General features: G+C 69.3%; 107 protein-coding genes (1 of these 107 cut by a window edge). 52 read left to right on the top strand and 55 right to left on the bottom strand.

The window, feature by feature from the left end:
- The 3 genes in view from M3195_RS16060 to M3195_RS16050 are tightly spaced (each overlapping or abutting the next) and all read left to right on the top strand, a layout consistent with a single transcriptional unit that may run on beyond the window.
- Nucleotides 1-299: the 3' end of an ABC transporter permease gene (locus M3195_RS16060; protein ID WP_374209337.1), read on the top strand. 652 nt of this gene lie to the left of the window's left edge; 299 of the gene's 951 nt are visible here — the last part of the coding sequence; its start codon lies off the left edge, out of view; the stop codon is at nt 297-299.
- Nucleotides 296-1090: an ABC transporter permease gene (locus M3195_RS16055; RefSeq protein ID WP_251589054.1), complete on the top strand. Its 795-nt coding sequence runs from the start codon at nt 296-298 to the stop codon at nt 1088-1090. The genes M3195_RS16060 and M3195_RS16055 overlap by 4 nt, the downstream gene beginning before the upstream one ends.
- Nucleotides 1087-2166, top strand: coding sequence for an ABC transporter ATP-binding protein (locus tag M3195_RS16050; protein ID WP_251589053.1), 1080 nt, complete (start codon nt 1087-1089; stop codon nt 2164-2166). The genes M3195_RS16055 and M3195_RS16050 overlap by 4 nt, the downstream gene beginning before the upstream one ends.
- 195 nt (nt 2167-2361) lie before the next feature.
- Here the strand turns inward: M3195_RS16050 and M3195_RS16045 are convergent, their stop codons facing one another.
- From M3195_RS16045 to M3195_RS16000, 10 genes are all read right to left on the bottom strand, one after another.
- Nucleotides 2362-3117 (bottom strand): amino acid ABC transporter ATP-binding protein, encoded by a 756-nt coding sequence (locus M3195_RS16045; protein ID WP_251589052.1) that lies wholly within the window; start codon nt 3115-3117, stop codon nt 2362-2364.
- On the bottom strand, nt 3114-3911 hold the full coding sequence (locus M3195_RS16040) for an amino acid ABC transporter permease (protein WP_251589050.1): 798 nt from the start codon (nt 3909-3911) through the stop codon (nt 3114-3116). Before M3195_RS16040 ends, M3195_RS16045 begins: the two co-directional genes overlap by 4 nt.
- A gap of 36 nt (nt 3912-3947) precedes the next feature.
- On the bottom strand, nt 3948-4763 hold the full coding sequence (locus tag M3195_RS16035; protein WP_251589049.1) for a basic amino acid ABC transporter substrate-binding protein: 816 nt from the start codon (nt 4761-4763) through the stop codon (nt 3948-3950).
- A gap of 140 nt (nt 4764-4903) precedes the next feature.
- Nucleotides 4904-5206 carry a Dabb family protein gene (locus M3195_RS16030; RefSeq protein ID WP_251589048.1) on the bottom strand — a complete coding sequence of 101 codons (303 nt, stop codon included), beginning with the start codon at nt 5204-5206 and terminating at the stop codon, nt 4904-4906.
- The gene (locus M3195_RS16025; protein WP_251589047.1) at nt 5203-5499 is read right to left on the bottom strand and encodes a glutaredoxin family protein; all 297 of its coding nucleotides are present in this window, start codon (nt 5497-5499) and stop codon (nt 5203-5205) included. The genes M3195_RS16030 and M3195_RS16025 overlap by 4 nt, the downstream gene beginning before the upstream one ends.
- On the bottom strand, nt 5496-5798 hold the full coding sequence (locus tag M3195_RS16020) for a rhodanese-like domain-containing protein (protein WP_251589046.1): 303 nt from the start codon (nt 5796-5798) through the stop codon (nt 5496-5498). The genes M3195_RS16025 and M3195_RS16020 overlap by 4 nt, the downstream gene beginning before the upstream one ends.
- 81 nt (nt 5799-5879) lie before the next feature.
- The gene (locus M3195_RS16015; protein WP_003792170.1) at nt 5880-5978 is read right to left on the bottom strand and encodes a 30S ribosomal protein bS22; all 99 of its coding nucleotides are present in this window, start codon (nt 5976-5978) and stop codon (nt 5880-5882) included.
- A 140-nt stretch (nt 5979-6118) separates the two neighbouring features.
- Entirely contained in the window at nt 6119-6310 is a 192-nt protein-coding gene (locus M3195_RS16010; protein WP_096713387.1) for a helix-turn-helix domain-containing protein, read from the bottom strand.
- Between the two features lie 75 nt (nt 6311-6385).
- Nucleotides 6386-7312, bottom strand: a complete 927-nt coding sequence (locus M3195_RS16005; RefSeq protein WP_251589045.1) for a cyclase family protein — start codon at nt 7310-7312, stop codon at nt 6386-6388.
- A 28-nt stretch (nt 7313-7340) separates the two neighbouring features.
- The gene (locus M3195_RS16000; RefSeq protein ID WP_251589043.1) at nt 7341-8273 is read right to left on the bottom strand and encodes a TetR family transcriptional regulator; all 933 of its coding nucleotides are present in this window, start codon (nt 8271-8273) and stop codon (nt 7341-7343) included.
- Between the two features lie 159 nt (nt 8274-8432).
- On the opposite strand from M3195_RS16000, the gene M3195_RS15995 reads away from it, so the two are divergent.
- Together M3195_RS15995 and M3195_RS15990 are read left to right on the top strand one after the other, a co-directional pair.
- Nucleotides 8433-9272: an ATP-binding cassette domain-containing protein gene (locus M3195_RS15995; protein ID WP_251589041.1), complete on the top strand. Its 840-nt coding sequence runs from the start codon at nt 8433-8435 to the stop codon at nt 9270-9272.
- Nucleotides 9269-10081, top strand: coding sequence for an ABC transporter permease (locus M3195_RS15990; protein ID WP_251589040.1), 813 nt, complete (start codon nt 9269-9271; stop codon nt 10079-10081). Before M3195_RS15995 ends, M3195_RS15990 begins: the two co-directional genes overlap by 4 nt.
- A 176-nt stretch (nt 10082-10257) precedes the next feature.
- On the opposite strand, the gene M3195_RS15985 is transcribed toward M3195_RS15990, so the two are convergent.
- Complete coding sequence (locus tag M3195_RS15985) at nt 10258-10674, bottom strand: ArsR/SmtB family transcription factor (RefSeq protein WP_096713443.1); 417 nt, start codon at nt 10672-10674, stop codon at nt 10258-10260.
- A gap of 103 nt (nt 10675-10777) precedes the next feature.
- Between M3195_RS15985 and M3195_RS15980 the strand changes: the two genes are divergently transcribed.
- Both M3195_RS15980 and M3195_RS15975 read left to right on the top strand, forming a co-directional pair.
- Nucleotides 10778-12208 (top strand): TrkH family potassium uptake protein, encoded by a 1431-nt coding sequence (locus M3195_RS15980; RefSeq protein WP_251589039.1) that lies wholly within the window; start codon nt 10778-10780, stop codon nt 12206-12208.
- Nucleotides 12201-12872 carry a potassium channel family protein gene (locus M3195_RS15975; protein ID WP_096713384.1) on the top strand — a complete coding sequence of 224 codons (672 nt, stop codon included), beginning with the start codon at nt 12201-12203 and terminating at the stop codon, nt 12870-12872. Before M3195_RS15980 ends, M3195_RS15975 begins: the two co-directional genes overlap by 8 nt.
- Before the next feature lie 45 nt (nt 12873-12917).
- Here the strand turns inward: M3195_RS15975 and proC are convergent, their stop codons facing one another.
- Nucleotides 12918-13757 carry a pyrroline-5-carboxylate reductase gene (gene proC / locus M3195_RS15970; RefSeq protein ID WP_251589038.1) on the bottom strand — a complete coding sequence of 280 codons (840 nt, stop codon included), beginning with the start codon at nt 13755-13757 and terminating at the stop codon, nt 12918-12920.
- Between the two features lie 60 nt (nt 13758-13817).
- Here proC and M3195_RS15965 point away from each other — a divergent pair, with 60 nt between their 5' ends.
- A complete protein-coding gene (locus M3195_RS15965) occupies nt 13818-14789 on the top strand; it encodes a cation diffusion facilitator family transporter (protein WP_251589037.1) in 972 nt (323 codons plus the stop codon).
- 30 nt (nt 14790-14819) lie between these two features.
- Here M3195_RS15965 and tadA read toward each other — a convergent pair whose 3' ends face one another.
- Nucleotides 14820-15275 carry a tRNA adenosine(34) deaminase TadA gene (tadA, locus tag M3195_RS15960; protein WP_251589036.1) on the bottom strand — a complete coding sequence of 152 codons (456 nt, stop codon included), beginning with the start codon at nt 15273-15275 and terminating at the stop codon, nt 14820-14822.
- Between the two features lie 59 nt (nt 15276-15334).
- On the opposite strand from tadA, the gene upp reads away from it, so the two are divergent.
- Nucleotides 15335-15967 carry a uracil phosphoribosyltransferase gene (upp, locus tag M3195_RS15955; protein ID WP_144876856.1) on the top strand — a complete coding sequence of 211 codons (633 nt, stop codon included), beginning with the start codon at nt 15335-15337 and terminating at the stop codon, nt 15965-15967.
- A 73-nt stretch (nt 15968-16040) separates the two neighbouring features.
- Here the strand turns inward: upp and M3195_RS15950 are convergent, their stop codons facing one another.
- The 3 genes from M3195_RS15950 to nadE all read right to left on the bottom strand — a co-directional run bounded on the left by M3195_RS15950 (nt 16041) and on the right by nadE (nt 21186).
- Entirely contained in the window at nt 16041-16829 is a 789-nt protein-coding gene (locus M3195_RS15950; protein ID WP_251589035.1) for a GNAT family N-acetyltransferase, read from the bottom strand.
- A complete protein-coding gene (locus tag M3195_RS15945; protein ID WP_251589033.1) occupies nt 16826-20293 on the bottom strand; it encodes a TM0106 family RecB-like putative nuclease in 3468 nt (1155 codons plus the stop codon). Before M3195_RS15945 ends, M3195_RS15950 begins: the two co-directional genes overlap by 4 nt.
- A 74-nt stretch (nt 20294-20367) precedes the next feature.
- Nucleotides 20368-21186, bottom strand: a complete 819-nt coding sequence (nadE, locus tag M3195_RS15940) for an ammonia-dependent NAD(+) synthetase (RefSeq protein WP_251589032.1) — start codon at nt 21184-21186, stop codon at nt 20368-20370.
- Between the two features lie 112 nt (nt 21187-21298).
- Here nadE and M3195_RS15935 point away from each other — a divergent pair, with 112 nt between their 5' ends.
- Entirely contained in the window at nt 21299-21856 is a 558-nt protein-coding gene (locus M3195_RS15935; protein ID WP_251589031.1) for a phosphorylase family protein, read from the top strand.
- A gap of 3 nt (nt 21857-21859) precedes the next feature.
- Here the strand turns inward: M3195_RS15935 and M3195_RS15930 are convergent, their stop codons facing one another.
- The 4 genes from M3195_RS15930 to M3195_RS15915 form a co-directional block, all read right to left on the bottom strand.
- A complete protein-coding gene (locus tag M3195_RS15930) occupies nt 21860-24865 on the bottom strand; it encodes an AAA family ATPase (RefSeq protein WP_251589030.1) in 3006 nt (1001 codons plus the stop codon).
- Nucleotides 24866-24879: 14 nt separating this feature from the next.
- Nucleotides 24880-26034: an exonuclease SbcCD subunit D gene (locus M3195_RS15925; protein ID WP_251589029.1), complete on the bottom strand. Its 1155-nt coding sequence runs from the start codon at nt 26032-26034 to the stop codon at nt 24880-24882.
- A 277-nt stretch (nt 26035-26311) separates the two neighbouring features.
- A complete protein-coding gene (locus M3195_RS15920) occupies nt 26312-26779 on the bottom strand; it encodes a DIP1984 family protein (RefSeq protein WP_251589028.1) in 468 nt (155 codons plus the stop codon).
- Nucleotides 26780-26833: 54 nt separating this feature from the next.
- Complete coding sequence (locus M3195_RS15915) at nt 26834-27142, bottom strand: GNAT family N-acetyltransferase (protein ID WP_251589027.1); 309 nt, start codon at nt 27140-27142, stop codon at nt 26834-26836.
- Nucleotides 27143-27468: 326 nt separating this feature from the next.
- Here M3195_RS15915 and M3195_RS15910 point away from each other — a divergent pair, with 326 nt between their 5' ends.
- The 3 genes from M3195_RS15910 to M3195_RS15900 are packed head-to-tail and all read left to right on the top strand — an operon-like array spanning nt 27469 to nt 29403.
- Nucleotides 27469-28161, top strand: a complete 693-nt coding sequence (locus M3195_RS15910; RefSeq protein WP_251589026.1) for a winged helix-turn-helix domain-containing protein — start codon at nt 27469-27471, stop codon at nt 28159-28161.
- A 50-nt stretch (nt 28162-28211) separates the two neighbouring features.
- A complete protein-coding gene (locus M3195_RS15905; protein ID WP_251589024.1) occupies nt 28212-29168 on the top strand; it encodes a DNA-3-methyladenine glycosylase family protein in 957 nt (318 codons plus the stop codon).
- Between the two features lie 37 nt (nt 29169-29205).
- Nucleotides 29206-29403 carry a hypothetical protein gene (locus M3195_RS15900; RefSeq protein WP_251589022.1) on the top strand — a complete coding sequence of 66 codons (198 nt, stop codon included), beginning with the start codon at nt 29206-29208 and terminating at the stop codon, nt 29401-29403.
- A gap of 17 nt (nt 29404-29420) precedes the next feature.
- On the opposite strand, the gene M3195_RS15895 is transcribed toward M3195_RS15900, so the two are convergent.
- From M3195_RS15895 to M3195_RS15880, 4 genes are all read right to left on the bottom strand, one after another.
- Complete coding sequence (locus M3195_RS15895; RefSeq protein WP_251589020.1) at nt 29421-30176, bottom strand: iron ABC transporter ATP-binding protein; 756 nt, start codon at nt 30174-30176, stop codon at nt 29421-29423.
- Nucleotides 30173-31204, bottom strand: a complete 1032-nt coding sequence (locus M3195_RS15890; RefSeq protein WP_251589018.1) for an iron chelate uptake ABC transporter family permease subunit — start codon at nt 31202-31204, stop codon at nt 30173-30175. The genes M3195_RS15895 and M3195_RS15890 overlap by 4 nt, the downstream gene beginning before the upstream one ends.
- Nucleotides 31194-32246 carry an ABC transporter permease gene (locus M3195_RS15885; protein ID WP_374209336.1) on the bottom strand — a complete coding sequence of 351 codons (1053 nt, stop codon included), beginning with the start codon at nt 32244-32246 and terminating at the stop codon, nt 31194-31196. The genes M3195_RS15890 and M3195_RS15885 overlap by 11 nt, the downstream gene beginning before the upstream one ends.
- Nucleotides 32247-32322: 76 nt before the next feature.
- Entirely contained in the window at nt 32323-33318 is a 996-nt protein-coding gene (locus M3195_RS15880) for an ABC transporter substrate-binding protein (RefSeq protein ID WP_251589016.1), read from the bottom strand.
- A gap of 98 nt (nt 33319-33416) precedes the next feature.
- On the opposite strand from M3195_RS15880, the gene M3195_RS15875 reads away from it, so the two are divergent.
- The 5 genes from M3195_RS15875 (at nt 33417) to M3195_RS15855 (ending at nt 37029) form a co-directional block, all read left to right on the top strand.
- Complete coding sequence (locus M3195_RS15875; protein WP_251589014.1) at nt 33417-34184, top strand: siderophore-interacting protein; 768 nt, start codon at nt 33417-33419, stop codon at nt 34182-34184.
- Nucleotides 34185-34215: 31 nt separating this feature from the next.
- On the top strand, nt 34216-34617 hold the full coding sequence (locus tag M3195_RS15870) for a VOC family protein (protein WP_251589013.1): 402 nt from the start codon (nt 34216-34218) through the stop codon (nt 34615-34617).
- Between the two features lie 129 nt (nt 34618-34746).
- On the top strand, nt 34747-35088 hold the full coding sequence (locus tag M3195_RS15865) for a hypothetical protein (RefSeq protein ID WP_251589012.1): 342 nt from the start codon (nt 34747-34749) through the stop codon (nt 35086-35088).
- A gap of 300 nt (nt 35089-35388) precedes the next feature.
- A complete protein-coding gene (locus M3195_RS15860) occupies nt 35389-36558 on the top strand; it encodes an RtcB family protein (RefSeq protein WP_251589011.1) in 1170 nt (389 codons plus the stop codon).
- 150 nt (nt 36559-36708) lie between these two features.
- Nucleotides 36709-37029: a hypothetical protein gene (locus M3195_RS15855; RefSeq protein ID WP_251589007.1), complete on the top strand. Its 321-nt coding sequence runs from the start codon at nt 36709-36711 to the stop codon at nt 37027-37029.
- Nucleotides 37030-37045: 16 nt separating this feature from the next.
- Here the strand turns inward: M3195_RS15855 and M3195_RS15850 are convergent, their stop codons facing one another.
- The gene (locus tag M3195_RS15850) at nt 37046-38500 is read right to left on the bottom strand and encodes an MFS transporter (protein WP_251589005.1); all 1455 of its coding nucleotides are present in this window, start codon (nt 38498-38500) and stop codon (nt 37046-37048) included.
- Nucleotides 38501-38558: 58 nt separating this feature from the next.
- Complete coding sequence (locus tag M3195_RS15845) at nt 38559-39902, bottom strand: M20/M25/M40 family metallo-hydrolase (RefSeq protein ID WP_251589003.1); 1344 nt, start codon at nt 39900-39902, stop codon at nt 38559-38561.
- A gap of 43 nt (nt 39903-39945) precedes the next feature.
- Between M3195_RS15845 and M3195_RS15840 the strand changes: the two genes are divergently transcribed.
- The 3 genes from M3195_RS15840 to M3195_RS15830 all read left to right on the top strand — a co-directional run bounded on the left by M3195_RS15840 (nt 39946) and on the right by M3195_RS15830 (nt 41777).
- The gene (locus M3195_RS15840) at nt 39946-40953 is read left to right on the top strand and encodes an FUSC family protein (protein WP_251589001.1); all 1008 of its coding nucleotides are present in this window, start codon (nt 39946-39948) and stop codon (nt 40951-40953) included.
- 60 nt (nt 40954-41013) lie between these two features.
- Nucleotides 41014-41280, top strand: coding sequence for a glutaredoxin family protein (locus M3195_RS15835; protein WP_251588999.1), 267 nt, complete (start codon nt 41014-41016; stop codon nt 41278-41280).
- 86 nt (nt 41281-41366) lie between these two features.
- A complete protein-coding gene (locus M3195_RS15830) occupies nt 41367-41777 on the top strand; it encodes a VOC family protein (protein ID WP_251588998.1) in 411 nt (136 codons plus the stop codon).
- An 18-nt stretch (nt 41778-41795) separates the two neighbouring features.
- Here M3195_RS15830 and thrC read toward each other — a convergent pair whose 3' ends face one another.
- Both thrC and erm read right to left on the bottom strand, forming a co-directional pair.
- Complete coding sequence (thrC, locus tag M3195_RS15825; RefSeq protein ID WP_251588997.1) at nt 41796-43199, bottom strand: threonine synthase; 1404 nt, start codon at nt 43197-43199, stop codon at nt 41796-41798.
- A 63-nt stretch (nt 43200-43262) separates the two neighbouring features.
- Nucleotides 43263-44036: a 23S ribosomal RNA methyltransferase Erm gene (gene erm, locus M3195_RS15820; protein ID WP_251588996.1), complete on the bottom strand. Its 774-nt coding sequence runs from the start codon at nt 44034-44036 to the stop codon at nt 43263-43265.
- A 326-nt stretch (nt 44037-44362) separates the two neighbouring features.
- Here erm and M3195_RS15815 point away from each other — a divergent pair, with 326 nt between their 5' ends.
- From M3195_RS15815 to treZ, 4 genes are read left to right on the top strand one after another with little or no spacing between them, the layout of a single operon-like run.
- Nucleotides 44363-44647, top strand: a complete 285-nt coding sequence (locus M3195_RS15815; protein ID WP_251588995.1) for a hypothetical protein — start codon at nt 44363-44365, stop codon at nt 44645-44647.
- On the top strand, nt 44644-46854 hold the full coding sequence (gene glgX / locus M3195_RS15810; protein ID WP_251588994.1) for a glycogen debranching protein GlgX: 2211 nt from the start codon (nt 44644-44646) through the stop codon (nt 46852-46854). The genes M3195_RS15815 and glgX overlap by 4 nt, the downstream gene beginning before the upstream one ends.
- Nucleotides 46851-49199 (top strand): malto-oligosyltrehalose synthase, encoded by a 2349-nt coding sequence (gene treY, locus M3195_RS15805; RefSeq protein ID WP_251588993.1) that lies wholly within the window; start codon nt 46851-46853, stop codon nt 49197-49199. Before glgX ends, treY begins: the two co-directional genes overlap by 4 nt.
- A complete protein-coding gene (treZ, locus tag M3195_RS15800; RefSeq protein WP_251588991.1) occupies nt 49196-50953 on the top strand; it encodes a malto-oligosyltrehalose trehalohydrolase in 1758 nt (585 codons plus the stop codon). The genes treY and treZ overlap by 4 nt, the downstream gene beginning before the upstream one ends.
- Nucleotides 50954-50959: 6 nt before the next feature.
- Here the strand turns inward: treZ and M3195_RS15795 are convergent, their stop codons facing one another.
- Complete coding sequence (locus M3195_RS15795) at nt 50960-51436, bottom strand: GNAT family N-acetyltransferase (RefSeq protein ID WP_251588989.1); 477 nt, start codon at nt 51434-51436, stop codon at nt 50960-50962.
- A gap of 105 nt (nt 51437-51541) precedes the next feature.
- Between M3195_RS15795 and M3195_RS15790 the strand changes: the two genes are divergently transcribed.
- Both M3195_RS15790 and M3195_RS15785 read left to right on the top strand, forming a co-directional pair.
- Nucleotides 51542-51874, top strand: a complete 333-nt coding sequence (locus M3195_RS15790) for an ArsR/SmtB family transcription factor (RefSeq protein WP_374209335.1) — start codon at nt 51542-51544, stop codon at nt 51872-51874.
- Entirely contained in the window at nt 51874-52548 is a 675-nt protein-coding gene (locus M3195_RS15785; RefSeq protein ID WP_251588985.1) for a cation transporter, read from the top strand. Before M3195_RS15790 ends, M3195_RS15785 begins: the two co-directional genes overlap by 1 nt.
- Nucleotides 52549-52564: 16 nt before the next feature.
- On the opposite strand, the gene M3195_RS15780 is transcribed toward M3195_RS15785, so the two are convergent.
- Nucleotides 52565-53167, bottom strand: coding sequence for a response regulator transcription factor (locus M3195_RS15780; protein WP_251588983.1), 603 nt, complete (start codon nt 53165-53167; stop codon nt 52565-52567).
- Complete coding sequence (locus M3195_RS17155; protein ID WP_251588981.1) at nt 53164-54378, bottom strand: sensor histidine kinase; 1215 nt, start codon at nt 54376-54378, stop codon at nt 53164-53166. The genes M3195_RS15780 and M3195_RS17155 overlap by 4 nt, the downstream gene beginning before the upstream one ends.
- Nucleotides 54379-54533: 155 nt before the next feature.
- Between M3195_RS17155 and M3195_RS15770 the strand changes: the two genes are divergently transcribed.
- A complete protein-coding gene (locus tag M3195_RS15770) occupies nt 54534-55067 on the top strand; it encodes a small multidrug efflux protein (protein WP_251588979.1) in 534 nt (177 codons plus the stop codon).
- Nucleotides 55068-55158: 91 nt separating this feature from the next.
- Here M3195_RS15770 and M3195_RS15765 read toward each other — a convergent pair whose 3' ends face one another.
- Nucleotides 55159-56001 carry a helix-turn-helix transcriptional regulator gene (locus tag M3195_RS15765; RefSeq protein ID WP_251588977.1) on the bottom strand — a complete coding sequence of 281 codons (843 nt, stop codon included), beginning with the start codon at nt 55999-56001 and terminating at the stop codon, nt 55159-55161.
- A gap of 122 nt (nt 56002-56123) precedes the next feature.
- Between M3195_RS15765 and M3195_RS15760 the strand changes: the two genes are divergently transcribed.
- Together M3195_RS15760 and M3195_RS15755 are read left to right on the top strand one after the other, a co-directional pair.
- Nucleotides 56124-57068, top strand: coding sequence for an SDR family oxidoreductase (locus M3195_RS15760; RefSeq protein WP_251588976.1), 945 nt, complete (start codon nt 56124-56126; stop codon nt 57066-57068).
- A 132-nt stretch (nt 57069-57200) separates the two neighbouring features.
- Nucleotides 57201-58091: a CPBP family intramembrane glutamic endopeptidase gene (locus M3195_RS15755; RefSeq protein WP_251588974.1), complete on the top strand. Its 891-nt coding sequence runs from the start codon at nt 57201-57203 to the stop codon at nt 58089-58091.
- On the opposite strand, the gene M3195_RS15750 is transcribed toward M3195_RS15755, so the two are convergent.
- From M3195_RS15750 to M3195_RS15725, 6 genes are all read right to left on the bottom strand, one after another.
- Nucleotides 58075-62175, bottom strand: a complete 4101-nt coding sequence (locus tag M3195_RS15750) for a PQQ-dependent sugar dehydrogenase (protein ID WP_251588972.1) — start codon at nt 62173-62175, stop codon at nt 58075-58077. The two genes, M3195_RS15755 and M3195_RS15750, sit on opposite strands and share 17 nt — an antisense overlap.
- Before the next feature lie 210 nt (nt 62176-62385).
- Nucleotides 62386-63132 carry an ABC transporter ATP-binding protein gene (locus tag M3195_RS15745; protein WP_251588970.1) on the bottom strand — a complete coding sequence of 249 codons (747 nt, stop codon included), beginning with the start codon at nt 63130-63132 and terminating at the stop codon, nt 62386-62388.
- Nucleotides 63122-63874 (bottom strand): ABC transporter ATP-binding protein, encoded by a 753-nt coding sequence (locus M3195_RS15740; RefSeq protein ID WP_251588968.1) that lies wholly within the window; start codon nt 63872-63874, stop codon nt 63122-63124. The genes M3195_RS15745 and M3195_RS15740 overlap by 11 nt, the downstream gene beginning before the upstream one ends.
- Complete coding sequence (locus M3195_RS15735) at nt 63871-64989, bottom strand: branched-chain amino acid ABC transporter permease (protein ID WP_251588966.1); 1119 nt, start codon at nt 64987-64989, stop codon at nt 63871-63873. Before M3195_RS15735 ends, M3195_RS15740 begins: the two co-directional genes overlap by 4 nt.
- Nucleotides 64973-65857, bottom strand: coding sequence for a branched-chain amino acid ABC transporter permease (locus tag M3195_RS15730; protein ID WP_251588965.1), 885 nt, complete (start codon nt 65855-65857; stop codon nt 64973-64975). Before M3195_RS15730 ends, M3195_RS15735 begins: the two co-directional genes overlap by 17 nt.
- Nucleotides 65858-65867: 10 nt before the next feature.
- Nucleotides 65868-67100: an amino acid ABC transporter substrate-binding protein gene (locus M3195_RS15725; RefSeq protein WP_096713346.1), complete on the bottom strand. Its 1233-nt coding sequence runs from the start codon at nt 67098-67100 to the stop codon at nt 65868-65870.
- 130 nt (nt 67101-67230) lie between these two features.
- On the opposite strand from M3195_RS15725, the gene M3195_RS15720 reads away from it, so the two are divergent.
- A complete protein-coding gene (locus M3195_RS15720) occupies nt 67231-68247 on the top strand; it encodes a LacI family DNA-binding transcriptional regulator (protein WP_251588963.1) in 1017 nt (338 codons plus the stop codon).
- 59 nt (nt 68248-68306) lie between these two features.
- Entirely contained in the window at nt 68307-69281 is a 975-nt protein-coding gene (locus tag M3195_RS15715; protein ID WP_251588961.1) for an acetylxylan esterase, read from the top strand.
- A 35-nt stretch (nt 69282-69316) separates the two neighbouring features.
- Here the strand turns inward: M3195_RS15715 and M3195_RS15710 are convergent, their stop codons facing one another.
- From M3195_RS15710 to M3195_RS15700, 3 genes are read right to left on the bottom strand one after another with little or no spacing between them, the layout of a single operon-like run.
- Nucleotides 69317-70135, bottom strand: a complete 819-nt coding sequence (locus M3195_RS15710; RefSeq protein WP_251588959.1) for a carbohydrate ABC transporter permease — start codon at nt 70133-70135, stop codon at nt 69317-69319.
- Complete coding sequence (locus M3195_RS15705) at nt 70128-71054, bottom strand: carbohydrate ABC transporter permease (RefSeq protein ID WP_251588957.1); 927 nt, start codon at nt 71052-71054, stop codon at nt 70128-70130. Before M3195_RS15705 ends, M3195_RS15710 begins: the two co-directional genes overlap by 8 nt.
- Nucleotides 71047-72387, bottom strand: coding sequence for an ABC transporter substrate-binding protein (locus M3195_RS15700; protein WP_251588956.1), 1341 nt, complete (start codon nt 72385-72387; stop codon nt 71047-71049). The genes M3195_RS15705 and M3195_RS15700 overlap by 8 nt, the downstream gene beginning before the upstream one ends.
- A 180-nt stretch (nt 72388-72567) precedes the next feature.
- Here M3195_RS15700 and M3195_RS15695 point away from each other — a divergent pair, with 180 nt between their 5' ends.
- The 4 genes from M3195_RS15695 (at nt 72568) to M3195_RS15680 (ending at nt 77159) form a co-directional block, all read left to right on the top strand.
- Nucleotides 72568-74058, top strand: coding sequence for an LLM class flavin-dependent oxidoreductase (locus M3195_RS15695; protein ID WP_251588955.1), 1491 nt, complete (start codon nt 72568-72570; stop codon nt 74056-74058).
- Nucleotides 74055-75281 (top strand): acyl-CoA dehydrogenase family protein, encoded by a 1227-nt coding sequence (locus tag M3195_RS15690; RefSeq protein ID WP_251588954.1) that lies wholly within the window; start codon nt 74055-74057, stop codon nt 75279-75281. Before M3195_RS15695 ends, M3195_RS15690 begins: the two co-directional genes overlap by 4 nt.
- 11 nt (nt 75282-75292) lie before the next feature.
- A complete protein-coding gene (locus tag M3195_RS15685) occupies nt 75293-76513 on the top strand; it encodes an acyl-CoA dehydrogenase family protein (RefSeq protein ID WP_251588953.1) in 1221 nt (406 codons plus the stop codon).
- Nucleotides 76514-76577: 64 nt separating this feature from the next.
- Complete coding sequence (locus tag M3195_RS15680; protein WP_251588952.1) at nt 76578-77159, top strand: hypothetical protein; 582 nt, start codon at nt 76578-76580, stop codon at nt 77157-77159.
- On the opposite strand, the gene M3195_RS15675 is transcribed toward M3195_RS15680, so the two are convergent.
- Complete coding sequence (locus M3195_RS15675) at nt 77137-77808, bottom strand: hypothetical protein (protein WP_251588951.1); 672 nt, start codon at nt 77806-77808, stop codon at nt 77137-77139. The genes M3195_RS15680 and M3195_RS15675 overlap by 23 nt on opposite strands.
- 36 nt (nt 77809-77844) lie before the next feature.
- Nucleotides 77845-78411 carry a hypothetical protein gene (locus M3195_RS15670; protein ID WP_251588950.1) on the bottom strand — a complete coding sequence of 189 codons (567 nt, stop codon included), beginning with the start codon at nt 78409-78411 and terminating at the stop codon, nt 77845-77847.
- Between the two features lie 227 nt (nt 78412-78638).
- On the opposite strand from M3195_RS15670, the gene M3195_RS15665 reads away from it, so the two are divergent.
- Nucleotides 78639-79802, top strand: coding sequence for a histidine kinase (locus M3195_RS15665; protein ID WP_251588949.1), 1164 nt, complete (start codon nt 78639-78641; stop codon nt 79800-79802).
- On the top strand, nt 79799-80470 hold the full coding sequence (locus tag M3195_RS15660) for a response regulator transcription factor (RefSeq protein ID WP_251588948.1): 672 nt from the start codon (nt 79799-79801) through the stop codon (nt 80468-80470). The genes M3195_RS15665 and M3195_RS15660 overlap by 4 nt, the downstream gene beginning before the upstream one ends.
- A 62-nt stretch (nt 80471-80532) precedes the next feature.
- Here the strand turns inward: M3195_RS15660 and M3195_RS15655 are convergent, their stop codons facing one another.
- Together M3195_RS15655 and M3195_RS15650 are read right to left on the bottom strand one after the other, a co-directional pair.
- Nucleotides 80533-82110, bottom strand: coding sequence for an alpha/beta hydrolase (locus M3195_RS15655; protein WP_251588947.1), 1578 nt, complete (start codon nt 82108-82110; stop codon nt 80533-80535).
- A 117-nt stretch (nt 82111-82227) separates the two neighbouring features.
- A complete protein-coding gene (locus M3195_RS15650; RefSeq protein WP_251588946.1) occupies nt 82228-83637 on the bottom strand; it encodes an LLM class flavin-dependent oxidoreductase in 1410 nt (469 codons plus the stop codon).
- A 223-nt stretch (nt 83638-83860) separates the two neighbouring features.
- On the opposite strand from M3195_RS15650, the gene M3195_RS15645 reads away from it, so the two are divergent.
- The 9 genes from M3195_RS15645 (at nt 83861) to hrpB (ending at nt 96707) form a co-directional block, all read left to right on the top strand.
- Nucleotides 83861-85507 (top strand): ABC transporter substrate-binding protein, encoded by a 1647-nt coding sequence (locus tag M3195_RS15645; RefSeq protein WP_251588945.1) that lies wholly within the window; start codon nt 83861-83863, stop codon nt 85505-85507.
- Nucleotides 85485-86504 (top strand): ABC transporter permease, encoded by a 1020-nt coding sequence (locus M3195_RS15640; RefSeq protein ID WP_251588944.1) that lies wholly within the window; start codon nt 85485-85487, stop codon nt 86502-86504. Before M3195_RS15645 ends, M3195_RS15640 begins: the two co-directional genes overlap by 23 nt.
- Nucleotides 86501-87370, top strand: a complete 870-nt coding sequence (locus tag M3195_RS15635) for an ABC transporter permease (RefSeq protein WP_251588943.1) — start codon at nt 86501-86503, stop codon at nt 87368-87370. Before M3195_RS15640 ends, M3195_RS15635 begins: the two co-directional genes overlap by 4 nt.
- 1 nt (nt 87371) lies before the next feature.
- Nucleotides 87372-90101, top strand: coding sequence for an ABC transporter ATP-binding protein (locus M3195_RS17150; RefSeq protein ID WP_308211599.1), 2730 nt, complete (start codon nt 87372-87374; stop codon nt 90099-90101).
- A gap of 95 nt (nt 90102-90196) precedes the next feature.
- Nucleotides 90197-90724, top strand: a complete 528-nt coding sequence (locus tag M3195_RS15625) for a DUF2243 domain-containing protein (RefSeq protein ID WP_251588941.1) — start codon at nt 90197-90199, stop codon at nt 90722-90724.
- A complete protein-coding gene (locus M3195_RS15620) occupies nt 90721-91566 on the top strand; it encodes a cytochrome c oxidase assembly protein (protein ID WP_251588939.1) in 846 nt (281 codons plus the stop codon). The genes M3195_RS15625 and M3195_RS15620 overlap by 4 nt, the downstream gene beginning before the upstream one ends.
- Nucleotides 91567-91729: 163 nt before the next feature.
- Nucleotides 91730-92158, top strand: coding sequence for a MarR family winged helix-turn-helix transcriptional regulator (locus M3195_RS15615; protein ID WP_096713326.1), 429 nt, complete (start codon nt 91730-91732; stop codon nt 92156-92158).
- A 297-nt stretch (nt 92159-92455) separates the two neighbouring features.
- Nucleotides 92456-94057, top strand: coding sequence for an SPFH domain-containing protein (locus M3195_RS15610; protein WP_251588937.1), 1602 nt, complete (start codon nt 92456-92458; stop codon nt 94055-94057).
- A gap of 88 nt (nt 94058-94145) precedes the next feature.
- A complete protein-coding gene (gene hrpB / locus M3195_RS15605; protein WP_251588935.1) occupies nt 94146-96707 on the top strand; it encodes an ATP-dependent helicase HrpB in 2562 nt (853 codons plus the stop codon).
- 25 nt (nt 96708-96732) lie between these two features.
- Here hrpB and M3195_RS15600 read toward each other — a convergent pair whose 3' ends face one another.
- From M3195_RS15600 to M3195_RS15585, 4 genes are all read right to left on the bottom strand, one after another.
- Nucleotides 96733-97467 carry an ABC transporter permease gene (locus tag M3195_RS15600; RefSeq protein WP_251588933.1) on the bottom strand — a complete coding sequence of 245 codons (735 nt, stop codon included), beginning with the start codon at nt 97465-97467 and terminating at the stop codon, nt 96733-96735.
- Entirely contained in the window at nt 97464-98240 is a 777-nt protein-coding gene (locus tag M3195_RS15595) for an ABC transporter ATP-binding protein (protein WP_251588931.1), read from the bottom strand. Before M3195_RS15595 ends, M3195_RS15600 begins: the two co-directional genes overlap by 4 nt.
- A gap of 54 nt (nt 98241-98294) precedes the next feature.
- Nucleotides 98295-99050, bottom strand: coding sequence for an AAA family ATPase (locus tag M3195_RS15590; RefSeq protein ID WP_251588929.1), 756 nt, complete (start codon nt 99048-99050; stop codon nt 98295-98297).
- A gap of 200 nt (nt 99051-99250) precedes the next feature.
- A complete protein-coding gene (locus M3195_RS15585) occupies nt 99251-100747 on the bottom strand; it encodes an L-serine ammonia-lyase, iron-sulfur-dependent, subunit alpha (protein WP_251588927.1) in 1497 nt (498 codons plus the stop codon).
- Nucleotides 100748-100850: 103 nt separating this feature from the next.
- Here M3195_RS15585 and M3195_RS15580 point away from each other — a divergent pair, with 103 nt between their 5' ends.
- A complete protein-coding gene (locus M3195_RS15580) occupies nt 100851-101219 on the top strand; it encodes a hypothetical protein (protein ID WP_251588925.1) in 369 nt (122 codons plus the stop codon).
- Nucleotides 101220-101321: 102 nt separating this feature from the next.
- Here M3195_RS15580 and M3195_RS15575 read toward each other — a convergent pair whose 3' ends face one another.
- The gene (locus tag M3195_RS15575; protein WP_251588924.1) at nt 101322-103052 is read right to left on the bottom strand and encodes an L-aspartate oxidase; all 1731 of its coding nucleotides are present in this window, start codon (nt 103050-103052) and stop codon (nt 101322-101324) included.
- A 71-nt stretch (nt 103053-103123) separates the two neighbouring features.
- On the opposite strand from M3195_RS15575, the gene M3195_RS15570 reads away from it, so the two are divergent.
- Complete coding sequence (locus M3195_RS15570) at nt 103124-104056, top strand: LysR family transcriptional regulator (RefSeq protein ID WP_251588922.1); 933 nt, start codon at nt 103124-103126, stop codon at nt 104054-104056.
- Nucleotides 104057-104155: 99 nt separating this feature from the next.
- Here the strand turns inward: M3195_RS15570 and M3195_RS15565 are convergent, their stop codons facing one another.
- Complete coding sequence (locus M3195_RS15565; RefSeq protein WP_251588920.1) at nt 104156-105196, bottom strand: methionine synthase; 1041 nt, start codon at nt 105194-105196, stop codon at nt 104156-104158.
- Nucleotides 105193-106206 carry a putative oxygenase MesX gene (locus tag M3195_RS15560; protein WP_251588918.1) on the bottom strand — a complete coding sequence of 338 codons (1014 nt, stop codon included), beginning with the start codon at nt 106204-106206 and terminating at the stop codon, nt 105193-105195. The genes M3195_RS15565 and M3195_RS15560 overlap by 4 nt, the downstream gene beginning before the upstream one ends.
- Before the next feature lie 98 nt (nt 106207-106304).
- Between M3195_RS15560 and M3195_RS15555 the strand changes: the two genes are divergently transcribed.
- On the top strand, nt 106305-107246 hold the full coding sequence (locus M3195_RS15555; protein ID WP_251588917.1) for a LysR family transcriptional regulator: 942 nt from the start codon (nt 106305-106307) through the stop codon (nt 107244-107246).
- 63 nt (nt 107247-107309) lie between these two features.
- Here M3195_RS15555 and M3195_RS15550 read toward each other — a convergent pair whose 3' ends face one another.
- Genes M3195_RS15550 through M3195_RS15540 form a run of 3 tightly spaced genes read right to left on the bottom strand, consistent with a single transcriptional unit; the run spans nt 107310 to nt 110450 of the window.
- Nucleotides 107310-108842 carry a tripartite tricarboxylate transporter permease gene (locus tag M3195_RS15550; protein WP_251588916.1) on the bottom strand — a complete coding sequence of 511 codons (1533 nt, stop codon included), beginning with the start codon at nt 108840-108842 and terminating at the stop codon, nt 107310-107312.
- A 1-nt stretch (nt 108843) separates the two neighbouring features.
- The gene (locus tag M3195_RS15545) at nt 108844-109455 is read right to left on the bottom strand and encodes a tripartite tricarboxylate transporter TctB family protein (protein ID WP_251588915.1); all 612 of its coding nucleotides are present in this window, start codon (nt 109453-109455) and stop codon (nt 108844-108846) included.
- Entirely contained in the window at nt 109455-110450 is a 996-nt protein-coding gene (locus M3195_RS15540) for a tripartite tricarboxylate transporter substrate binding protein (protein ID WP_251588914.1), read from the bottom strand. The genes M3195_RS15545 and M3195_RS15540 overlap by 1 nt, the downstream gene beginning before the upstream one ends.
- A 160-nt stretch (nt 110451-110610) precedes the next feature.
- Here M3195_RS15540 and M3195_RS15535 point away from each other — a divergent pair, with 160 nt between their 5' ends.
- Together M3195_RS15535 and M3195_RS15530 are read left to right on the top strand one after the other, a co-directional pair.
- Nucleotides 110611-111879, top strand: a complete 1269-nt coding sequence (locus M3195_RS15535) for a sensor histidine kinase (protein ID WP_251588913.1) — start codon at nt 110611-110613, stop codon at nt 111877-111879.
- A complete protein-coding gene (locus tag M3195_RS15530) occupies nt 111876-112616 on the top strand; it encodes a response regulator (protein WP_251588912.1) in 741 nt (246 codons plus the stop codon). Before M3195_RS15535 ends, M3195_RS15530 begins: the two co-directional genes overlap by 4 nt.
- Nucleotides 112617-112822 lie beyond the last annotated feature (206 nt).

The following is a 112822-nucleotide window of genomic DNA, read 5'->3' as shown; positions in this document are numbered from 1 at the left end:
GCGGCACTCGATCGAGCTTCTGGCTGCGCGTCGGCATCCCCGTGCTCGCTCCGTCGTTCCTCGCGAGCCTGCTGCTGCTGTTCGCGAACGCGTTCTCTTCGTACGCCACCGCCGCTGCGCTCGCGAGCCAGGGGTCGCAGATCGTGCCGCTGCAGATCCGGACCGCGCTCACGAGCGAGACCGTGCTCGGTCGCGAGAACCTCGCCGGAGCACTCGCTCTCGGCATGATCGTCGTCGTCGGAGTCGTCATGGCCCTCTACTCGCTCATTCAGCGCCGAGCAGCGAGGTGGCAGTCGTGAACCGTCTCGCCCCCTCCCCCGTCACGCGCTGGGTCATCGGCATCCTCGTCGGCGCCTTCTTCGCGATCCCGCTGATCTCGACCTTCCTGTACACGCTGCGCCAGACCGACGGCACGCTCGGCCCCGAGCGGTGGGCGGCCCTGTTCGACCCGGAGAAGTCCGCGGCGATCCGTCCGATCTGGATGGGCCTGGGCAACTCCCTCGTGCTCGCGGTCGTGACCGTCGCGATCGTGCTGCTGCTGCTCGCGCCGACCATGATCCTCGTGAACCTGCGCTTCGGTCGCCTGAAGCCTGCATTCGAATTCGCCGTGCTGCTGCCGATCTCGATCCCCGCGATCGTCCTGGTGGTCGGGCTCGCGCCGATCTACCTGCAGATCGGGCGCACGGTCGGCACCGGCACGTGGACCCTGGCGTTCGCCTACGGAATCACCGTTCTGCCCTTCGCCTACCGCTCGATCCAGGCCTCGATCGACGCCGCTGACCTGCGTACGCTCGCCGAAGCCGCGCGGTCGCTCGGCGCGAGCTGGCCGACCGTCGTACTGAAGGTCCTCGCGCCGAATCTGCGCCAGGGACTGCTCGCGGCATCCCTCATCTCCATCGCCGTCGTGCTGGGCGAGTTCACGATCGCTTCGCTGCTCAACCGTCAGGTGTTCCAGACGGCCATGGTCGTCGTGCAGAAGCAGGATCCCTACGCGCCCGCGATCTTCACGCTGCTCGCGCTGGTGTTCGTCTTCGTGCTGCTCCTCCTCATCGGCCGCGTCGCCCGCGGCAACCGAAAGGCCCTGTCATGACCCTCCCCCAGACCGCCGACAACATCCTGCTCGCCGAGGCCGGCGAGGGCACCCGTGTGCAGCTGCAGAGCATCGTCAAGAGCTACGGCAGCAACACCGTGCTGCACGGCGTCGACCTCGACATCGCCCCGGGCGAGTTCGTCTCGCTGCTCGGACCGTCGGGATGCGGCAAGACGACCCTGCTGCGGGTGCTCGCCGGACTCGAGGGACTCGACAGCGGAGCCGTGCTGCTCGACGGCGGCGATGTGTCGCGCGTCCCCACGAACAAGCGCGACATCGGGATGGTCTTCCAGTCGTACTCGCTGTTCCCGCACCTGCGAGTGGTCGACAACACGGCGTTCGGCCTTCGGCGGCGCGGCGTGGGCAAGGCGGAGGCCGCGAAGCGCGCGCTCGACGCCCTGGCACTGGTGGGCCTCGGGGACTTCGCTGATCGCTACCCGCATCAGCTGTCCGGCGGTCAGCAGCAGCGTGTGGCCCTCGCCCGCGCTCTCGTGACCGAGCCGAAGGTACTGCTCCTCGACGAGCCGCTCTCGGCGCTCGACGCCAAGGTTCGGGTGCAGCTGCGCGACGAGATCCGGCGCATCCAGCTGCGCCTCGGCATCACCACGGTGTTCGTGACTCATGACCAGGAGGAGGCCCTTGCGGTCTCCGACCGGATCGCCGTGATGAACTCCGGCCGCATCGAGCAGATCGGCACGCCTGAAGAGCTGTACACGACCCCGTCCACCGCCGGCGTCGCGGCGTTCGTCGGTCTGTCCAGCGTCGTCTCGGGCGTCGCGGAGGGCGACCACGTGGTCGTGTGGGGTCAGCGCCTGCCCCTGCAGTCACCGGCCGACGGGCCCGTCGACGTCTACCTGCGGCCCGAGAACGTCCACTTCGCGTCGGAGGCGGATGCCGCGACCGACGCTCTCGTGCAGGAGAGCACGTTCCTCGGCAGCATGCGCCGCACACTGGTGCGCACCGAATCGGGTGAGCTCGTGCGGCTGCAGCACGCCCCCGGCATCCACCCCGCCTTCGGCGATCGCGTCCGCATCGCGGTGGCTCCCGAGCCCGTGACAGTGCACCCGCGCGGCTGAGCAGCGCCCGCTGTCTCCGCTCTTTGCAACTCCCGCCCCTCCTCGGGCGCCGAAGCCCACCACGCGCGCCGAGACCCACCAGTACCTACGTCGCCGCAGGTGGGCCTCGGCGCTCGTGATGGGTCTGGGCGGTAAGGGAGAGCCGCCGTGAGCGAGGTCGGAGCGTCGCGCGAGGAGCGGGCGCGCGACAGGATCTCAGAGCACGCGGGAGAGGAAGTCCTGGGTGCGCGGATGCTGCGGGTTGGCCAGCACCTCGCGCGGGTCGCCCTCTTCGACGATGTGGCCGCCGTCCATGAAGATCAGGCGCGAGCCGACCTCGCGCGCGAAGCCCATCTCGTGCGTCACGACCAGCATCGTCATGCCCTCATCGGCGAGCGAGCGCATGACCTGCAGCACTTCGCCTACCAGCTCTGGGTCGAGCGCCGACGTCGGCTCGTCGAACAGCATCATGTCGGGGTTCATGCAGAGGGCACGAGCGATCGCCACGCGCTGCTGCTGTCCGCCGGACAGGTGCCCGGGGAACGCCTTAGCCTTCTCGGCCAGCCCGACCCGCCCGAGCATCTCGTGCGCGATGCGCTCCGAATCCGCCTTATTGCGCTTCTTCACGCGCCGCTGCGCGATCGTGAGGTTGTCGAGCACGCTCAGGTGCGGGAACAGGTTGAAGCTCTGGAACACCATCCCGATGCGCGTGCGCACCCGGTCGATGTCGACATCGGGGTCGGTGATGTCGATGCCCTCGATGAGCACCTTGCCGTCGGTCGGCTCCTCGAGCAGGTTCACCGAGCGCAGCAGCGTCGACTTGCCGGAGCCCGACGGGCCGATCACGCAGACGACCTCGCCCGCCGTGACGGTGAGGTCGATGCCCTTGAGCACCTCGTTGTCGCCGAACGTCTTGACGAGCTTCTGCACGTCGATCGCCGGAGCGTGGACGTCGATCAGATCGGTGGTCATCGGGCCCGTCCCATCCGACGCTCCAGCCACGCGCTGAAACGCGTGAGCGGGATCGTCACGATCAGGTAGAGGATCGCCGCCATGATCAGCGGGGTTCCGTTCGCGTTCTGGGTCGCGGCATCCCTGGCGAAGTTCGTCAGCTCCTTCGACCAGATGAACGTGCCCGCGACGAAGAGCAGCGACGTGTCCTTGAGCAGCAGCACGAACTCGTTCGTGAGCGGCGGGATGATGATGCGGAAACCCTGCGGCACCACGATCCAGAACGTGGTCTTCATCGGCGACATGCCCAGCGAACGGGCCGCCTCCGTCTGCCCTTTCGGCACGGCCTGGATGCCGGCGCGGATCGTCTCTGCCATGTAGGCCGACGCAACCAGGATCAGACCGATCAGGCCGAGGACGACCGGTCCACCGAGACGGTTCCCGGGCACACCGAGGGCGATCGGCAGGATGAAGGCGATCGCGAAGATCGTGAGGATCGCGGGAAGACCGCGGAACAGCTCGATCCATGCCGTCGCGATCCACCGGAACGGGCCGATCTCCGACAGCTTCATCAGAGCCAGCAGCACTCCGAGCAGCAGGCCTCCGATGAACGCGACCGCTGTGAACCAGAGCGTGTTGACGAGCGCCGTGGTGAAGATGCCCGGGAGCATCTTCACCGCGACCTCTGGATTGAAGAAGAGCTGACTGATCCGCGCCCAGTCCGTGCTGATCGCAGCCCAGACCGCGATGGCGATCAAGACGACGTAGACGGTGTACCGGTAGATCTTGCTTTTCGTGGTGCGCCTCAACGCCATTGTCAAGGTCCTCCCGATCCCTTGCCTACCGCCGGATCAGTTCGCGGTGAAGTAGGTGTCGTAGATCGTCTGGTAGTCGCCGCTGTCGCGGAGCTTCTTCAGAGCGCCGTTGACCGCGTCGAGCAGCTCGGCCTTCTCGCCCTTGGCGAAGGCGAACCCGTACGACTCGTCGGTGTTGTACTCCTCGACGATCTCGTAGGCGCTGTCGGCCTTCTCGTGCTCGAGGTTCACCGGCTGGTCCTGCAGGATCGCGTCGATCTGACCGGCCTGCATCGCGGGCCACAGCTCGCCGTCGGACGGGTACTGCACGATCTGCGCGCCGGTGGCGTTCGCGTTGGCGTAGGCCTCGCCCGTGGTGCCCTGCTGGACGCCGACGTTCTTGCCGCTCAGGTCGTCGATCGACTCGATGCCCGAGTCGGTGCGAACGAGCAGCGACTGCAGCGAGTCGTAGTAGGGGTCGGAGAAGTCGAGGTTCGCCTTGCGCTCGTCGGTGATGGTCATCGCGGACGCGCCCACGTCACAGGTTCCGGCTGCAAGGGTGGTTCCCGACTGGAGCGCGTCGAAGCCGACGTCCTGAACGGAGAGCTTCAGGTCGAGCTTCTTGGCGATCGCGTCGAGCAGATCGATGTCGAAGCCGGTGTAACCGGTGCCGTTGTCGCCGCCCTCGAACTCGAAGGGCGGGTAGGGGATGTCGGAGCAGACCGTCAGCGTTCCCGCCTCGACGAGGCCGTACTCGTTGTCCGCAGCGGAATCGCCGGATCCGGATCCTCCTGCGCCGCCTGCGCATCCCGCGAGGGCGAGGGTGGCGGTCGCCGCGAGAGCGATCCCGGCGATGATGTGGCGACGCTGCATGTCAGCTCCTGAGGGGACGAGGGCCGAGTGCCCACGGACGGGTAGGAGAACATCTAAACACGGGCGACACCGTCGGACGGAACCGCGAGGGCTCTCTGCGCATCACGTTTCTGTTGCAAAGGGCGCGGAGGCTGCGGGCGTCAGATCTCGAAGTCGACGGCGACGCGTCCAGCCACCACGGAGCGGACATAGGCGACGACGGCCTCGTGCGCCGGGTGCACCTGATACTCCTCGAGCGCGGCGATCGAGTCGAAGTCCGCGACGAGGGTCACGTCCCAGTTGGCATCGGGGTAGGCGACGTTCGCACCGGCCGAAATCGACAGCAGCTGGGGTACGACCCCGTCGAGTGCCAGGAGGCGCCGGGCGACCTCTGCGGCCTGCTCGGCGCGCACCTCGGGGTCTTCGGCGGCGAGCTTCCAGCTCACGACATGGCGGATGGTCATCGGGTCTCCTTCGCGGGAGTCTCGGCGTCTCGGACCACGGCGGCTTCGAGTGCCTCGCGCAGTCGATCCGCCGACACCCTCCAGTGCGCGTGCAGCTCACCGTCGATGAGGACGACCGGGATCTTCTCCCACCACAGCTCGTATAGCGCGGGATCGTCGGTGATCGACGCCTCCACGATCTCGATGCGCTCCGCCGCGGCATCCGGAAGATCGGCGACGACCGCGTCGACGATCTCCGAGGCGACGTCGCAAAGGTGGCAGTCGGGCTTGCCGATGAGCGTGAGCGTGGTCACGCCGACGGCACCTCGACCTCGCGCCCCTGCGCGATCCACTCCCCCGTGCCGCCCTCGACGTTGGTGGCGTCGTATCCGCGGGACTCGAGAGCTTCGACGACGCGCGCGGAGCGGCCACCGGCCTGGCAGATGACGTCGAACGACTCGGCCGGGAGCTCCTCCAGGCGGTTGCCGATCTCGGACATCGGGATGTTGACGGCGCCGGGCACGTGCCCGGCGGCGAACTCGTGCGCCTCGCGCACGTCGATGAGCGGCGTGTTCTGTCGCTCGGCGAGCTCGGTGACGGTGATCGACTTCATGACTACTCCTCGACGTCAGGCGGAACCGGAGGCAGAGACACGAAGCGCCCGTCCGGAGACAGGCGCTCAGTGTCTGGCCGCTTACTTCTTGTTGCGGCGCTGGTGGCGAGTCTTGCGAAGCAGCTTGCGGTGCTTCTTCTTCGCCATGCGCTTGCGGCGCTTCTTGATGACAGAACCCACGGAAACCTCACTACGTCAGGGGCTGGGCGTCGCATGGTCGCGGACACCCGGGTACGGGCATGGAAAAAAATGCCTCGGAGCAGTCTAGCAAATCGAACGGCCTGCTCCGTCACCGCGAGAGGCGGACCTCTCCCCGGTGTTCAACCGACGTCGGAGATCGGACGCTGCAGCGCGTCGGCGACCGCCGACTCCGGCACACGGAAACTCCGTCCGAAGCGGATGGCAGGCAGCTCCCCAGCGTGCACCATCCGATAAACGGTCATCTTCGACACACGCATCAACTCGGCGACCTCAGCCACCGTAAGGAACCGGACATCTGGCACCTCGGGCATCCCACGTACCCCTTTCTCGATGTGCACACTCTATGGGCTGGCTGGGACGCGTGTAAACCCGTGTGACTCGTGTGATCAGTGTTCGCTGCCGACGGTGGCGAAGGCCCGCACCGGGAACGTGCCGAATCCGCGCACGGCGGGCGGCGCAGCCGTGAACCGGGCCCCGCGCGCGGGTACCTCGGCGAGATTGGTCAGGTGCTCGACCACGTGCACGCCCGCGGCCAGCAGGATGCTGTGCACGGGCCGCTCTCCTCCGCTCTCGGTGTCATCGATGTCGAGCGAGTCGATGCCGACGAGAACGACACCCGCCTCGACGAGCCGGCGCGCACCGTCCTCGGTGAGGAAGGGCGCTCCGTGGCCGTAAGCGGGCGTTCCGAAGTGTCGACTCCACCCCGTGTCCAGCAGCACCGCGGACCCTGACAGATCGCGATCCGCCAGCGTCTGCGGACCGATGCCGCGTCGCTCCGGCGTCCAGGCGTCGCGCAGGTGAAACGCCTCCGCCGGCAGATCGACGAGGGTGTCGAGCTCGAGTGCCGCGAGATCTCCGCCGTCGGCGTACCGGTGGAACGGCGCGTTCAGATACGTACCGGTGTTGCCGATCATCGTGATGATGTCCATCGCGAACTCGGTGCCTTCGGCGTACCTGTTCCGCGAATCCTCACGGGTGAGGTGAGAGGTGATCACGGGTGCGGGCAACCCGGGGTACGTCACGAGTCCGGCGTCGATCCGGTGGCTGAGGTCGATGATCCGACGTCCCGTCGTCGGCGCCGTATCCACGCCCCTCGAGCCGCGATGGGGTTCTTCGATGATCCGCAGATCGCGCAGCTCGACGTCCTGCACGAGCGCGAGTCCGAGGTGGCGCACGAGCAGCGTCGCGATCTCCGCTTCGCCGAGATGGGCCGAGGGGAGGTCGAGACGGAAGCCTTCGCCGGTCAGTCCCCCGCCGTTCGCGAACGAGAGGGCGAAGCCGAAGTGGGCCCGGTACTCGGCAGGTCTCGTCATCTCGACATCATGGCAGCCGTGCAGCGAGTCAGCCCCGAGGCGTCGAGCGGGACAGGCGCTCAGAGGCCTCCCGGATCGCCTGCCGCTCCTGCTTGCGAGCGGCCCGCAGCGCCTTCTCCGCCTCTCGCACCGCCCGGTTCGCCTCCTTCACGCGCCGATCACCGGCGAGTTCCGCCGGCGCGGCGCCGACCCACTCTGAGGCGTCCTCGTGCGGTGCGCCGCGGTCCAGCGCATCGATGTACGCGGCCACGCCGTCGAGCGTGCGCTCGACGCCGAAGCGGAAGGGATCGGCCGGAGAGGTGAAGACGCCGTCGTCGATCGCGCGGCGAAGGGCCGGGAACTCGTCCGCCGAGATCACTCGGTCATAGAGTTCGGATTCGCGTATGGCGACCTGGTCGGGGGTGAGCCCGCTGCCGCGGGCCTGCTCGGTGTACCCGGCCAGTACGATGCCGCACCATCGGGCATGACCGGTCACCGCGAGCGCGACCGCCATGCGTTCGTCCGTGCTGAGCGGCGTGCCCTCGAGCACCGCGAGATTCGCATCGAGCCACGCGGAGCTGTTCGGCGTGATCGGCGAGCCGGTGATCGGCAGAGACAGCACCCACGGGTGCCGTTGGTACAGCAGCACCTGCTCGCCCCACAGGTGCAGCAGGACCTCGCGCCATCCGTCGAGTTCGCGGTGCGGCTCGGGCGGCACGCCCGTGGCGTGCTCCTGCATGAGGAGGAGCAGATCGTCCTTGGCGCTCACGTAACGGTAGAGGGACATGGGCGTGAACCCGAGCGCGGCGGCGACAGCCGCCATGGATACGGCGCCGATGCCATCGGCGTCAGCGATGTCGACGGCGGTCTCGACGATCCGTTCAACGCTCATCTCCCGCTTCGGCCCGCGCTGCGGGTTCGCGGCGACGCCCCATGCGAGTGCGATGCCGCGCGGGAGTTCCGGGGGTTCGTTCTCCGTCATCCGCTCATCCTAGTTCTGTTTATTAAATAAACAGTGTGTTACCGTCATACACAGTTGCTTCGCTTGTACACAGTTTCTCTCGTACACAGATACAGCTCGCGAAAGGGAAGGCCAGTGTCCACAGCCATAGAAGTGCAGGGTCTGCGAAAGACTTTCGGCATGCACGTCGTCATCGACGACCTCGATCTTTCGGTCGTCCGAGGCGAGGTCTTCGCCTTGCTCGGCCCGAACGGCGCCGGCAAGACCACGATCATCAGCATCCTCACGACGCTGCTCTCCGCCGACGCCGGCTCCGCCACGGTCGCCGGCTTCGACACACGGACGCAGCGGGCCGAGGTGCAGCGGCGGATCAGTCTGACCGGGCAGGCCGCGGCCGTCGACGACGCGCTGTCGGCGACCGAGAACGTCGTCATGTTCGCGCGGCTGGCGGGCCTCAGCCGCGCGGCCTCCGCCCGGCGGGCCGCGGAGCTGATCTCGCAGTTCGACCTGACCGAGGCGGCGCGCAGACGAGTACGGACCTTCTCCGGCGGAATGCGGAGACGACTCGACCTCGCCCTGAGCTTCGTCGTCATGCCCGAGGTGCTGTTCCTCGATGAGCCGACCACCGGCCTCGACACCCGAAGCCGTCGCGACCTGTGGAACATCATCCGCACCCTGGCGGCGGCCGGGACGACGGTGTTCCTCACGACGCAATACCTCGAGGAGGCCGACCAACTCGCCGACCGCATTGCCGTGCTGCACGACGGCCGGGTCGCCGCTCTCGGTACACCGGCCGACCTCAAGGCGCGGGTCGGGGGCGACACCGTGGAACTGCACGACATCCGCGGCGAGCTGATCGGTCGGGTCCCCACCGACGGCAGCGTCGCCGGTCTGCGCCGTGCGCTCGACGAGCTCGACGAGCTCGACGAAGCGGGCTACCACGGCACCGTCTCCCTGCGACGTCCCACCCTCGACGACGTGTTCCTCGCCGTCACCACCCGAGAGAAGCACAACGCATGAGCGCCAAGCTTGCGGCATCTGCCCCGGGTGCACCGCTCCCCCGTCCGCGTCTCGGCGGTCTGGCCGCCGAATCCGTCTTCGTGGGCAGGAGCCTGCGCTACTCGCTCCGCGACGGCGAGTCGCTGCTCATGGCCATCCTCCTCCCCGTGATGCTCATGCTGATGTTCACGTGGGTGTTCGGCGGGGCGATCGACCCGTCCGGCGCCTACGTCGACTACGTCGTGCCCGGGATCATCCTCACGTGCGCGGGATTCGGCGCCTCATCGACGGCACTGTACGTGGCGACCGACATGCAGAACGGCATCATCGACCGGTTCCGCACCATGCCGATCCGCGCGAGCGCCGTTCTCACCGGGCATGTCGTCGCGAGTGTGCTGCGGAACCTCGTCGCGACCGCCGTCGTCATCGGCGTCGGCATCCTCGTGGGCTTTCGACCCCAGGCGACGTTCCTCGACTGGATCGCACTCGCGGGCCTCATCGCGCTCTACATCCTCGCCATCACCTACCTGTTCGCGGCGATCGGACTCGCGGCCGGCTCCCCCGAGGGCGCCAACGGCTACGGATTCATCCTGCTCTTCCTGCCGTACCTCTCCAGCGCCTTCGTTCCGATCGCGAGCATGCCCGGGTGGTTGCAGCCGGTGGCGGCGCACCAGCCGATCACGCCGATCGTCGACACCATCCGCGGGCTGCTCACCGCCGTACCGCTCGACGGGCAGCCGCTATGGGCGATCGGCTGGTGCGTCCTCATCCTGGTGATCGCAGTCGCCTGGGGCGGGTGGCTGTTCCGTCGGACGGCCGGAAGACGCTGAGGCGCAGGCATCCCAGGAGAGACATAGCGGCCGTCCCGGAACCGTTCAGGCGCGCCTGGCACGCTCAGGGAACGGCTCGGACAGGCACCTTTCCGGCCCACGCGGGTATGGGGCCCGCGGTTCCGCCCCCGTCGACAAGCCCCCCGTGTCGTCGGGGGCGGAGTGCGTCCGACGGGTCAGTTCCCGAAGCGCTTCAGCGCCGACGTCACGACGTGCTTCGCGGATGCCGCGGCGCGGCCGACCACCTCTGCGGCGTGCGCCGCTCCGTCCGGCAGCGGCTGGCCCGGGTAGTCGATATCCGGCGCGTCATCGCCGTAGGCGTCGACGAGGAACGGCACCAGCCAGTCGTCGACGGCCTCGAGCGGCTCGACCGCGAGGCTGTAGAAGCGACGCTGACCGTCCTCCCGCACGCTCACGAGCTCAGCCTCGCGGAGGACCTTCAGGTGCTTCGACACCGTCGGCTGACTGATGCCGAGGTCGGCGACGATGTGGCTGACGCTCGTGCCTGCATCCCCTTCGGACGTGCGTCGCAGGAGGAGCTGGAGGATGTCGCGCCTCGTGCCGTCTGCGATCACGTCGAAGATGTCGGTCATGTGATCAGGGTAGTCGTCCCCGGCACGGAGTACCATGACGAAGGCTCGGCGATCACCGCCGTGCCGCCGCCGCTGGGGTGGGAGACAGACGAAGGGGGACGCGATGTCGGGCATCGTGTCGGCGTCGTCTCCCGGCCACCGTCTCAAGACCGCGGCCTCCTGGGGCAAGCACATCATCACGTCGTCGCCGTCGCGGTTCGCGATCGTGATCTTCGCGCTCCTGATCCTCGTCTTCACCGTCCTGTTGTCACTGCCGATCTCGTCGGCGTCACGGACCGTCACACCTCTCGCCGACGCGCTGTTCACCGCGGTGTCGACGATCTGCGTCACGGGACTCGCGACGGTCGACATGGCCAACCACTGGTCCCCGTTCGGACACGTGCTGATCTTCATCGGTGTCAACATCGGCGCCCTCGGCGTGCTGACCCTGGCCTCGCTCATGGGCATGCTCATCTCGAAACGGCTGGGACTGCGTGCCAAGCTCCTCGCAGCCGGTGACACGAATCCGCTGCGCGCGCACGGCGGAGTGGTCAACGAGAGCCAGACCGTTCGTCTCGGCGAGGTCGGTCAGCTGCTCACCACCGTCGCCGTCTCCGCGCTCATCATCGAGGGCACGCTGGCCGTGCTCCTCTATCCCGCCCTGGTGATGGCGGGAGTCGACCCGATCGCCGCCCTGTGGGAGGCGCCGTACTTCTCGGCCATGGCGTTCACGAACACGGGCTTCGCCCCGAACGACGGCGGGGTCGCGGTGTTCGCCGACGACTATCTCGTGCTCTCTCTGCTGATGGTCGGCGTGTTCCTCGGGAGCATCGGGTTCCCGGTGATCTACACGCTCGCGAAACACGTCTGGCACGTGCAGAAGTGGTCGCTGCACACCAAGCTCACACTGGTCACGACCGTGCTGCTCTTCGTGCTCGGTGCTGCGGTGTTCCTCGTGCTCGAATACAACAACCCCAAAACCTTCGGGTCGATGGATGCCGCGGACACGACGTTCCAGGCCTTCTTCCTATCGGCGATGACCCGGTCCGGCGGGTTCAGCGTGATCGAGATCGACGACATGAACGGCTCGTCGTTGCTCGCTGCCAGCATGCTGATGTTCGTGGGCGGCGGCTCGGCATCCACCGCCGGCGGCATCAAGGTGACGACCCTCGCCGTGCTCGCGATCGCCGTGTGGTCGGAGGCGAAGGGCCGCCAGTCGGTCGAGGCGTTCGGCCGCCGCATCCCGAGCGACGTGCAGCGCGTCGCGCTCAGCGTCGTCGCGTGGGGTGCCACCATCGTGGCGCTGTCGACGATCGTGATCGCACAGATCACGAAGGCCGACCTCAGTCACGTGCTGTTCGACGTGATCTCCGCCTTCGCGACGGTGGGCCTCTCCTCGGGCCTCACGGCTGAGCTGCCGGACGCCGGCGCCTACGTGCTCGCGGCCACCATCTTCATGGGGCGCGTTGGTACAGTGACTCTCGCTGCGGCCGTCGCCGCGACATCGCGAACGCAGTACTACTCACTGCCCGTGGAAAGGCCGATCGTTGGTTGAAGTCCTCCGGGGCGACGCTCCCGTCCTCGTCATCGGTCTGGGCCGGTTCGGCGCTGCGTGCGCCGGCGAGCTCGACCGCCTCGATCGCGAGGTGCTCGCGATCGACGGCAATCTCGAGCTCGTGCAGAAATGGTCCGACCGGGTCACCCACACGGTGCAGGCCGACGCGAAGAACATCGACGCCCTTCGCCAGATCGGCGCGCAGGACTTCCAGGTCGCCGTCGTGGCGGTCGGCTCGTCCATCGAGGCATCCGTGCTCATCACCGCCAACCTCGTCGACCTGAAGGTGCCGCAGATCTGGGCGAAGGCGGTCTCGCAATCGCACGGCAAGATCCTCGCCCGTGTCGGCGCCAACCACGTCATCTACCCGGAGCGGGAGGCCGGCGAACGCGTGGCGCACCTCGTCAGCGGACGGATGCTCGACTTCATCCGCTTCGACGACGACTTCGTGCTCGCGAAGATGTATCCGCCCAAGTTCATCCGTGGCATCGGCCTGAACGAGTCGGGCGTGCGCAGCAAGTACCGGGTGACGGTCGTCGGGGTGAAGAGTCCCGGCAAGCCGTTCCGCTACGCGGAGGCGAACACGATCGTCACCAACCACGACCTCATCATCGTGTCGGGCACGAACAGCGACATCGAGCGCTTCGCGGCCCTCGACCGCTGAGATCCGACCGCGTCGCTCACGCAGCCACGACCCGCGAACGCGGTGTCACGCGCCGGCAGCGAGCTCCTTCGCCCTGGCGAGGGCAGCCGCCGCGGCATCCGCGAACGTCCGATCCAGGTGGGCGACCTGCAGCACCGCCACAGCCCGCTCCGTCGTGCCCTTCGGACTCGTGACGCGCCGCCGGAGCTCTGCGGGCTCCTCCCCCGATGCGTCGAGCAGCGCGGTCGCGCCGATGAACGTCTGCTCGGCCATGAGCCGCGCGTCGGCCCGGTCGAAGCCCATGCCCTCGGCGGCCTTGGTGAGCTCTTCGATGAGCAGGAAGACGTAGGCCGGGCCCGAGCCGGAGATGGTCGACAGCGCGTCTATCTGCGACTCCGGCACCTCGATCACGGCCCCGACGGTCTCGAACAGGCGACGTACGAGGGCGAGGTCATCGGCGGAGGCACCCCCGCCGGCCGCGAGGCCCGTGACCGCCTTCCCCACCGTGGCCGGGGTGTTCGGCATCGACCGGACGATGCGGGCGTCGGCGCCGAGGATATCCGCGAACGTCGCGAGGGTGACGCCCGCCGCGAGGCTCACGACGATGGTGTCGTCGCCTAGCGACGGGGCGATCTCGCGGAGCAGGTCGGGCACCATGGCCGGCTTGACGCCGACGAGCACGATCCGCGCACCGGAGACCGCTGCGACGTTGCCGTCCGGCTGCTCCGAGAGGGCGATGCTGGTGACGCCGTCGAGGTCGGCGAAGGCTGCGGCTTTCTCCGCGGAACGATTGGTGGCGGTGATCCCGCCGTCGACGCGGATGCCGGAGGCGACCACTCCACGGAGGATGGCTCCGCCCATCGATCCGGCACCGACGAACGTGAGAGAGGGAAGGGAGTCAGCCATGTCGCCATCCTACGGCGGGCTCACCCGGCATCCTCCGGGCGGCGGTTCTAGACTCGGACCATGAGTGCTTCCGGCGGCAGCAAGGCGATCATCGCGGCGTTCCTGGCGAACCTGGGCATCGCCCTGGCGAAGTTCCTCGCGTGGGCGCTCTCGGGCTCCGCATCCATGCTCGCCGAGGCCATCCACTCCGTCGCCGACTCCGGCAACCAGCTGCTCCTGATGCTCGGCGGACGCAGGGCGAAGAGAGAGGCAGACCGCGCCCACCCGTTCGGGTACGGGCGCGAGCGCTACGTCTACGCGTTCGTCGTGTCGATCATCCTCTTCTCCGTCGGTGGTCTGTTCGCGATCTACGAGGGTGTCGAGAAGCTCACTCACCCGCATGAGCTCGACCAGACCTGGTGGTGGCTGCCGATCGTGGTGCTGCTGATCGCGATCGGGCTGGAGTCGTTCTCGCTGCGCACGGCCGTCAAGGAGAGCAACCTGGTCCGCGAGAAGGGACAGTCGTGGGCGTCGTTCGTGCGCCGCGCGAAGGCACCCGAACTCCCTGTCGTGCTCCTGGAGGATGTCGGAGCGCTCACCGGCCTCACCTTCGCCTTGCTGGGCGTCGGCCTCACCGTGATCACCGGCAACCCGCTGTTCGACGCCCTGGGCACGGTCATGATCGGTGTGCTGCTGGTGCTGATCGCGATCGTGCTGGGCGTGGAGACCAAGAGCCTGCTGGTCGGTGAGGGCGCGACGTCGGCCGACCACGACCGCATCGTCGACGCGATCAACGCGGGCGACGAGATCGAGAAGATCATCCACATGAAGACCCTGTATCTGGGTCCGGATGAACTGATGGTCGCGGCGAAGATCGCTCTCAGCGCCGACAAGCCCCTCCGCGAGGCCACCGACGACATCGACGTGATCGAAGCCCGCATCCGCGAGGCCGTCCCGATCGCCCGGGTGATCTACATCGAGCCGGATGTGTACCGCCCCTCGCTCGACCCGGAGCCGTCGACCGACGTCTTCGTGCTGAAGTCCTCCGACTGACTGTGCGGCGTGCGCGCTGATCGATCCCGGTCAGCGCCGCTGCTCGAAGAACTCCCGGAGCAGTGCCGTGGCGGCATCCGCCTCGATTCCCGCGACGACCTCGGCGCGGTAGGGCAATCGCCGATCGCGGAGCACGTCGTACATCGACCCCGCCGCGCCGGCCTTGTCGTCCCACGCGCCGAAGACGACGCGCGCGATGCGCGCCTGCAGGATCGCGCCCGCGCACATCACGCACGGCTCGAGGGTGACCACCAGGGTGTGACCCTGCAGATTCCAGGAGCCGACGGATGCCGCAGCGCGCCGCAGCGCCTCGATCTCGGCGTGCCCGGTCGGATCATGGGTCTCTTCGCGGGTGTTGCGCCCCTCGGCGACGATGCGACCGTCCGGGTCGAGCACGACCGCGCCGACCGGGATCTCTTCGGCCCGTGCCGCCTCGGCGGCGAGCTGGAGTGCGCGCTGCATCGCTGTCGTGTCGGCCTCGGTCATGCGTCGAGCCTATGCGGTCCGATGTCGTGCGCGGGGCTGCGGCGCATTAGCCTGTATTCATGCGTGTCCACGTCGCCGACCACCCTCTCGTCACCCACAAGCTCTCGGTGCTGCGCGACCATCGCACCCCGTCGCCGGTGTTCCGTCAGCTCACCGAGGAGCTCGTGACGCTCCTCGCATATGAGGCGACCCGCAGCGTCAAGGTCAGCCCGATCGAGATCACGACCCCCGTCACCACGACCATGGGCGTGAAGATCTCGGAGCCGCGCCCCATCGTCGTCCCGATCCTGCGCGCCGGTCTCGGAATGCTCGAGGGCCTCGTCAAGCTGCTGCCCACCGCGGAGGTCGGCTTCCTCGGGATGGTGCGCGACGAGCAGACGTTCGAGCCCACGACCTACGCCGAGCGCCTTCCCGAGGATCTCAGCGACCGCCAGTGCTTCGCGATCGACCCGATGCTCGCCACCGGCGGTTCGCTCGCGGCCGCGATTCAGTTCCTGTTTGATCGCGGGGCCAAGGACGTCACGGCGATCTGCCTGCTCGGCACCCCCGAGGGCGTCGCCGCGATCGAGGAGATGGCCGGCGACCGCGATGTGACGCTCGTGCTCGGCGCCCTCGACGAGCGACTGAACGAGAAGGGCTACATCGTTCCCGGCCTCGGCGACGCGGGAGATCGTCTGTACGGCACGGTCTGAGTCCGGCCCGCGGTCTGCGCCCGGCCCGGGCTGCCGACCCGTTCTGAGCCCGCTCCGAGTCTCAGCCGGACCCTCACACCGCCAGGCGGTACCCCCGCTCGTCGCCGTAGTGCACGAATCCCGCACGCCGGAGGATCGGGGCCGAGGTCGACACGCGGCCTTTCACGAGCGCCGTGATCGCGCCTCTCTCGGCGCTTGCGCGGAGACGTTCGGCGAGCACTGCACGATACGCCCCGCGTCCGCGTGCATGCTCCACCGTCGCAGCACCCCAGAGCCGGGCGACGCCGTCGACGATGGTGCAGCCGCCAGTGCTGACGGGGCGTCCGTCGATACGAGCCAGCACGCGGAGACCTTCTCCGGCGTCCAGCGCGGCCGTGATTTCGGCGAGCTCGGTGCGCAATCCGTCGTCGTCGAGTGCGCTCTGCTCCCACACCGGCACGTTCACGCTGTCGACGTCTCGCACCTGGTCGAGAGTGCGCACGATCTCCGCGGTGACCCCCGGAGGCACCTCTATGACGGGGCCGTCGATCGCGCGCGCGAAGACGGCCACCGTGTCGACGTGGGCCGCACCCCGACGTCGGAGTTCGTACTCGAGGTCGGGCGAGTCAGAGGCATTGGTCCAGAACGTGAACACGGTCTCGCCCCACGACTTCGTGCGCGCCAGCGCGTCGTCGATCACCGTACCCGGGTCGGACTGCGAGTCGACCTGCGATCCTCGGACTCCACCGCCGAATCGCGCCGGGTAGCGCACCAGCTGCAGGTGGGTCTTCTCCTGCTCGCTGTCGCGCGGGAACCACGCCCACGCGGCGGAGGCCCGCAGGATCTGTTCGGTGGTGTGTCCAGTCGGCGCGGCGTGGCTCATTCGGCAGCTCCCACGAGGCGCGCGAACGCGCTCAACCGGGCGACACCCTCCGGTGTGCGCGGGAGGTCGTCGAGAAGTGCCGGTGAATGGATCAGGTAGGCCGCAACCTGCGCCCGGGAGATGGCGACGTTCAGACGATTCTGCATGAGGAGGAATTCCGGTCCGCGCGGCGCATCCTTGCCACTCGACGCTGCGAGGGACGTGATCGAGACGACCGCTTCCTTGCCCTGGAAGTTGTCGACGGTGCCGACGGGCACGTCGGGGAACCCCGCCGCGGCGAGAGCGTCGTGCACGAGCTGTCGCTGTGCGTTGTACGGCGTGACGACGATGATGTCGCTCTGTCCTAGCGGACGAGTCCGGGTCGCGGCGGTGTGATCGGTGACGGTGCGACCGAGCAGGTCACGGACCAGCGCCACCACCTCGGCGGCTTCTTCGGGCGACTGCGTGGCGTTGCCGCGATGACGCAGTGGGACCACATGCAGCCCGGGATCGATGCCCTCGATCTCGCGCTTCTCCGTGCCCGGCGCCGACGCCAGGCGGCCGGCGTAGGCAAGGCGTGAGACCGGAGCTGCGACGAACGGGTGCATGCGCCACGAGCGTTCGAGGAAGTATCCGAACTCCGGCCGCACGACCTCGTCACCATCCATGACCCAGCCGAGCGCCGACGTGTCGACGGGCTCTGGGTGCGCCCCCTGGCTCACTTGCGGCAGCTGCTGCGGGTCACCGAGGAGCAGCAGGTTCTTCGCACCCGCTGCGACCGCGATCGTCGACGCGAGCGAGAACTGACCGGCCTCGTCGACGACGAGGAGGTCGAGGCCGTGACGCTCAATCCTGGTCGTGTTGCTGAAATCCCAGGCCGTGCCGCCGACGACGACGCCTCGGCCCTCGTTCTCGGCGAGGAACGATGCCATGCCCGTCTTCGGGATGATCGTGTATCCCGGCTCGGCCGACGGGTCCTTCGGAGCCTTCCCCACCTGACCGGGCGGCACCCCGTCGGCGACCACGCGTTCGAGCAGGTTCTCGATGATCGAGTGCGACTGGGCCACGACGCCGATACGGTACCCGTGTTCGTTCACGAGTCGCGCGATGACCTGCGATCCCGTGTACGTCTTCCCGGTTCCCGGAGGGCCCTGGACGGCGAGGTAGCTGTCGTCGAGATCGAGAACGGCTCGGACGATCGCATCGACCGTGTCGTTCCCCTGGGCGGGAAGGCTTCCTCCTGAGCGCGTCCGTGGCGGGATGCGACGCAGCACGTCGGTGGCCGCGTCCCGCGGGTACCCGGGAGCGGCGGAATGCACGGCATCCGCCCACTCGTCTATCGCGCCCTGCAATGACGCGACGCGCGGCGGTGCGGCAGGTGTCAGCGCGAGCGGCAGTTCGTCCCAGGTCTGCCCCTGGATCGCCGACTCGGTGATGAGGTACCCGTCGTCCAGCACATCGGTGATCGTCACCGTGTGCGGCACATGCACGGCGCGCGACGGCACCTCGAGGTCGAACGGCGCGGGCACCTCGTAGAGCGCGAACGGTTGGCCGCCCTCACCGAGCGTCGTGCCGGGCGATACCTCGCCACGGATCTCGATGTCGCGAGACATCACGCGACGCCCCTCTCCCACGCTCCACTCACGAACCACCCGGGAGGCGAGGCGGTCGACGCGGACCACGTCGCGCGTGCCGTCCCACATCGTGACGGGCTCACGCAGCCGCTGGAAGTGCGAGACCCAGAAGCTCTTGGCCTCACGGAGGAAGTAGTCGATCGCCGCGGCCGCGATGCGGTGCACCTGGCCGTCGCCGTCCGCGGCGGCTTGCTCGGCGTCGGCCAGCAGCGCGACGGAGCGCGGCGACGGCTCGTAGATCACCTCGTCCGCCTCGTCGGGCGGGGCCGGATTCACACCCTCGCGGCGCGCGATCTCGATCAGCCAGTCACGGAGGCGCCTGGTCGAGACGCAGTCGTACCGGTTGTAGTCGGCGAGGTCGGCGAGTACGGCATCCGCCTCCGCCTGCTCTCCCGCCGCGGCGAGCTCGCGGGCCGCGACGTACTGCACGATCGAGTCATCGCCCTTCTGCACATCGCTCGTGCGCACATCGTCGCCCATGTAGAGCGGCTCGAGCTTCTTGATCGAGTACGAGCGTGACCCGACCCGCACCGTCCGCAGCACGAGCGGGTAGAGATCGACGAACACTCCCTCGCGCAGAAGCCTGTCGACCTCGGCCTCGCGCACACCGTAGCGAGCCGCCATCGCGATGAGGTGCGAGGTCTCATAGGGGGCGTAGTGGTAGATGTGCATGCCGGGGTGGGTGGTGCGGCGGAGCTTCACGAAATCGAGGAACTGCTCGAAGGCCTGCTTCTCGGCCGCGAAGTCGTGCGCCCACAACGCGGAGTACTGGTCGTGGTTGTCCACCCAGCCGAAGAGATAGTCGAGTCCCCAGTGCGGTCGACCGTCGAGTGCCGGCTCGGTGTACAGCGGATCGCCCTCGAAGTCGAAGAAGATGTCGCCGTGGCTCGGCACCGGCAGTGTGTGTATCGCAGCGGCGTAGTGCACGTCGTAGGCGGCTGCGCCCTCGGCATCCGCCCGCAGCTGCACACGCGCCTGCGAGCGCAGCGTCTCGAAGGTATCGACGTTCATGCCCTCGGGCGCGGCCGTCGCCTCGGCGAGCGCGTCGATGGTCTCGATACCGGCCGCGCGCAGACGTGCGCGCTGAACCGGCCTCATCCGCGCGACCATCAGCAGGTCGCGGTGGGCGATCACCTGCTCCTCGCAGGTCGCGCAGCGACCGCACGCGATGACGTCGAGTTCTCCGCGATCGTCTCCCCAGGCGAGCGCTGCACCGGGACTCGGATCGTCGATGCGACGGTCGGCGATGAGCGCACGGAGCCGCGCACGGCGCACCTGGAACAGGGGCAGCAGGTCATCGACGCGATGCGTGCTGACGCTGCCGTCGCCGAGGATCAGGTCGACCTCGTCGGAGCGCGGTACACCCAGTCGATCGAGCTGATCGACATATGCCGCCAGCTGCATGAGTGCTGTGACCCGCGCCGTACGGGCGAGCTTCGAGTCCTGCACCCGCCAGCGGCCGTCGTCGTCGCGCTTCAAGAAGTCGGCGAACCCCACGAACTCGTCGGTCGAGAACGCCGCCTGGAAAACGATGAGCGCGTCGGAATCGAGAGCCGCGATCGTCTCTGCGACGGCGGCGGAGAGAGCGTCGGCGTCGACCGACGACACCTTCTCGACCTGGCGCACGCGCTCCTCTCCGAGCTCCGCGATGTACCGCTCGAGCACGTTCTGCTCATGCACGTCGCCGAGGCGGGCCGCCCGGGCCAGAGTGGCGTCTTCCGGCTCATCGACCGCGGGTACGCGCCCGAGCTTCGCGTCGATCGCGCGACACCAGGCGAACTCGCACTCGGCCGCCGCCTTGAGGTCGCTCGCGCTCCAGATGACGCGCTGCGCCAGGGTGTCGATCCGCACGTTTCTCCCGTTCCTTCGGATGATTCGACCCTAGCCGCGGCATCCGACACGGGAACTCCGTCGAGTCGGACCGGTCAGCGCCACCAGGTGTCGTCCGGCGTCACCGGGAGGTGCCGCTTGTGCTGCGTCGCGAGGTACCGGGACTCGATGCGCCCGGCGACCTCCGGATCGACGTCCTCACCCTCGAGGAACGCGTCGATCTGCTCGTAGGTGAGGCCCAGCTCGTCCTCGTCCGCGCGTCCGGGCTGCCCGTCGAGCAGGTCTGCCGTCGGCACCTTGTACGCGAGTCGTTCCGGCGCGTCGAGATGCAGGAGCAGGGAACGCCCCTGCCGCTTGGTCAGGCCCGAGAGCGGCAGGATGTCGGCCGCACCATCGCCGAACTTCGTGTAGAAACCCGTGACGGCCTCCGCCGCATGGTCGGTGCCGATCACGAGCAGTCCGTCATGACCAGCGAGGGCGTACTGGGTCACCATGCGCAGACGCGCCTTGATGTTCCCGCGGTTGAAATCGGTGATGTCGCTCGTGACGGCGAACTCGATGTCGGCCTCGACGCCGTCGACTCCGTTCTGGATGTTCACCTCGACCGATGCGTCGGGCTCGATGAATGCCAGTGCGGCCGCCGCGTCGTCAGCGTCGTGCTGCACCCGGTACGGGAGCCGGACGGCGAGGAACTTCGCCTCGCCTCCCTCTGCTCGCACGCGCTCGACCGCGAGCTGAGCGAGCCTGCCCGCCAGAGTGGAATCCTGACCTCCCGAGATGCCGAGGACGAAACCCTTGGCCCCGGTCGTGCGCAGATAGTCGACGAGGAACTGCACGCGGCGTTCGACTTCGGCCTCCGGGTCGATCTCGGACTGCACGCCGAGGGCTTCTGCGATCTGCTTCTGCAGGGTCATGGCGGTCCTCCGGTCTTGTCGACATCAGTATCCTCCCCCAGTGTTACACCGGAATGACCCGCGGGGCGCGGAGCCGCGGCGAGCCGTGCACGGGCGATGGGAGAATGGAGGGGTGAGACTCCTCGTCGCCGCGATGGCATCCGAACTCGAAGCGTTCCCCGACGAACTCGAAGGGTTCGATCAGCTCGTCACCGGCGAGGGCAAGATGCAGGCGACCTACGCACTGACGCGAGCACTGTCCGCGAAGGATTACGAGGAGATCGTGGTCGTCGGCACCGCCGGCGGCATCGACCCGGAGCTGGACACCGTGGTGCACGAGATCGGCAGCGCGCTGCAGCACGACGTCTTCGATCTCGAGGGTGTCGCCGGACAGCACGTGTCCCTCCCCGCTCGCGTGTCGACGGGCCGCGAGGGCGTGCTCATCGCGACGGGAGACAGCTTCGTCGGCGATGCGGGGATCACCGCGGTCATCCGCCCTTCCGGCGCCGGGCTCGTCGACATGGAGACGTACGCGTACATCTGGGTCGCTCAGCAGTTCGACGTGCCGATCCGCGCGTTCAGAGCGATCTCGGACCGCGCCGAGGACGGAGCGCTCGTCGACTTCCGCGCCGCGATCGCCCGCTGCAGCGTGATGCTGCGCGAGACGATCCGCCAGGAGTACGGCGTCTGACGCTCAGCGCGTCTCGATCACGCTCGGACCGTTCGGCGTGGCGCGCACGGACAGCTGAGCCGGGATCTGCTCCTGCATCGCTTCGACGTGACTGATGACGCCGACGGTTCGGCCGCCCTGACGCAGCTCGTCGAGCGTGCGCATGGCGACGTCGAGCGTATCGCCGTCGAGTGATCCGAAGCCCTCGTCGATGAAGAGGGTGTCGAGACGGATGCCGCCGGCTCGCGCGGTGACGACCTCGGCGAGCCCGAGTGCGAGCGCGAGCGAGCTCAGGAACGTCTCGCCACCGGAGAGCGACTGCGCGGGACGGGTCTGACCCGTGTAGGCGTCGAACACGACGATGCCGAGGCCGGACGCGGCGCCCCGCGCGGCGAGCGCATCGGAGTGGCGCAGCTGGTACCGTCCGGTGGACATGTCGGCCAGGCGACGATTCGCCGCCTCGACGATCTCCTCGAGCTCGGCGGCCAGCACGAAGGTCTCGAGGGTCATCTTGCGGGTGTTCGCGCCGCGACCTGCCAACGCGTCGGCGAGCCCTCGCAGCACCTCGAAATCGGCGGCGCCCACGGCGCTCTCCGCGTGAGCCGCGGACGCGGAGCCGATGAGGGCTCCCAGCTGCTCGGCGAGCGCAGCGGCGCGCTCCGCGTCGGCCACGGCCGTCGACCACAGCGATCTCGCCTCGGCGGAACGCTGCTCGATCGGGTCGAGGTCGATCGGCTCCTCGGGCAGGGTCCGAAGTTCGAGGTCGAGGAGGATCGCCCGTTCCTTCTCACGCTCGACGGCGTGCTGGGAGACGCGTGATTCGAGCTCGGCCTGCACGAGAGGCGAGCGGAGCGCGGCCTCGGCGGCGCTCGCGTCGTCGAACGCGGAGGCGTCGAGCGCTGTGCTCAGTTCCTGGGCGGCCGATGCCGCGGCGTCAGCGCGTCGCGCTCGTTCGTCGGTCGCCTCGATGAGCGTGCGCGCATCGGTGACCTCGCGTTCCGCCGCGGCGATCCTCTCGGCGACCGAGGCGAAGGCTCCACGTGCGTCCTCCACCGCGGACGCCGCCTCAAGCTCCCGCTGCTCGACGATCGCGTGGGTCTCGCGTGCGGCCGCGAGCGCGGCGGCCGCCGATTCGCGCTCGCTCTGCAGTCCGGCGATGCGCGCCGACAGCTCGGCGGCGCGTCGGTCGAGGGCGGTCACCCGTTCGGCGGCGGCGAGACTCTGAGCATGCTCGTCTGTCGCCCGGGTCAGCTCGTCAGTCGCGGTGCGGACGTCTCTCCCGTCGGCGCGACTGCTCGCGGCCGCGACCTCGACGCGCAGCGACGCCACCTTCTCGGCGGCCGACCGCTCGATGTCGACGGCGTCGTCGCGTCGTGCCTCCGCGGCGACGATGTCGTCGGCCGACACCGGATCGATGTGTTCCGCCGGAGCAGGGTGCTCATGCGCACCGCACACCGGGCAGGCCTCGCCGTCGGTGAGAGCGCTCGCGAGCTCACCCGCGAACCCGTCGAGACGACGCTGCCGAAGGCGCGCGAGCTCCGTCTGCCTCTCCGCGAGCACCGAGCTGGCCGCGACCAGATCCTGCTCTGCGGCCGCGCTCTCCGCCTCCAGCCGCACCACGTCGTGCGCGGCTGCCACACGTCCCGTCGCTCCCTGCAGAGCCGCGGCGAGGTCGTCCGATCGGTCCGCGATGCGACGGAGAGCGTCGCGCTCGCGGGTCGTCTCATCGAGTCGGACCGGGAGGGTCTCGCCTTCTGCGTCGACCGCCGCGAGTCGATCCGCGGCGCCGGTGACGGCCTCCGCCGCCCGGTGCAGTTCGGACTCGCGCGCCGACGCCGACCGCTCGAGCTCGTCTGCGCGCCTCCAGGCCCCGGTCTCGCGGGTCCGCTCGGACGCCCACGAGGCGAGGTCGTCCGCGTCGACGGCATGAGCGTCCCAATCGCGCTGCGCTCGCTCTTCCTCCTCGACGGCCTGTACGAGCGCCGCGTCCGCGCGCGCCGCGGCCACGATCATCGTCCGCAAGGCCTCTGCTTCTCGCGCTCGCGACAGCTCCTCGCGCGCTGCGACGATCTGCGGCTCGACCTCCTCGAGGCGCGCGAGCGTCTGCCTGGCACGGTCGCGCTCCTGCTGAGCTCGGCGCTCCTCCCTGGCGGTACTCAGCGCCGCATCGGCCGCAGCCGACCGCGTCGCAGCATCCTCCCGCTCCGCGGCCCGACGCTCCGCGCGATAGTCCGCTCGTGCACGGGCGAGGGCCAGTTCGTCGAGCCGCTGCTCGGTCGTGAGCGCGGCGACCGGCATCGCTCCTTCGCCCCGCAGCGACCCGCCCTCGACGGCTTCGCGCTCCTCGTTCGCGAGGCCCCCGCTCATGACGAGCCGCTCGGCCTCGTCGAGTCGCGCCGCTACGACGGCGAGACCCGAGGCGAGCTCCTGTTCGGCGGCACGACGACGCTCGTCGAATCGTGCCTGCACGTCTTCGAAGCGCTCGGTGCCGAACAGCCTGCGCAGCAGTGCCTGGCGCTCGCGACTGCCTGCGAGCAGGAACTCCGAGAACCGGTTCTGGGCGAGGAGGATCACCTGCAGGAACTGCTCGCGGCTCAGCTGGAGGATCTCGTCGAGCTCGTACGCGGCCTCCCTCTCCCTGGCGGCAAGGCCGACCCACTCGCCGCCGACGAGCGCATCGAGCTGCACGGCGGCTGCCTGAACGGTCATGCCACCGCCGCGCTTCTTGGGCCTCTCGTACTCCGGCGAGCGCCGCACGCGATAGCGCCCGGCGGGCGTGCTGAACTCGACGAGGACCTCCGTGACGTCGTCTGGTTCGCAGTGGTCGCTGCGCAGGCGCTTGTCTCCGCTCTCGTAGCGGGGCACGCCGCCATAGAGCCCGAAGCACACGGCGTCGAGGATGCTCGACTTCCCGGCGCCGGTCCGACCCTCGATCAGGAAGATGCCGTCGTCGGCGAATGCGTCGAAATCGACGATCTGGCGTTCACGGAAGGGACCGAACCCTTCGACCTCGAGGCGATGGAGCTGCACCGGGACTCTCCGCCTCAGATCAGCGCGTCGGCGCGCACGCGGTCGTCGAGGACCTCGCGAATCAGCTCGCGCTCGCGATCCGTGGGGCCGTGTCCCGCCCGGACATGCTCGAGGAAGGCATCGATCCGCTCGACGTCGGATATCGCTCCGCGCAACCTGTCGACGTAGGTGCGCGGCGTCTGATCGCCGGCCACGGTCGGCTGGTGCTGGACCATCGCGCAGAACGGGAAGTGCTCGCGCAGACGACGCATCGGCTCGGTCTGCGCGACCGCGTCGGTGTAGACGGCGCAGACCCAGTGCTCGGCGTGCGCCTCGACGTTCGCTTCCGAAAGGATCTCGTCGAGTGTGCCGGTGATCGTGACCAGCGGACGCGGTACGGGAAGATCGACCCATTCGACCCCGACGAGGCCGTCGGCGTCGAGGTCGACGAGCCACGACCCGCGCGGTTTGCTCTGCTCGCCGAAGCTGTAGTGCAGCGGTGCTCCCGAATAGCGCACCCGCTCGCTGACCTGCTGGCGTCCGTGGATGTGACCGAGCGCCACGTAGTCGGGACCGTCGAACACCGCGAGTGGAACGACGTCGAGCCCGCCCTGGCGCACCTCGCGCTCGAGTCCGACGGTCGCGTCGACTCCCGCGGAGAAGCAGTGCGAGATCGCGACGGAGCGACCGGGGTGGTCCCGCATGCCACTGCGGACGAGGTCCATCGCGTGAGCGACGGTTTGCGCCTGCGTGCGCAGCTCGACATCCGGCCAGTGCTGACGCACGATGGCGGGCTCGAGGTACGGGATGCCGAAGAACCGCACCGGCCCGTGCTCGTCTTCCACGGTGATGGGCGTGCCGATCGCGCGCGGGTCGGTGAGCACATGGATGCCGTCGCGCAGCAGCCGCGCCTGGAAACCCAGTCGTGCGGCCGAGTCGTGGTTGCCGCTCGTGACGATCACGCGCGCGCCCGTCTCACTCAGGGCGACGAGCGCGTCGCTGAGCAGGGTGTAGGCCGCGCCGGCCGGGGTCGCGGAATCGAAGACGTCTCCCGCGATCACGACGACGTCGACCGCGTGGTCGCGCACCTGCTCCGTGAGCGCTCCGAGCACCTCGGCCAGTGCGTCCATGGTGGAGTTGCCATGGAAAGTGCGGCCGATGTGCCAGTCGGAGGTGTGCAGGATGCGCATACTCACACGGTACGAACCGCCACCGACATTCGCCCAGAGGCGTGCCGCCGAGCGCGCGGAACGGCCACGGTCCGACGCCCGACGGAGCAGAAGGTCCCCTGACCCACCCTCGTCACGATGGTCGGCACGCGGTGATGCGTGGTGCGCGATGCACGATCACCTGTGCGACGTGCAGGGCTGCGCGATGCGATGCACGGGCTGCCCTCCGCCCACAGGTGCCGGACTTGCCCCTCCGGCTGGGGATGTGCCCGCCCCGTCGTGACTACCGACTTCCGCTCTACTCCTCCAGGTCGCTGGTCCAGTTCGCCTGCTGGATCCGGTTGTCCAGCTCCCGCAGCTCGCGCGCGGTGTCGTCGGCACGGACCCGAAGTGTCGCGACGGGCAGTGCGGCGAGCTGGCGCAGTTCGGAGCGCATCTGCCGGAAACCCGGAGACGATGCGCCCGACGCGGCGGCTGCGGCATCCGTGAGGAGCGAGTGCTGCAGCCGCAGCACGTCGCGAGCGGCGAGTGCGTCGGTCATGGTGCCGTCCGCACCGAGGTCGAGGCGCGCGTTCGTGGCGTTGATGCGCCGGATCAGGTCGCGCAGCCGGTCGAGCGCCTCGTCTGCCTCGACGAGAAGAGCGGAGGCGTCCTCAGCCGGCTCCTCGCCCTCCTGGTATCGCGCATTGGCGGTGATGCGGGCGCGCAACTGCTCGATGCGGCGCTGCAGGTCGGCTCGGGCGGTGAGTGCCTCTGCGAGTCTCATGGCATCATCCTCGCGGGAGGCCGTCGCGTAACACGACGTCACACGACAGAACGGTCATCGCGAGCGCAGGAGCCCCGCGTGCTGAGGATGCGCGGAGAACCAGTCGGCGACGTACCAGCACACCGCATCGACCTTTCGATCACCCCGCGCCTCGATGTCGGCGACGGCACCCTCGACGACCGTCCCGGCGTAGCCGTGGCCCCGGAAAGTCGGGATCGTGAACGCTCTCGTGAGAGCGATGGTCCGGCCGTCGTCGCGGTAGTCGAGCACGCTCACGAGCTTTCCGTCGCGAGTCAGCGTGTACCGCGAGGCGTCCTTCTCATCGGTGAGGATGAATCCGGAGGCGAGTGTCGAGGTGGTCACCCGTCCACGTTACGCCCGCCGCGCCCATTGGTCGCCGTTTTGACACACGCGGACTTCTTCGGACATAATCCCTCCCATGACTACCAACGCAAGCCCTTTGTCCGCCCAGGAGGCGAACGGGACTGCCGGGATGATGATGCCCGGTCGCGTTGGCATGTGTTGCCGAATGTGTCGCTGAACGAACAGCCACTCCGTCTGACCTGACCCTTCGCGATCTGCGAGGTCCGGGTCTCCGAGCATCCACCCTTGCTCGCTCCCCCGGCTCGCCCGGTCATTCATGCAACGCATCAGAGCCTCCCGGCTCACGTCCTGAGGACTTCATCATCATGTCGAACACCGCACTTCTCGAGCGTCCCTCCACCGCAGCAGCCCCGGCACCCGCCGCGTCGGCACCGCTCGCCGCCGATCTTCCCGCCGTCCGCTCCCCGCGCGGCTTCGCGCTCTACGTCGGCCTCGACGAGATCAAGGCCGCCGAAGCCGGCGTCAGCCTCCCACTCCTCGTCGACGCCCTTCGCCGTACCCTCGCCGAGCTCGCGCCCGGCGCCGAGACGCACGCCACCGTCGCGCTCGCGCCGCACGGCTCGGGCGGACGCGATCTCGACGTCGTGCGCCTCGCGCTGCACGAACCCGGCGCGATCGCCCGCACCAAGGCGGCCGCCGAGGAGGAGACCACCGACGAAGAGGGCGGTGTCGTCGTCGACATCTCTCGCAAGCGCGTCCTGATCGACGGCGAGTCCGCCGCTTTCACCTACAAGGAGTTCGAGCTGCTGCAGTACCTCGTGCTCCGTGAGGGTCGCACGATCGAGCGCAGCGAGCTCGTGTCGGCTCTCTGGCAGGCGCAGGACGACGAAACGCCCGGCGAGCGCACCATCGACGTGCACGTGCGCCGTCTCCGCGCGAAGCTCGGCCGCTATGAGGACATCGTGCGCACGGTGCGCGGCATCGGCTACCGCTTCGATCGCCACGCCGACGTCGTCATCCGCTACGGCCACGGAACGCCGTCGCCCGACCGGTTCTGATCGGCACCCGCTCGCACCCGGGTGTCAGCCCTGCCGCGTAGGGTGGGCGCATGACCCTGACGCAGGATGCCGCAGCCGCCGAGCCGGCCGCTCACCCTCGTCGGGAATCGGTGTACCGACCCGGTCATCACGTCGACGTCCGACGCACGGTCGGCATGCTCCGTCGCGGCCCCGGCGATCCCACCATGGTGTTCGACGGCGCCGTCATCTGGCGCACCCTGCGCACGTCGCGCGGAGCGGCCACGCTCGCGCTCCGGGCCGTCGGCGACGAGATCAGGGCGAGCGCCTGGGGCGCCGGCGCAGGCGAGGCGCTCGACACCGTGCCTGCACTGTGCGGCGCACAGGACGACCCCTCGGGTTTCGACCCCTCCCACCATCCCCTGATCGCGGAGGTCGCGCGGCGGTCTCCGGGCATCCGCCTCGCCCGGACGAACGAGGTCTTCGACGCGCTGGCCTGCGCGATCCTCGAGCAGAAGGTCACCGGGCTGGAGGCCTTCCGAGCGTGGCGTCTGCTGGTGACGAAGTTCGGCCATCGAGCGCCGGGTCCCACTCCCCGCCCCATGTACGCCGCGCCCACGGCATCCGAATGGCACCGCATCCCCTCGTGGGACTGGCACCGTGCCGGTGTTCAGCCCCCGCAGTCCAAGACGATCGTGCGAGCTGCCGCGCGTGCCGATTCGCTCGCCCGCGCGTTCCGCGCCGCGACGACGGGCGACGACCGCGATCGTGTGCTCACGAGTCTCCCCGGCATCGGCGTGTGGACCTCCGCCGAGACCCGACTCCGCGCGCTGGGCGACCCCGACGCCGTGAGCGTCGGCGACTACCACCTCGCTCACGAGGTCGGGCACGCCCTCACGGGGCACCGCACCGACGACGACGGGATGCTGGAACTGCTCGCCCCCTGGGCGGGTCACCGGCAGCGTGTGATCCGCCTCATCTTCGCGAGCGGCGTCAGTGAGCCGCGCCGCGGCCCCCGGCTCACCCCGGCCGACCACCGTCGGCACTGACCGCGCGCAGGCCCCGTGGCGGCTCTAGGCTGAGACCATGTCACGCACCGCACTCCGCGTCTCCGTCACCGTCGGTCTGCTCGTCGCCGGCGTCGTGATCGGTCTCGTCTTCCAGAACGTGTGGCTCGGCATCCTGCTCGCTGCGATCGTCTGGCTGGGCTGGTTCCTCGGCTACGAGTCGCGACGCGGTCGTAACGCCGGTGTGAACGACGAGGACCACGGCATCGAGCTGTGACCCGACGGTCGCCGCTCTCAGTAGTAGACGGCGAGCGGACCGGACGGCCCGTCGATCACACGCACCGGAGTGTCGAACACCCGGGTGAGCACCTCGTCGGTCATGATCTCGGACGGCGTGCCGAACTCGACGACCTCCCCGTCCTTCATGGCGCAGATGCGGTCCGCGTAGTGCCCCGCGAAGTTGATGTCATGCAGCACGATGACGATCGTGCGCCGGAGTTCCTCGGCGGCACGGCGCAGATGCTTCATCATCTGCACCGCGTGCTTCATGTCGAGGTTGTTGAGCGGTTCGTCGAGCAGCACGAACTCCGTGTCCTGCGCGAGCACCATCGCGACATAGGCGCGCTGCCGCTGGCCGCCGGAGAGCTCGTCAAGGAAACGCTGTTCGAGATCGGTCAGCCCGAGGAAGTCGATCGCCTCCGAGATCCTGTCCTCGTCGACCTGAGTGAGTCGCCCGCCCGAGTGCGGAAAACGACCGAAACCGACGAGCTGGCGGACCGTGAGCCGGGTGACGAAGTGGTTCTCCTGCCGGAGGATCGAGACGATCTTCGCGACCTGCCTCGACGGCGCGCGATGGACGTCGACGCCCGCGATCTCCACCGTGCCCGCGTCCGGAGCGAGGAGCCGGCCCGCCATCGTGAGCAGGGTGGACTTGCCGGCACCGTTCGGACCGATCAACGCGACGATGCCGCCGGCCGGGAGATCGAGCGAGATGGGCCCGATCTCGGTGTCGCCGCTGTAGCGGTGGACGAGATCGCGGATGCGGATCACAGTCGCCCCTTTCGGAGGATGACGATCAGGAAGACGAGCCCGCCGATCAGCTCGACGATGATCGTCACGGCGCTGACCAGGGTGAAGACGTGCTTGAGCAGGAAGTAGGCCACGCCCAGCGCGACGTAGCCCAACAGCCACGCGACGGGGAGCAGCAGGCGGTGATCGTAGGTGTCGGCGATGGTGTAGGCGAGAGTGGCGACGAGGAATCCGAGGAACGTCATCGGACCGAACAACGAGGTGCTCATCGCGGACAGCACCGCGACGAGCGTGAGCACGAGCATGACCTGTCGCTTGTGATCCAGCCCGAGGTTGGTGCTGACGTCGCGGCCGAGCGCGATGAGATCGAGGCGTCGCGCGAGCATCCAGATCGCTCCGCCCGTGACAAGACAGACCGGGATGACGAACCACAGGAAGTCCGTGTTCGCGTTCGTGATGCTGCCGAACAGACGCGCCGCGAGCACGTCGAACTCGTTGGGGTCGAGCATCTGCTGCAGGAACGTCGAGAGAGCGCCCATGCCGGTGCCGAGGATGATGCCGATCAGCAGCATGACGTGCAGATTCCCGAAGCGTCCGGAGAGCAGCCAGGAATAGAGGAGGACGGCGAAGAGCACCATGAGGGCGGACTGCAGCAGGAACCGCGTGAAGGGATCGAACCCCGAGAGACCCGTGACGCCGAAGAAGAACACGATCGCGGTCTGGATGAGCACGTACAGCGACTCGAACCCCATGATCGACGGGGTGATGATGCGGTTGTTCGTGGCGGTCTGGAACGCGACGGTCGCGAAAGCCTGGCAGAAGGTGACGACCGCGACGACGAGCACACCCGAGACGCGCATCCGAGAGATCCGGAGCCACCGCCCGCTGAACGGCACGTACGGATTGTCCCAGCAGAGCAGCAGGGCAGTGACGACCACCGCCCCGACGATCAGCGCGGCGAGGACGAGCCGGTACCGCCGGCGATGAGCGGGATCCGCGAAGGATCCGGTCCGCCGCGAGAGCGGTCGGAGGCCGAGGTCAGCGGACACCGGTCCCCCTCCGCGCCCGCAGCAGCATGGCGATGAAGACGGCGGAGCCGACGACGCCCAGCACGAGCGAGATCGGCACCTCGAAGGGCATGATGATCGTGCGGCCGATGAGGTCGCAGACCGTCACGATCCAGATCCCGGTGAGGAAGACCCACGGGAGGTTCGAGCGCAGATCGTCTCCGCGCACCATCGCGACGAGGTTCGGGACGATGAGCCCGAGGAACGGCAGAGCGCCGATGATCACCGTCACGACACCGGTCGTCATCGCGACCAGCCCGACACCGAGCAGGACGACGCGCTCGTAGTGCAGGCCGACGTTCGTGGCGATGTCGCGCCCCAGACCGGCGACGGTGAAGCGATCCGCGGCGATCACGACGACGACGCAGACCCCGAGCACGATCCACAGCGGCTCGTAGCGGCCGATCTCGATGCCCGTGAAGCGACCCATGAACCACCCGCCGATCACCTGCAGGAGGTTGAAGCGCAGGGCGAGGAACGTCGAGACGGCGCTGACCACGGCGCCGAACATGATGCCGACGATCGGCACGATCAACGAGGACTTCAGCGTGACCCGACGCAGGAACGCGAAGAACACCAGCGTGCCGACGAACGCGAACACGATCGCGATCGCCATCTTCTCGATGACACCGGACGCCGGCAGCAGGATGTACGTGACGAGAAGACCGAGCCCCGCCCATTCGGTCGTGCCGACCGTGGTCGGCTCGACGAAGCGGTTCTGCGTCATGAGCTGCATCACGAGACCCGCCATCGCCATGCTCGCCCCCGCGAGGACGAGCGATACCGTCCGCGGCACACGGGTGATCCAGAGGAACTCCCGCCCCTCACCGTCGGGAGCCGTGATGTCGGCGACCCCGGTGAAGATCGAGATCGCGATGAGACCGAGGGTCAGCACTCCGGCGAGCAGGAGGGGCCAGGTGCGCGCCCATCGGGAGCGGGCACGCCGATGCGATGCGGTGCCGCCGGGGGCGTCGATGTTCGTGATGCGCCGAGGCGGCGGCTCGGCGGGGATCGTCGAGGTCACAGGTGTCTCCGTACGGGTGCGCGCCGCTGCCGCGTCCCCCGCAGACGAGTAGCGGCGCGCACGCGGCGTCAGCGCGTCAGGCGGACTCGAACAGCTCGGTGAGTCCGTTCAGGACCGCGGTGTACGCGAACACGTCCTCGGTCAGGTAGTAGTCGGCGGGCATCACGGTGATGGCCTCGTTCTGCACGGCCGGGACGCTCGCGAGCGCCGCCGAACCGGTGATGAGCTCGAGGGCGGGAACCACGGTCTGCCCCTCCTCCGACACGGCGGCGTCGCGGTCGAGCACGAGCAGGTAGTCGGCGTTCGCCTGGGCGAGTGCCTCGAGCGAGACGTTGTCGCCGGTGTGGTCCGTCGTGCCCTCGGCGTCGAGCGCAGGGGTCATCCCGACCAGATCGAAGAAGATGCTGGCACCGCGCCCGTCGGTCGGATTGGAGTAGTTGATCTCGCCGCCCGAGGTGACCAGGCCCATCACCGTCTTCTCGGGGTCGTAGGCGTCCTTGGCCTCGTCGAGCGCGGTGTGGAAGTCATCGACGAGGGCCTCGGCCTCCGCCTTCCTGTTGAAGACCTCGCCCATGAGGGTGATGCTCTCGACCACGAACTCGTCGGCCGACTGGTCCTCGGGGCCGGTCATGTCGAGGAATGCGGCGTCGGGTGCGGCGTCCTTCACGCCCTGCGCGTTCTCCTCGCTGCTGAACCGGTAGCCGTTGACGACCAGGTCGGGGTCGGCGGCGACGATCTGCTCGAAGTCCGGCTCGGTGTGCAGGCCGATGTTGAGGATCTCCGACGAGTCCTTGAGCGGGTTCTCGGGGCTGAACAGGTCGAGCGGCGCGACTGTGACGGGGAGGTCCCAATCGGCGGCGAGCTGGAAGAAGCGGTTGTCGGTGATCGCGACGCTGTCGGCGCTCTCGATCGTCACCTCGTTGCCTGCCATGTCGGTGACCGTGACCGGATAGTAGTCGTCGGCCGCCGACTCACCGGAGTCAGGGGCCTCTGCGGTGGCGGCGCAGCCGCCGAGGGCGAGCACGGCGGCAAGGCCGAATCCGACAGCGGTGAGCGTTCTGGGCATGGACATGGAGGGACTCCTGTTCTGCTGGGACATCGCGCTCTCGGCGCGGAACGGTCGGAGTTAGGCACACCTAACCCCGGTCCAATGTAGGTTAGCCTTACTTCATGAGCAACACGAAATCCGGCTTCTCGATCGAGCGTCGCGGACTAGACCTGCGGTTCCGCTCCGTCACCCTCTCGGCGCGGGAATGGCTCGCACCCGAGTTCGTGCGCGTACGCCTGACGGGCAGCGACCTCGCGGGCTTCGAGTCGCTCGGAGCCGATGACCACATGCGCCTGTTCTTCCCCGCCGGGCCCGTCGGATCGGTCGAGGAGATGCGCGCGGCGCCGAGTCGTGAGTACACTCCGTTGGCCTGGGGTTCCGATTGGCTCGACGTGGAGTTCGCGGTGCACGGCGACGCCGGGGTAGCGGCGCCATGGGCGGCGAACGCTCCCCTCGGGTCATCGATCGGCGTGGGCGGGCCGCGCGGCTCGGCCGTCATCACGGGCGAACCCGGGTCCTGGTTCCTCGTCGGCGATGAGACGGCCATCCCCGCGATCCGACGCTTCTCCGCGCTCATCCCCGCGGGTGCGCCGGCGCGGATCATCGTCGAGACCGTGTCGGCGGAGCACGAGGTCGACATCGACGCGCCCGTCGAGGTCGAGTGGCGGCACCGAGGCGATGCGCCATCCGGCTCCGCCCTGATCGCGCTCCTCGAGGGACTGACTCATGCGGACGCCGTCGGCGCCGACTCGTTCGTCTTCATCGCCGCCGAGCAGTCGGTCGTGAAGCCCGGCCGGGCTCTCCTGGAGCGGTGGGGCATCGACACCGGGAAGGCGGTCGTGAAGGGCTACTGGAAGCGCGGCGAAGCCGAGTATCACGCACCCCACTGACACCGGCGCGGCGCCCTGACAGACTGGGCGGATGGCTCTTCTCGATCACCTGGGCATCACCGTCGACGACCTCGAACGCGGACGGACGCAATTCCACCCCGTGCTCACCGCTCTCGGATACGTGAGCGGAGGGGAAGACGGCCACTCGATCTCCTGGAACAACGGGGACGAGACCGAGATCATCCTCTATGTCTGGGATGAGAACTCGGAGCCGCATCGGCACGGGCGCATCGGCTGGCAGCACATCGCCTTCGCCGTCGACTCGCGCGACGAGGTCGATCGTCTGCACGACATCGCCAAGGATGCCGGCTGGACCGTCGTCCGCGAGCCGAAGGAGTACCCGCGGTATTCGGCTCGCTATTACGCGTCTTTCGTCGAGGATGCCGACGGCATCCGCATCGAGTTCATGCACAACCCACCTCGGGAGAGCTGACGCGCCGACTCTCTCTGCACCGTACGAGGTTTCGGTGGCCTTTCCCCCCGTCGGTGGAATCCCGGAATCCGTTGTCGCGGACACGTGCCAGACTCGCCTGATCGATGCGACGATCGGGGGATGGGGTTCATGAACGATGCGCAGACCTGGACGATGATCGGCGTCGTCAGTGCCCTGCTGTTCGGCATGATCGGCGTCGTCTCAACCCTTTTCGTGAGAATCCTGCGCGCCGAGATCGGCGGACTCCGCGGCGAGATGAACGCCCAGATCGGCGGACTCCGGGGCGAGATGATCGCTCGTTTCGACGCCGTCGACAGCAAGTTCGACGCGGTCGACAGCAAGTTCGACGCTGTCGACAGCAGGTTCGACGCGATACACAGCCGCATCGATGCGATGAGCATTCGCATCGACGGACTCGATCGCGACGTGCAGGCGCTCGTGAAGCGCACCTTCGGCCTCGACCGCGAATGACGCCGGGGTCACGCCGACGCCGCTTGACGCCCGGGCGTGTCGTCCCCTACTGTGGCAAGGCTGTGCCGATCGGCCCAGCACACCAGCCGAGGAGACGACGGATGACCGCCCTGCGGAATCTTTCCATCGCAGCGGTGTCGATGTTTCAGCAGAAGCACGATGACCGCTACGAGTCGTACCCTCCGGCGCGCGCCGTGTGACAGCATCCGCTCTCGCAACGCCCCGCACCGTCAGGTCCGGGGCGTTTTCCGTACGGGAGACTCCCGACCTGTGGCTGGACATCACCACAAGGAAGGAATCATGGAGAGGCTCTCCGCACGGCTGCTGTCGTGGGCGTCTCTGATCGACGAGAAGACGCTCGATCAGGCGCACACCACGGCCCGCATGCCGTTCATCCACCCGCACCTGGCGCTGATGCCGGACGCACACCTCGGAAAGGGGGCGACGGTCGGCTCGGTCATCCCGACGCTCGGTGCGATCATCCCCGCCGCGGTCGGCGTCGACATCGGCTGCGGCATGATCGCCGTCCGCACCGCGTTCACGAGAAGCGACCTCGACGGCCGCGACCTCGCCGAACTGCGGGAGCAGATCGAACGCGCCATCCCGCTGTCCGCCGGTCGCTACAACCGCAAGATCGTCGCGACGGCGGAGCCCAGGATCGCCGAGCTCGAGCAGCTCGCCGAGGAGAACGGCTTCGACCCTGCGACGTACGCGGGGAACTGGCGACTGCAGCTGGGTACGCTCGGCTCGGGCAACCACTTCATCGAGGTGTCGGTGGATGAGCTCGACCGCGTGTGGCTGTTCCTGCACTCGGGGTCACGAGGCGTCGGGAACCGGATCGCCGGTCACCACATCGGCGTCGCACAGCGGCTCGCCAGGCAATGGTGGATCGACCTCCCCGACCCCGACCTGGCCTACCTCGTCGAGGGCACGCCCGAGTTCACCCGGTACATCCGGGAACTGCGGTGGGCCCAGCGCTTCGCCCTGCTGAACCGGGAGGAGATGATGGACCGCGTCATCCGTCAGGTGTCGGAGTTCCTCGGCTCGCCGGTGGAGGAGCAGGAGCGGATCAACTGCCACCACAACTTCACCGAGTCGGAGAAGCACTACGGCAAGCAGGTCTGGGTGTCCCGGAAGGGAGCCATCCAGGCGGACGCCGGTCGGCCCGGGCTCATCCCCGGATCGATGGGAACCGCGTCGTACGTCGTCGAGGGGCTCGGGGATCCGCAGTCGCTGAACTCCTCCCCGCACGGCGCAGGCCGGGAGTACTCTCGGTCCGCGGCACGGCGCACGTTCTCCCTCGAGCAGCTGCGCGAGGCGATGACGGGCATCGAGTTCCGTGACACCGACGCGTTCGTCGACGAGATCCCGCAGGCCTACAAGCCGATCGACCGGGTGATGGCGGATGCCGCGAGCCTCGTGTCGATCCGGCACACGCTGCGGCAGCTCGTCAACGTGAAGGGCGACTGATAGGGGGTGGACGACGGGCGACGTCGTCCACCCCTCCTGCACACCTCGACTCCGTCGCGGGTTCTCCCCTCTTCGTGGAATCCCGGAATCCGTTGTCGCGCGACCGTGGCAGACTCGCTGCGTCGGTGCGACGATCGGAGGATGGGGTTCATGAACGATGCACAGACCTGGACGGTGATCGGCGTCATCTCGACGCTCTTGTTCAGCATGCTCGGCGTCGTCTCGACGCTGTTCGTCCGGATCCTGCGCACCGAGATCGGTGGACTCCGCGGCGAGATGGTGGCGGAGATCACTGGTCTGCGCGCCGAGACCACCGCCCGATTCGACGCCGTGAACAGTCGATTCGACTCGGTGGACAGCAAGTTCGACGTGGTGCACAGTCGCATCGACGCGATGAGCGCCCGCATCGACGGCCTGGACCGCGATGTGCAAGCGCTCGTGAAGCGCACCTTCGGCCTCGACCGCAAGTGACACGCGGCCCGCGAGGTCAGAGCACCGGCTCGACGGCCGCCTCGGCATCCGCCCGGTCGGTGAACGCCGTCTTCGGGACGAAGACGAGAAGGACCGCCGCGATCAGCGCGGTGACGCCGCAGACCACCCACACCGTGACATACCCCGCGAAAGAGCCGGCCGTGCCTTCCACGGCACCGGCCGCCCCGTTCAGCAGAGCGATGCCGAACACGCACGACGCGATCGCGCCGCCCACCGTCTTGACCGAGTTCGTGAGCCCCGTCGCGACGCCGGTCTGCGTCGCGGGAGCAGCCGATGCCGCGGCAGCAGGAAGGGCCGCGACCAGCGCACCGGATCCGAGACCCACCACCACCATGTTCGTGATGACCTGGGCATAGGCATGGTGGAAGGGCAGGAAGAGCAGGAATCCGACGCCGACGAGCACCGAGGCCCCCATCAGCGTGACCCTTGGCGTGAGAGCCCGGGCGATCACCGGGAACAGGAGGGCGCCGACGATCATGCCGATCAGATAGATGCCGATGATCAGGGAGGTGGCGAATCCGGTGGTTCCGAGGCCGTAGCCGTACATCTCCGGATCGGTGCGCGCGAACGTCGACAGCGGTGCCTGGGCGCCCAGCACGCTGACGCCGAAGAGTCCTGCGGTGAGGAACACCGGTCCGAGAGCCGGGGAGCGGAACATGCGCACGTCGATCAGCGGGTCGTCGTTGCGCAGCTCCCACAGCACGAACGGGACCACGAGCAGGATGCCGAGCAGCACGACGCCCCACGACAGCGGGTTGACAAGCCCACCCTCGAGGCGGAGGAGGCTGAGACCGCCCGTGAAGCAGATGAGGGCCAGCGAGATGAGGATCACGCCGACGGTGTCGAAGACGCCGCCGACCGGCTCCGGCGACTCGGTCACACCGAACAGGATCACGAAGAAGCAGACGACGATCAGCAGGGCGGGGATGAGCAGCACGACGGTGAGCGGCAGCACGTCGATGAGCGCTCCGCCGGCGAGGGCTCCGATGATCGCGCCGCCTTCGAGAGCGGCGACGAGCAGACCTGCGGCCTTCGCCGTGATGGAGGCCCGGCCCTCCAGGTGCCTTGATCGCGACCAGATCAGCGCGATCTCGAGCGGCAGCCACACGACGTAGAAGCCCATCAGAGTCCAGCCGATGAGAAAGAGGGCGAAGGAGTCGGTGAACGGCAGCACCAGCGCGGCGGCGGCGGTCAGCGCGGTGGAGATGAGGAGCATCCGCTTGTGGCCGACCATGTCGCCGAGCTTTGCGAACGCCGGAACGACGAGCGCCGACAGCATCAGCTGTGTGCCCTCGAGCCAGTTGACGTCGGCGTCGTGGATGCCGAGGTGGCGCGCGATGTCGCTGAGCATGGGCGTGTAGTACCCCTGCAGCACACCGCTCGTGAACTCGACGAACGCCAGGAAGCCGACGACGGCGGCGAGAGTGCCAAGGGTGCGGGTGCGCGTCATCGCGACTCCTCGGTGACAAGGCGGGACCGGTCGGGGCGGCGACCGGGAACGGGTGAGATCACCCTAGCCGTTCGAGCAGCGCGCGATGGAAGCGCTCGCCGCGCTCGAGAGCCGCGATCTCGACGTGCTCGTCGACCCCGTGGATCGATGCCCGCTGCGCGTTCGACATCTCCAGCGGAGCGAAACGATAGACGGCCGGGGCGAAGCGGTGGAAGTGCCGGGAGTCGGTAGCCGCCATCATCACGTACGGCACTGCGGGGATGCCGGGGTGGGACACGGCGAGCGCGTCGGCGAGCAGAGCGAACTGCTCGGTGTCGACCGACGATTCCGGGGAGGGCTCGCTGGCGTCGACGACCGTCACCGTGACGAGCGGATCACGGATGCGCCGTCGCACCCGCAGCACGGTCTGCTGCGTCGTCTCCCCCAGCGCGATGCGCAGGTTCACCGTTGCCGACGCCTGTGAGGGCAGGACGTTCGCGGCCGTGCCGCCGGACTGCATCGTGGGAGCGACCGTGGTGCGCACGAGCGCCGCAGCCTCGCCGCCGAGCGCCGCGAACACCCGTCCCGTGAGCCAGGGCGCGGCTCCCAGCAGCCGCAGCAGGTGACGGGCTGCGCCCGGCGTCTCGGCGGCGAAGCGCGTCAGCATGCGGGCGACGGCCGTCGAGACCCGAGGCCGGAAGGTCGTCGGCCCGAGGCGGTCCACCGCTCGCGCGACGCGGCGCACGGCCGTCAGGCTGGGCGGGGCCGAGGCGTGGCCGCCGTCGCCGCGGGCCGACAGTGTGAGGGTCATGACCCCCTTCTCGCCGACGCCGATCATCGCGGCTCGGCCGGGCACGAAGGGCAGCGGGGCGTCGACGACAGCTCCGCCCTCATCGACGACGAGCCACGGAACGATGCCGCGGTCGCGGAGCACGCGGGCGATCTCCTCGGCGGCACGGCCGAACGTCTCCTCATTACCCCCGAACGAGAGGTACACGTCGCGCGCCGGGGAGAACCCGCCCGCCAGGAGGTTCTCGACCGCTTCGAGCACGACTATGAGCGGGCCCTTGTCGTCGAGCGCTCCGCGACCGTACACGATTCCATCGGAGACGACCCCGGCGAAGGGCGGATGGGTCCAGTCGTCGCTCTCGTCGACCGGAACGACGTCGTAGTGCGCCATCAGCACCACCGGATCTGCCGTTCGACCCGCGCGGCCCCGCCAGTGGAAGAGGAGGCCGAAGTCCGTGTGCCGCTCGAGAGCCAGCGCCTCGTGCGTCAGCGGGTAGAGCTCTCGGAGGAGGGCGAGGAAGTCCTCGAAGGGCTGCATCCCGCGCTGATCGAGCTCGGCCGACACCGTGGGGAGCTGGATCATCCGCGAGAGGCGGTCGGCGATTCCGGGGCGGGGATCTGTCACGAGGGCCATGGTATCGGCGGAGGCATCTCACGGAACGCGAGAGAATCGAGGGGTGAGCCTGTTCGCCTTCGCCCCGTCCCGCGGCCCGCGATGGCCCCTCGCCACACAGGCCGCGCTGGGGATTGCCGCACCGATCGCGATCATGACCCTGCTCGGTCAGCCTTCGCTCGGGTACATCGCGGCGTCCGGAGCCTTCACGGTGCTGTTCGCCGGCTCGGCGCCGACGGTCGATCGGGCGCGCGTGCTGCCGTTCGTCGCCACCGGCCTCATCGCCAGTGCCGCGCTCGGCGTCGCGGTGTCGGGCAGCCCGTGGCTCGTCAGCGTCGGCGTCGTCGTCGTCGCGATCGTCAGCGCCGCACTGTCGTTCGGCTTCCGCCTGGGGCCGCCAGGGCCGCTGTTCTTCGTGCTCGTATTCGGGCTATCCGCCCACATCGCCGCGAGTTCGCCGGTGGCGCCACTCGTCTACCTCGGCGCTCTCGCCGGCGGGTGCGTGTTCTCGTACGCGGTGGCGATGGCACCGCTCCTGCTCCCCCGCCCGCGGTCCGTCGCCGCGCGTCCGCTCGGCGAACTGCTCCCAGGGCCGTCGCTCGACGCCGACTCCCGCCTGCTGCTCCTCCGCGTCGCCATCGTGGCGGTGCTGGGCGTGCTGCTCGGTCTCGTCGTCGACCCGGCCCGCACCTACTGGATCGTCGGGTCGGCGGTGGCGGTCATCGGCATCGCCGCAGCCCGCCGTGCGGCCGTGCAGCGGGGTCTGCACCGGATGCTGGGAACGGTCGTCGGCGCGGGTGTGTACGCACTGCTGGCGCTCCTGCATCCGACCGGGCTGTGGCTGGCACTGCTGCTCGGCGCCCTGCAGTTCGCGATCGAGCTCGTCGTCGTGCGTCACTACGCGCTCGCACTCGTCTTCATCACCCCGCTCGTGCTCCTCCTCACCGGGGCTGCCACGGGCGACATCGGCTCGATGGACGTGGCGGGCGAGCGCATCGTCGACACCGTGGTCGGGGCAGCTCTCGGCGCCGCGTCCGGTCTCCTCCATCCGCGCTCCCCCGCCGAGGCGTGACCCGTTCGGGAACAGCCGCGGGCGGCATCCCGTTCTCCCCTGTGTGAGAGGACGACGATCATGGAGCTGACCCTGGTGACCTCGGCGTTCTGCGGCGCCTGCGCGAGAACGCGTTCCGTATTGGCCGAGGCGACCCGATATCTCCCCGATGCCACCGTCACCGAGATCGATGTCGCGCGCGACCCGGACGCCGCCGAGGCCCTCGAGATCCGATCCACTCCGACCGTCATCATCCGCGACGCCACGGGTGCTGCGGTGTTCCGCGCCGAAGGCGTTCCGACGGTGCCGCAGGTGCTGACGGCGGCCGTGAAGGCTCTGCCTTCCTGAGACTCCTTGTGCAGGCAGCGCGCCCGACGCACAATGATCGTGCGACAGGGCCGCGTCGGCCCCGCATCACACACCCGGGAGCAGTCATGGCGAACCTGAATCCGTATCTCTCGTTCCGCACCGAGGCGCGGCAGGCGATGGAGTTCTACCGGGACGTGCTCGGGGGTGACCTCGAGATCACCACCTTCGGGGAGTTCCCCGACATGGTGCAGGATCCGGACCAGGGGGACCTCGTGATGCACGCGCAGCTCACGACCGACGACGGCCTCGTGCTCATGGCATCGGACACCCCGAACGGGATGACGTACGAGGCTCCGGCAGGCATCTCGGTGTCGCTGAGCGGCAACACGCAGGCGCGCACGCAGGAGGTGTGGGACGCGCTGTCCGCGGGGGCGACGGTCACCATGCCGCTCGATACGCCGCCTTGGGGCGGTACCTTCGGGATGCTCGTCGACCGCTTCGGCATCGCGTGGATGCTGCACGGCGACCCCGAGTGACCGGAGCGCCGCACGCGGTCAGTGCAGCGCGTTCTCCTGGATGAACGCCCGGAGTGCCTGCTCGTCGTCGGCCATCTCGGTCACCTGCTGCGGAGCGTCGAGCATGGCGCGGAGCTCGTCGGAGTAGTCCAGCTCGATGCCGATCGCCTCGCGGATCGTGGCGGCGAACTTCTGCGGCTTCGCCGTCTCGAGCACGAGCATGGGCACCCCCGGCTCGAGGTACTCACGAGCGACCTTCACGCCGTCGGCCGTGTGCGGGTCGATGACGTCGTCCGACGCCTCGTAGACGGAGCGGATCGTGTCGAGGCGATCGTCGTGCGTCGAGGTGCCGCTGACGATGCCGTACTCGTCGACGAAGCGGGCGAGGTCCGCCGTGAAGTCGAAGTGACCCTGCGTGTCGAGGTCGTTCCACGCGCTCACCACACGGGCGGCGTCGCGGCCGACGAGCTCGAAGATGAATCGCTCGAGGTTCGAGGCCTTCGAGATGTCCATCGACGGGCTCGAGGTCGCGAGCGTCTGCGCGGCGCTGCGAGGGCGGTAGACGCCCGTGCGGAAGAACTCGTCGAGCACGTTGTTCTCGTTCGCCGCCAGCACGAGGCGACGGATTGGGAGCCCCATCTCCTTGGCGAAGAATCCGGAGAGGATGTTGCCGAAGTTGCCGGACGGAACGGTGAAGGAGACCTCGGTCCAGCCCCCGGCATCCGTCGCACGCAACCACGCCCAGAAGTAGTAGACGACCTGCGCGGTGATGCGAGCGAGGTTGATCGAGTTCACCGCGCCGAGGTGCTGCGACCGTTTGAAGTCGAGGTCTCCGGCGAGCGCCTTGACGAGGTTCTGGCAGTCGTCGAAGACGCCGTCGATCGCGATGTTGTGGATGTTGTCGTCGTCGAGGGAGAACATCTGCGCTCGCTGGAACGTGCTCATGCGCCCCTGCGGCGACAGCATGAAGACCGAGATGCGGTCCTTGCCCCGCAGCGCGTGCTCGGCGGCCGAGCCGGTGTCTCCCGAGGTCGCCCCGAGGACGTTGAGGACCTGGCCCCTCTGCTCCAGCGCGTACTCGACCACCTGACCGAGGAACTGCATCGCGAGATCCTTGAACGCCAGAGTCGGTCCCTCCGAGAGCCCGACCAGGGTGAGACCCCCGTCGATCTCGCGGAGCGGCACGACCTCCTCGGGGAACGGCGCGTAGGCCGCGGCCGTCATCCGGGCGAGGTCCTCGCGCGGGATGTCGGTGGCGAACAGGCCGAGCACCTCGGTGGCCAGTTGCGGATAGGTGAGCGCGCGCCAGCGCTCCAGGGTCTCCCCGTCGACCGTCGGCATGACCTCGGGCACGGCGAGACCGCCGTCGGGGGCGAGGCCTTCGAGCAGCGTCTCGCAGTACGGCAGCGGCGTCATGCCGCCTCGGGTGGAGATGTACTGCACGGGAGCTCCTCGGTTCGGAATCGGCACGGGATCTCCATTGTCGCAGGTGCGCCGTCGGTGGTTTCACGATCGTCGCGAACCGCTCAGGGCTCGCCAGAGTCCGACCCACTCCTCGGCCCGGAGATCGCGCGGCAGGCGCCGCGAGGCGGCGCCCGCTTCGCGCAGGGCCGCTCGCGCGCGCGCAGCGCCGACGTGCGTCGCCGCGGAGACCATGGCGGTCAAGCTCGCGCCGCGCGCGGTGAAGACGGCGCGGACGAACGCCTCGTACGCGCGACGGTCGCGTGGCGACACGAGCGGCTCGTCGCGGCGCGCGATCGTGAGCAGACCGCCGTCGACGCTCGGCTGAGGCGTGAAGGCCCATGCCGGCACCCGCCCCTCCAGGGCGGCCGTGAACCACGGTGCGACCTGCGCGGTCATCATCGTGCCGCCGCCGACGCCCGCGCGCTTGCGCGCCACCTCCCACTGCGTGAGCAGCACGGCGTGCGTCCAACGGTGCGACGACAGCATCCGCCGCAGGATCGGGGTGGTCAAGTGGAACGGGATGTTGCCGACGACGACGTCCGCGTTGAGAGGATGCCGCAGCGCGTCGCCTGCGCGGACGGTCACGCGCGGCAGAGCGGCGTCGAGACGCTTGGCACGGTGCTCGTCGAGTTCGAGCGCGGTGAGCGGCCTACCCAGACGCGCCAGCGGTCTCGTGAGCGCGCCGTCGCCGGCTCCGAGTTCGAGGATCGATCCCGAGGTCGCGCCGACGAGGGAGACGATCCGGTCGACGGTGGGCGTGTGGGTGAGGAAGTTCTGGCCGAGCTCGTGGCGGCCGCCATGGTGTGAACGAGGCATGAGTGCGCTCCGGAAGAGTGATCGGAGCACCTCTGAGGAGGGTGGACGCGATGCGTCGAGAGACAGCCCGTCCCGAGGTGCGATGACATCTCGGTGGACGGCGCGCTGATGCGTGCGAGTGCGAGCGCGCCGTCAGGGGCGGCGGTCGCGGAACACGGCGATGCGCCCCATCACGGGCGCGCTGTCTATCATGCGGGCCAGCCTAGCTCACGGGCGCACGCGATGCGCAGCGACATAGCGTGTGAGTCGCCTCATGGCAATGGGATATTTCTTCTCGATCAGAACTCGTAGCGTGAGGCTCATCAACTACAGAATCGGGAGCACTCATGTCTGCGAACACCCCCACCGCACATGACCAACGCACGGAGGCGACGGACATCCCGCCGCAGGCCACTCCTGCTCCCGAGCCCCTGTACGAGCGCGTCGACATCGACCGCTACGTTGTCTTCCATGAGGGTCCCGTCGGATACATCGAGCACGTCGCCCCGGTCTTCGTCTGCTACGTCGGAGTGCCGTACCCCCGCGCGGAGGAGGTGGCGCAGGTGCACGACTTCCACGAAGCGGTGAAGACGGTCCTGCACCGCGCAGCGTCTGTTCGGCGCGCTCTGTGAGCCTCGAGGTCTGGCCCGGGTCGCCGTATCCCCTCGGGGCGACGTTCGACGGACAGGGCACGAACTTCGCGCTGTTCAGCGAGGGAGCCGAGAAGGTCGAGCTGTGCCTCTTCGATGAGGACGGCACCGAGCACCGCGTGGAGCTCGAAGAGGTCGACGCATTCGTGTGGCACGGCTACCTGCCGTCGATCCAGCCCGGTCGCCTCTACGGCTACCGCGTGCACGGACCGTTCGACCCTGCGCAGGGGCAGCGCTTCAATCCGAACAAGCTGCTGCTCGACCCCTACGCCAAGGCCGTCTCCGGCCGACTCGATTGGGGCCAGCCGCTGTTCGGCTACGACTTCGGCGACCCCGACTCGCGCAACGACGAGGACTCGGGCGCGGCCATGGTGAAGGGCGTGGTGGTGAACCCGTTCTTCGAGTGGGCCGGCGACCGTCTGCCCAAGACGCCCTACGCGCAGACCGTGATCTACGAGGCGCACGTGAAGGGTCTAACCATCCAGCACCCCGAGGTGCCCGAGGATCTCCGCGGCACCTACGCCGGTATCGCGCACCCCGCCGTCATCGAGCACCTGGTGCATCTCGGCATCACCGCCATCGAGCTGATGCCCGTGCACCAGTTCGTGCACGACTCGATCCTCGAGGAGAAGGGGCTGTCGAACTACTGGGGGTACAACACCCTCGGGTTCTTCGCCCCGCACAACGACTACGCCTCGAGCGGCCAGCACGGCGAGCAGGTGCAGGAATTCAAGGCGATGGTCCGCGCGCTGCACGCAGCAGGCATCGAGGTGATCCTCGATGTGGTGTACAACCACACCGCGGAGGGCAACCACCTCGGCCCGACGTTGTCGATGCGCGGCATCGACAACGAGGCGTATTACCGCCTGGAGGAGGATCGCCGGTACTACACCGACTACACCGGCACGGGCAACAGCCTGAACGCGGGCAACCCGCATTCGCTGCAGCTCATCATGGACTCCCTGCGCTACTGGGTGACCGAGATGCACGTCGACGGCTTCCGCTTCGACCTCGCATCGACCCTGGCGCGGGAGTTCTACGACGTGGACCGCCTCGCGGCGTTCTTCGAGCTCGTGCAGCAGGATCCGGTGGTCTCGCAGGTCAAGCTCATCGCCGAGCCGTGGGACGTCGGTCCCGGCGGATACCAGGTCGGCAACTTCCCTCCGCAGTGGACCGAGTGGAACGGAAAATACCGCGACACCGTCCGCGACTTCTGGCGTGGCGAGCCGCAGGCGCTCGGCGAGTTCGCGTCGAGGCTGACCGGGTCGGCCGACCTGTACGAGCACTCGGGCCGTCGTCCTGTCGCCTCGATCAACTTCGTCACCGCTCACGACGGCTTCACGCTGCGCGACCTCGTGTCGTACAACGAGAAGCACAACGAGGCCAACGGCGAGGACAACAACGACGGCGAATCGCATAATCGCTCGTCCAATCACGGCGTCGAGGGTCCGACCGACGACGAGGGCATCAACCGGCTCCGCGCCCGCCAGCAGCGCAATTTCCTCGCGACGCTGCTGCTGTCGCAGGGCGTGCCGATGATCGCGCACGGCGACGAGCTCGGCCGGACGCAGCACGGCAACAACAACGGCTACGCCCAGGACAACGAGATCACCTGGGTGGACTGGGAAGCGGCCGACCATCCGCTCATCGAGTTCACCGCCGCCCTCGCCCGGTTGCGTCGCAATCATCCGACGTTCCGTCGCAGCCGCTTCTTCGACGGACGCCCTGTTCGCTCGGAGGACGGCGAGCGCACGCCCGACGTGGTCTGGCTGCGACCCGACGGTCGCCGGATGGAGCCGGAGGACTGGGACAACGGCTTCGGCCTCGCGGTCGGCGTGTTCCTCAACGGCCAGGGCATCCGTGAGAAGGACCGCCGCGGCCAGCCGGTGTCGGATCAGAACTTCCTCGTCTACTTCCACAGCGGAACGGACGCCGTCGACGCCGTGCTCCCCGACGACCGTCTCGGAGATGCCTGGGACGTGGTCGTCGACACCTTCGGCGAGCGCGCGGGCGAGACCCGACTCGCTCCCGGGTCGTCGATCACCCTCGAGGCAGCCTCGCTGCTGGTGCTGCGCGAAGCCGCGGCGGAGGAGCCACCCACCGACGACTCGGTCGAGGCATCGCTGCGTATGCAGACCGAGCGCACCGAGGCACCTGCCCCGGCCCCGACTCCGGAGCTCCCTCGATGACGCGGCGTCCGCTCTCGACGTATCGCCTGCAGATCCGCGCCGGATTCACACTCGACGACGCCGCGGCGACGACGGAGTACCTGTCGGCGCTCGGCGCGTCGTGGGCGTATCTCTCGCCGCTGCTGGCTTCGACCCCGGGCTCCGACCACGGCTACGACGTCGTCGACCACTCGCACGTCGACGAGTCGCGCGGCGGGCCGGACGGACTCGACCGGTTCGCCACCGCGGCGCGCGCAGCGGGTCTCGGCATCCTCATCGACATCGTGCCGAACCACGTCGGCGTCGGAAGCCCGCGCGACAACCCGTGGTGGTGGGATGTGCTGCGTCTCGGTCGTGCGTCTCGTCACGCCATCGCGTTCGACGTCGATCGTCGACTCGGCGACGGTCGCATCCGCCTGCCGATCCTCGGTTCATCCGTCTCCGAGGTGCTGGCCGCCGGCGACCTCGAGGTCGACACGACTCCTACCGACGATGCCCCCGACGGCACGCTGCACTACTTCGAGCACGTGCTCCCGCTCGCGCCGGGCACGGGCGAGCTCGTCGGCGACCTGCCGGCGCTGCTCGACGCGCAGAACTACGAACTGCGTTTCTGGGCGGACCAGAACGCCGAGCTGAACTACCGCCGTTTCTTCGCGGTGCCGGAGCTGGCCGGCATCCGCGTCGAGCTCCCGGATGTGTTCGAGGAGTCCCACCGCGAGATCGTCCGCTGGATCACCGACGGTCTCGCCGACGGCCTGCGTGTCGACCACCCCGACGGCCTGGTCGACCCAGCCGGCTACCTCGAGAACCTCGCGGATGCCACGGGTGCGGCGTACACGCTGGTCGAGAAGATCCTGGAACCCGGTGAGGAGCTGCCGTCGTGGTGGCGCACAGACGGCACGACCGGGTACGACGCCCTGGCCGAGATCGACCGCGTGCTCATCGACGGCGACGGCGTGGCGGAGCTCGACGCGCTCGACGCCCGCCTTCGGGAGGAGACCGGGCTGTCCCCGTTGGAGGCATGGCACGACCTCACGGTGTCGACGAAGCGCATGGTCGCCGAGACGATCCTGCAGTCCGAGGTGCACCGACTCGTGCGGTCGCTGCCTCACGGCGTCGTCGCGGCGAAGTACGCCCTCGCCGAGATCGTCGCGGGTTTCCCCGTGTACCGCTCGTACCTCCCGGCCGGAGGCGAGCACCTGCAGCAGGCGATCGACGCCGCGACCGCACGCCGGCCCGACCTCGCCGAGGCCATCGGCGAACTGACGCCGCTGCTCTTCGACACGGCGCTCGAGGTGTCGGAGCGCTTCCCGCAGGTGAGCGGCGCGGTGATGGCGAAGGGCGTCGAGGACACCGCGTTCTACCGCTTCACGCGGCTGGGCACGCTGACCGAGGTCGGGGCCGACCCGTCGATCGCGTCGCTGTCGGTCGACGACTTCCACGAGGCGCAACGCGCCCGACTGGCATCCTGGCCGCACTCCATGACGACCCTGTCGACGCATGACACGAAGCGCTCGGAGGACGTGCGTGCCCGTCTCTCGGTGATCGCCGAGGTGCCGCAGCGGTGGGCCGAGGTCCTATCGGATCTGCGCGCCGTCGCGTCGACCGGCCACGGCCCGTTCGACGCCCTGCTGTGGCAAGCGGCCGTCGGCGCTTGGCCGATCTCGACCGAGCGGCTGCGCGAGTACGGCCTCAAGGCGGCACGGGAAGCCGCAGAGGGCACCACCTGGCAGCATCCTGACGAGAAGTTCGAGAGAGGCGTCATCGCGATCGCCGAGGCGGCGAACGGTGCAGCCCGCGAGATCGTGCAGGGCTTCGTCGACGAGATCGTCGGCGCCGGTCGCAGCAACTCGCTGTCCGCGAAGGTGCTGCAGCTCGCGGCGCCGGGCGTTCCCGACGTCTATCAGGGCACGGAGCTCTGGGACCACTCGCTCGTCGATCCCGACAATCGCCGTCCGGTCGACTTCGCGGAGAGGGAACGGATGCTGCGGAAGCTCGACGCCGACGTGGCGCGCGGCGACCTGCCGCCGATCGACGACTCCGCGATGGCGAAGATGCTCGTCACTTCCCGCACGCTGCGGCTGCGCCGCGACAACCCAGAGCTCTTCGAACGCTATCGACCCGGAGTCGCCGCTGGTTCGGCATCCGATCATGTGGTGGCGATGGACCGCGGCGGCGTGCTCGCCGTGGCGACGCGACTGCCGGTCGCTCTCGATCGCCGGGGAGGCTGGGGCGATACGGTGCTGCTTCGCCATGATCTCCCCGCGACAGACGCCTTCACGGGTCGTCGCATCGGGCCGGGCTCCGTGCGGCTCGCCGAACTGCTCGACACCTACCCCGTCGCCCTGCTGGTGGACGAGCGATGATCGGCGTCTGGGCTCCGCGGTCCGAGCGCGTGCGCCTGCGTCGTCTGACTCCCGGCGGTGCGGTGATCGGCGAGCACGAACTCGCTCGCGACGAACACCGCGACGGGTGGTGGGCGATCGACGTCGACCTGCCGGAGGGAGAGCGCTACGGGTTCGTTCTCGGGGACGGCGACGACCTGCGCCCCGACCCCCGCTCGCTGCGTCAGCCGGGCGGCGTGCACGGCCCCTCAGCAGTGTTCGACACGAACCTCTTCGAGTGGGACGACCAGGACTGGACCGGTCGCCAACTCGCCGGCGGCGTGATCTACGAGCTGCACGTCGGCACCTTCACCCCGGACGGCACGCTGGACGCGCTGATCGGACGGCTCGATCACCTCACAGGTCTCGGCGTCACCCACGTCGAGCTGCTGCCGGTCAACGCCTTCAACGGGAAGTGGAACTGGGGCTACGACGGCGTGCTCTGGTACGCGGTGCACGAGGCCTACGGCGGCCCCGCCGCCTATCAGCGCTTCGTGGAGGCGGCGCACGATCGCGGCCTCGCCGTGATCCAGGACGTGGTCTACAACCACCTGGGACCGAGCGGCAACTACCTGCCCGAGTTCGGACCGTACCTGCGCGACGGCCAGAGCAACACGTGGGGCGCCTCCGTGAACCTCGACGAGCACGAGGTGCGCGAGTACATCATCGAGAACGCGCTGACGTGGCTGCGCGACTTCCACGTCGACGGCCTGCGCCTCGACGCCGTGCACGCGCTGCACGACGACAGCCCGACGCACCTGCTGCGTGAGCTCGCGGAGCGGGTCGACGCGCTGTCGGCGCACCTCGGCCGCCCGCTGACGCTGATCGCCGAGTCGGACATGAACGACCCGACGCTGATCCTGCCCCGCGAAGCCGGGGGCTACGGGCTCACCGCGCAGTGGTCGGACGACTGGCATCATTCCGCCCACGTCGCGCTGACCGGCGAGACCTCCGGGTACTACGAGGACTTCGCCGACCCTGAGGCGCTCGTGAAGACGTCGCAGTCCGGGTTCTTCCACGACGGCACCTACTCGTCGTTCCGGGAGCGGGACCACGGCTCGCGGATCCCGGAGACGGTTCCCGCGTGGCGCCTCGTCACGTTCGCGCAGGACCACGACCAGATCGGCAACCGAGCCGCGGGAGACCGCCTGTCGGCGACCCTCTCGCCGGAGCGGCTTGCGGTCGCGGCGGTGCTGACCCTCACCGCCCCCGGCACGCCGATGCTGTTCATGGGCGAGGAGTGGGGTGCGTCGACGCCGTGGCAGTTCTTCACCTCGCATCCCGAGCCGGAACTCGGCCGCGCGACCGCCGAGGGGCGCATCGCGGAGTTCGCGAAGATGGGATGGGACCCGGCCCAGGTGCCGGACCCGCAGGATCCGGCGACGTTCGAACGCTCGCACCTGCGGTGGGACGAGATCGACGACCCGTCTCACGCCCGCCTCCGGTCCCTCTACCGCCGCCTGACCGCGCTGCGGCGGGAGCGGCCGGAACTCACCGACCCCGACATGACGCACACCGTCGCCGCCGTCGAGAACGCGGACACGGCTCCCGACGCGCGAGCGTTCCGTATCGACCGGGGCGCGGTGGCCGTGCTGGTGAACCTCACCGGCGGAGAGGTCGACTTCGAGATCCGACCCGGAGACGCCGTGCTGCTCGAGACCGCGGAGTCCCGTCCGCACGAGGACCGGATCACTCTCGGTCCCGAGTCGGCCGCGATCGTCGGACCGCTGCTCTGAGCCTGGTCAGGGCGCGAGGTCCTTCGCGAAGCACAGCGACAGGTCGCTGCCGACGTAGTGCCCGTACAGCGGGATCGCCGTGTATCCCTCGCGCGAGTAGAAGCGAACGGCATCGGGCTGCGCGGTACCCGTCTCGAGCACGAGACGACGGATGCCGAGGGTGCGCGCCTCGTCCTCCAGCCCTCGCAGCAGGGATGCGGCAGCGCCGGTGCCCCGCGCCTCCGGTGCCGCGTACATGCGCTTGATCTCGGCGACCGCGTCTCCCAGGTCGGGTTCGTCGAGCGGGCGGAGGCCGCCGCAGACGATCGCCTCCCCTGCGGGGTCCCGCGCGAGGAGGAACACCGGGACGTCGTCGGCGGAGGGGATGACTCCCGGCTCGTGATCGTCGCTCCCGTATCGCTCGTCGAGCTCCCGACGCTGTGCAGCGCGCAGCCGTACGGCGTCCGGATGCTCCCAATCGACACGGTGGATCGACACGCCCATGAGTCCTCCTCATCGTCTTCGGGCACGACCCTATCGAGGTGACGTTTCGGGATGTTGCGCGAATTCATCTTGTAATGAATTCACCGAGAGATGTACTGTGAGGCCGTGACCCTCACGGCATCCCTCTCGCACACCTCCGCCGTCGCGCGCCTCGGGCATGCGCTCTCCGACCCGACGCGCGCCGCGATCCTGCTCGCACTGCGCGCTGCCCCGGCTTATCCCTCAGACCTGGCGGACGAGCTCGGGGTGACCCGCCAGTCCCTGTCGAATCACCTCGCGTGCCTGCGCGGATGCGGACTCGTCGAAAGCACCGCCGACGGTCGTCGCAGCCGGTACGAGCTGACCGATCCGCACCTCGCTCCCGCACTCGATGAACTCATGAGGGTCGTGCTGCTCGTGGAGCCCGGCTGCTGCAACGGCGACGGGTGCACGTGCTGATGACGACCACGCTCAGCCACGCGCGACGCACGACACTGCACGGACGCATCCGCCTCATCGTCGCCATCACCATCTTCTACAACGTGATCGAGGCGTTCGTCGCCATCGCCGCCGGCACGGTCGCCTCATCCGCCGCCCTCCTCGGCTTCGGACTCGACTCCACCATCGAGGTGCTCTCGGCAGCCGCGGTCGCCTGGCAGTTCACCCGCAGAGACCCCGAACGGTGGGAGAAGCCGACGCTCCGCGTGATCGCCGTCGCGTTCTTCGCGCTGGCCGCGTACGTCGCCATCACCTCGGCGCTCTCGCTGCTCGGCGGAGCGCGTCCCGAGCACAGCCCGGTCGGATTGGTGCTCGCCGCCGTCAGCGTCGTCGTCATGCCCTTCCTCTCGCTGGCTGAGCGGCGAGCGGGCCGAGAGGTCGGATCCGCCACGGCCGTCGCCGATTCGAAGCAGACGCTGATCTGCACGTATCTCTCCGTCGCCGTGCTCCTCGGGCTTGCGCTCAACAGCCTGCTCGGCTGGTGGTGGGCGGATGCCGTCGCCGGACTCGTGATCGCCGGGTTCGCGATCCGCGAGGGCGTCGAGGCCTGGAAGGGCGATTCCTGTGCGACGTCCGTCGGGATGATCCTCGAGAGCGAACAGGACGACCACGACCACCACGATCACCACCACTGAGCGGCCGGCGACCGGTTCAGATCCAGCCGCGCTCCTCGGCGAGCAGCACGGCCTGCTGACGCGTGGAGACCGAGAGCTTCGCCAGCACGGCCGAGATGTGGTTGCGCACGGTCCCCGGCGCGAGCGACAGAGCGCGGGCGATCTGCCCCGTCGTCTCGCCCCGTCGACCGGCACGCAGCACGTCGAGCTCGCGGTCGGTGAGAGGAGAGCGCTCGTCGCTGAGAGCGTCGGCAGCGATCTGAGGGTCGACGTAGCGCGCTCCGGCGGCGACCCGGCGGATGACGTCGGCGACCTCGTCCGCTCCCCGGGACTTGGGCAGGAATCCCGCCACTCCGGAGGCCAGGGCACGCCGCAGCACACCGGGGCGAGCATGACGGGTGACCACCACGCACCGGGTCGCGATCGCGCGGTTCAGCCGCTCGGCGACCTCGACGCCGTCGAGACCCGGCATCTCCAGATCGAGGAGACAGACGTCCGGCGTCAGACGCAGCGCCTCGGCGACCGCCTGCTCGCCGTCCTCGCACTCGGCGACCACGTCGATGTCGCCCTCCAGACGCAGTAGCGCGGCGAGCGCCGAACGGATCATGCCCTCGTCATCGGCGAGCAGCACTCGGATCATCGTCGCCCTCCCTGCACCCCATCACTCGCCGGTACGGTGACGACGACGGCGAACTCGTCGCCCTCGTCGCGCACCTCCAGCGTGCCGCCGACCTCGGCGATGCGCCTCTTCACGCCGTCGAGGCCGGATCCCGTGTGCTCACGCCGCGCGGAGGGGTCGACGTCGTTGACCACTTCATACCGCCACCCGCCGTCGGCACGCGCGAAGGTGAGCCGCGCGCGGCGCCCCGCCCCGTGACGAAGCACATTCGTCGTCGTCTCGCGGATCACGGGCCCGAGTGCGGATGCCGGTGCCTCGCCGGCATCCGCAGCGATCTCCGCATCGACGGAGATGCCCGCGGCACTCAACAGGTCGCGGGCGTTGGCGACCTCGTCGCCGAGCGGCACCGACCGGAACCGGGTGGCGAGGTCGCGGGTCCCCTGCCTGGCGTCGTCGACGCTGGCGCGTGCGGCACGGAGCTGGTCCAGCGCGCCGTCCGGGTCTCGCGCCATGAGCCGTTCGGCGAGTTCCAGCTGCAGCGCGATGACCTGCAGATGATGACCCTGCAGGTCGTGCACGTCGGTCGCGATGCGCAGACGCTCCTGGGTCGCGGCGAGGCGCGCCTCGGACGCGCGGGCCCGATCGAGGGTCACCAGCACGTCCCACCACCACAGCGACGACACCGACATCGCCGGGATGACGATCGCATAGAGCGTGGGAATCCACTCGGGGATGCCCACGCCCAGGGCGCCGCGTGCGCCGTCGACGAATGCGAAGCCGATCATCACGAGAGTGGCGAGACCCACGACCCGCACCCGTACACCGCGCTGCCAGTTCAGCAGCACGACCGACTGGGCGAGGGGCATGACCCCGAACAGCCAGCTGTCGGCCGCGAGCCCGGCCGCGGCACCGTAGGCGACGGCGACGAGCAGCGGCACGGCGATCCGCGCCCACGGGAATCCCGGCCCGTTCTCGACCCGGTGGCGATAGGCCGAGAGGAGCACCATCGTCGACACCAGCCAGACGATGCCGCCGGCGCCGACCACGACGGTCGCGATCGGGTCCACGGGCGTCGCGAGCACGCGGAGCGCCCACGCGAAGACGAGGAACAGTTCGATGAAGACGACGGCGGTGACCGTGTACCACCACGTCGCGGTGATGCCGCGAGCGAGCGCGCGAGCTCCAGGAGGCGGGTCGCCGAGCGGACCGGCGACGGCGGAAGGGCTGCTCACCCCTCCCACCATAGGGGCGTGACAGTTGTCATGGATGCCGCGTGCGAAGCACCCGGAAACCGGTGACGGCGCGACACTGCCGCGCACTCCGCCGACGCGATGGACTTGTCCCATCAAGGCGGAGAGCCCGCCCTCCCGAACCTCAGGAGCACACCATGAACCTCGTCGAGACGTTCCAGAACCTCGTCGCCCAGGTGCCCGACCTCGTCCAGCCGCTCATCGTCGCTCTCGCCGGCGCGATTCCCTTCATCGAGGGTGAGGGCGCCGCTGCGATCGGCATCATCGGCGGCATCCACCCGGTGATCGCCGCTCTCGCGGCGATGGCCGGCAACTTCCTGTGCGTCGCGATCCTCGTCATCGCCGGTGCCGGCGCCCGCAAGGCGATCGTCACCCGCTCGCGCAACCGCGAGGCCGTCGCGGCCGGCGGCGGCTCGCTCGCCGAGGTGGATGCCGAGGCCGACCGCGGCTCGGCACGCCGCGCCAAGTTCCAGCGGGCATTCGAGCGGTACGGCGTACCCGGCGTGAGCCTGCTCGGCCCCCTGCTGCTGCCGACCCACTTCACCGCGACCATGCTCGCCGCGTCGGGCGTCGGCAAGGGCCGCGTGCTCATCTGGCAGGCCGCGGCGATCATCCTCTGGACCACCGCGGTCACCCTGATCATCAGCGGCGCGATCTACGCCATCCGCTGACGCGCGGACTCCGCACCCCGGTCGCAGTTGGTGCCGCCGAGATCGCATCTCGGCGGCACGAACTGCGACCGGGGGTGCCGGATGCTGCACGTCACCGCGCCGAGCGCGGCGCGAGCGTCGCCAGGAGCTGGAGCTTCTCGTGGCTCTCCGTGCCGGGCACCGCCGTGTACACGAGGAGCAGATGCGACTGCACCGGGTCGACGAGCGTCTGGCAGGCGAGTTCGATCTCGCCGAGCTCCGGATGCACGAAGCGCTTCGTCTCCCGCGGGCGGATGCCGACCTCCTGACGGCCCCAGGCCGCCCGGAACTCCGCGCTGCGCTCGACGAGCAGGCGCGAGTACTCGGCCGCGCGCGACCGCGGACCGCGCAGCGAGATCAGCTCGCGCAGACCGGAGGCCCACAGCCGCACGAGGAACTCGTGATCGTCGGGGTGGTACAGCGCTCGGGTGCGGGCATCCGTGAACCAACGGAACCCGAGACTGCGCTCCGGCCCCGTGAGACCAGCTGTGTCTCCGGTGAGCGCGACGCCGAGCGGAGTCTGCCGCAGGGTCTCCCCCAGCTCGGTCACGATCTCGGCGGGCGTGTCTTCGAGCCGGTCGAGGATGCGCAGCATCCCCGGGCTGATGTGCTCGGCGCCGGCTCCGCTCTGCGGTGGACGGTGGCCGGCCAGTCGGAAGAGGTGATCGCGTTCGTCGAGGGTGAGGTGCAGGCCCTGGGCGATCGACGACAGCATCTGCGCGGACGGCTGCGGCCCGCTGCCCCTCTCCAACCGGGCGAGGTAGTCGGGCGACATATGACTGAGCGCCGCCACCTCCTCGCGCCGGAGTCCCGCCGTGCGGCGTCGGCTCCCCCGCTGCAGACCGACGTCCTCCGGCTGCAGCACCTCGCGGCGGTGACGCAGGAACTCGGCGAGCGCATCGCGATCGATCGGCATGGATCCCCCTGGTTGGTCGGTTCGATCCTCACACGGCGCGGTGACGGCATCCACTGATCGTCATGTCCTGGATACGGCGCCGCCGGCCCGCGAGAGTGGACGGCGACACCGAGGAGCACGCCATGACACCACGCACCCCCGACATCACCCTCCCGTCTCTGACCGGCCGACGCGCCGTCGTCACCGGCGGCAGCGACGGCATCGGTCTGCGCATCGCCGCACGGCTGGCGCGACAGGGCGCGGAGGTGATCCTGCCGGTGCGCAACAGCACGAAGGGGGATGCCGCGGTGCGGGCGATCCGCGCCGACGCCCCTGATGCACGGGTGCTCACGCTGCCGCTCGATCTCTCGTCGCTGGAGTCGGTCGAGTCGTTCGGAGCCACGATGCGCGCCGACGGGGCGCCCATCCATCTGCTGGTGAACAACGCGGGCGTCATGACGCCGCCGGAGCGTCAGACGACGGCCGACGGCTTCGAGTTGCAGTTCGGCACCAACCACCTGGGGCACTTCGCACTCGTCGCGCATCTGCTGCCGCTCCTGCGCGAGGGTCGCGCGCGGGTGACGTCCCAGATCAGCATCTCGGCGAACCAGGGGGCGATCAACTGGGATGACCCGAACTGGGAGCGGTCGTACCGCGGCGGCAGGGCCTACAGCCACTCGAAGATCGCGTTCGGACTGTTCGGCCTCGAACTCGATCGGCGCAGCCGGGCAGGCGGTTGGGGCATCAGCAGCAACCTGGCTCACCCCGGCGTCGCGCCGACGAGTCTTCTCGCCGCCCGCCCGGAGCTCGGACGCGCCCGAGACGGCGTCGACGTGCGCCTGATCCGCTGGCTGTCGGCCCGAGGTGTCCTGCTCGGGACCCCCGAGTCCGCCGCGCTGCCCGCGCTGTACGCCGCCGTCTCCCCCGAGTCCCGGGGCGGCGCCTTCTACGGCCCGAGCGGCCCGTTGCATCTGGGCGGCGCGCCCGCGGAGCAGCCGCTGTATTCGCGACTGCGCAGCGGGGACGACGCTCGTCGCATCTGGATGCTGTCCCAGGCGCTCACGGGCGTCGATTATCCGCGGGTGTGAGCACGAGCGGGACAGACGACGCCGTCGAGGCCGAGCGGCTCGTGCACCCGTTTCAGACTCCGCCCGCCAGCCGTGAACACGTCGTCGCTACGGTCGGGAGGTCCTGTCCAACGACTTCTCCCGGGAACCCCAGTGACACTCCCTCCTCCTCTCCGTTCGAACGCGCGCGTCTCGACCAGCCCCGACTCGCGGCCGTACCGCCCGACCCTGACGGTCGCGCTCATCTTCGTCTTCGTCCTGGTCATCGCGCCCTACGTGAACCGACTCGCCCCGCTGTTCGGAGGATCGGCCGAGGAGGATCGCAGCGACGATCCGTTCGGCGCCCTCCAGAACCTGCAGCCCCTCGCCGATCTGCTCTTCGACGATTTCGCCTTCGAGCTGATCGCCGTGCTCGCGTTCATCACGGTGATGCGCTGGTGGCGGTTGCTGCAGTTCGAACCGTACCCGCTCCGCCCCCGCGCCTTCGGCGCCCTCCCCATCGCGACTGCCGCCCTCTTCACCGTCGCCACCCTGATCGGCGTCATCGCGACTCCCCGCCCCGACTGGCGGCTGCTGGCTCTGCAGGCTGCCTTCATGCTGGTCGTCGCCGTCATCGAGGAGTTCTGCTGGCGAGGTGTCGCGGTGATCGGGCTGCGCGGGTCCGGCGTGCCGGAATGGCTCGTCTGGCTTCTCACGTCCGCGGGGTTCGCCGCGATGCACTTCCTCAATCTGTTCGCCGGCGCCGATGTCGAGGGCACCCTGGGGCAGGTCGTGTTCACGTTCCTGCTCGGCTCCGCGTGCTACCTCGCCCGCCGCGTCGCCGGCATCTGGCTCGCGGTCGCGGTGCACTTCACGAACAACTACCTGCAGGTCGCGGCCAGCGGGAGCGCCGAGTCGCCGCTCTTCGACCTCGTGAACGCCACCGCGATCGGGGGCCAGGCACTGATGGCGCTGGCGCTCCCCATGACGATCGTCGTGCTGATCCTCGAGGCGCGGCGCACCCGCCGCGCCTCGAGGTCGGCGATGGCTACTCCGTCAGGGTGAACCGCACGGTGGTCGCATTGCCGGCGACATCACGTACGACGAGCGTGTTGTCGCCGGCCACGGCACCCATCGATCCGGGCACCACGGCGTTGAGATCGGACCACACGGCATCCGTGACGTTCTTCACCTCGCCGTTCAGCACCACGAGATCGACCTTGCCCGCGTCGTAGAGCTTGAACGAGACCCTGCTGTACACCCCGTCTCCCCCGATCGACTGGGTCGATCCGCCCTTGACCGTGACGGTCGGCGGCGTGACGTCGAGAGTGAAGACGACGGTCGTCGCGTTGCCCCCGACATCGGAGACGATCAGGGTGTTCATCCCCTCCACGGCTCCGAACGCTCCGGGCACGACACCGTTGAGGTCCGACCAGACGGCATCCGTGAGGTCTTTCTCCACTCCGTTCAGCGTCAAGCGATCGATCCTGCCCTCGTCGTGGAGCTTGAACGACACCCGGCTGTAGACACCGTCGCGTCCGACCGTCGCGCCCGGCTCGCTCTTCACCGTGACGCGGGGATCGACGTCGTCGACCGCGGCGGCCGTGACGGAGAGGTCCCGCAGCCGACCGACGTTGTCGAACGATCCGAAGCCCACCCGCCCGGTCGGGAAGGTTGTGTCGGTCGCCGTCATCAGCGGCGCGTCCAGTCCGTCGAGGTACACGGCGACCTGACCCGTGTCGGCGCACCGGATGAGCCGCACATCGTGCCACTCCTCGTCGGTCACCGCGGGCGGCGCGCCGACCGTGCCGTTCCACTGGTCGTCGATCCGCTCACGGTCGACCCCGTTCACCTTGAAGATGCCGTTGTGCGGGTAGATCGTGTTGTCCTTCGACAGATGGGCGTAGTAGTACTCGGTGTCGGACTGCCATCCGAAGACCAGGATCACGTCGCGGTTGTTCACCGACGCCTTCTCGTCGAGACGCACCTGCGCCGTCAGGTCGAACGAACCCAGCTCCTCCCCTTCGGTCAGCACGGCGTACTCGAACGGACGGCGGATGCCGTCAGCCGGATCCGTTCCCGGTTCGGTGAGCACGATCTCGTCGCCGGAGAAGTCCCACTTCGCGGGAGTCCGAGGCGCCCAGTTCGCGGCATCCATGACGTCGGTGATGACCTCGCCGTCGGGCAGGCACGGGGCGGGTGCCGGCGGCTCACTCGGCGCCGCACCGTACAGCGCGTACTGCGCCGCGACCTGCTCGGCGGTGGGTACGGTGTCGAGCAGCATCACATCGTCCATGCGCCCATGGAACGGATTCGCCTCGCGCGTGTTCTGCGGGAAGCTGCCGCCGATCTTGATGCCTGCCGGTGCGGTGTCGGACGTCGCGCCCTCGCCCCAGGGGTTGGATGCCGTGTACCGACCTGCCAGCTCCTCGCCGTTCATGAACAGCTTCATCTCTCCGGCGGCGAAGTCGAACGTCGCGGCGAGGTGCACCCACTGCCCCTTCTTCAGGATCTCGTCCCACGGCAGGTCGGCGGCGAAGGTCCAGGACCCCGCTCCGTCCACGCGGCGGCCCAGGGCGACGAGCTTCAGCTCGCCGTCGACCGTGATGACTTCGAGCAGAGCGCGCACGGCGTGCCCGTCGGACGTGCCGGTGAGCACGCCGGCGAGTCCGATCGCGTTGTACACATCGTCGGGAGTCGCCGTGCCGGAGTTCAGCGCCGGATGGTCGCCCGTCGGCTTGAACCAGCCCATCACGGAGACCTGCTCGGCGCCGGCGAACGCCGAAAGCGAGTCGACCCCCGAGGAGTCGTAGACGCCCGCCTTCCAGTCGTCGTTCGACGCGGTGCGCGGGCTCATCTGCTGCGTCTGCAGCGCCTTGCCCGCGCCGGCGTACGCGCTGTCGGCGACGCGCATCTCGACCCCGCCGTTGATGAGAGAGATGTCGGTGCCGGAGCGCCCCTGATCGACCTCGACCGTCGGGTTCGCGGTACCGGGGTGGTCGAAATCGTGGTGGGTCACGACGTTCGGCGCGAGTTCGGGGAGGACGAAGGGCGATGCCGGTGCACCTGTCTCTCGCGCACCCGTCACCTTCCAGATCTTCCCGTTGGCCTTCGATACGAGGTACAGCTCGCCGTCGGCATCCGACCCGAACCGCAGATCGACGCGTGTGTCGCCGACGAGTTCCTGGAACGTCGTCTCGACGCCATCGGCGAAGACCCGCAGCTGCTCGATCGTCGCGAGGTCCTCGATGTCGCCGTCGTTGCGGACCATCTCGTCGGCCTGCGTCGAGAGCACCCAGCCGCGCACGAGATCGGTGAAGAGATAGCGTCCCTGCAGCTCGGCGATGTCGCCGCGATAGACGAATCCGCCGTTCACGGCCACCCCGGCATCTCCCGTCTGCCCGGGATCACGGTTGTGGTCATAGGCCGCGACCGGGTAGGTGAACCCGTACTGCGCGTCGTCGGCGGGAAGCGGGAAGATCTGTCGGTTCTCGGCGAGGAACGACCCCTCGCGCACCGACCACCCGAAGTTGTCCCCCGGTTCGACGGCGTAGATCGACTCGACCTGCCACTCGCCGATGTGAGCGAGGTACATGGTGTGGTCGCCCTCCGGGTCCCAGCTGATCCGGTGCGGATCGCGAAGACCCACCGCGTAGATCTCGGGAAGAGCCCCGGCCTGACCGACGAAGGGGTTGTCGGCCGGCACGCCATAGGCGCCGTTCGCACTGTCGGATCCGGTCGGGTCGATGCGCAGCACCTTGCCCTGCGGCGTCGCGAGGTCCTGCGGGTTGCCGTTGCCCACGCCGTTCCCGCCGTCCCCGACGAGGATGTACAGGATGCCGTACTCGGCAGTGTCCGGCTCCGCGGTCGGGTTGAACGCGATCTGCTGCACGGTGTGCACGCGGCCGCCGAAAGGTATGCGCATGACCTCGCGGTGGGTGCCGGCGAACGTCGCCGCCGACGGATCGGTGGCCTTCCATTCGGTGATCACGCTGTGGAACTGCGTGTTGCCGTAGGCGGGGAAGTCGGGGGCATCCTCGGTCAGCGCCGTGCCGCCCTCGGTGTGCACGGTGTAGAACAGCCCGTTGTCGGCGAAATCGGGGTGGAACTCCGCGGCGCCGAGTCCGGTGCCGAGCCCCGCGCTGTTGTGGAAGTTGTCGACGAACTGATCCCGCACGTTCAGATACGGCACGTACTCGCCCGACGCCTTGTCGACGAGGTAGAGGATCGCGTTGTTGTCCGGCACCATCAGGCGACCCGATCCGTCCGGCACCTCGTCGAGGTGCGTGATGCGGTTGTGCCGCACGAGACGGGGATCCTGCGTGGCCGGGGTGGTCTGCGACGCCGGCAGCTGCGCGAGCTCCGTGACCTCGATGCCGAGGGAGGCGAGCTGGGGGTCGGGCAGCGGGTTGAGCAGCGGCTGAGCCGGCGTCTCCCCTGGTGCGCAGTCGCCGTCGTTGCCGGTGGCGATCGCGAGGTTCTCGCGGGCGGTGTCGACCGCGACGTCGTCGAGCAGCAGGCGACCGGCGCTCGATGAGCCGTTCTTCCAGAAGAAGCGGTCGAGCGAGCCGTCGACGGCCTGACGGAACCCGAACTGCTCCTCGGTGCCCTCCGGCAAACGGGTGATCTGCTCGTACGGGCCGCCCTGACTGTAGACGGCGACCTGATCGTTCGCGTTGTCGGCGACGATCCACACGCACTGCCAGGCGTCGCGCGACCACACGCCGGCGGGCTGGAACGCCCCTCCGTCGCGGACGCGCAGCACGTCGTCGTTCTGGTTGTTCACGTAGGCGCGGCTGTGCGTGTAGTCGTTCGGCGCATCGACGTCGGTGAGGCCGAACGAGGTGTCGACGCTGCCGGTGCGCAGGAACCGGAAGAACAGCGTGCCGGTGTCGCCCTCGGCGATCGCGGGGATGTCCCGGTAGGCCTGCTGCCCTCCGCCGACCGACTCGACCACCTGGTTGTTGCCGTTCAGCGGGTCGGCGACCACCTGCGGCGCGGCCGAGGCGACCCATCCGTCCTGACCGTTCAGGGCCGTGCGCTGGTAGTCCTCGAAGTCGATCAGCTCGGTGAACGGCTCCGCGGCCGCGGCCGGGGATGCCGCGAGCAGCCCACCCGCCATGATCGCGGCGACCGCTCCGGCGGCCATCCGTCTGCGTGCCCGGCGGGACGGCGGAGCCCCTCCCGCACTTTCGTTACCCTGCGTCGATCGCATGCTTCGTTCCTGCATCAGAAACCTCTCAACGTCGTCGTCGTGCGGTGTCGTGCCGGGGTGACTGCTGTCTCGCTCCGGGGCGGCACCGCAGCGGAGCGGACGATCGTGACGAGCGGACTGACTACCTACCCGTCAGGGTGCGGATCAGTGGTTGGCGGCGGGCTTCCCTCCGAGGTAGAGCGCGGCCAGCGTGGGGTCGGCGAGCAGGTCGGATGCCGGACCCGAGATGTGGACCCGACCGAGGTCGAGCACGCAGCCGATGTCGGCGGTCTCGAGTGCGCGGCGGGCGTTCTGCTCGACGAGCAGCACGGCGGTGCCGGCGTCCCGCATCCGCACGACCTGCTCGAACACCTTCTCGGTCGTCTTGGGGTCGAGTCCCATCGACGGCTCGTCGAGCAGCACGACCTTCGGACTGACCATGAGCGAGCGCGCGAACTCGACCTGCTTCTGCTGGCCGCCGGAGAGCAGACCCGCGAGCTGCTTCCACCGCTCCCCGACGATCGGGAAGAGGTTCTGCACGAACTCGACGCGCTCCTGGATGACCTTCTGGTCTTTGAGGGTGAACGCGCCGAGCATGACGTTCTCGCCGACCGTCATCTCACGGAAGACGCTGTGCCCCTGCAGGACGTGGGCGAGGCCGTTGCGCAGCATCGACTGCGGTCCGTCGCCCGTGATGTCACGGCCGTCGACCTCGATGCGCCCCGACCGCGGCTTGAGCATGCCGCTGGCGACCTTGAGCACGGTCGACTTGCCCGCGCCGTTCGGGCCGACGAGGCAGACGACCGACCCGGGCGGCACCTCGACGGTGAGCCCTCGGAGCACGAGCGCGGCGCGGCCGTAGCCGGCCTCGATGTCGCGCAGTTCGAGCAGGTTCTTCGCTTCAGACTCCAAGGTAGGCCTCCAGGACGCGCGGATCTTGCTGGATGATCTCGGGGGTGCCCTCGGCGATCGGCCGGCCGCGGTCGAAGACCACGACGTGATCGCACAGGCTCATGACCATCTCCATGTTGTGCTCGACGATGATGAAGGTCTTGCCCTCCTCGTTGAGTTCGCGCACGAGGGTGGCGATGCGACCGATGAGGGCGGGGTTCACGCCGCCGGCCGGCTCGTCGAGCATGATCGTGTCCGGCTCGCCCATGAGCACGCCCGCGAGCTCGAGGAGCTTCTGCTGGCCGTAGCTGAGGTTGCGGGCCTCGGCGTGCTCGAGGTGGTCGATGCCGACGCGTCGCAGCCATCCGCGTGCTCGTTCCAGCTCGTCGGGATCGTGCGCCGATCGCAGCTGCTGACGGATGCTCGTGCTCCGCACCGCGACGAGCAGGTTCTCCATCACGGTCATCCGCGGGAAGACTCGGCACAGCTGGAAGCTGCGTCCGATCCCCGCCCGCGCGATACGGTCGGGAGACTTCCGCGTGATCGACTGACCCCGGTAGCGCACCTCGCCCGAGTCGGGCTTGATCATGCCGGTCACGCAATTGAAGAACGTGGTCTTGCCTGATCCGTTGGGCCCGATCAGGCCGTTGACCTTGCCCTCCTGGAAGCGGACGGAGGCCGCGTCGACGGCGGTGACGCCGCCGAACGACTTCGTCATCGAGTCGGTGCTCAGGCTCTCGAGCGTGGTGGTGGCGGCGTTCATGCTGACGTCTCCTTGCTCGCGGCATCCGCTTTTCGCTTCTCGTTCTGCTCGAGCAGCTGCGCCGCAGTGACCTCTCGGATCGAGGCCTGGTCGGACTTCCGCCGGAACAACGATCCGACGGCGGGGATCACGCCGTCGGGCATGAAGAGCACGACGACGCCGAGCAGGATGCCGGTGGCGATGAGGTGGAACTGCGTGTCGCCGAACTCGAGCTTGAAGTACTCCAGCGCGACGCCGACCACGACGGCTCCGAGCAGCGGGCCGAACAGGTTGCGCACGCCGCCGAGCAGAGCCATGAGCACCATGTACGAGCCGATGAGGATCGAGAACTGGAAGATCGGGTCGAGGTCGCCGAACCACAGCGCGTACAGACCGCCGCCGAGCGCCACGAAGAACGCCGAGAGGATGTAGGCGATGAGCTTGTAACGGGTCGTCGGGACACCGAGCGACTGCGCCTTGTCCTCGTCCTCGCGGATCGACTTCAGCGCGGTGCCGAACTTCGACCGGTCGATGATCCACCAGGTGAGCAGGGCCACCGCGAGGATCGCGACGAACAGGTAGAAGAACACGCGGTGGTGCTCTGGGCGCAGCATTCCCGGGAACGGACGGGGGACGTTGAGCCCCTCGGATCCGCCCGTGACGTCGCGCCAGCTCTGGAACACCAGGAGCATGATGAGCACGAACGCGATCGAGACGATCACGAACGACGCGCCGCGCACCCGGAGGGCGGCGATGCCGATCGGGATGGCGATCACGGCCACGAGGACGGTCGCGAGGATCCAGGCGACGAAGCCGGGCAGCGCGAGGTACTTGATCAGCAGACCGGTGCCGTAGGCGCCGAGCCCGAAGTAGGCCGCGTGCCCCAGGGAGATGTACCCGGTGAACCCGCCCATGAAGTTCCACCCGGTCGACAGGACGGCGTAGTTCAGGATGACGACGCCCGCGGAGAGGATGTACGGGTTCGGAGCGATGGCCGGGAAGGAGAGGATGAGCGCCGCCCCGATCACGATCAGGACGAGGCGCACCCAGGTCGCCGACGGGCGGCGGACGGGGGCGGGCGGAGCGACGACGACCGTCTCGGTCGCGATCGGTTCGCGGCTAGAAACGCTGGGCAAGACGACCTCCGAAGAATCCCTGCGGACGGAACATGAGCGTGGCGAACAGTGCGACGTAGAACACCGTCTGGGCCCACGTCGGCCCGAGCGGCAGCTGCAGCAGGCTCTGCGCGATGCCGAGCACGAGGGCGGCGATCGCCGCACCCGGGATGCTGCCGAGACCGCCGACGACGATGATCGCCATGAGCGGTCCGATCCAGTGCCAGTGCAGCGAGGGGTAGATCGTGGCGTCGAGAGAGAGGGCCGTGCCGCCGATCGCCGCGGTCGCAAGGCCGAGTCCGAAGCCGTAGCCCGCCACTCGGTCGGTGTTGATGCCGACCAGACGCGCCGCTTCGGGGTGCTGGATCGTCGCCCGCAGCGCCTGACCGAACTTCGTGTACTTCAGCAGCGCGAAGAGACCGGCGAGGGCGACGGCCGCCAACCCGAACGCGATCAGCTTGACCACCGGCACCTGGGCGCCGAGGACCTCGATGCTCGCACTCGCGTAGGGCAGCGGGATGCGGCGCTGGGTTCCGGAGAAGAAGAACCCGAGCGCTCCCTCGATGATGAGCGCCACCGCGAACGTCAGCAGCACCGACATCATCGTGAGCGTCAGCGGCTTGAGCCGGGACACGAGCAGCCGCTGCATCACGACGCCGGTCAGGAAGAACAGCGGCACCGTGACGACCAGCGATACCAGCGGATCGATCCCCGTCTCGCGGTTGAACCACCAGGCGAGGTACGCCGCGAGGATCAGGAAGGCGGAGTGCGCGATCATGACGACGCGCATGATGCCGAAGTAGAGGGTGAGCCCGGCTGCCAGGAGGGCGTAGAGCCCGCCCAGCAGGATGCCGAGGATGAGGCTTTGAAGAAGGAGGGATCCGCTCACGATGTGCTGATCACCACGTCGGCTTCGGGAAGAGGAAGTCGGTCTCCTTGACGTCCTCGGGCAGGACGATCCGGATCTCGCCGCCGACCCACTGCTGGATGAGGTGAGCGCCGGTGGGCTTGCCCGTCTCATCCCAGCTGAGCGGACCGACGACCGTCTCCACCTCGTTCTCGCGGAGCCAGTCGATCAGCTCCTGCTGGCACTCGCCCTGCTCGGCACAGCCCACCGCCTCGACGGCGGCGGCGACGACCTGACCCGTCGTGTAGGCGTTCGCCTCGTCTTCGGCTGGTGGGTTCCCGTGCATCTCGGTGTACTTCTCGACGAATTCGATGTTGCTGGGGAACTGCGAGTCCGGCGAGTATCCGGTGGGCGCGAGGATGCCCTCGGTCGCCCCGCCGATCGCCGCGGCGAACTCGGGGTTCGTCGGAGCGGTCGAGAAGGCGGCGAGCTCGGGCTGGTAGTTCAGCTGCTGCAGCGCGATGATGAGGTTCACCGCATCCTGGTACTGCGTCCCGCCGATCACGATGTCGGCGTCCGACTGCGCGATCTTCGCGGCGATGGTGGAGAAGTCCGTGGTGTTCGGCGGGTAGACCTCGTCGACGAGGATCTCGACGCCCGCCTCCTCCAGCTTGTCGCGGAGGCCGTAGGCGGTGCCCTGCGCGAAGGGGTCGTCCATCGCTGCGACGGCCGCGGTCTCGGGGCGCTGGTCCTCCGGAAGCGCGAGCAGATAGTCGGCGAGGTTGTTGTAGTGGTCGTTCGCGATCGCGGGCGCGGCGTAGAAGAGGTTGTCGAAGCCCTGCTCGAACACCTCCGCCGCGGCGCCGGCCGGCTCGACGAAGAGCATGCCGTACTCCTGGGCGACCCGAGCCGAGGGGACGACCAGGCGGGTGGAGAACGGCCCGAACACGAGGTCCACGCCGTCCTGCGCGATGAGCGACTCGTAGTCGGAGACGACGCGGTCGGCGTTGGACTGGTCGTCGAGGATCTTGAGCTCGACCGGGCGACCGAGGAGCCCGCCGTTCTCATTGACGATGTCGCGCCAGGCCTCGTAGCCCCGCTCGACGCCTTTGCCCGGCTCCGAGAAGTCTCCGGTCAGAGGCAGCGAGATCCCGATGACGATCGGGTCGTCCTCTCCACCTCCGCCCGCGTCTCCCGTTCCCGAACAGGCTGCGAGCAGCAGACCGGCGATGGTGACGGTTCCGATCGCGGCGGGAATCCGTCGGCTGTGGCGGCGTGCAGTCATTGCGGTGTCTCCTACGTCATCGTAGCGAAAGCGCTTTCGTAAGCGCTTCCGCTAATATACTGGGATACAAACGCCGAGAGCAACCCTCAACGCTTATCGCGTCGGATTAGCTCCCTGGGGGAGGTTCTCAATGAAGCGCATCACCGGCACACCGCGTCTGATCGACGTCGCCCAGGCCGCGGGGGTCTCGCTCGCGAGCGCGTCGCGCGCGATGACCGGCGGATCGGGCATCTCGCAGGCGGTCGCCGAGCATGTCCGACGCATCGCGAAGGAGCTCGGGTACGAGCCCGACCTGCACGCCCGCGGCCTCGCCGGCGGTCTCGTGCCGACCATCGGGCTGCTCGTGCACGAGATCGGCGACCCGTACTTCTCCGAGATCGCGAGCGGCGTCATCCGCAGCGCCACACTCGAGAACCGCTCGGTGCAGATCGCGCAGGCCGAGCGCACGCCTGAGAGCGAGCTCGCGCAGGTGCAGTCCCTCAGGCGGCAGCGGGTCGGCTCGATCATCATCGCGGGTTCCGGCTACTCCGACCCCTCGCACGAGGAGCGCATGACCGCGGCCCTCGCGGACTTCGCTCAGGCGGGCGGCCGTGCGGCGGCCATCGGACGACACCACCTGGCCATCGACTCGGTCCTCCCCGACAACCACGGCGCCGGGGTCTCGATCGGACGCCACCTCGCCGACCTCGGTCATCGCCGCATCGGTGTCGTCGCCGGACCGCTCGAGCTCAACACCGTGACCGACCGCATCGCCGGCCTGCGAGAGGGGCTGGCCGACGCGAACGCCGAACTCACTGTCGTATCTCACGCCTTCACCCGCGAGGGCGGCATGGCCGGAGCGCGCGAGCTGCTCGACAGGGAGCTCACCGCGATCGTCGGACTCAACGACGCCATGGCCATCGGCATCCTCAGCGAGCTCCGACAGCACGGCATCCGGGTACCCGACGACCTCTCCGTCGTCGGGTTCGACGACATCGCCGTCGCCGCCGACGTCGCGCCCGCGCTGACCACCGCCCGTATCCCGATGTTCGAGATGGGGCAGCACGCGGTCGGCCTCATCCTGCGGCCGGAGAGCGATGAGCCACGCGCGGTGACGACGACTCACGAACTGATCGTCCGCGACTCCTCGGGCCCGCCCCGCTCCTGAGCGGCGGATGCCGTCGACCGGCGATCGGGCGCGGTCCGTTCGTCTGCCAGGATGCTGTCATGCCCCGCTTCGATCTCGATCCCGAACAGCTGCGCGCCTACCGCCCCGACGTCGCCGAACCCGCCGACTTCGACGAGTTCTGGAGCACGACCCTTGCAGCATCCCGCGCCAAGGCGGAGCCGGCACGCCTCACTCGCGTCGAGTCGCCGCTGCGCACCGTGGAGGTCTTCGACGTCACGTTCTCGGGGTACGACGGCGACCCGATCTCCGGGTGGCTGACGCGCCCCGCCGGAGCCCACGAGCCGCTACCGGTCGTCGTCGAGTACAACGGCTACAACGGTGGACGGGGGCTCCCCCACGAGCACCTCGCGTGGGCCGCGTCCGGCTACGCTCACCTGTTCATGGATACCCGCGGCCAGGGATCGGGATGGGGAACCGGCGGAAGCACCCCCGACCCTCACGGCACCGGCCCTTCAGCGGCCGGCTACATGACCCGCGGCATCCTCGACCCGGCCGATTACTACTACCGTCGCGTCTTCACCGACGGGGTGCTCGCGGTCGACGCCGTTCGCGGCATCGACGGACTCGACCCGCAGCGGGTCGCCGTGACCGGTACGAGCCAGGGCGGGGGCATCGCCATCGCCGTCGCCGGGCTCGCCGACGACCTCGTCGCCGTGATGCCCGACGTGCCGTTCCTCTGCCACTTCGAGCGTGCCGTCGGCATGACCGGCCGCGACCCGTACCAGGAGATCGTGCGGTACCTCTCGGTGCACCGCGATCAGGTCGACGAGGTCTTCCGGACGCTCTCGTACTTCGACGGCGTCAACTTCGCCGGGCGTGCGACGGCCCCCGCGCTCTTCTCGGTCGCCCTGCTCGACCAGGTCTGCCCGCCCTCGACGGTGTACGCAGCGCGGAACAGCTGGGGTGGGACCGCCGACATCGTGGACTACCCGTTCAACGAGCACGAGGGCGGCCTGGGCGAGCAGTGGCTGCGGCAGGCGCAGTTCCTCGCCGAGGTGGTCGGGGCGCGCTGAGCCCATCGCACGTCAGCGACCGACCTCGGCGTCGCTCAGCGCACCGCGCCCGCCGTGAGTCCGCCGACGAGCCAGCGCTGGAAGAACACCGCCGCCGCGAACACCGGGATCACGCCGATGAACGACGCCGCGGCGATCTTGCCGAAATGCGGCGTGCGGTCGCCGTAGAACAGCGACAGCGCGACGGGGAACGTCTGCGCGTCCACGCTCTGCGTCAGGAACGTCGCGAGCAGGAACTCGTTGTAGTTCAGGATCGCGACGATGATGCCGATCGCGACCAGGCTCGGCAGCAGCAGCGGCACGACGACCGACCACAGCATCCGTGCGGATCCCGCGCCGTCGATGCGCGCCGCCTCCTCGATCTCGACGGGCAGCCGACGGACGAACCCCTCCAGCAGCCATACCGCGACCGGCACGTTCACGAGCGCGTACACGAGGGTCAGACCGAGGAGGGTGTTGTTCAGGCCGATCACGCGCAGCAGCGTGAGGAGCGGCACCACCGCGACGATCGGCGGCAGCAGCCACGGGCTCATCAGCGTCGCGCCGAGCGTGCGACCGCCGGCGTTGTGCCGCACGATCGCCCAGGCGCCGGGCACCGCGAAGGCCAGCGAGATCAGAGCGCCTCCGACGGCCGCGAGCACCGAGTTGAGGATCGACCGGGGGATGTCGGTCGAGAGCACGTCGCCCCAGTTCGACCAGTGCGGGTCAGCGCTCCACAGCACCCCGGCGACGGTCTCGTCCCGCCCCATGAGCGACACCGAGAAGAGGTACAGCAGCGGCACGAGCGTCACGGCGAGCGCGACGAACAGCACCGTGCTCGCGACAGGACGGACGCGCACGCGACGCTCACTCATGACGGGCCTTCCGAGCGAGGGCCGCGACGACGAGCGTGACGGCCGTGACGATGACGGCGAAGACGATCGTGATGGCCGACGCCCGGCCGATGTCGAACTCCTTCAGCGCGACCTGCTGGATGAGATAGGTCGTCGTGGTCGACGCCTGACCCGGCCCGCCCGAGGTCATCACGAACACGAGGTCGAACACTTTGAGCGCGATGACGAGGCGGATGAAGAAGGCGGCCACGACCGTTCCGGCGATCGCGGGCCACGTGATGTGCCGGAAGAGGCGGATACCGTGCGCTCCGTCGAGCGAGGCCGCCTCGCGCACCGCGGGGTCCTGCGTCAGCAGTGCGGCGTAGACGAGGATGACGATTAGCGGCGTCCACTGCCACACATCGGCGAGGCCGATCGCGGGCAGCGCCCAGGCCGTCGTCGAGAGCGGAGCGAGCGAGACGTCGGGGAGCACGGTGGCGAGGAGACCGCCGCCCGGGTTGAACACGAGCTTCCAGAGAGTGCCGACGACCACGGGCGGAGTGATGAGCGGCAGCAGGAGCAGAGTGCGCACGACCGCTCCCGACCGTGTCGCCCGCTCCAGCGCGACGGCGATGGCCACCCCGAACCCGGCGCTCGCGACCGCGACGACGAGGGCGTAGCCGACCGTCCGCGCGAAGGAGGCGACGACGTCGGCGTCCGTCAGGATGCTCTCCAGGTTCGCCGTGCCCACCCACTCCTGGAAGGGCCGACCGAGGGTCGAGTCGCTGAAAGCCGCGGCGAGGATGAAGAGCAGCGGGTACGCCCCCAGCACGATGATCGACAGGATCGTCGGCGCGGTGAACAGGGCGGATGCCGACGCGCGCCGACTCGCCCGTCGCGGCGCGAGGCCGGACGGGCGGGCGGAACGCGGGAGCGCACGCGCGGCGAGGGTGTCAGCCAAGGATGTCTTCCCACTCGGCCTGCACGCGGTCGAGCGTCTCCTGCGCCGAGCCGCCGTCGCCCGCGATGAGCTTGGCGAGCTCGTCGGTGAGGATCTGGGCGGCCTGGGAGGCGTTCTCCCCGGTCGGCCAGGCGAGCGAGCCGCTGAGCGTCGTGCGGTTGACGCGCTGCAGGTCGGGGTAGGTCTCGCCGTAGGCGGCGCTCTCCAGCGACGACTCGCGGTTCGGGTCGATGCCGGTCTGCGGGTCGGCGACGATGAGTTCGGAGTTCACCTCGCTCGACGCGGCGTACTCGATGAACGCCTTCGCGAGGTCGGTCTTCTGCGTGTTCGCGGCGATCACCCACGTGAAGCCGGCGACGAGCGACGCCTTCGGCTCGGTGTTGTCGCCGCCCACCGGGAGGGTCGTGACGCCCCACTTGCCCGCGACCTTCGAGTCGGGGTTCGTCTCGGAGCCCACGCCCAGGTCGGTCCAGTTCTCGATGAAGCCGACCTTGCCGTCGTACCAGGCCCCGTTCCCGACGCCGAAGTCGGTCTCGGCGGGAGTCGGGAACGCGTAGGGCACGGCATCCACCAGCGCCTGCGCGGCCGCGACGGCCTCGGGCGAGTTGATGGTGGGCTTTCCGTCCTCGTCGACGAACTCGCCGCCGAAGCCGGCGAGGCGGTTCGCGAAAGCCGCGCCGAGGATCAGCGGCGACTTCTGGCCGAAGATCGCCGAGCCGTAGACGCCCTGGTCGCCCTCGTTCCCGGTGATGGTCTTCACGTCGGCGAGGTACTCGTCCCACGTGGTCGGCGGCTCGGTGATGCCGTTCCGCTCGAGGATCTCCGTGTTGTAGAACAGCACGTGCGTGTCGCCGTCGAACGGCAGGCCGTAGCGGCGGTCGCCGACGAGCGTGTACGGGTCGTTGATCGACGGGATGAAGTCGTCGGTCTCAAGCGACGGCGTCTCGTCGATCCAGTCCGTGAGGTCCTGGATCGAGCCGCCCTCCGCGAGGTCGCCGATCGACACATACCAGGGCGCCGCGACGTCGAAGGTGTTCGCGCCGGACTGCTGGTCGAGAGCGAGGGTCGAGCCGATCTCGTCGTAGGGCACGATCGTGAGGTTGACCTCGGCGCCCGTCTCCTCCTCGAAGTGCTCCTTCAGCCAGTTGCCCGCCCCCTCATGCGAGGTGATCAGCAGGGCGTTGAGCGACTGTCCGGAGAAGTCGCCGTCGTCATCCGAGCCACCCGCGTCCGGCGACGACGACGCGCAGCCGGCGATGGCGATGGTCGCGGCCGTGACACCGGCGACGCCGAGCAGCAGACGGCGAGCGCGGCGGCTCGGAAGAAGGGACATGAGGGCTCCTCAGGAATCGGGTTCGGGAAGCGGATCGGCGCTCACGCTAGGGAGGGACCGGCCGCCCGCGCACCGCCGCCGTAACACTTCGTCGCGGAGCGACCAGCAACGTCATCGTGCGCGCGGGCGACCGCACGGAATGGCTAGTGTCGCGGCATCCCTACCCTCCCGAGGAGCACCGTGCCCGGCCGCATCATCCTGAACGCATTCGACATGACCTGCGTGACCCACCAGGCGCCGGGGCTGTGGAGGCATCCCGACAATCAGGCCGACCGGTACCACGACCTCGATTACTGGGTCGACCTCGCGAAGACGCTGGAGCGCGGGACCTTCGACGCCCTCTTCATCGCCGACGTGCTCGGCACGTACGACGTCTATCGCGATTCCGCGGCCGCGGCGCTCGGGGATGCCGCGCAGGTGCCGCTCGGCGACCCGGTGGTGCAGATCTCCGCGATGGCGCACGCGACCGAACACCTCGGCTTCGGCGTCACGGTCGCCACCACCTACGAGCAGCCGTACGCCCTCGCGCGGCGATTCTCGACCCTCGACCACTTCACCCGCGGCCGTGTGGGTTGGAACGTCGTCACCAGCTACCTCGATTCAGCGGCGCGCAACCTCGGCCTCGACACGCAGATCGCCCACGACGACCGCTACGAGATCGCCGAGGAGTTCCTCGACGTCACCTACAAGCTGTGGGAGGGGTCGTGGGAGGACGGCGCGGTGCAGCGCGACCGCGAATCCGGCGTCTTCACCGACGCGTCGCGCGTGCATTCGATCGGACATGAGGGGCGCAACTACCGGGTGCCCGGCATCCACCTCGCCGAACCGAGTCCGCAGCGCACCCCGGTGATCTTCCAGGCGGGAGCGTCGCCACGGGGCCGCGAGTTCGCGGCCAGGCACGGCGAGGCGATCTTCATCAACGGTCTGCGACCCGAGGTCACCCGTCCCGTCACCGACGACATCCGCGCCCGCGCCGAGGCGCTCGGTCGTCCACGCGACTCGGTGTCGATCCTCACGCTCGCCACGGTCATCGTCGCCGCGACCGACGAGGAGGCGCAGGCCAAGCTCGACGACTACCGGCAGTACGTCTCACTCGAGGGCGCGCTCGCACTGTACGGCGGCTGGTCGGGTCTCGACCTGTCGCAGTTCGATCCCGACGTGCCGCTCACCTACGTCGACACGGACGCCGCGCGCTCCGCGCTCTCGATCTTCACCAAGGCCGATCCCGAGCGGCAGTGGACGCCCCGTGACATCGCCCACTACGTCGGCATCGGCGGGATCGGCCCCGTCATCGTCGGCAGTGCGCAGACCGTGGCCGACGAGTTGGAGCGGTGGGTCGAGGTCGGCGGCGTCGACGGCTTCAACCTCGCGTACGTCATCACCCCTGGCACGTTCGAGGACATCGTGGAGCACCTCGTCCCCGAGCTGCGCCGCCGCGGACGGGTCTGGGACGAGTACCCCGAGGGCACGCTGCGCGGACGCCTCCGCGGCGACGGCTCCCCCATCGTGCCGGACTGGCACCCCGCCCACGCGTACCGCGGCGCCTTCGCCGGCGCGGCGAGCGCCCTCGACGGCACGATCGGCGAGCCGCTCGACGGCTCCACCGACCTCGCCGACCTCGACGACCCCACCGCATTGACCGACCTCAACGAGAAGGAGGACGCCCGATGAGCGTCATCGCAGAGACCTCGAACCGCAGCCTCTGGAAAGGCACGGCGGATGCCGCGGAGCGCGCGCACTGGAGCGCCGTCGCCGAGCGCGTGGCCGCAGAGCTCGCGACGGACGCGCTGCAGCGCGACCGGGCGAATCAGGATCCGACGGCCGAGCTCGATCTGCTGCGGGATGCCGGCCTGGTGAACCTTCTCCAGCCCGCGGAGTTCGGCGGAGGCGGAGGGCACTGGGAGACTGCGTTCCTCGTCATCCGCATCCTGTCGCGGGTCGACGCGTCGGTCGCCCAGGTGCTCGCGTACCACTACATCAACTCGGGGAACATCGGCTTCGCCGCCGACCCGTCGGTGCAGGAGCAGTGGCACCGCAAGACGATCGCCGGCCGCTGGGTGTGGGGCGACTCGGTCAACCCGACCGACCCCGACCTCGCGCTCACGGCGGACGGCGACGGATACCGTCTCGACGGCCTCAAGCGGTTCTCCACCGGGGCGTCGGCAGGAGACGTCGTACTGGCGGCTGCGGCCGTTCGCGGCGGCGATCTCGACGGTACGGTGCAGCTCGTCGTTCTCGATCACGATCGCGACGGCATCCGCTACCTGGGCGACTGGGATGCTCTGGGGCAGCGCCTCTCGGCGAGCGGCTCGGTGCGGTTCGAGAACGTGCGGGTCGAGATCTCTGATGTCCTGGGCGAGCTCGGTGACGAGCCGTTCTCGACGCTCATCACCCCCGGTATCCAGCTCGCCTTCGGGAACCTCTATCTCGGCATCGCGGAGGGTGCGCTCGCCCGCGGCCTCGACATCGTTCGCGCGCGACCGCGCGCGTGGTTCCTCAGCCAGGCCGACACGTACCGGCAGGATCCGTTCGTGCAGCGCGTCGTCGGGGAGTTCGCCTCGCGCATCGCCGCGGTCGTGGCACTCGCGGATCGAGCCGGCAGCCTGTTCGACGAGGTCGTCGACGAAGGCGCGGCCGTCACGGCCGAGCGCCGCGGACAGCTCGCCATTGAGATCGCCAAGGTCAAGGTCGTGTCGACCGAGGTCGGGATCGAGGTCGCCGATCGCATCTTCGAGGTCACCGGATCGAGTTCGGCCCGTGCGGATGTCGGGCTGGACCTGTTCTGGCGGAACATCCGCACGCACTCGCTGCACGACCCGATCGACTACAAGAAGCTCGAGGTCGGTGCGTGGACGCTGAACGGCGAGCTGCAGCCGATCTCCCTCTACACCTGATGGGCACGCACGTGACGGAACGGAAGACGCGGCTGGATGCTGCGCGTGACCGCCTGCGCCCCCTCTTCGCGGAGATCGCGCAGGGCACCGTCGCGCGGGAGCAGAGCCGTTCGCTGCCGTTCGCCGAGGTCGAGGCGCTGCGCGAAGCCGGCTTCGGTCGTCTGCGCCTCCCGGTCGAGCTCGGCGGCGACGGGCTGGACTGGCCGTCGTTCGCGGAGATCCTGATCGAGCTCGCGGCGGCCGACTCCAACCTGCCGCAGATCTTCCGCGGTCACATCGCCTACGTCGAGCACGTGCTCGCTTCTCCCCCTGGTGCACGCCGCGACCTCTGGCTCGACCGTCTCGCGCGGGGAGAGCTGGTCGGGAACGCCTGGTCGGAGAACGGAGCGGCGGCCGTCGGCGCCAACGCCACCCGCGTCTCTCGCAGACCCGACGGCACCTGGCGGGTCGACGGTCGCAAGTTCTACACGACGGGCAGCATCTTCGCCGACTGGATCGACGCCACCGTCGACCTCGACGGCACCACCGTGACCGCGTTGATTCCGCGGCATCAGGGCGGCGTGTCGGTCTCCGACGACTGGGACGGCTTCGGCCAGCCGCTGACCGGCACCGGGACCGCCGTGTTCGACGACGCCTCGGTCGATGAGGGTGACGTCGAGCCGTTCACCGCACGGTTCCCGTTCCAGACCGCGGTGTACCAGCTCACCCTGCTCTCGGTTCTCGCGGGCATCGCCGCCGCCGTCGAGCGCGACACTGCGGCCCAGGTCCGGGCTCGGACCCGGGTGTACAGTCACGGCACGGCCGACCGTGTCGCCGACGACCCGCAGGTGCTCCAGATCGTCGGTGAGCTCACCGCGACGAGCGCGACGGCCAGGGCGCTCGTGCTCGATGTCGCCCGCGAGGTGCAGCACGCGGCCGACAGCCTCGGCACGCCGGAGGCGCAGGATGCCGTGGTCGCGGCGGAGCTGCGGTCGACCCACGCGCAGATCGTGCTCACCGACCTCGTCCCCCGTGCAGCGACCCGCCTCTTCGACACCCTCGGCGCATCCGCCGTGCGCTCGGGCACGGCGCTGGACCGGCACTGGCGCAACGCGCGCACGGTGTCGTCGCACAATCCGTGGATCTTCAAGGCGCGGCAGCTCGGCGACCACGCGGTCAACGGCCGGGTGCCGGACTTCGTCTGGGCGGTCGGGGCTGCGAAGGAGCACACGAACGCGCCGGCGCCTGCCTGAGCCCACGGAGGTCGTACGCCCGGATTCGCGCCGAGCACGACGGGCGTCTGCCATGCTGTCGTTCATGAGGACCGGGACCACTGTGGCGTGGAGCGTCGGCGTCGTCGCCGTGATCGCAGCGGTCGGCGTCGGTGCTGTGATGGTCGCGACGTCCGTCACATCGGGTGCAGCACCGTCCGGGGCTGTCGAATCGACGCCGAGTCCGACGCCGAGTCCGACTGCGCCTCTCGACGAAGAGGCCGCGATGATGGCGGAGCTGGGCGACGGCTACCAGTACCTGGGCCACGGCACGAGCATCCCGAAGAACGCGATCGCGGGGTGTCCCGAAGCCGGCTACATCTTCCTCGGCAGCGACGACGACGGGCCGCCGCACGCGGAGCACCTCGGGGCCGATCTCGTCGACCTCGGGCCGAGGGACTACGCGCAGGGCACAGTCGGCTTCGACGACCAGGGGCGGATCGCGACGTACACCGTCGCGCCGGGCGATGTGGAGACCGTGATCGGCGAGCGCTTCTGCATCTACAACGGCATAGCGCTCGGGATGCTGAACGGGTATCCGGGCGGCGACGCCATCCAGCCCGGCGACGTCATCACCCTGAACGCAGACCTCGTCACCGACTGGGTCAGCCCCTACCCCGAGGGCTGAGTTCCGCGCGGCCAGTCGTCGGTTCAGCGCTGCTCGCAGACCTCGCACGCGGCGCGCGAAGCCCGAGGATGATGCCCAGGATGCCGAGAAAGACCGTACCGGCGGCAGGTCCGTACAGCATCAGGCAGGACCCGATGTTCGGGGTCGGGGACGGCGACCAGACCAGAGTCAGACCGGTGACGTAGGCGATCGGAGTCCATACCAGCAGCCACGCCGGGGCCCAGCGCCACGGCGATGGGATGACTGCCGCGAGGCCGATGCTGACGACCGCGACGACGGCGACGACGGCGAGTAGGCCGAAATACGCCATGGCCGTCAGCGCCCATGCATCCTCCTCGGCGTGCGGATCCGATGTGTCGGGCACGAGACCGAACCAGAACGACTGCGTCAGCGGAGCGACGACCAGGAGAATCGTCGAGGTCGTGCCGACGATGCCCCGGTCGGTCACGCTGCCGGCGCGTCCCAGCCCGACAGCCGACACGATGCCCGCAGCGGCGAACAGCCAGTCCTTCGCCGGAGAGATCGCAGCCAGCGGCCCTCTCGCGACGACATAGACGAGCACGGACAGCAGGAGGAGGATGCCGCCGGCGACCCAGGTACGGCGGCGCGCGGATGCCGCCGCGATCTCAGCATCCGCGTTGTCGCTCATCCGCTCACGATAGCCGCCCGTCGTCGGCGCGGTGGTTCAGGTGGCCGCGCCGCTGTCGAGCAGCCAGTGGTACCGCATCATCAGCGCGCGGTCGGTCGCCCCGAGTGCGGCGGCCACACCGATCGCGAGATTCACCCACCACGGCAGATGGATCGGCGACTCGAACACTCCGATCGACTCGGCGATCAGCGGGATGCGCGAGAGCGGCTCGGCGAGCTGGAGCAGGTTCACTCCCAGACCGACGATCAGCGCGACGACAGCGGCCGCCCCGAGGGCACGGCTGGCGGCGGGATGCCGTCGAGACAGACGCAGTCGTCGCCCCTCGGCCGACGCGGGATCCGGTTGCAGCTGTCGCTCCGAGCCGTCGGACGAGACGAACACGCAGCGTCGCAACCCTGCCTCGCTGGTGCGCACCTCGATGACGCCGCCCGCCACGGGGAATCGAGCGGGCACCCGCGAGATCGCGGATCGGCAGCCGTCGAGGTAGAGGCTTGCCATGATCTCGCCGGTCTCGGGATCTCCCCCGTGCTTGACCTCGATCGTGTGCACGACCTGGCGACCCTCCACGGGAAGGCTGATCGACAGCACGGAACGCCGGAACATCTGCCACCATCGGAACGGGCGGAGGGGTCGCCCGTCCCCCGGCTTGATCCGAGTGCTCCATCTGACCATGTGCGACCATCTCCTCTCCTCGAGCGGACTTCACACGCTAGGCGAGCGCCTGCGGACGGCACATCAGTCGCGCGCAGGCGGCCGCTCATACTTTGGTCGGAGGGCCGACGACCACGGCACGAGGCACACACCGGAGTGCGACTCATAGGATCGGGATCATGGACGCGCCTGCCACTCCGCACGCTCGTGCACCTCGGAATCACGTCGTCGACGTCGTGCTGATCGTCTTCTCCGCCGCGCTCGGATACATCGCCGTCACGACCCTGGAGCGCCCGTTCGGCTGGCCCGCCTGGACCGGATCCGTCGAGCTCGCGCTCGGCCTGTGCGCGTGCCTGTCGCTGTGGTGGCGCCTGACCCATCCCGTCGCCGTCGCGACGGTCCTCCTCGTCGCGGGGACGTTCCTGTCGTCGGTGTCGGTCGCGCCTCTCTTCGCCCTGTATGCCGTGGCACTGCTCTGCTCGATCCGCGTCACCATCCTGTTCTGCGCGCTGAACCTCGTATCGGTCGCCGGTCCACTGCTTCTCCGACCGGAATTCCATGCCTCCCCGCTGCTGTTGCTGAGCGCGCACGTCGTCGGGGTGATCGCCGCGACCGCCTTCGGTCTCGTCATCCGGAGTCGGCGCGCTCTTGTGCAGTCTCTGCGCGAACGCGCGGTCGCCGCAGAAACCGAGGCCGCACTCCGGGCGTCGCAGGCGGAGCACGAGGCTCGCGAGGAGCTCGCGAGGGAGATGCACGACGTCCTCGGACACCGCCTGTCTCTCCTCAGCATCCAGGCCGGCGCTCTCGGCTACAACGCCTCGATGTCGTCCGCCGAGAGCGCACAGGTCGTCGAGGAGATCCGACGCAACTCGCGCGCTGCGCTGCAGGATCTCCGCGAGGTGCTGCATGTGCTCCGCTCCCCGCAGGCCGACGTACCCCTCCCCGGCGCCGCCGACATCCCCACCCTCGTCCGCGAAGCCTTCCCCGTCGGCGGCTCCATCACGCTGTCCGATGAGAACGGCCTGACCTCGGTGGACAGCGGTGTCCCCGCTCTGCTCGGCCGGACGCTGTATCGCTTCGTGCAGGAGGGACTCACGAATGTCCGCAGGCACGCGGCCGGAGCAGATACCGTGGTGTCGATCACCGGGCGTGCGGGGAGCGACATCCGCGCGGAGATCCGAGATACGGGCGCGGGAGCGCCGGCTCCGCAGGCGGCGAGTGGAACCGGTTCGGGTCTGCGTGGTCTCGCCGAACGCGCGGCCCTCGTGGGCGGCGAAATCTCTCACGGTCCGACCGACGACGGCGGCTGGCGATTGGCGATGAAACTACCGTGGCTCGCATGACCCGTGATGTCGGCATCCGCGTGCTCATCGTCGACGACGACCCCGTCGTGCGGTTCGGACTGGCGATGATGCTCCGCGCGGCATCCGACCTCCATGTCGCCGGTGAGGCGTCCACCGGGCTGGAGGCGCTCGACCGCGTCGACGAGCTCCACCCCGACGTCGTGCTGATGGACGTGCGGATGCCGGGGATGGACGGCCTGACCGCCACCGAGCACCTCCTGTCGCGACCCGATCCGCCCGGGATCATCGTGCTGACGACCTTCGACGCCGATGACACCGTTCTGCGCGCGCTGCGCGCCGGTGCCGCCGGGTTCCTCCTGAAGGACACGCCGCCGCACGAGCTGGTCGGCGCCGTGCGCGCCGTCGCGTCGGGCAGTCACACGCTCTCGGCCGACGTGACCCGCCGACTCATCGACCTCGCCGACACCGCACACGGCAGGCCTCGGCGCGCGGCGGCGCGCGAACGACTCGGCGTACTCGCCCCGCGCGAACTGGAGGTGGCGAAGGAGGTGGGCGCCGGTCTGTCGAACGCGCAGATCGCCGGCCGGCACCACATCAGCCTCCCCACCGTCAAGACGCACGTCTCGTCGATCCTGACGAAGCTCGGCGTCGCCAGCAGGGTGCAGGTCGCACTTCTCGTGCAGGATGCCGAGCTCGACGACGACTAGCTCTCGCGCTCAGGAAGGGCACCCGTGCGAGACGGGTGCCCTTCCTGCTTTCGGTCGCGGAGCTACTCGGTGGGCAGTGCGCAGGTCGCACCCTCGGCGGGCACCTCGAGATCGATGAGGTACTTCTCCACGATGTCGTTCACGCAGTCGCTGCGCCCCAGGAGGTACGCGGCGTGCTGGTTCCCCTCCACCGTCAGCAGGCTGCCGCCCAGCGCCTCCGCCATCGCGACTCCCCCGGAGTGCGGTGTCGCCGGGTCACCGGTGACCGAGACCGTGAGGGTCATGGGGATGTCGCCCTCCGGCACCTCCAACCAGGGATCGCCGCGGGTCGGAGGCTCCGGCCAGGACGCGCATTCGTGGTGGTACTCGACGTCCGCCTCGCTCAGATCGAGCAAGGGCGCGACCTCCGCGATCCGTTCCGCGAGCGCCGTCTGCTCCTCCGGCGTGCGCGCCGGCGCGTCCATGCACCGGATCGCGACGTTCGCGTCGGGATCGGTGCCGTAGACGCCGTCGGCGCCCCGCTCGAAGTAGCGGTCGCGCAGCAGAGTCAGCGTCGCCCCGCTTCCCGCCTCGACCTCGGCGAGGCCCGCTATCACCAGCGGCCAGTCCGCCTCGGCGTAGAGTCCGGAGGTGACCGCGGCCAGCGCGTCGTAGAGGCCCAGTTCTCGGCCGTCGCCGGTCGGCACCGGGGCGTCGGCCAGAGGGCGGATGATGTCGTGCAGCCGATCTGTCGCCTCCTCCGGCTCTGTGCCGAGCGGACAGTCGCTCGCCTCCGCGCACTGCGCGGCCAGCTTGTCGAAGGCCGCCTGGAAACCGGCGAACTGCGAGACGCGGAAGTCGGAGGAGGTCAGCGTCGGATCGACCGCCCCGTCGAGGACGATCGCGCGGACGTTCTCGGGGAACGTGGTCGCGTACATCGCGGCGATCTCCGACCCATAGCTGTACCCGAGGAACGACAGCTTCTCGTCGCCCAGCGCGGCGCGCATGATGTCCATGTCCTGCACGACGTTCGTCGAGCCGACGCTGGTGAGGGCCGCTTCGCCGCCTGAGGCGTCGATGCACCGCTGCGCGGCCTCGTCGGCCTCCTCCTTCGACGTCAGTGTGTAGACCGCGCCGCCGACGAAGCCCTCACCCCGGTCGTACTCCGCATCGGAGAAGCAGTCCACCTTCGGCGTGGACGCTCCCACGCCGCGCGGGTCGAACCCGACGATGTCGAAGTTCTCGAGCAGAGGGTTGGTCTGCCAGGCGGGCTCCAGCCGGGCGATGAACGTGTTGCCGGAGACCGCGGGCCCTCCGGGGTTCACGAGCAGCGAGCCCGTGCGCTCGCCCTTCGCCGGCACACGCAGCACGGCGATCTCGGCCGTGTCGCCGTCGGCGTCGCTGTAGTCCAGCGGAACCTCCACCGTCGCGCACTCGACGTTCGGGTTCGCGTACAGGACCGCGTTCTCCTGCGTCGTCGCGAACGGATCGCACGCACCCCACTCGATGTCCTGGTCGTGGAACTGACCGAGGTCGGCGGCGGGCGGATCGTCGGGCGGAGCGGTCGTCGGGGTACAGGCGGTCACGACGAGGAGAGCGGCCACGAGAGCGAGGCCGCCGACCATCGTGCCCCGCCACCGGGGCTTCTGTAGGAATGACATACCGCCACGCTAGGAAGACCGCGCGGCGGCCGAATCGGGGCGAAGTCGGGTCGGGGGCATCCGAAGTATGATCCGGCAGGGTCGATCGACGGAGGCTCGACGAGCCGCCCCCGCGTCTCACACGGAAGCACGCCCCTCGAGGATCGCCTGCTCGTCGAGTCCTCGTCCTCCGCGGAAGCGGGCGGCGGGATGCGTCTCGGCGACACGCGGCCCGGCGCCGTGCACGCGCTCGCGCAGCGTTTCCCCCGGCGTGTACGCGTCGCGCAGCCGACCGCGGCGCCGCAGCTCGGGCACCGCGTAGTCGATGAAGTCGCGAGCCGTGTCGTACGAGTGGTACTGCACGAGGTTGATGCCGTCGATGTCGTGCTCGTCGAGCCACGACTCGATCTCGTCGGCCACGTCGGTCGGCGACCCCACGGCCATGAAGGGCTTCCGGTGGAACCCCTTCATCGTGGCGAGGAACTCGCCGATCGTCTGCTCCTGCGGCAGGAACGCCGCCGTGAGGTCGTCGGCCCGCCCCTCACGGCGCAGCGCCTCGCCGAGTGTGAGGTCGGCGGGGTGCGCGGTCGGGTCGAACGGCAGACTCGCGTGCGCGAGCACCCCGTCGATGCTCGCGTACCGCTCGTACTCCGCGAGCTTCGCCTCCGCCTCCTCGCGGGTGGGCGCGACGATCACGGTCGCGCCCACGACGAACTTGATGTCGTCGCGCGCGCGACCTTGCCGCTCGAGCTCGTCGCTGATCTTCGCGATCGTGCCGCTCACCTGCTCGAAAGAGCGCCCACCGGTGAAGATCAGCTCCGCGTGGCGGCCGGCGAACTCGATTCCCCTCGACGACTGCGTCGCCTGGATGAGGAAGGGCGTGCGCTGACGGGACGGAGAGGAGAGGTGCGGTCCGGCGACGGAGTATCTCGGACCTCGGTGGTTGATGTACCGGATCTTCTCGGGATCGGCGAACACCCCGTTCTCCCGATCCTCGACGATCGCGTCGTCGTCCCACGAGCCCTCCCACAGCTTGTAGAGCACCTCGAGGTACTCGTCGGCGATCTCGTAGCGGGTGTCGTGGTCGACCTCGCCGTCGAGTCCGAAGTTGCGGGCGGCGTTGGGAAGGTACGAGGTCACGATGTTCCACCCCACCCGACCCTTGGTGAGGTGGTCGAGGGTCGACATGCGGCGCGCGAACGCGAAGGGCGGTTCGTAGGTGGTCGAGAATGTGATGCCGAACCCGAGGTGTTGCGTCACGGCGGCCATCGCCGGCACGACGAGCATCGGGTCGTTGCTCGGGATCTGGAGGCCCTCGCGGATCGCCGTCTCCGGCCCGCCGCGGAACACGTCGTAGGCGCCGATCACGTCGGCGAGGAACACGGCATCGAAGCCGCCGGCCTCGAGCAGCTGCGCGAGCTCGGTCCAATATTCGATGTCTGTGAACTGCGTCCGTCGATTGCCAGGAAGCCGCCAGAGTCCGTGGGTGATGTGGCTGACGCAGTTCATCTCGAACAGGTTGAGGATGAGGCGCTTGGGTTCGGACATGACGGGGCTCCTTCCGTGACGCACACGCGCCACCGCCGATCGTCCCGCATGAGCGCGGAGCGACGGCATCCGATGGCGCTGCATGAGGCCGCATGACGCCGCGTGACGTCGCACGGCGCCCCGTGACACGAGGGATGTGAGCCGCCGCCCGGCTCGGGATGATCGCACCAACGCGGCGTCCATCGACCGCCGCGTCGACACCCGACGAAAGGCCCCGAGCCCCATGAACGCCTCCAGGACCCGCCGAGCACTGGCCGCGACCGCGGCCTCGGCCGTGGTCGCCCTCGCCCTGTCCGCCTGCAGCGGCGGCGCCGTCGCACAGCCCGCCGCCGACGCCGAACGCGTCGACGGCGGCACCATCGTCTACGCGCACCAGCAGGAACCTCAGTGCCTCTTCGGCGGCTGGATCGAGCAGGCGTACATCTCGTACCAGTTCCTCGACAGCCTGTTCTCCCTCACCGAGGACGGCGAGGTCGTGCCGTGGCTCGCAAAGGACTGGGCCGAGAGCGACGACGGTCTGACCTACACGCTCACCCTCAAGGAGGGGGTCGAGTTCACCGACGGCACCCCGGTGGATGCCGAGGCCGTGGCGTACAACTTCGACTACTGGGTCGACGGCGGCAACAGCACCGCGGCCGTGTGGCTCGGCGGATACTACGAGTCGGCCGAGGCCGTCGACGACCTCACGGTCGCCGTGCACCTCTCCCGCCCCTACACGCGCTTCGTCGAGAACCTCACGCAGGGGTACTTCGGCATCCAGTCGCAGCACGCGCTCGAGACCCGCACCGAGGAGGAGAACTGCGAGCAGCCGATCGGCTCCGGAGCGTTCGTGGTCGAGAAGTGGAATCGCGGCGAGAACGTCGTCCTCGTGCGCAACGACGACTACACCTCGTGGCCGGAGAACGCGAAGCACACGGGTCCGGCATACGTCGAGAAGGTGGACTGGCGGTTCGTCGCCGACGGAGTCACCCGCGTCTCGGCGCTGCGCTCCGGCGAGGCCGATGCGATCTACGACATCCCCGCGATCGAGTGGGAGGGCATCGAGAACGAGCAGTACGAGCTGCACAAGTACGTGACACCGGGCCGCCCGCAGCAGATCTCCTTCAACACGACGCGCGCGCCCTTCGCCGACGAGAACCTCCGTAAGGCCTTCATCTTCAGCCTCGACCGCGAGAGCATCGTCGACACGATCGGCCACGGCGTGATCCCGTTCGAGGGCAACGGCGGGGTGAGCAGAGCGACGCCGGCGTACAGCGAGAAGGCCGCCGACTGGTACGCGCACGACGCCGACGAGGCGAACAGGCTGCTCGACGAGGCCGGGTGGACCGAGCGCGACGACGACGGCTACCGGGTCAAGGACGGGGAGACCCTCGAGGTCGTCTTCCCGTACAACGCCGGCACGATCATCAACGCCGACGGCGCGTCCATCTTCCAGGCCGTGCAGGAGCAGGCGAAGGCGACGGGGTTCAAGGTCGACCTCATCCCGGTGCCGCCCTCCGAGACATGGGCGGGGACCTACGCCGGTCGCGACGCCTACGACATCTCGGCCGGGTACTGGACCTCGGTGAACGCCGGCATCCTCTACATCAACTGGCGCCCGAGCACGGAGGACGACCCCAACTTCGCCAATAGCGCCTTCTACGACGATCCCGCGCTCGAGGCGATCATCCTCGCGGCGAACTCCGAGCCGGATGCCGCGGCACAGGACGCCCTGTATCAGCAGGCTCAGGAGTACATCGCCGAGCACGCGCTGTCGTTCGGCCTGTACGACCGGCTGAGCACCCTCGGCGTGAACCCGCACCTGCGCGACGTCTGGCAGGAGCACGCACAGGGAGGACCGACGTTCTATGACGCGTACTTCGTCGAGTGAGGCCCGTCCGGCCGAGCGGATCGTCTTCGGTCGAGCGGCGGCCCCAGGGCGGACGCTGCGCCGCCTCCGCCGCCTGGCGTCGAGCCTGATCGGCGCCCTGGTCGTGCTGTGGGGTGCGGCCACCGCCGCGTTCCTCGCGCAGACCGCACTGCCCGGGGACCGGGCGACCGCGATCCTCAACATCCGCACCGGCCAGGCGCAGGAGCGCACTCCGGCGGAGCTGGCACCGATCGTCGACGCCTACGGGCTCGACCATCCGCTGGTCGTGCAGTATCTGGACTACATCGGCGGGCTGCTGCGCGGCGACCTCGGCACGTCGTACCAGCAGTTCCGGCCGGTGTGGGATCTCATCGGCGAGCAGCTGGGATCGACGCTCGTGCTCACGGTCACCGGCATCCTGCTCGCGTGGGTGCTGATGGTCGTGTGGGTGACGGTCACCGCGGGTCGCGGCCCGCGGGTCCGCGCGCTGGGCTCGGCGGTCGACACGGTCGCCGCCGCGCTGCCGCCGTACTGGCTCGGCATCCTCCTCCTGCTGGTCTTCGCGCTCACGCTGCGCTGGTTCCCGGTGATGGGCGGCAGCGGGGTCAACGGCATCGTCCTCCCCGCGCTCACGCTGGCGATCCCGCTCGCGGGGTTCATGGGCCAGTCCGTCCGCGCCGAGTACGAGCGGGCGCTCGACCAGCCGTTCGTGCTCAGTGCGCGGATGCGGGGCATGGGCGATCTCGGCATCCGCCTGCGTCATGTGCTGCGGCACGGCTCGATCCCCGCCGTCACACTAACGGGATGGGCGCTCGGCGCGACCGTCTCCGGCGCCGTGATCGTCGAGCAGATCTACTCGCGTCCGGGCATCGGCAAGACCCTCGTCGCCGCGGTCGGCGCGCAGGACCTGCCGGTCGTCACCGGCATCGTCGTGCTCGTCGCCGTCCTCTACGTCGTCGCCAATCTCCTGGTCGACGTCGTCTACACGCTCATCGACCCGAGGCTGAAGACGTCATGACCACCACGCCCCTCTCGCCCTCCCGCGTTCCCGTCACGACGCAGCCCCGCACTCGTCGCCGCCGTCGGGTGAACTGGTCGCTACTCGTCTCGATCGTGTTCGCCGTGCTGTTCGCGATCGCGGCGCTCGCCCCGGGCATGCTGGCCACCCACAGCCCGACGGCGCAGAGCTTCGCCGACGCCCTGCAGGCTCCGTCGCTCGCGCACTGGTTCGGAACCGACGAAGCGGGGCGCGATCTGTACAGCCGCGTCGTGCACGGCACCAGGGAGTCGCTCCTGATCGGCATCGGCGCGGCCGGGATCGCCCTCGTCGCCGCGCTCGTGCTCGGCTCGCTCGCCGCGCTCGGCGATCGCGTCACCGCGGCGATCGTGAACCGCGGGATCGAGGTCGTCTTCGCCTTCCCGAACCTCCTGCTCGCCCTGCTGCTCGTGTCGATCCTCGGCCCCTCGCCCTGGACCCAGGTCGTCGCCGTCGGGGTCAGCACTGCTCCGGGATACGCGCGAATGGTGCGCGGCCAGATCCTGTCGGCCAAGAACGCGGGCTACGTCGAGGCCGCCCGGGCACTCGGCCACGGGTGGTGGCGGATCTTCGGTCGTCACGTGCTGCCGAACGCGATCCGGCCGCTCGTCGCCGTGTTCACCATGGCGATCGGCCAGTCGATCGTCTGGGCCTCCGGACTCTCGTTCCTGGGACTCGGCGTCGCGCCGCCCTCCTCGGAATGGGGCGCGCTGCTCGACGCCGGACGGGCCAACATTTTGCAGGCGCCGTGGCTCACCTTCATCCCCGGTCTCGTCATCCTCGTGCTCGCGCTGACGGCGACGACGATCGGCAAGCACATCCAGAACAGCCTCGAGAAGGGACGCTGACATGAGCGTCGTGGAACACCCCGCACGATCCGCCGCGCTCGCGGGCGCAACCGATCCGCGCCTGACCGTCCGCAACCTGCACGTGGGATTCAACCGCGACGGCGAGACCCGCAGCGTCGTGCGTGACGTGTCCTTCACGCTCGGGGCAGGGCGGTGCGTCGCGATCGTTGGCGAGTCCGGATCAGGCAAGAGTGTCACGGCCCGCACCCTCGCGGGGCTGACCGGGCACGGCGCCGTCGTCGAAGCGCAGGAGATCTCCCTCGGCGGGGTGGATCTTACCGCGCAGACCGACCGGTCCTGGCGCGGCATCCGTGGCCGGCGCATCGGATTCATCCAGCAGGATGCTCTCGTCTCGCTCGATCCGCTGCGCCCCGTCGGGCGCGAGATCGAGGAGGCGCTGCGGCTGCACGGATGGCGCGACCGCCCAGCGCGGCGACGCAAGGCGGTCGAGCTGCTCGCGAGCGTCGACGTACCGAACCCCGAACTCCGTGCGGGGCAGAGGCCGGGCGAGCTGTCGGGCGGACTGCGGCAGCGCGCTCTGATCGCGTCCGCGATCGCCCTCGACCCCGAGGTGATCATCGCCGACGAGCCGACCACCGCGCTCGACGTCACGGTGCAGGCGCAGGTGCTGTCGCTGCTGGAGGACGCGAAGGCCCGCGGTGCGTCGATCATCCTGATCAGCCACGATCTGTCGGTGGTGGCGCAGCTCGCCGACGACATCGTCGTGATGCGGGGCGGGGAGGTCGTCGAGCAGGGCGCAGCCGCGCAGGTGCTCGGCGCGCCGCAGCACGACTACACGCAGAGCCTGGTCGACGCCGTGCCGAGCGGACACACCCGCGGTGAACGCCTCGCGCCGCAGCAGATCACCGTTCCGAACCTGCACCTGGCTCGACCGTCGTCGGGGGAACGTGGCGAGCCGGTGCTCGAGGCGCGCGACCTCGTGAAGCGCTTCGTCGCCCCGGACGGACGACACAGCACCGCTGTCGATCACGTGTCGTTCACGCTGCACCGCGGCGAGACGCTCGGGATCGTCGGCGAATCGGGGTCAGGGAAGAGCACGACGGCCCGCATCGCGCTCGCGCTGGAGACCGCGGATGAGGGAGAGGTCCGACTGCTGGGGTCACCCTGGTCCGGAGTCTCCGAGCGGAAGCGACGTGCGCTTCGCCCCCGCATCGGCGTCGTCTACCAGGACCCGCTGAGCTCGTTCGACCCGCGCTGGAACACCGAGCGGATCCTCGTCGACGCGATCCCTGTGGATGCCGGTCTCACCCGTCGCCAGCGGGAGCAGCGGGTCGTCGACCTGCTCGCGCAGGTCGCGCTGCCGGCATCCGTGCGCGAGCGCTTCCCGCTGCGGCTCTCGGGTGGACAGCGCCAGCGCATCGCGATCGCGCGGGCTCTCGCGACATCGCCCGAGATCCTCGTGCTCGACGAGGCCGTGTCGGCGCTCGACGTATCGGTGCAGGCGCAGGTGCTCGACCTGCTCGTCGATCTGCAGGACGAGTACGGCCTCAGCTACCTCTTCATCTCGCACGACCTCGGTGTGATCCATCACCTCAGCGACCGCGTGCTCGTGATGAAGGACGGCCGTGTCGTCGAAGAGGGCGACGCCGAGCGGATCTTCCGCGACCCCGAGCACCCGTACACCCAGGAACTGCTGCGATCGCTGCCCAGGCTCGAGGCCGAGGGCCGAGACGGTGTCGCGCAGACCCATCCGTGGCGGGTCTGTCACGATCGACAGGTGAGCACATCCGCAGACGACCCCCAGATCGGCCCGCTGGACGTCGATGCCGCCGCACTCGCCCGGGCCGGCGAGCCTTTGCAGGCGCTTCTCGACCGCCTGGGAGTACCGTTCGATCCGGATGCCGCTGAGGGCGCTCCGGTCGCGGGCTGGCGAGTGCTCAAGAGCACGACGACAGGGTCGGTCGTCGTCGGATCGCCGACCGATCCGGACGGGACGCAGTGGCGCATCGCCGAGGTCGATGTCGAGGCGTCCGGTGCATCGCGCCCGCCGGTCAGAGTCCACCCCGACACGATGCCGTTGCGCCCGAGCCGGGCCGAACGCGCGGCCGGGCTCGCCATGCGCTGGCCGCCGTTGAGCGCAGGTGAGGCCGCGCGGGGAGTGTTCGTGATCGATGTCGTGAACGATGGGACCACGCGGTGGTGGCCCGACGGGGATCCGTTCCTCGCCGTCGGGCTGGTCACCGCCCCTGGCGTCCAGCCGGGCGCAGTGAGCTTCGGCTACCTCAGCGGGGAGAACGTCGCAGTGCCGCTCGACCCGGGCGAGTACGCGCGCATCCACGTGCGTGTCGATGACGAACAGTGGGCTGATCGCGACGCCGGGACATACGAGCTGCACGCGATGCTCGCGACTCTTCCCGTACGGACTTCTCGCCCGTTGACCGTCGAGCTCACCGCGGAGCAGATCGAGTCCCGTCGTGCTCGCGTCGAGGCGCGGGGCCGGAGGGGTGCCGAGTCGGCGGAGATGCGAAGGCACCGACGGGAGACTCAGCGGCAACTGGCCGCGGGCGTCTCGCAGCTGGAGGAGATCGCGCGCATCGTCGTCGGCTCCGCGACGGTGGAGGACGCCGTCACCACGCTGAAGCCGCTGTTCGACGGCGATCCGAATGCCGCGCGCACAGTCGTCTACGCGTCTCTGTCGCAGTTCACGAAGTCCGAGATCGCGCGTCTGACGGACGATGCGCGCGACGCGGACGGAGAACGCCTGCGATAGCGGGAGTGCGCCGGAACGAACTCAGGAAGCCTCGGCCTCGCCGCGAGTCTGTAACCCCGTAGGGCGCCGGAGACACGCGCCCTTACCGTCGCGCCATGTCAGCAGAGCAGCGCGCAGCGAGTACGGACCCCTTCCTGGCAGCGGACGGACCCATCCCGTCGAACGATCGCGCACGCGCGGCGTACTCGAAGCGCAACCTCTGGTCGGGAATCCTCTTCGGCATCGGCCTGGTGGCATTCATCGACGAAGCCGTCTTCCACCAGCTGCTGCACTGGCATCACTTCTACGACCTTTCGACGACGGAGGTCGGACTCGTCTCAGACGGCTTCTTCCACGCTGTGAGCTGGTTCGCCACGATCGCCGGACTCTTCCTGCTCGCCGATCTGCGACGACGAGGGGCGTTCTGGCCGCTGCGCTGGTGGGGCGGCGTGCTGCTCGGGGCGGGAGCCTTCCAGCTGTACGACGGCGTCATCCAGCACAAGGTGCTGGGCATCCACCAGATCCGCTACGTTCCAGACCTCATCGTGTACGACCTCGCCTGGGGGATCCTCGCGGTGCTGCTGCTCGTCGTCGGCGGCATCCTCACCGTGCGCACGCGGCACAGCCGCATCCCAGTCGGGTGACCGTGCACGACCACTCCTCGGGTACCGGGATCAGCTCGGACGTCATTCTCGCCCTCCCGTTCGCATTCGCCCTCGTCTTCTATGCCGCGTGCGCGTTGGTTCAGTGGCGCCGCGGGCGATCGTGGCCCTGGTATCGCAGCGCGGCGTGGGCGGCGGGAATCGTCACGGCCGCATCCGGCTTCGTTGGCCCGCTCGCGGGGGCCTCCCACGGCGACTTCGTCGCACACATGTGGACGCATCTCCTGGTCGGCATGGCGGCACCGCTGCTGCTCGTGCTCGGCGCACCGGTCACGCTGATCCTGCGGTCGATCGACGTCGGTGCCGCTCGACGGGTCTCGCGGGCGCTGCGCAGCTGGCCTGCTCGATTCTTCAGCGCTCCGGTCACTGGCGCGATCCTCACCATCGGCGGGATGTGGATGCTGTACGCCACTCCGCTCTACGCCGAGATACAGGGCGGCGTTCTGGTGCATCTCACGATCATGACCCATCACCTCCTGGCCGGATACCTGTTCACCGCAGCGATCATCCCCGTCGATCCGGCACCGCATCGGGCCGGTTTCGCCCTCCGGACCGTGGTGATGATCGTCGCGCTCGCCGCACACGGCATCCTGGCGAAGACCCTCTACGCCCATCCCCCGGCGGGAGTGAGCGCAGTCGAGGCGCAGGCCGGAGCACAGTTGATGTTCTACGCCGGGGACATCATCGACGCGGTGATCATCGTCATCCTCTGCGCGCAGTGGTACCGCGCGTCGGGAAGGGACCTGCCAAGGAGCGAGCGGCGCCCTTCCACGTTGCCGAGGGCCTCCCGTCCACGGATCGCCCCGCGTCACAATTTTCCGTGACCAAACCGTTGCATTCGTTATCTCGCCGTTATAGAGTGATCGCACGGTGAATGTTTGCTGTGGCATCCACCTCATGTGATTGCAGGACACTCTTGGTGCAAGGGACAAGGGCCGGTCGGGAGCCTCTCCGACCGGCCCTTTACTGTTGCCGTACTCTTTTCCCATGACCGATCGCAAGCTCGCCCTCGAGGCCTGGGAGAGCCTGTTCCGCGCGCAGCACGAGCTGTTCACCGAGATGAACGCCGACTTCGACCACTCCGACCTCGGGCAGGCCGAGTACGACGTGCTCCTCACGGTCACCCGCTCCCCCGACATGTCCGCACGGCTGCGCGACGTCACCGCCAACATGCTCATCAGCCAGCCGAGCGTGTCCAGACTTGTGGACCGGATGGTCTCACGCGGCCTCGTCGAGAAGTGCCCCGACCCCGAAGACGGTCGCGGGGCGCTGATCCGGGCGACGGATGCCGGCGCCAGAGCGTTCCGCAGCGTCGCGACCGTGCACGGCCGATCGATCGCCTCACGGATGTCGGTGCTCGACGACGAAGAGCTGCGCACCCTGCGCGACCTGGCGCAGAAGCTCCGCGGGCGCTGACGCGCAGCATCCGCTGCCCGCTAGCCGCGGGCATCCCCCGTAGCCGCGCAGGCGGCATCCGCCTGCCCCCATCGCCGCGCGCGACGAAGGAGATCTCGCGTAACGAAGGAGCATCCGAGGACTGAGGTCCTTCGATACGCGTGTTCTCCTCCGCAGCCGGTCCGGAGGAACCGAACGGTCCCCGGGGGAATTCTCCCCGCGCGGTCACGAGCCGGTTTCTGGCAGGGTGGAACCGAGTCCCGGCATCTCGCGCCGGGACCGCGGACCACCCCCTCGGGGGGACCAGGGAGGTCATCCATGGAGATCGCCGGAATCGTCGGCATCCTCGTCATCGTCGGGATCGCGGTCGTCGCCGCCGTCGTCATCCTGCTCATCCTGCTGCTGTTCGCTCGCAGCTGGATCAAGGTCGCGCGGGCTGACGAGGCACTCGTCATCTCGGGCCGCAAGCAGAAGGTCGCGCGCGCCGTCATCGGCGCCGACGGCACGACGCGCGACGAGATGTCGGAATCGCCTGTCACCGTGATCGTGAACGGCAAGTCGCTCGTCAACCCGATCACGCAGCGCCACGAGATCATCTCGCTGCGCTCGCGCCAGGTGTCGCTGAACGCCGAGGCGCAGTCGCTCGACAACGTCACACTCAACGTCGACGGCGTCGCGATCGTGAAGATCGGCTCGGACCCGGTGCTCGTGCGCCGTGCGGCCGAGCGGTTCGCCTCGCAGGACGCGGCGATCGAGCAGTTCACCACCGAACAGCTCGAAGGTGCCCTCCGCGGCATCGTGGCGACGCTGTCGGTCGTCGAGCTCATGCGCGAACGCAAGAAGTTCTCGGATCAGATCGCCGCCGACGTCTCGCAGGAGCTCGCCGAGCAGGGCCTCATTCTCGACTCGTTCCAGATCAAGGGCATCACCGACAAGGTCGGCTACATCCAGTCGCTCGGTGCTCCCGAGATCCAGGCGAAGCGCCAGTCGGCCGAGATCTCGCAGACGAACGCCGACCGTGCGATCAACCAGAAGAACATCGCCAACCAGGAAGCCAACCTGGTCGAGCAGACCGCTCTCGACACCAACACCGCCAACGCGAGCGCCGGCATCGGTCGCGCCCGTGCCGAAGCGGAGCAGGCAGAGCAGCTCGCCCGCGCCCAGGCCGAGCAGGCCGTTCTGCAACAGCAGGCCGAGAACAAGCAGGCCCAGCTCGACGCCGACGTCAAGCGCGTCGCCGACGCGCAGCGATACGAGGCCGAGACCCGCGCCCAGGCCGAGCTGTACACCCGTGAGCGCGCCGCCGAAGCCGCCGCGATCGAGCAGGTCAAGCAGGCCGAGGCCCGCACCCGCATCGCCGAGCAGCAGGCCCAGGCCGACAAGGCGAAGGCCGACGGTGAGGCTGCGGCCGCCATCGCCCGTGCGACCGGTGAGGCCGACGCGCTGCGCGCCCAGGCCGAGGCCGAGTCCGAGGCACGTCGTCTGCGCGCGAACGCCGAGGCCGACGCCATCCGCGCCGAGGGTGAAGCCCGAGCAGCCGCCGTCGAGGCCGAAGCGAAGGCCATCGCGTCGAACCAGGACGCGTTCCTCTCGCAGCGGGTGCTCGAGACCCTGCCGGCCATCATGGCCGAGTTCGCGAAGGGCTACTCGACGATCGGCAGCGTCTCGATCATCGGCGGCTCCGGCGAGGACGGAGCGTCGAACGTCGTGGGCGCCGACAGTGCCAAGGCGCTCAAGTCGGTGTTCGACAGCGTCAGCTCCGCCACCGGACTCGATCTCGCGTCGATCATCCAGGGCCAGGCCGTCGGACGCGGCATCGGCGAGGGAGTGGCAGCGGCATCCGCATCCGCTCCCGCGAAGCGCACGCCGAAGCCCACCACGCCTCCGCCGCCCGCACCGCCGGCTCCCGCCGCGGAGTAACAGCACACGAACAGCGGATGCCGCGGCCCGACGGGTCGCGGCATCCGCTGTCTCCGGCTCGCAGCCTCCGACCCGGCAGACTGGAGGCATGACGTCCGCCGCTTTCGACCTCGCCGCGGTCGGCGTGGGGCTGTCGTTCGCGGAGGCGATCGACGACCTCGAACATGCTCTCGACGGCAGTCAGGCCGTGGTCGTCAGCGCCCCGCCCGGCACAGGCAAGACGACCCTCGTGCCACCACTGCTGGCAAACCGGTCGAGCGGACGCGTCATCGTCACGCAACCGCGCCGCGTCGCCGCCCGCGCCGCGGCCCGTCGCCTCGCACAGCTCGACCGTTCCTCGGTGGGCGACCGCGTCGGATTCACAGTGCGCGGCGAGCGCGCGGTCGGCCGATCCACCCGGATCGAGTTCGTCACGGCCGGCGTGCTGCTGCGACGGATGCTCGATGACCCCGGGCTCGACGGAGTCGATGCCGTGATCCTCGACGAAGTGCACGAACGAGCCCTCGAGACCGACCTGCTCATCGGTCTGCTCTCCGAGGTGCGCGAGCTGCGCGACGATCTCTCGGTCGTGGCGATGTCGGCCACTCTCGACGCCGAGCGCTTCGCCGCCGTCCTCGGCGCGGACGACGCGCCCGCTCCGATCGTCGACCACGACGTGCCCGCCTTCCCTCTCACCGAGCGCTGGGCGCCGAGCTCCGCGCCCCGCCTTGACGAGCGCGGCGTCACCTGGGCGTTCCTCGACCACGTCGCGCGCACTGCGGCATCGGCTGCGCGCGATGTCCGGCACGATGACCTGTCGGCCGACGTGCTCGTCTTCGCACCCGGTGCCCGCGAGGTCAGCGAGATCGCCCGCCGCATCTGCGCCACCGCCGACGGCTTCGACGTGCGCGAGCTTCACGGGCAGATCTCCGCGCCGGAACAGGATGCCGTGATCCGCGGCCGCGCGCCCGACGACCGCCCGCGCATCATCGTCACGACCTCGCTCGCGGAGTCGTCGCTCACCGTGCCCGGGGTGCGGCTCGTGGTCGACAGCTGCCTCGCGCGGCATCCGCAGCGTGACTCCGCCCGCGGCATGACCGGACTCGTCACAACCGCCGCTCCCCGCTCGTCGTGCGTGCAGCGAGCCGGACGCGCCACACGCCAGGGCCCGGGGACGGTGATCCGCTGCGTCGATGAGCGCACCTACGCCGCCGCCCCAGCCCGACCCGCACCGGAGATCGCCGTCGCCGACCTCGCCGATACCGCGCTGCTGCTCGCCTGTTGGGGCGCGCCGGGCGGGGTCGGTCTGCGGATGGTCGACCGACCGCCCGCCGACAGCCTCGCCGACGCGGTCGCGGTGCTGCGGGGCCTCGGCGCACTCGACGAGGACGGGCGCGCCACCGACGAGGGGCGCGCGCTCGCCCGCATCCCGACCGATCCCCGTCTCGCTCGGGCGCTCCGCGACGGCAGTCCGCTGGTCGGCGCGCGCCTCGCCGCCGAGGTGGTCGCACTGCTCGGCGGCGACCTGCGCATCGCTGACGCCGACGTCGCACAGGCCCTGATCGCGCTACGTGGCGGGCGGACGCCGGATTCCCGCCGCTGGCGCAGCGACGCGGACCGCCTCGAACGGCTGGTGCCGCCGACGCGCGGCATCCACTCCGATCTCGACGGCACGGGACTGGTGATCGCCCTCGCCTTCCCCGAGCGCATCGCGCAGCGCGTGGAGCGCACGGCCGACGGCGCGACGTTCCTGCTCGCCTCCGGCACCCGTGCGGGCGTGCGGGGTGCACTCGCCGCGGCCGAGTGGATCGCAGTGGCCGATGTGGCCCGTGCGTCCGGACGCGCAGCGGCAGGCTCCGGCGCGATCGTCCGCGCCGCGGCAGCCCTCACCGAGCCGCAGCGCGAGATCGCCGCAAGCCACCTCATGACCGACCGGGTCGAGGCGGAGTTCGTCGGCGGACGCGTGCAGGCCAGACACGAACGGCGTATCGGAGCGATCCTGCGGTCGTCGGCCGCGGTTCGGCCGACGACCGACGAAGGACGGGATGCCGTGCGGCGAGCACTCCGACGTGACGGCCTCGCGGTGTTCCCCTGGTCGGAGTCGGCGGACGCGCTACGTCGTCGGTTGGCGCTCCTGCACCGGGAGCTCGGCGATCCCTGGCCGGATGTGACGGATGCCGGACTGCTCGAGGCCCTCGACACCTGGCTCGCGTCCGAGCTCGACGCTCTCGCGGGCGGCACCCCCGCCGCCCGGATCGACCTCGCGAACGCGTTGCGCCGCCTGCTCCCGTGGCCCGCGGCGAGTCGCTTCGACGACCTCGCGCCCGAGCGCCTGGAGGTTCCGACCGGATCGCGCATCCGGATCGACTACCCCGCGATCGACGACGAGTCCGCCCGCCCGGTCGTCGCCGTCAAGCTTCAGGAGTGCTTCGGGTGGGCCGAGACTCCTCGACTCGTCGACGGACGAGTGCCGGTGCTGTTCCACCTGCTCTCCCCGGCCGGTCGTCCGCTCGCCGTGACCGACGACCTCGCCTCGTTCTGGTCGGGGCCCTATGCGCAGGTGCGCGCGGAGATGCGCGGGCGGTATCCGAAGCATCCGTGGCCCGAGGATCCGTGGGCGGCCGCCCCGACCCGATGGACGAAGAACCGCACGGCGCGCGAATCGGGGTAGGCGTTTCGTCTCGCCGACCGCAGCTCTAGCGCGTGCGGCGGCGCAGGGTGAGCGAGGCGAGCGCCAGCGCACCGACGCCGAACGCGACGACGACGAGCAGCGGTCGGTAAACGTCCCACCCCTCGTCTCCGGCAGCGACCGCGTTGATGGTGTCGATCGCGTAGCTGAGCGGCAGCCAGTCCGAGATCGCATGGAGCACGTCGGGCATCTGATCGCGCGGCATGAACAGGCCGCCGAGGATGATCTGCGGGAACACCAGCAGCGGCATGAACTGCACGGCCTGGAACTCCGTCTGCGCGAAGGCGCTGGCCAGCAGGCCGAGGGCCGTGCCGAGGAGGGCGTCGACGACCGCGACGAGGCCCAGCTGCCACAGCTCGCCGTCGAGGTCGAGCCCGCACACACCCACCGCGAACGACACCGTGATGACCGCCTGCAATAGGGCCATGAGTCCGAAGGCGAGCGCGTAGCCGAGGATGAAGTCGGCCTTGTCGAGCGGTGTCGTCATGAGCCGCTCGAGCGTCCCCGACCGCCGTTCCCGCAGGGTCGTGATGGACGTGATCAGGAACATCACGATGAAGGGGAAGAGCGCGAGGATCGCTCCGCCGAACTGATCGAAGACGCCGTCCTGGTCACTGAAGAGCCACGCGAACAGGCCGACCAGCAGACTCGGTGCGACGAGCATGAGGGCGATCGAGCGCGGATCGTGCCGCAGCTGTTCCAGCACGCGGCCGGCGGTCGCCAGCATCCTGCGCGCGTTCATTCCCCGGCCTCCCCTCGCTCGCGTCGGGTCATCGGATGCCGCGTGGCCGCATGCGCGCGATCGTCCCGCTCGATCAGGGCGAGGAACGCCGCGTCGGGGTCTCTCGTGCCGGTGTCGTGGAGCAGCGCGGTCGGCGTCGTGGCGGCGATGATGCGCCCCGACCGCATGAGCAGCAGGCGGTCGCAGCGGATCGCCTCGTCCATCACATGACTCGACACGATCATCGTCACGCCGCGCTCGGCGAGTCCGCGGAACAGCTCCCACAGCTCCATCCGCAGCACCGGATCGAGTCCGACCGTCGGCTCATCGAGCACGATGAGATCGGGCGAGCCGATGAGTGCCATCGCGAGCGAGACGCGGGTCGCGTGTCCGCCGCTCAGCGACTCGACGAGCTGCGAGCTCTGCGGCTCGAGTCCGACGTCCGCGAGCACCCGGTCGACGTCGGTCTTCGTCGCGCCGAGCACGCGCGCCAGGTACGACAGGTTCTGCCGCACCGTCAGGTCGCCGTACACCGCGCCGCCCTGTGTGCCGTAGGCGACGCGATGGCGCAGCGTTCGCGAGCCGCCGGGTTCGCCCAGCACGGTCACGGTCCCCGAGCTGATGCGCTGGACTCCCACGATCGATCGCATGAGCGTGGTCTTGCCGCATCCGGACGGACCGAGCAGCCCCGTGATCTGCCCGCGCGGGATCGTCAGGTCGACGCCGTCGAACACCGCGGTCCTGCCCCGGCGCACGTGGAGCCCCGTGACCTCGACCGCCGACTCACTCGTCATGCGATGACTATGCTCCTGGCAGCATGACCCGGTCAACGACCCCCGCGAGGATGTTCAGGCCAGGAGGTGTCGCAGGTAGCGGGGCGGGTCCTGCAGGAATGAGCGCCAGTGGTTCACGAGAGCGAGATCCTGCCACTCGGCCGGACGGATGCCCCACTCCCCGACCTCCAGGATCTTCGCCCCCGGCAGCGCGGCGAGCACCGGCGAGTGCGTCGCGCAGAGCACCTGTCCGCCTTCGTCGACGATGCGCTGCAGCACGGCGATGAGTGCGAGCGTGGACTGGAACGACAGTGCGGCCTCGGGCTCGTCGAGGCAGTAGAAGCCCGGCTCGTCGAAGCGGCTCTCGAGCACAGCGAGGAAGGACTCGCCGTGGCTCATCTCGTGGAACGGCACGTCGGGCGCCCTGGTCGACGGGTTGTCTTCGAGATACGTGTAGAACGAGTGCATCGTCTCGGCGCGCAGGAAGAAGCCCCAGCGGTTCGACCCGACTCCTCGCTGGAGCCGGATCCATTCCGACAGGGGCGACTCGGTCGGCCGGGTCGTGTGCCTGGCATTCCGCGATCCCCCCTCGGGGGAGAGACCGTAGGCGACCGCCACGCCTTCGACGATCGTCGACTTGCCGCTGCCGTTCTCCCCCACGAGGAAGGTCACTCCGGGATCGAGATCGATTCCCTCGCGCAGCACCTGGGCGACGGCGGGGATGCTCGTGGGCCAGCGACCGTCGGGATCGGGCGCGAACTCGTTCGGCCGCACCGCCACGATCGGCTGCTCGCGCCTGCGCCTGCTCCCCGGCTCCCAGATCGACTCCATGCCTCCGACGCTACGTGCGGCCGCGGACATCGGCATCCTCCGTCCCCGCCGCCGACCGACCTGCACGCCGTCCGCCCACCTGCATGCCGGGATCGGCCCATCCGGCCCTGCATCCGGGTTTTCGACATGCAGATCGGCACGCGGGCGGGCAGGGCCGCCGGGTATGCAGGTCGGATCGGCCGGTAGCGCACGCGCCCCGCTCAGCACTCGATGACGTTGACCGCGAGGCCGCCTTCGCTCGTCTCCTTGTACTTCGTCGACATGTCCATGCCGGTCTGGCGCATGGTCTCGACGACCGCATCCAGCGACACGTAGTGGCTGCCGTCGCCGCGCAGAGCGAGCCGAGCGGCCGTCACGGCCGTCGAGGCGGCGATCGCGTTGCGCTCGATGCACGGGATCTGCACGAGACCGGCGATCGGGTCGCACGTGAGTCCGAGGTGGTGCTCCATCGCGATCTCCGCGGCATTCTCGATCTGCCGGTTCGTGCCGCCCATGACGGCCGTGAGCCCACCGGCGGCCATCGCGCACGCCGACCCGACCTCGGCCTGGCACCCGCCCTCGGCTCCCGAGATCGACGCGTTGGCCTTGAACAGCGAGCCCAGCGCGGTCGCGGTGAGCAGGAATCGACGGATGCCCCGGCGACGATTCGCCTCGGCGACCGCGTCGGGGTCCTCGATCGCTCCGACCGCGACGAGCGACGCCTCCGCGCCGAAGCCGAGCAGGGCGCTGCCGACGAGTTCGCCGTACGGCGTGACGGCATTGCCCGCGCCGAGGCCCGAGTCGGCGAGGAACCGCCACCAGTACATCGCAACGGCGGGGAGGATGCCGGCCGCGCCGTTCGTCGGTGCCGTGACCACGCGTCCGCCGGCCGCGTTCTCCTCGTTCACCGCGAGCGCGAACGCACCGAGCCACTCGCCGGGGAGCTCGCGGTGCCCGTCGGCCTCCACCTCTTCGAGCTGTTCCCGGATCAGGCTCGCCCGGCGCTTGACCTTGAGGATGCCGGGCAGGATGCCGTCGCTGTGCAGCCCCGCGTCGACGCAGCCCGACATCGCGTCCCAGATGGCGTCGAGACCGGCGGCGACCTCCTCCTCGCTGCGCACCGCCGTCTCGTTGAGTCGAGCGACCTCGGCGATCGAGAGACCGTGCTCGTCGCACAGCGCCAGCAGCGATGCCGCGTCGGCGTACGAATACGGCAGCGGGGCCGTGGCGAGCTTCGCCTCCTCCCCGTCACGGCGAATGAAGCCGCCGCCGACCGAGTAATAGGTCTCCTCCGCCACGACCGTGCCCTCGGCATCCCACGCGGTGATCGTCATCGCGTTCGGATGACCGGGCAGCCGCGTGCGCGGAGCGAAAACGATGTCGTCCTTGGTGAATGCCACCTCGTGCGAGCCGTCGAGCAGCAGGTGTCCTCCTGCGGGAAAGTCCGTCCAGGCCGAACGCACGGCGGCCGGATCGCAGGTCTCGGGTTCGAGACCGCGAAGTCCGGCGACGACGGCATCCGGAGTGCCGTGCCCGATGCCGGTCGCGCCGAGCGAGCCGAACAGGGTGCAGCCGACGCGCGAGACGCGATCGATCGCGCCTGTCGCCGTGAGCCGCCTGGCGAACTCCAGCGCAGCTCTCATCGGCCCGACCGTATGGGAGCTCGAGGGTCCCACTCCGATGGAGAAGAGGTCGAAGGCCGAGACGTACGCTGTCACTCATCCAGCGTACGTCGTCGAGCGGATGCGATCGTCAAGCCCCTTCCCGCGGCGGCGAGCCCGCGGCATCCTGAACCCGTCCACCCACGCGAAAGGGCTGATCATGAGCGACACCACACCCGACCAGGACCCGGCCTCCGACCTCACCCCCGAGGCGCAGGCTCCCACCCCGACTCCGTCGTCCGACGTCCCGGGCGAGTTCACCGCGACCGGCCCCTCGGTCGAGACTCCGACTCAGGGCGCAGGAGACGAGAACGCGACCGACGGCCAGGCAGAGACTCCCGAGCAGGCGGAGTCTCCCGAGGACGCAGACCCCGAAGAGGTGCCGAGCACCGAGGAGCTCGAGGAGCCCAGCACCGAGAAGTCCCCCGGTGAGGAGCCGAAGGCCCCGAAGCGCGACGACCCCGAGCCCGACCATCAGGCGGTCGGGATCGGGGTCATCGACGGTCCGCAGACGGACCAGGGCGACTGAGGCGGCTCCTACCCCACCCCGACGCCCGCGTCCCGGTCGCGGATCGTGCCGCCCCGAGGGCGCGGAGACGGCACGGACTGCGGCCGGAACGAGTGCGGGGAGCTACTCGACGAGCTTTCCTGTCGTGTCGACGTCGCGCATGAGCTCCGCGATCTCGTCGGGGATCGGCGGGATCAGCTCGTGCGTCACGCCCGCGGCCGGGCTCCACACCAGGTTCACCTGCAGCGTCGGATCGGTGTCGGGGTAGTCGCTGCGGTTGTGGCATCCGCGGGTCTCCCGACGCTCCAGCGCCGCCTCCAGTGTGGCCCTCGCCGCGATCGCCGACGCCTTGAGGTCGAACGCGTGCGCGAGATCCTGGAACCCGGCGATGTCGGGGTGGATGCCGATGTCCTCCATCCGCCCCTCGATCATGTCGAGGTCCGCGAGGCCGGCACGCAGCCCGTCCTCCGACCGCACCACACCCGCGTGCTCCGTCATGGTGTTGCGGATCGCGCGCTGCAGGGCGCGGACGTTCTCGTGGCCGTCGGCGGCAAGCAGGTCGTCGATCTCGGCGCGGGCCTGCGCCACGGCATCCGCCGACCGCTTCTGCGCGTCGAGACCGGCCGCGTGCGCCATCGCGGCCTGGCCGACGATGCGCCCGTACACGAGCAGCTCGATGAGCGAGTTGCCGCCGAGGCGGTTGGCGCCGTGCAGTCCGCTCGACGCCTCGCCGATCGCGTAGAGACCGTCGACGTCGGTCTGGTGGTCTTCCGGGCGCACCCACACGCCGCCCATCGAGTAGTGCGCCGTGGGCGCGATCTCTATCGGCTCGGCGGTGATGTCGAGCATCTGCAGTTCCATCATCGTCTGGTAGACGCGGGGCAAGCGCGTCATGATCGTCTCGCGCGGCAGGTGCGAGACGTCGAGCCAGACGCCGCCGTTCTCGGTGCCGCGCCCCTCCGCGATCTCGGTGTAAGCAGCGAGCGCGACGCGGTCGCGGGTCGACAGCTCCATCCGCTCGGGGTCGTACTTCTCCATGAACCGCTCGCCGAGCGCGTTGCGCAGGATGCCGCCTTCGCCGCGAGCGGCTTCGGAGATGAGGGTGCCCGCGGCGTTCTCGGGCTCGATGATCCCCGAGGGGTGGAACTGCACGAGCTCGGGGTCGCGCAGCCGCGCGCCGGCCTCGACCGCGAGGCGGAACGAGTCGCCGGTGTTCTCGTCGCGACGAGAAGAGGTGCGTCGCCAGATGCGGTTGTGGCCGCCCGCGGCGAGGATCACGGCATCGGCATGGATGAGGTAGCGCGTGCCGTCGGCCTGGTCGAAACCGTACGCACCGAAGACGACGTTGTCTCGGACGAGGAGCCGCGTGATGTAGACGTTGTCGAGGATCGGCACGTCCAGCTGCTCGGCCTTCGCGACGAGAGTGCGCTGGATCTCGAGGCCCGTGTAGTCACCCGCGAAGGCGGTGCGGCGGAAGGTGTGCGCGCCGAAGAACCGCTGCGAGATGCGGCCGTCGTCTTCCCGGGCGAAGTCCATTCCCCAGCGTTCGAGATCACGGATGCCGCGCTCGGCGCCCTGCGTCACGATCTCGACCGTGTGCGGGTTGGCGAGCAGATAGCTCTCCTTGATCGTGTCGGCGGCGTGCTGCTGCCAGGTGTCGTCGGCGTCCATGGTGCCGAGGGCGGCGTTGATGCCGCCGGCCGCGAGCGAGGTGTGCGCATCCTGTCGGGGGCGCTTGCCGACGGCGAGGACGTCGATACCGTGCTCGGCCACCTCGATCGCGGCGCGCAACCCGGATCCGCCCGTCCCGATGACGAGGACCGTGGTGGAGATCTGCCGTTCGCGTGTACCCATGGGATCCACGCTAGGAGGCGACCCTCATACCGTCCAATGCATAGTTTCACTGCTTTCGATAGACTGCGGGAATGAACTTGGAGCAGCTCCGAGGTTTCGTCGAGGTCGCCCGTCTCGGTCACTTCACGCGCGCCTCCGAGCACCTCCACCTCGCGCAGCCGTCACTGAGCCGACAGATCTCGACGCTCGAACGCGAGCTCGGCGCCGAGCTGTTCCACCGGGCGCGGGGCCACATCGCCCTCACCTCGGCGGGTGAGGCGCTGCTCCCCCGCGCGCAGCGGATGCTGTCGGAGGCCGAGGCGATCCGCGAGGAGATGGGCGAGCTCGCCGGGCTCCGACGCGGACGGGTGCGGCTCGGCGCGCCGCCCACCCTCTGCATCAGCCTCGTCGCCGAGGCGATCAGCGCGTTCCACGCCGCCCACCCCGGCGTCGACCTGCACCTCGACGAGAGCGGATCGCGGCTGCTCGTCGAACAGCTCGCGGTCGGCGCCGTCGACATCGCCCTGATCACCGAGTCGGAGGGGCCGCCGCCCTCGGGCTTCAGTCTGAGTCGGATGCCGCTGCTCACCGAGGAGCTGGTCGTCGTCTCCGCGGCCTCTCAGCCTCCGGTCGCCGTGACGCCCGCGATCGGACTCGAGCACCTCGCGACGCTGCCGCTCATCGCCCTCGACGAGACCTACGAGCTGCGCGCGACGACCGATGCGGCGTTCCGTTCGGCCGGACTCACGCCGACCTACGTGCTCGAGGGTGCGGAGATGGATGCCCTGCTCCGCTTCGTCGAACGCGGAGTGGGCGTGGCGGTCGTGCCGGCGATGGTGCTGCTCGATCAGCCGGCGCTGCGGTCGGTGCGCCTGACCCACCCGATGATGCGGCGCACCGTGAGCCTCGCGCACCGCGCCGACGTCACCCCGGCGGTCGCGGTCGCCGCGATGCGCCAGGTCATCGTCGCCACGGCCGCCGAGGTCGCCCGCCGCGACCCCGCGATCACGACCCTGCTCGACTGACGGCATCCTCGACCGACCTGCAGGTCGCGATTCCCGATGCAGGGCAGGAAGCCCGATTCCGGCCCTGCCTGCGTGTATCGGACCGACAGCCGGGTTCGATCAGGATGCGGCGAGCTCGTCACGCAGGAGCGCCGCGCCCGCGCTGAGCGCGCTGAGCTTGCCGAGGGCCGCCGCTCGCGGCAGCGGCGCCATGCCGCAGTTCGTGCTCGGCACGAGCTTGTCGGAATCCACGTAGGCGAGCGCCTCGCGCAGCACGTCGGCGACCTGCTCCGGCGTCTCGACGCTGTCGCTCGCGACGTCGATCGCGCCGAGCATGACATTCTTCCCTCGGATGAGCTCGATGAGGTCGAGGGGCACGTGCGAGTGCGCCCGCTCCAAGGAGACCGTGTCGATGATCGACTTCTGCAGCAGCGGGAACGACTCCTCGTACTGACGCCACTCCGGTCCGAGCGTGGCCTTCCAGTCGGTGTTCGCCTTGATCCCGTAGCCGTAGCAGATATGCACGACGGTCTCGGCGCGCAGCCCCTCCGCCGCGCGCTCCAGCGCCGCGACTCCCCAGTCCTTCAGCTCGTCGAAGAAGACGTTGAACGCGGGCTCATCGAACTGGATGATGTCGACCCCGGCTGCCTCCAGCTCGCGCGCCTCCTGATTGAGGATGGTCGCGAACTCCCACGCGAGCTTCTCGCGGCTGCGGTAGTGCCGGTCGGCCAGCGTGTCGATCATCGTCATCGGCCCGGGCAGCGCCCACTTGATGGGCTGATCGGTCTGCGCGCGGAGGAACCGCGCGTCGTCGACGAACACCGGCTTCTCGCGGCTCACCGCACCGACGACGGTCGGCACGCTCGCGTCATACCGGTCGCGGATCCGCACCGTCTCGCGCCGGTCGAAGTCCACGCCGCTGAGGTGCTCGATGAACGTCGTCACGAAATGCTGGCGGGTCTGCTCGCCGTCGCTGATGATGTCGATGCCGCGGCGGGACTGCTCCAGCACGGCACTGCGCAGAGCATCCTGCTTCCCTTCGGCGAGCGCGTCGCCCTCGAGCTTCCAGGGCGACCAGAGGGTCTCGGGCTCTGCGAGCCACGACGGCTTGGGAAGGCTGCCGACGATCGACGTGGGCAGGATCTCGTGGGCAGCGCTCACGCGGCCACCGCCGGCTTCGATGCCCCGGTCGCACGGCCGGACGCCCACTGCGCCAGCAGCTCGCCGTGCGGTGCGATGAAGTGCTCCTGCGTGTGCTTTCCCTGGGCGAGCGCAAGGCGGCTGCGCTCTTCGCGGTCGTACCCGATGCGGGTCGTCGAGAAGTCCTGCTGGTCGAGGGTCGGACGGTACACGCTCGCGGCGGCGGAGTTCGCGTTGTAGATCTCGGGACGGTAGATCTTCTGGAAGGTCTCCATCGTGGCGATCGTGCCGATCAGCTGCAGGGCGGAGTAGTCGCCCAGCAGGTCGCCTTCGAAGTAGAAGGCGAGTGGCGCGACGCTGCCCGGGGGCATGAAGTAGCGCACGGTCAGGCCCATCTTGCCGAAGTACGCATCGGTGAGGGATCCGTCGTCATCCTGCACGTACTCGACGCCGAGGATGGGGTGGTGGTTCTCGGTGCGGCGATACTCCTTGCTCGTCGAGACGCTGATGCAGATCACCGGCGAGGTCGTGAAGCGCTCGCGGTACGCGTTCGAGGCGAGGAAGCTCCGGAACAGCTTGCCGTGCAGGTCGCCGAAGTCATCGGGGACCGTGAACCTGCCGGCCGCCTCGGCCGCAGCGGGGAGAAGGATGCTGAAGTCGTAATCGCGCACGTAGGACGAGAAGTTGTTCCCCACGATGCCGTGATGGCGGGCGCCGGTCGATCGGTCGACGATCGTGATGTCGAGGACTTCGAGCAGCGGGAATCGCTCGTCGTCGCCTCCGTCGGCGAACTCGAGCGCCGCGGAGATGATGTCGAGCTCGAGCGTGTAGCGGTCCCTCGTCGGGTTGTCCCAGTGCGCGAGGTCATTGAACCGACGGTCGATCATCGTCAGCGCGTTGCGGAGGTTCTCCTGACGATGCTCGCCGCGGGCGAGGTTGGCGAAGTTCGTGGTGATGCGCGAGTCGGCGGACGGCGTGTAGTCCTCGTCGAAGCGCGTGGTGGTGATGTGGAACGTGAAGTCGTTCGCCATGAGCGGCCCATCTGTCAGAAGTCGGTAGCTCCATGGTGCAGTCGGACTCGACATATCGGGTAACTATCCCGACCTATGCGCGGGTATAGTCTCCACCTATGGCACGCGCATCCAGCGGCATCACGCTGCAGCAGCTCCACTACTTCGTCGAGGTCGCCGCGGAGGGATCCATCAGTGCCGCCGCCGACCTCCTCTATGTGTCACAGCCGACCATGTCCGCCGCCATGAAGGATCTCGAGACGCGTGCCGGCCGCACCCTCCTCCTCCGCTCGGCCCGCGGCGTCACCCTCACGGCCGACGGGGTGGAGTTCCTCGGGTACGCGCGGCAGGTCACGGAGCAGGTCGCGCTGCTCGAGCAGCGTTACCTCGGCCGGCCGCCGTCGCGTCGCCTGCTCGGCGTCTCGGCGCAGCACTACTCCTTCGTGATCGACGCGTTCGTGCGCATGGTGAAGGCGAGCGGGGCGGCCGAGTACGAGTTCTCGCTCCGCGAGACGCGCACGTGGGACATCATCGAAGACGTCCGGACGCTGCGCAGTGAGCTCGGCATCCTCTACCGCAACGACTTCAACCGCAGCGTCATCGACAAGCTGCTGCGCGACTCGGGCCTGGCGTTCCACCCCCTCTTCCTCGCCGATCCGCACATCTTCATCTCGCGCAAGAACCCGCTCGCCACGCGCGACCGCGTGACCCTCGACGACCTCGCCGGCCTCCCCCGTCTCACCTTCGATCAGGGCGCGAACAACTCGTTCTACTTCGCCGAGGAGATCCTGTCGACCCTGTCGAGCGCCCGGGAGATCCGCGTCTCGGACCGCGCGACCATCTTCAACCTCATGATCGGCCTCGACGGGTACACGATCTCCACCGGCATCATCAGCGACGACCTCGATCCCGAGATCGTCGCGATCCCGCTCGACGTCGACGAGCGCATCGAGATCGGCTGGATCGGCCACTCCGCGATCCCGCTCACGGAGCAGGCGCAGCGCTACCTGGACGAACTGCGGGCGGTCGTCGCCGCCTTCGGAGTCGAACTCCTCGGCTGATCGCCGGAGAAGGCACGGGAACGCCTCGGATGATACGGCGTCCGAGGCGTTCTCCATGGTCGGTCAGGCCTCTACAGACACCTTCTTCGCCTCCGCCTTCGCCTGGGCGCGTGCCACGATGCGCCCGCGCACCGCGAGGGTGAGGACGATGGCCAGGATCGCATACAGCGCGATCGAGATCGGACCCTGCACGAGCACCGAGAAGTCGCCGTTGGCGCTCATCGCGGCATCTCGCAGGCTCGTCTCGGCCAGCGGTCCGAGCACCATGCCGATGATGAGCGGTGCGAGCGGGTAGTCGAGCGCCCGCATGAGGAAGCCGAGCAGTCCGATCCCCAACAGCATGAGCAGATCGAACACCGATCCGCTCGTCGCGTAGATGCCGAGTGCGCAGAAGAGCGTGATCCCCGCGTACAGGTAGGGACGCGGGATGAGCAGCAGCTTTGCCCACAGCATCGCGAACGGGAGGTTCAGGATGAGCAGCACGATCATCGCGATGAAGAAGCTCGCCAGCAGCGCCCACACGAGCTCGGGCGCCCGCTCGAACAGCAGCGGACCGGGCTGCAGACCGTACTGGCGGAAGGCGGCGAGCATGATCGCCGCGGTCGCCGAGATGGGCAGCCCCAGGGCGAGCAGAGCGCCCATCGCCATGCTCGTGGTCGAGTTGCCTGCGGCTTCGGGAGCCGCCAGACCGCGGATCGCCCCGGTGCCGAACTTCGGGTGCGCCCTGCGCGCATCGAGCCTCTTCTCGAGTCCGAACGCCAGGAAGGTGGGGATCTCCGAGCCACCCGCCGGCACGACGCCGAACGGCAGGCCGATCGCCGTGCCCCGGAACCAGGCGGGGGTCGCTTCCTTGAATTCGGCCCGGGTGAGCCAGGGCCGCCCCGACGGCTTGATGAGCGCCTTATCCTTCATGTGCCGTTCGAGGCAGGCGACGTAGATGACCTCTCCGAGCGCGAGGATCGCCACGGTCACGGTGACCAGCGAGACGCCGTCGAAGAGGTTCGGCGACCCCATCGTGAAGCGCGGGGCACCCGAGACGCCGTCGACGCCGATCACGGCGATGCCGAGGCCGATGAACAGCGACGTCAGCCCCTTGATGACGTTGTCGGTGACGACCGACGAGGTGGCGACGAAGGCGAACACGGCGAGCGCGAAGAACTCCGCCGGTCCGAACCGGCTCGAGAAGTCGGCCAGCGCCGGAGCCAGGAAGACCACGACGATCGATCCGACGAACCCGCCGATGAAGGCGCCGATCGCGGCGGTCGCGAGCGCCTGGGCCGCCCGTCCATTACGAGCCATCTTGTGGCCCTCGATGGTCGAGGCGATCGCCGACGCCTGTCCCGGCGTGTTCATCAGGATGCCCATCGTGGAATCGCCGAAGAGCCCGCCGAAGTAGACGCCGGCGAACATGATGAACGCCGCCGTCGGTTCGAGTGAGAAGGTCACGGGCAGCAGCAGGGCCACCGCCATCGAGGATCCGAGGCCCGGCATGACGCCGACCGCGGTGCCGAGCAGGCACCCGATGAGAACCCACACGAGGTTCTGCCAGGTGAGGGCTCCGGCGAAGCCCTCCGCGAGAAGCTGCAGCACATCCATGTCAGAACCCCCAACCGAGAATGCCCGAGGGCAGAGACATGCCGAGCGCCATGTCGAACGCGATGTACGAGAGCGAGCTCACGGTCAGACCGACCACGAGGCTGAACAGCCAGCGGGTCGAGCCGAAGCCGCGCGCGATGCACCAGAACAGGAGTCCTGCGGCGATGATCCAGCCGAGAATGTTGAGCACGAGTGCGAAGACGAGGAACGAGCCCACCACCCAGGCGAGGGATCTCACGTCGACCCGGACCGTGCGGGGCACGGCCGGCTCCTCGGGCGTGGAAGCGGATGCCGGTGCAACCGGAGCTGCTGCGGCGGATGCCGCGGCGTCGTCCTCTGCGCGATGCTCGCGCACCGCGCCGACGGCGAGCACCGCGGCGAAGAGGTAGAGCCCGGCCGCGATCAGCGTCGGGAAGAACTGCGGCCCGGGGAAGGCGGTCCCCTCGGGGACCTTCATCGTGAGGATGCCCACGAGCAGGTAGGTCGCGAAGGCGACCAGCACGGCCGGCATGGTGAGGTTCTTCAGCAGCGCCGCCACGCGTCCGGGTCCCGCCCCGAAAGCCAGTCGCTGCCCGACGACCGCGGATACCGCTGTCGGATTGCTGGATGACATCACAGACCCATCTCCTCGTACAGCTGCTCGATACGGGAGTGCTCGTCGGCGAGGAACGCGTCGAGATCCTCCCCCGTGATGACCCGCTCCGTCCAGTGGTAGCGGTCGATCGCGTCCTGCCACTCCGGTGTCTCGATCGATTCGGTGATCAGGTCGCGCAGTCCGTCGACCTGATCGTCGGCGAGCCCTGCCGGCGCGGCGAGCATGCGCCAGTTGGTGAGCGAGACGTCGTATCCCTGCTCGGCCGCCGTCGGGATGTCGATGCCGTCGACCGGCTCCTCCGCGACGAGGGCGAGCACCCGCAGACGGCCCGACTCGATCTGGTCGATGTTGTCGGGATAGCCGCCGGCCGCCGCCTGGGCCGTGCCGTTGAGGAGGGCCTGGATCGCCTCTCCTCCACCGTCCGACGAGATGTACGTCGTGTCGAGGGGGTCGATGCCCGCGCTGAGCGCGAGGTCCGTCACCACGAGCTGGTCGAACGACCCGCCGCCCGTCCACGGCACGCCCTTCGGATCCGCCTTCCAGGCCTCGACGAGATCGTCGAGCGTCTCGTGCGGGGAGTCGGCCGGCACCACGATGACGTCGTACTCCTCGACGACCACGGCGAGCGGAGTCACGTCGTCGAGCGTCGCCGCGGAGCCGAACTGGATCGTCGCCGCCATGAGTCCGGTGCCTCCGACGAGGAGGTTGTTCGGCTGCCCCTCGAGCACTGAGACGTTGCCGAGGGCGATCGTGCCGCCGGCACCCGGCATGTTCACGACCTGGACGTTGTTGACGAGCCCGTTCGCCTTCTGCGCCTGCTGCAGCTCGCGGGCCACGCCGTCCCACCCGCCGCCGGCCGCTGCCGGCGCGATGATCGTCATCGACGCGTGGATGTCCTGTCCGGCCGCGGCCGAAGTGATGGAACCGAATGCGGCGATACCGATCGCCGCGGCGGCGACCGTGCCGCCTATGACGCGGGGCAGGACCCGCGCTCCCGATGAACTCGTCGTCATCATCGCCTCCTCGTGCGGACATCGTCGTCGCCGCAAGACGGTTATTAGGATGGCAAGGGTCCGAGCGCACGTCGCGTGCGCTCGGCTTTGTGCTCATAGATGCTCATGACGCTCAGAGACGAGCGGCGGACGGCGATCCCGCGACGGAGAGGTGGTCGAGATGAGACGCATCAGCCGCGCCCGCACGGTGCGCCTCGGCGTGCTCCTGCTGCCGAGCGTCATCGTGCTCGCCGCCGTCGGCGTGACGGCCGGGGTCGCGATCACCGCGCAGGAGCGCAGCATCCGCGCCGCAACGGCCGACCGCGTGCACGAGGTCGCCGCGAGCCTCGCCGTGCTGCCCGAGGTGCGGAGGACCCTGGAATCGACGGTCGACAACGGCGACGACGACGATCTGGCCGACGCGAGCGACCTCTCCGCGGCGACAGAGGAGCTGCAGCCGCTCGCCGACATCGTCGGGCAGGCCGCCGGGGTCTACTACGTCGTCATCACCGACGACGAGGGGGTGCGGATCACACATCCCCTGCTCGAGGAGCGCGGGGTGCAGGTGTCGACCACGAACGAGTCGGTCTTGGCGGGCGAGGAGTTCCTGGGAACCGAGACCGGTCCGTCCGGGCGCTCGCTGCGCGCCAAGGTCCCCGTCTACGGCGACGGGGACCGGGTCATCGGGATGGTGGCGGTCGGCGTGCTGGAATCGAGTCTCTCGGCGCAGCGGGACGAGGCCCTCGGCGACCTCCTGCCGTGGATCGTCGGAGCTCTCGTCGTCGGCACGCTGGCGAGCTCGGCCGTCGGCGCCGCGATCGAGCGGCGCTTCCGTCGTCTCGACGAGCAGGCCGCGGAGCACGAGCACCTGCGGCGCACCACCACCGCCCTGCAGGAGCAGTCGCACGAGTTCAGCACCCGGCTGCACGTGATCCATGGGCTCGTCTCACACGGCGATACCGACGACGCGCTCGCGTACATCGATGGCATCGTACCCGTGCTCACCTCCGAGCGTCCGGCGGTGGGCGGTGCCGCGGTCATGGGCGCGGCGATCGAAGCCGTGCAGAACGAGCTCACGGCCGTGGGCGCGCGGCTGGAGCTCGACGTCGACGACGACATCACAGTCGACGAGGGCGTGCTGCTGGTCATCGCGAACCTCTGCCGCAACGCGGGCGAGGCCGGCGCGCAGCGGGTCCGATGCACCGTGAAGGAGCGCGGACGCACCCTGGTCGGCTCGGTCGAGGACGATGGACCGGGCATCGACCCCGCCGACGTCGAGCGGGTGTTCGCCCGCGGCTACTCGTCGAAGGCGGATCGCTCGGTCGGCGGGCGTGGCATCGGTCTCGACCTCGTGCGCCGCACGGTTGCGGCGCGGGGCGGCGTGATCGAGGTCGGGCGATCGTCGCTCGGCGGCGCGCGCTTCGACTTCGAGATGGATGGGGCGCGATGAGCGGCATCCGTGTCCTCGTGATCGACGACGACCCCGGCGCTCGTGCGCTGCACGGTCGATTCATCGCCGAGACTCCCGGTTTCGAGCTGGTGGGAACGGCCGGCACGGGTGCCGCGGCGCTCGCGCAGGTGACCGACGACGTTGATCTGCTGCTGCTCGACATGCGCCTGCCCGACATCAGCGGCGTCGAGGTGCTGCACCGGCTCCGCGCCTTCGGCGCAGGTGGCCCCGATGTCCTCGTCATCAGCTCATCGCGTGATCAGGTGACGGTGCGCCAGGCGCTCGCGGCTCACGTGGTCGGGTATCTCATCAAGCCCTTCACTCAGGACGTGCTGCGTCGGCGGCTCGAGGAGTACGCGGCCCGACGCAACGCTCGCGACGGCGATGAGCACGACCGGCCGCTGGCGCAGGGCGAGGTCGACCGCCTGCTGGCCACCGGGACCATCCGACTGGGCGACCGCGCAGCCGATCGCCCGTCCACGCCCTCGTCCGCCCAATCTAGCGGACTGCCGAAGGGACTCGCGGAGGTCACGCTGGCGCGCGTGATCGCGGCTCTCGACCCCGTCGCCTCGCGGTCGGCATCCGACATCGCTGCGGCCTGCTCGCTCTCGCGAGCGACCGCTCGCCGTTACCTCGACCACCTCGTCGCGACAGGCGTGATCGACCTCGCGCACCGGTACGGCAAGCGCGGGCGACCGCAGGTGCTCTATCGCCTCGCGCCCTCGCCCGACGCGTGACGGTGGCGGCGGAACAATCCCGGGATGCAGAAATCCCCGCCGCTTCCGCGACGGGGATTTCCGAGTGATGTGCGCCCGAAGGTGTCTGGGTTCAGGACATAGGCGACACGTGATCGGCGACACGTGAGTCGCGTCATAGGCGACAGTGGGGCATGTCGTCGAAGCATCGGGTCGTGGTGTTGAAGATCATCGCTGGAGAACTCTCG

It is taken from the genome of Microbacterium hydrocarbonoxydans (assembly GCF_023715885.1).
Taxonomy (GTDB): Bacteria; Actinomycetota; Actinomycetes; order Actinomycetales; family Microbacteriaceae; genus Microbacterium; species Microbacterium hydrocarbonoxydans_C.
Note: the sequence above shows the minus strand (reverse complement) of the source record. Positions and strands in the feature narration are given on the sequence as shown.

What these genes read in the sequence shown, in the direction of transcription:
- M3195_RS15725 (WP_096713346.1), bottom strand. Translation starts at nt 67,100, where the DNA reads ATGACTGCACGCCGCCACAGCCGACGGATTCCCGCCGCGATCGGAACC.
- M3195_RS15535 (WP_251588913.1), top strand. Translation starts at nt 110,611, where the DNA reads ATGAGACGCATCAGCCGCGCCCGCACGGTGCGCCTCGGCGTGCTCCTG.
- M3195_RS15660 (WP_251588948.1), top strand. Translation starts at nt 79,799, where the DNA reads ATGACCCGTGATGTCGGCATCCGCGTGCTCATCGTCGACGACGACCCC.
- M3195_RS15560 (WP_251588918.1), bottom strand. Translation starts at nt 106,206, where the DNA reads ATGGCGAACGACTTCACGTTCCACATCACCACCACGCGCTTCGACGAG.
- M3195_RS15760 (WP_251588976.1), top strand. Translation starts at nt 56,124, where the DNA reads ATGACACCACGCACCCCCGACATCACCCTCCCGTCTCTGACCGGCCGA.
- M3195_RS15750 (WP_251588972.1), bottom strand. Translation starts at nt 62,175, where the DNA reads ATGGCCGCCGGAGCGGTCGCCGCGATCATGGCGGGTGGGCTGCTCGCG.
- nadE (WP_251589032.1), bottom strand. Translation starts at nt 21,186, where the DNA reads ATGACCCTGCAGAAGCAGATCGCAGAAGCCCTCGGCGTGCAGTCCGAG.
- M3195_RS16005 (WP_251589045.1), bottom strand. Translation starts at nt 7,312, where the DNA reads ATGACGAGACCTGCCGAGTACCGGGCCCACTTCGGCTTCGCCCTCTCG.
- M3195_RS15610 (WP_251588937.1), top strand. Translation starts at nt 92,456, where the DNA reads ATGGAGATCGCCGGAATCGTCGGCATCCTCGTCATCGTCGGGATCGCG.
- M3195_RS15740 (WP_251588968.1), bottom strand. Translation starts at nt 63,874, where the DNA reads ATGAACGCCGCCACCACCACGCTCGAGAGCCTGAGCACCGACTCGATG.
- M3195_RS15650 (WP_251588946.1), bottom strand. Translation starts at nt 83,637, where the DNA reads ATGTCCGAACCCAAGCGCCTCATCCTCAACCTGTTCGAGATGAACTGC.
- M3195_RS16030 (WP_251589048.1), bottom strand. Translation starts at nt 5,206, where the DNA reads ATGACCATCCGCCATGTCGTGAGCTGGAAGCTCGCCGCCGAAGACCCC.
- M3195_RS16040 (WP_251589050.1), bottom strand. Translation starts at nt 3,911, where the DNA reads ATGGCGTTGAGGCGCACCACGAAAAGCAAGATCTACCGGTACACCGTC.
- M3195_RS15595 (WP_251588931.1), bottom strand. Translation starts at nt 98,240, where the DNA reads ATGACGAGTGAGTCGGCGGTCGAGGTCACGGGGCTCCACGTGCGCCGG.
- M3195_RS15875 (WP_251589014.1), top strand. Translation starts at nt 33,417, where the DNA reads ATGAGCAACACGAAATCCGGCTTCTCGATCGAGCGTCGCGGACTAGAC.
- M3195_RS15980 (WP_251589039.1), top strand. Translation starts at nt 10,778, where the DNA reads ATGTCGGGCATCGTGTCGGCGTCGTCTCCCGGCCACCGTCTCAAGACC.
- proC (WP_251589038.1), bottom strand. Translation starts at nt 13,757, where the DNA reads ATGGCTGACTCCCTTCCCTCTCTCACGTTCGTCGGTGCCGGATCGATG.
- M3195_RS15625 (WP_251588941.1), top strand. Translation starts at nt 90,197, where the DNA reads ATGTCAGCAGAGCAGCGCGCAGCGAGTACGGACCCCTTCCTGGCAGCG.
- M3195_RS16000 (WP_251589043.1), bottom strand. Translation starts at nt 8,273, where the DNA reads ATGACGGAGAACGAACCCCCGGAACTCCCGCGCGGCATCGCACTCGCA.
- M3195_RS15720 (WP_251588963.1), top strand. Translation starts at nt 67,231, where the DNA reads ATGAAGCGCATCACCGGCACACCGCGTCTGATCGACGTCGCCCAGGCC.
- treZ (WP_251588991.1), top strand. Translation starts at nt 49,196, where the DNA reads ATGATCGGCGTCTGGGCTCCGCGGTCCGAGCGCGTGCGCCTGCGTCGT.
- M3195_RS15540 (WP_251588914.1), bottom strand. Translation starts at nt 110,450, where the DNA reads ATGACGACGAGTTCATCGGGAGCGCGGGTCCTGCCCCGCGTCATAGGC.
- M3195_RS15785 (WP_251588985.1), top strand. Translation starts at nt 51,874, where the DNA reads ATGACGACCACGCTCAGCCACGCGCGACGCACGACACTGCACGGACGC.
- M3195_RS15680 (WP_251588952.1), top strand. Translation starts at nt 76,578, where the DNA reads ATGAGGACCGGGACCACTGTGGCGTGGAGCGTCGGCGTCGTCGCCGTG.
- M3195_RS15715 (WP_251588961.1), top strand. Translation starts at nt 68,307, where the DNA reads ATGCCCCGCTTCGATCTCGATCCCGAACAGCTGCGCGCCTACCGCCCC.
- M3195_RS15850 (WP_251589005.1), bottom strand. Translation starts at nt 38,500, where the DNA reads ATGACGCGCACCCGCACCCTTGGCACTCTCGCCGCCGTCGTCGGCTTC.
- M3195_RS15835 (WP_251588999.1), top strand. Translation starts at nt 41,014, where the DNA reads ATGGAGCTGACCCTGGTGACCTCGGCGTTCTGCGGCGCCTGCGCGAGA.
- M3195_RS15575 (WP_251588924.1), bottom strand. Translation starts at nt 103,052, where the DNA reads ATGGGTACACGCGAACGGCAGATCTCCACCACGGTCCTCGTCATCGGG.
- M3195_RS15925 (WP_251589029.1), bottom strand. Translation starts at nt 26,034, where the DNA reads ATGCGCATCCTGCACACCTCCGACTGGCACATCGGCCGCACTTTCCAT.
- M3195_RS15770 (WP_251588979.1), top strand. Translation starts at nt 54,534, where the DNA reads ATGAACCTCGTCGAGACGTTCCAGAACCTCGTCGCCCAGGTGCCCGAC.
- M3195_RS15645 (WP_251588945.1), top strand. Translation starts at nt 83,861, where the DNA reads ATGAACGCCTCCAGGACCCGCCGAGCACTGGCCGCGACCGCGGCCTCG.
- M3195_RS15985 (WP_096713443.1), bottom strand. Translation starts at nt 10,674, where the DNA reads ATGACCGACATCTTCGACGTGATCGCAGACGGCACGAGGCGCGACATC.
- M3195_RS15780 (WP_251588983.1), bottom strand. Translation starts at nt 53,167, where the DNA reads ATGATCCGAGTGCTGCTCGCCGATGACGAGGGCATGATCCGTTCGGCG.
- M3195_RS15555 (WP_251588917.1), top strand. Translation starts at nt 106,305, where the DNA reads ATGGCACGCGCATCCAGCGGCATCACGCTGCAGCAGCTCCACTACTTC.
- M3195_RS15910 (WP_251589026.1), top strand. Translation starts at nt 27,469, where the DNA reads ATGTCGAACACCGCACTTCTCGAGCGTCCCTCCACCGCAGCAGCCCCG.
- upp (WP_144876856.1), top strand. Translation starts at nt 15,335, where the DNA reads ATGCGTGTCCACGTCGCCGACCACCCTCTCGTCACCCACAAGCTCTCG.
- M3195_RS15615 (WP_096713326.1), top strand. Translation starts at nt 91,730, where the DNA reads ATGACCGATCGCAAGCTCGCCCTCGAGGCCTGGGAGAGCCTGTTCCGC.
- M3195_RS15710 (WP_251588959.1), bottom strand. Translation starts at nt 70,135, where the DNA reads ATGAGTGAGCGTCGCGTGCGCGTCCGTCCTGTCGCGAGCACGGTGCTG.
- M3195_RS15815 (WP_251588995.1), top strand. Translation starts at nt 44,363, where the DNA reads ATGTCTGCGAACACCCCCACCGCACATGACCAACGCACGGAGGCGACG.
- M3195_RS16050 (WP_251589053.1), top strand. Translation starts at nt 1,087, where the DNA reads ATGACCCTCCCCCAGACCGCCGACAACATCCTGCTCGCCGAGGCCGGC.
- M3195_RS15920 (WP_251589028.1), bottom strand. Translation starts at nt 26,779, where the DNA reads ATGAGACTCGCAGAGGCACTCACCGCCCGAGCCGACCTGCAGCGCCGC.
- M3195_RS15905 (WP_251589024.1), top strand. Translation starts at nt 28,212, where the DNA reads ATGACCCTGACGCAGGATGCCGCAGCCGCCGAGCCGGCCGCTCACCCT.
- M3195_RS15765 (WP_251588977.1), bottom strand. Translation starts at nt 56,001, where the DNA reads ATGCCGATCGATCGCGATGCGCTCGCCGAGTTCCTGCGTCACCGCCGC.
- M3195_RS15855 (WP_251589007.1), top strand. Translation starts at nt 36,709, where the DNA reads ATGAACGATGCACAGACCTGGACGGTGATCGGCGTCATCTCGACGCTC.
- M3195_RS15880 (WP_251589016.1), bottom strand. Translation starts at nt 33,318, where the DNA reads ATGTCCATGCCCAGAACGCTCACCGCTGTCGGATTCGGCCTTGCCGCC.
- M3195_RS15900 (WP_251589022.1), top strand. Translation starts at nt 29,206, where the DNA reads ATGTCACGCACCGCACTCCGCGTCTCCGTCACCGTCGGTCTGCTCGTC.
- M3195_RS15990 (WP_251589040.1), top strand. Translation starts at nt 9,269, where the DNA reads ATGAGCGCCAAGCTTGCGGCATCTGCCCCGGGTGCACCGCTCCCCCGT.
- M3195_RS17150 (WP_308211599.1), top strand. Translation starts at nt 87,372, where the DNA reads ATGAGCGTCGTGGAACACCCCGCACGATCCGCCGCGCTCGCGGGCGCA.
- treY (WP_251588993.1), top strand. Translation starts at nt 46,851, where the DNA reads ATGACGCGGCGTCCGCTCTCGACGTATCGCCTGCAGATCCGCGCCGGA.
- M3195_RS15995 (WP_251589041.1), top strand. Translation starts at nt 8,433, where the DNA reads ATGCACGTCGTCATCGACGACCTCGATCTTTCGGTCGTCCGAGGCGAG.
- M3195_RS15580 (WP_251588925.1), top strand. Translation starts at nt 100,851, where the DNA reads ATGAGCGACACCACACCCGACCAGGACCCGGCCTCCGACCTCACCCCC.
- M3195_RS15670 (WP_251588950.1), bottom strand. Translation starts at nt 78,411, where the DNA reads ATGTTCCGGCGTTCCGTGCTGTCGATCAGCCTTCCCGTGGAGGGTCGC.
- M3195_RS15830 (WP_251588998.1), top strand. Translation starts at nt 41,367, where the DNA reads ATGGCGAACCTGAATCCGTATCTCTCGTTCCGCACCGAGGCGCGGCAG.
- tadA (WP_251589036.1), bottom strand. Translation starts at nt 15,275, where the DNA reads ATGACCGAGGCCGACACGACAGCGATGCAGCGCGCACTCCAGCTCGCC.
- M3195_RS15675 (WP_251588951.1), bottom strand. Translation starts at nt 77,808, where the DNA reads ATGAGCGACAACGCGGATGCTGAGATCGCGGCGGCATCCGCGCGCCGC.
- M3195_RS16035 (WP_251589049.1), bottom strand. Translation starts at nt 4,763, where the DNA reads ATGCAGCGTCGCCACATCATCGCCGGGATCGCTCTCGCGGCGACCGCC.
- M3195_RS15860 (WP_251589011.1), top strand. Translation starts at nt 35,389, where the DNA reads ATGGAGAGGCTCTCCGCACGGCTGCTGTCGTGGGCGTCTCTGATCGAC.
- M3195_RS15590 (WP_251588929.1), bottom strand. Translation starts at nt 99,050, where the DNA reads ATGGAGTCGATCTGGGAGCCGGGGAGCAGGCGCAGGCGCGAGCAGCCG.
- M3195_RS15545 (WP_251588915.1), bottom strand. Translation starts at nt 109,455, where the DNA reads ATGTCATCCAGCAATCCGACAGCGGTATCCGCGGTCGTCGGGCAGCGA.
- M3195_RS15965 (WP_251589037.1), top strand. Translation starts at nt 13,818, where the DNA reads ATGAGTGCTTCCGGCGGCAGCAAGGCGATCATCGCGGCGTTCCTGGCG.
- M3195_RS15865 (WP_251589012.1), top strand. Translation starts at nt 34,747, where the DNA reads ATGAACGATGCGCAGACCTGGACGATGATCGGCGTCGTCAGTGCCCTG.
- M3195_RS15530 (WP_251588912.1), top strand. Translation starts at nt 111,876, where the DNA reads ATGAGCGGCATCCGTGTCCTCGTGATCGACGACGACCCCGGCGCTCGT.
- erm (WP_251588996.1), bottom strand. Translation starts at nt 44,036, where the DNA reads ATGCCTCGTTCACACCATGGCGGCCGCCACGAGCTCGGCCAGAACTTC.
- M3195_RS15640 (WP_251588944.1), top strand. Translation starts at nt 85,485, where the DNA reads ATGACGCGTACTTCGTCGAGTGAGGCCCGTCCGGCCGAGCGGATCGTC.
- M3195_RS16045 (WP_251589052.1), bottom strand. Translation starts at nt 3,117, where the DNA reads ATGACCACCGATCTGATCGACGTCCACGCTCCGGCGATCGACGTGCAG.
- hrpB (WP_251588935.1), top strand. Translation starts at nt 94,146, where the DNA reads ATGACGTCCGCCGCTTTCGACCTCGCCGCGGTCGGCGTGGGGCTGTCG.
- M3195_RS16010 (WP_096713387.1), bottom strand. Translation starts at nt 6,310, where the DNA reads ATGCCCGAGGTGCCAGATGTCCGGTTCCTTACGGTGGCTGAGGTCGCC.
- M3195_RS15550 (WP_251588916.1), bottom strand. Translation starts at nt 108,842, where the DNA reads ATGGATGTGCTGCAGCTTCTCGCGGAGGGCTTCGCCGGAGCCCTCACC.
- M3195_RS15950 (WP_251589035.1), bottom strand. Translation starts at nt 16,829, where the DNA reads ATGAGCCACGCCGCGCCGACTGGACACACCACCGAACAGATCCTGCGG.
- M3195_RS15570 (WP_251588922.1), top strand. Translation starts at nt 103,124, where the DNA reads ATGAACTTGGAGCAGCTCCGAGGTTTCGTCGAGGTCGCCCGTCTCGGT.
- M3195_RS15700 (WP_251588956.1), bottom strand. Translation starts at nt 72,387, where the DNA reads ATGTCCCTTCTTCCGAGCCGCCGCGCTCGCCGTCTGCTGCTCGGCGTC.
- M3195_RS15635 (WP_251588943.1), top strand. Translation starts at nt 86,501, where the DNA reads ATGACCACCACGCCCCTCTCGCCCTCCCGCGTTCCCGTCACGACGCAG.
- M3195_RS15600 (WP_251588933.1), bottom strand. Translation starts at nt 97,467, where the DNA reads ATGAACGCGCGCAGGATGCTGGCGACCGCCGGCCGCGTGCTGGAACAG.
- M3195_RS15665 (WP_251588949.1), top strand. Translation starts at nt 78,639, where the DNA reads ATGGACGCGCCTGCCACTCCGCACGCTCGTGCACCTCGGAATCACGTC.
- M3195_RS15795 (WP_251588989.1), bottom strand. Translation starts at nt 51,436, where the DNA reads ATGGGCGTGTCGATCCACCGTGTCGATTGGGAGCATCCGGACGCCGTA.
- M3195_RS15845 (WP_251589003.1), bottom strand. Translation starts at nt 39,902, where the DNA reads ATGGCCCTCGTGACAGATCCCCGCCCCGGAATCGCCGACCGCCTCTCG.
- M3195_RS15655 (WP_251588947.1), bottom strand. Translation starts at nt 82,110, where the DNA reads ATGTCATTCCTACAGAAGCCCCGGTGGCGGGGCACGATGGTCGGCGGC.
- M3195_RS15690 (WP_251588954.1), top strand. Translation starts at nt 74,055, where the DNA reads ATGAGCGTCATCGCAGAGACCTCGAACCGCAGCCTCTGGAAAGGCACG.
- M3195_RS15870 (WP_251589013.1), top strand. Translation starts at nt 34,216, where the DNA reads ATGGCTCTTCTCGATCACCTGGGCATCACCGTCGACGACCTCGAACGC.
- M3195_RS16020 (WP_251589046.1), bottom strand. Translation starts at nt 5,798, where the DNA reads ATGAAGTCGATCACCGTCACCGAGCTCGCCGAGCGACAGAACACGCCG.